111 protein-coding genes, 1 tRNA gene and 2 pseudogenes (2 of these 114 only partly in view) are annotated in these 115,343 nt (G+C 40.4%); 75 read left to right on the top strand and 39 right to left on the bottom strand.

Translation table 11 applies throughout. From position 1 onward, the window contains the following. Window positions 1-121, top strand: the 3' portion of a protein-coding gene (locus BUE31_RS14715; protein WP_073404569.1) for a VF530 family protein. Its footprint begins 98 nt before the window's first position; 121 of the gene's 219 nt are visible here — the last part of the coding sequence; its start codon lies off the left edge, out of view; its stop codon occupies window positions 119-121. A gap of 362 nt (window positions 122-483) precedes the next feature. Here the strand turns inward: BUE31_RS14715 and BUE31_RS14710 are convergent, their stop codons facing one another. The 4 genes from BUE31_RS14710 to gltB all read right to left on the bottom strand — a co-directional run bounded on the left by BUE31_RS14710 (window position 484) and on the right by gltB (window position 8,899). Next, complete coding sequence (locus BUE31_RS14710) at window positions 484-1,794, bottom strand: DEAD/DEAH box helicase (protein WP_073404568.1); 1,311 nt, start codon at window positions 1,792-1,794, stop codon at window positions 484-486. Between the two features lie 90 nt (window positions 1,795-1,884). After that, entirely contained in the window at window positions 1,885-2,694 is an 810-nt protein-coding gene (locus BUE31_RS14705) for a tRNA pseudouridine synthase A (protein WP_073404567.1), read from the bottom strand. A gap of 206 nt (window positions 2,695-2,900) precedes the next feature. Beyond that, entirely contained in the window at window positions 2,901-4,379 is a 1,479-nt protein-coding gene (locus BUE31_RS14700) for a glutamate synthase subunit beta (RefSeq protein ID WP_073404566.1), read from the bottom strand. Then, window positions 4,379-8,899 (bottom strand): glutamate synthase large subunit, encoded by a 4,521-nt coding sequence (gene gltB, locus BUE31_RS14695; RefSeq protein ID WP_073404565.1) that lies wholly within the window; start codon window positions 8,897-8,899, stop codon window positions 4,379-4,381. The genes BUE31_RS14700 and gltB overlap by 1 nt, the downstream gene beginning before the upstream one ends. 497 nt (window positions 8,900-9,396) lie before the next feature. Here gltB and BUE31_RS14690 point away from each other — a divergent pair, with 497 nt between their 5' ends. Then, the gene (locus tag BUE31_RS14690) at window positions 9,397-9,750 is read left to right on the top strand and encodes a nuclear transport factor 2 family protein (protein ID WP_073404564.1); all 354 of its coding nucleotides are present in this window, start codon (window positions 9,397-9,399) and stop codon (window positions 9,748-9,750) included. Between the two features lie 267 nt (window positions 9,751-10,017). Here the strand turns inward: BUE31_RS14690 and BUE31_RS14685 are convergent, their stop codons facing one another. Continuing rightward, window positions 10,018-11,079 (bottom strand): SDR family oxidoreductase, encoded by a 1,062-nt coding sequence (locus BUE31_RS14685; protein WP_073404958.1) that lies wholly within the window; start codon window positions 11,077-11,079, stop codon window positions 10,018-10,020. Window positions 11,080-11,166: 87 nt separating this feature from the next. Here BUE31_RS14685 and BUE31_RS14680 point away from each other — a divergent pair, with 87 nt between their 5' ends. Beyond that, on the top strand, window positions 11,167-12,021 hold the full coding sequence (locus tag BUE31_RS14680) for an AraC family transcriptional regulator (protein ID WP_073404563.1): 855 nt from the start codon (window positions 11,167-11,169) through the stop codon (window positions 12,019-12,021). Window positions 12,022-12,240: 219 nt separating this feature from the next. On the opposite strand, the gene BUE31_RS14675 is transcribed toward BUE31_RS14680, so the two are convergent. Next, window positions 12,241-12,600 (bottom strand): cupredoxin domain-containing protein, encoded by a 360-nt coding sequence (locus BUE31_RS14675; RefSeq protein ID WP_073404562.1) that lies wholly within the window; start codon window positions 12,598-12,600, stop codon window positions 12,241-12,243. 215 nt (window positions 12,601-12,815) lie between these two features. Between BUE31_RS14675 and BUE31_RS14670 the strand changes: the two genes are divergently transcribed. Beyond that, window positions 12,816-13,115, top strand: a complete 300-nt coding sequence (locus BUE31_RS14670; protein WP_073404561.1) for a DUF3892 domain-containing protein — start codon at window positions 12,816-12,818, stop codon at window positions 13,113-13,115. Window position 13,116: 1 nt separating this feature from the next. Here the strand turns inward: BUE31_RS14670 and BUE31_RS14665 are convergent, their stop codons facing one another. Continuing rightward, complete coding sequence (locus BUE31_RS14665) at window positions 13,117-13,590, bottom strand: CYTH domain-containing protein (RefSeq protein WP_073404560.1); 474 nt, start codon at window positions 13,588-13,590, stop codon at window positions 13,117-13,119. Between the two features lie 220 nt (window positions 13,591-13,810). Between BUE31_RS14665 and BUE31_RS14660 the strand changes: the two genes are divergently transcribed. Further along, window positions 13,811-14,215 carry a DUF1761 domain-containing protein gene (locus BUE31_RS14660; protein WP_073404559.1) on the top strand — a complete coding sequence of 135 codons (405 nt, stop codon included), beginning with the start codon at window positions 13,811-13,813 and terminating at the stop codon, window positions 14,213-14,215. A 268-nt stretch (window positions 14,216-14,483) separates the two neighbouring features. Then, window positions 14,484-16,160 (top strand): DUF6600 domain-containing protein, encoded by a 1,677-nt coding sequence (locus BUE31_RS14655; RefSeq protein WP_073404558.1) that lies wholly within the window; start codon window positions 14,484-14,486, stop codon window positions 16,158-16,160. 72 nt (window positions 16,161-16,232) lie between these two features. Here the strand turns inward: BUE31_RS14655 and BUE31_RS14650 are convergent, their stop codons facing one another. Continuing rightward, on the bottom strand, window positions 16,233-16,667 hold the full coding sequence (locus BUE31_RS14650; protein ID WP_073404557.1) for a DUF6526 family protein: 435 nt from the start codon (window positions 16,665-16,667) through the stop codon (window positions 16,233-16,235). Between the two features lie 133 nt (window positions 16,668-16,800). On the opposite strand from BUE31_RS14650, the gene BUE31_RS14645 reads away from it, so the two are divergent. Further along, window positions 16,801-17,664 carry an aldo/keto reductase gene (locus BUE31_RS14645; protein WP_073404556.1) on the top strand — a complete coding sequence of 288 codons (864 nt, stop codon included), beginning with the start codon at window positions 16,801-16,803 and terminating at the stop codon, window positions 17,662-17,664. Window positions 17,665-17,770: 106 nt separating this feature from the next. On the opposite strand, the gene BUE31_RS14640 is transcribed toward BUE31_RS14645, so the two are convergent. Then, window positions 17,771-18,064, bottom strand: coding sequence for a YciI family protein (locus tag BUE31_RS14640; RefSeq protein WP_073404555.1), 294 nt, complete (start codon window positions 18,062-18,064; stop codon window positions 17,771-17,773). 144 nt (window positions 18,065-18,208) lie between these two features. Here BUE31_RS14640 and BUE31_RS14635 point away from each other — a divergent pair, with 144 nt between their 5' ends. Both BUE31_RS14635 and BUE31_RS14630 read left to right on the top strand, forming a co-directional pair. Then, window positions 18,209-19,387, top strand: coding sequence for a galactokinase (locus BUE31_RS14635; RefSeq protein ID WP_073404554.1), 1,179 nt, complete (start codon window positions 18,209-18,211; stop codon window positions 19,385-19,387). 202 nt (window positions 19,388-19,589) lie between these two features. Next, window positions 19,590-20,120 carry an RNA methyltransferase gene (locus tag BUE31_RS14630; RefSeq protein ID WP_073404957.1) on the top strand — a complete coding sequence of 177 codons (531 nt, stop codon included), beginning with the start codon at window positions 19,590-19,592 and terminating at the stop codon, window positions 20,118-20,120. 107 nt (window positions 20,121-20,227) lie between these two features. Here BUE31_RS14630 and lpdA read toward each other — a convergent pair whose 3' ends face one another. Further along, window positions 20,228-21,616 (bottom strand): dihydrolipoyl dehydrogenase, encoded by a 1,389-nt coding sequence (gene lpdA / locus BUE31_RS14625; protein WP_073404553.1) that lies wholly within the window; start codon window positions 21,614-21,616, stop codon window positions 20,228-20,230. A 458-nt stretch (window positions 21,617-22,074) separates the two neighbouring features. Here lpdA and BUE31_RS14620 point away from each other — a divergent pair, with 458 nt between their 5' ends. The 5 genes from BUE31_RS14620 to BUE31_RS14595 all read left to right on the top strand — a co-directional run bounded on the left by BUE31_RS14620 (window position 22,075) and on the right by BUE31_RS14595 (window position 32,300). Continuing rightward, window positions 22,075-25,422 carry a TonB-dependent receptor gene (locus BUE31_RS14620; RefSeq protein WP_073404552.1) on the top strand — a complete coding sequence of 1,116 codons (3,348 nt, stop codon included), beginning with the start codon at window positions 22,075-22,077 and terminating at the stop codon, window positions 25,420-25,422. A gap of 544 nt (window positions 25,423-25,966) precedes the next feature. After that, window positions 25,967-26,557, top strand: coding sequence for an RNA polymerase sigma-70 factor (locus BUE31_RS14615; protein ID WP_083619948.1), 591 nt, complete (start codon window positions 25,967-25,969; stop codon window positions 26,555-26,557). A 97-nt stretch (window positions 26,558-26,654) separates the two neighbouring features. Beyond that, window positions 26,655-27,863 (top strand): FecR family protein, encoded by a 1,209-nt coding sequence (locus BUE31_RS14610; RefSeq protein WP_073404551.1) that lies wholly within the window; start codon window positions 26,655-26,657, stop codon window positions 27,861-27,863. A gap of 147 nt (window positions 27,864-28,010) precedes the next feature. Further along, window positions 28,011-31,073, top strand: coding sequence for a TonB-dependent receptor domain-containing protein (locus BUE31_RS14600; RefSeq protein ID WP_083619945.1), 3,063 nt, complete (start codon window positions 28,011-28,013; stop codon window positions 31,071-31,073). Between the two features lie 21 nt (window positions 31,074-31,094). Beyond that, window positions 31,095-32,300 carry a hypothetical protein gene (locus BUE31_RS14595; protein ID WP_073404550.1) on the top strand — a complete coding sequence of 402 codons (1,206 nt, stop codon included), beginning with the start codon at window positions 31,095-31,097 and terminating at the stop codon, window positions 32,298-32,300. 72 nt (window positions 32,301-32,372) lie between these two features. Here the strand turns inward: BUE31_RS14595 and BUE31_RS14590 are convergent, their stop codons facing one another. Continuing rightward, window positions 32,373-33,554 (bottom strand): AIR synthase related protein, encoded by a 1,182-nt coding sequence (locus BUE31_RS14590; RefSeq protein WP_083619942.1) that lies wholly within the window; start codon window positions 33,552-33,554, stop codon window positions 32,373-32,375. A gap of 294 nt (window positions 33,555-33,848) precedes the next feature. Here BUE31_RS14590 and BUE31_RS14585 point away from each other — a divergent pair, with 294 nt between their 5' ends. After that, window positions 33,849-34,052, top strand: coding sequence for a hypothetical protein (locus BUE31_RS14585; RefSeq protein WP_073404548.1), 204 nt, complete (start codon window positions 33,849-33,851; stop codon window positions 34,050-34,052). A gap of 66 nt (window positions 34,053-34,118) precedes the next feature. Continuing rightward, on the top strand, window positions 34,119-35,516 hold the full coding sequence (locus BUE31_RS14580; protein WP_073404547.1) for a chloride channel protein: 1,398 nt from the start codon (window positions 34,119-34,121) through the stop codon (window positions 35,514-35,516). A 68-nt stretch (window positions 35,517-35,584) separates the two neighbouring features. Here the strand turns inward: BUE31_RS14580 and BUE31_RS14575 are convergent, their stop codons facing one another. Beyond that, the gene (locus tag BUE31_RS14575) at window positions 35,585-37,759 is read right to left on the bottom strand and encodes a glutamine synthetase III family protein (protein ID WP_073404546.1); all 2,175 of its coding nucleotides are present in this window, start codon (window positions 37,757-37,759) and stop codon (window positions 35,585-35,587) included. Between the two features lie 546 nt (window positions 37,760-38,305). Here BUE31_RS14575 and BUE31_RS14570 point away from each other — a divergent pair. The 3 genes from BUE31_RS14570 (at window position 38,306) to BUE31_RS14555 (ending at window position 42,063) form a co-directional block, all read left to right on the top strand. Continuing rightward, entirely contained in the window at window positions 38,306-39,925 is a 1,620-nt protein-coding gene (locus BUE31_RS14570) for an ammonium transporter (protein WP_073404545.1), read from the top strand. Between the two features lie 215 nt (window positions 39,926-40,140). Next, a complete protein-coding gene (locus BUE31_RS14565; protein ID WP_073404544.1) occupies window positions 40,141-41,196 on the top strand; it encodes a porin in 1,056 nt (351 codons plus the stop codon). A 276-nt stretch (window positions 41,197-41,472) separates the two neighbouring features. Further along, window positions 41,473-42,063, top strand: coding sequence for a DUF4468 domain-containing protein (locus tag BUE31_RS14555; protein WP_073404542.1), 591 nt, complete (start codon window positions 41,473-41,475; stop codon window positions 42,061-42,063). A 132-nt stretch (window positions 42,064-42,195) separates the two neighbouring features. On the opposite strand, the gene BUE31_RS14550 is transcribed toward BUE31_RS14555, so the two are convergent. Both BUE31_RS14550 and BUE31_RS14545 read right to left on the bottom strand, forming a co-directional pair. After that, complete coding sequence (locus BUE31_RS14550) at window positions 42,196-43,503, bottom strand: ammonium transporter (protein ID WP_073404954.1); 1,308 nt, start codon at window positions 43,501-43,503, stop codon at window positions 42,196-42,198. A 160-nt stretch (window positions 43,504-43,663) separates the two neighbouring features. Then, the gene (locus BUE31_RS14545; RefSeq protein ID WP_073404541.1) at window positions 43,664-44,029 is read right to left on the bottom strand and encodes a hypothetical protein; all 366 of its coding nucleotides are present in this window, start codon (window positions 44,027-44,029) and stop codon (window positions 43,664-43,666) included. 753 nt (window positions 44,030-44,782) lie between these two features. Between BUE31_RS14545 and BUE31_RS14540 the strand changes: the two genes are divergently transcribed. The 8 genes from BUE31_RS14540 (at window position 44,783) to BUE31_RS14505 (ending at window position 52,387) form a co-directional block, all read left to right on the top strand. Continuing rightward, a complete protein-coding gene (locus BUE31_RS14540) occupies window positions 44,783-45,607 on the top strand; it encodes an energy transducer TonB (protein WP_073404540.1) in 825 nt (274 codons plus the stop codon). Window positions 45,608-45,679: 72 nt separating this feature from the next. Beyond that, window positions 45,680-46,501: an energy transducer TonB gene (locus BUE31_RS14535; RefSeq protein ID WP_073404539.1), complete on the top strand. Its 822-nt coding sequence runs from the start codon at window positions 45,680-45,682 to the stop codon at window positions 46,499-46,501. Window positions 46,502-46,665: 164 nt separating this feature from the next. After that, window positions 46,666-46,860 carry a hypothetical protein gene (locus tag BUE31_RS14530; RefSeq protein WP_073404538.1) on the top strand — a complete coding sequence of 65 codons (195 nt, stop codon included), beginning with the start codon at window positions 46,666-46,668 and terminating at the stop codon, window positions 46,858-46,860. A 149-nt stretch (window positions 46,861-47,009) separates the two neighbouring features. After that, a complete protein-coding gene (locus tag BUE31_RS14525; protein WP_083619939.1) occupies window positions 47,010-48,119 on the top strand; it encodes a TlpA family protein disulfide reductase in 1,110 nt (369 codons plus the stop codon). Between the two features lie 299 nt (window positions 48,120-48,418). Further along, entirely contained in the window at window positions 48,419-50,641 is a 2,223-nt protein-coding gene (gene purL, locus BUE31_RS14520; protein ID WP_083619936.1) for a phosphoribosylformylglycinamidine synthase subunit PurL, read from the top strand. 128 nt (window positions 50,642-50,769) lie between these two features. After that, window positions 50,770-51,159: an SMU1112c/YaeR family gloxylase I-like metalloprotein gene (locus BUE31_RS14515; RefSeq protein WP_073404535.1), complete on the top strand. Its 390-nt coding sequence runs from the start codon at window positions 50,770-50,772 to the stop codon at window positions 51,157-51,159. A 3-nt stretch (window positions 51,160-51,162) separates the two neighbouring features. Beyond that, entirely contained in the window at window positions 51,163-51,876 is a 714-nt protein-coding gene (locus tag BUE31_RS14510) for a tRNA1(Val) (adenine(37)-N6)-methyltransferase (RefSeq protein WP_073404534.1), read from the top strand. A 16-nt stretch (window positions 51,877-51,892) separates the two neighbouring features. Further along, window positions 51,893-52,387 carry a metallophosphoesterase family protein gene (locus tag BUE31_RS14505; protein ID WP_073404533.1) on the top strand — a complete coding sequence of 165 codons (495 nt, stop codon included), beginning with the start codon at window positions 51,893-51,895 and terminating at the stop codon, window positions 52,385-52,387. Between the two features lie 63 nt (window positions 52,388-52,450). Here BUE31_RS14505 and rnhA read toward each other — a convergent pair whose 3' ends face one another. Beyond that, on the bottom strand, window positions 52,451-52,921 hold the full coding sequence (gene rnhA / locus BUE31_RS14500; RefSeq protein ID WP_073404532.1) for a ribonuclease HI: 471 nt from the start codon (window positions 52,919-52,921) through the stop codon (window positions 52,451-52,453). A 128-nt stretch (window positions 52,922-53,049) separates the two neighbouring features. Then, window positions 53,050-55,143 (bottom strand): heavy metal translocating P-type ATPase, encoded by a 2,094-nt coding sequence (locus tag BUE31_RS14495; protein WP_073404531.1) that lies wholly within the window; start codon window positions 55,141-55,143, stop codon window positions 53,050-53,052. A gap of 261 nt (window positions 55,144-55,404) precedes the next feature. Between BUE31_RS14495 and BUE31_RS14490 the strand changes: the two genes are divergently transcribed. Together BUE31_RS14490 and BUE31_RS14485 are read left to right on the top strand one after the other, a co-directional pair. Further along, window positions 55,405-55,478 (top strand) — tRNA-His (locus BUE31_RS14490). Window positions 55,479-55,651: 173 nt separating this feature from the next. After that, window positions 55,652-56,923, top strand: a complete 1,272-nt coding sequence (locus BUE31_RS14485) for a phage integrase SAM-like domain-containing protein (RefSeq protein ID WP_234997831.1) — start codon at window positions 55,652-55,654, stop codon at window positions 56,921-56,923. Window positions 56,924-56,999: 76 nt separating this feature from the next. Here the strand turns inward: BUE31_RS14485 and BUE31_RS14480 are convergent, their stop codons facing one another. The 5 genes from BUE31_RS14480 to BUE31_RS31455 form a co-directional block, all read right to left on the bottom strand. Continuing rightward, window positions 57,000-57,623 carry a response regulator transcription factor gene (locus tag BUE31_RS14480; RefSeq protein ID WP_073404529.1) on the bottom strand — a complete coding sequence of 208 codons (624 nt, stop codon included), beginning with the start codon at window positions 57,621-57,623 and terminating at the stop codon, window positions 57,000-57,002. Beyond that, window positions 57,616-58,407, bottom strand: a complete 792-nt coding sequence (locus tag BUE31_RS14475) for a sensor histidine kinase (RefSeq protein ID WP_073404528.1) — start codon at window positions 58,405-58,407, stop codon at window positions 57,616-57,618. The genes BUE31_RS14480 and BUE31_RS14475 overlap by 8 nt, the downstream gene beginning before the upstream one ends. Then, the gene (locus BUE31_RS14470; RefSeq protein ID WP_073404527.1) at window positions 58,386-59,030 is read right to left on the bottom strand and encodes a hypothetical protein; all 645 of its coding nucleotides are present in this window, start codon (window positions 59,028-59,030) and stop codon (window positions 58,386-58,388) included. Before BUE31_RS14470 ends, BUE31_RS14475 begins: the two co-directional genes overlap by 22 nt. A 50-nt stretch (window positions 59,031-59,080) precedes the next feature. Continuing rightward, window positions 59,081-59,560 carry a hypothetical protein gene (locus tag BUE31_RS14465; protein WP_073404526.1) on the bottom strand — a complete coding sequence of 160 codons (480 nt, stop codon included), beginning with the start codon at window positions 59,558-59,560 and terminating at the stop codon, window positions 59,081-59,083. 83 nt (window positions 59,561-59,643) lie between these two features. Then, entirely contained in the window at window positions 59,644-59,964 is a 321-nt protein-coding gene (locus BUE31_RS31455; protein ID WP_073404525.1) for a hypothetical protein, read from the bottom strand. Between the two features lie 7 nt (window positions 59,965-59,971). Between BUE31_RS31455 and BUE31_RS14455 the strand changes: the two genes are divergently transcribed. Further along, entirely contained in the window at window positions 59,972-60,481 is a 510-nt protein-coding gene (locus tag BUE31_RS14455) for a hypothetical protein (RefSeq protein ID WP_073404524.1), read from the top strand. A gap of 24 nt (window positions 60,482-60,505) precedes the next feature. Continuing rightward, window positions 60,506-61,894, top strand: coding sequence for a hypothetical protein (locus BUE31_RS14450; RefSeq protein WP_073404523.1), 1,389 nt, complete (start codon window positions 60,506-60,508; stop codon window positions 61,892-61,894). Between the two features lie 448 nt (window positions 61,895-62,342). Here BUE31_RS14450 and BUE31_RS14445 read toward each other — a convergent pair whose 3' ends face one another. From BUE31_RS14445 to BUE31_RS14430, 4 genes are all read right to left on the bottom strand, one after another. Next, window positions 62,343-62,915, bottom strand: a complete 573-nt coding sequence (locus BUE31_RS14445; protein WP_073404522.1) for a YceI family protein — start codon at window positions 62,913-62,915, stop codon at window positions 62,343-62,345. Window positions 62,916-62,975: 60 nt separating this feature from the next. After that, window positions 62,976-63,383, bottom strand: a complete 408-nt coding sequence (locus BUE31_RS14440; RefSeq protein WP_073404521.1) for a nuclear transport factor 2 family protein — start codon at window positions 63,381-63,383, stop codon at window positions 62,976-62,978. 321 nt (window positions 63,384-63,704) lie between these two features. Continuing rightward, window positions 63,705-64,127: a cupin domain-containing protein gene (locus tag BUE31_RS14435; RefSeq protein WP_083619927.1), complete on the bottom strand. Its 423-nt coding sequence runs from the start codon at window positions 64,125-64,127 to the stop codon at window positions 63,705-63,707. 119 nt (window positions 64,128-64,246) lie between these two features. Continuing rightward, window positions 64,247-65,734: a MocR-like pyridoxine biosynthesis transcription factor PdxR gene (locus BUE31_RS14430; RefSeq protein ID WP_159440688.1), complete on the bottom strand. Its 1,488-nt coding sequence runs from the start codon at window positions 65,732-65,734 to the stop codon at window positions 64,247-64,249. Window positions 65,735-66,187: 453 nt separating this feature from the next. Here BUE31_RS14430 and BUE31_RS31450 point away from each other — a divergent pair. Beyond that, window positions 66,188-66,663: pseudogene (locus BUE31_RS31450) on the top strand (acyl-ACP desaturase). Between the two features lie 131 nt (window positions 66,664-66,794). Here BUE31_RS31450 and hmpA read toward each other — a convergent pair. From hmpA to BUE31_RS14405, 3 genes are all read right to left on the bottom strand, one after another. Then, entirely contained in the window at window positions 66,795-68,003 is a 1,209-nt protein-coding gene (gene hmpA / locus BUE31_RS14415) for an NO-inducible flavohemoprotein (protein WP_073404519.1), read from the bottom strand. Window positions 68,004-68,065: 62 nt separating this feature from the next. Beyond that, the gene (locus BUE31_RS14410) at window positions 68,066-68,497 is read right to left on the bottom strand and encodes an RrF2 family transcriptional regulator (RefSeq protein ID WP_073404518.1); all 432 of its coding nucleotides are present in this window, start codon (window positions 68,495-68,497) and stop codon (window positions 68,066-68,068) included. A gap of 139 nt (window positions 68,498-68,636) precedes the next feature. Further along, complete coding sequence (locus tag BUE31_RS14405) at window positions 68,637-70,055, bottom strand: aminotransferase-like domain-containing protein (protein WP_234997828.1); 1,419 nt, start codon at window positions 70,053-70,055, stop codon at window positions 68,637-68,639. A gap of 126 nt (window positions 70,056-70,181) precedes the next feature. Between BUE31_RS14405 and BUE31_RS14400 the strand changes: the two genes are divergently transcribed. From BUE31_RS14400 to BUE31_RS14390, 3 genes are read left to right on the top strand one after another with little or no spacing between them, the layout of a single operon-like run. Further along, entirely contained in the window at window positions 70,182-70,817 is a 636-nt protein-coding gene (locus tag BUE31_RS14400) for an FMN-dependent NADH-azoreductase (RefSeq protein WP_073404516.1), read from the top strand. Then, window positions 70,814-71,272, top strand: a complete 459-nt coding sequence (locus tag BUE31_RS14395) for a GNAT family N-acetyltransferase (protein ID WP_073404515.1) — start codon at window positions 70,814-70,816, stop codon at window positions 71,270-71,272. Before BUE31_RS14400 ends, BUE31_RS14395 begins: the two co-directional genes overlap by 4 nt. Window positions 71,273-71,289: 17 nt before the next feature. After that, window positions 71,290-71,742, top strand: a complete 453-nt coding sequence (locus BUE31_RS14390; protein WP_073404514.1) for a carboxymuconolactone decarboxylase family protein — start codon at window positions 71,290-71,292, stop codon at window positions 71,740-71,742. Between the two features lie 214 nt (window positions 71,743-71,956). On the opposite strand, the gene BUE31_RS14385 is transcribed toward BUE31_RS14390, so the two are convergent. Next, window positions 71,957-72,847 (bottom strand): AraC family transcriptional regulator, encoded by an 891-nt coding sequence (locus tag BUE31_RS14385; protein WP_073404513.1) that lies wholly within the window; start codon window positions 72,845-72,847, stop codon window positions 71,957-71,959. Between the two features lie 500 nt (window positions 72,848-73,347). Between BUE31_RS14385 and BUE31_RS14380 the strand changes: the two are divergent. The 8 genes and pseudogenes from BUE31_RS14380 to BUE31_RS14345 form a co-directional block, all read left to right on the top strand. Next, window positions 73,348-73,695 (top strand): annotated as a pseudogene (locus BUE31_RS14380) (threonine dehydratase); the annotation flags it as partial. 202 nt (window positions 73,696-73,897) lie between these two features. Beyond that, entirely contained in the window at window positions 73,898-75,064 is a 1,167-nt protein-coding gene (locus BUE31_RS14375; protein ID WP_073404512.1) for an alpha-hydroxy acid oxidase, read from the top strand. Between the two features lie 8 nt (window positions 75,065-75,072). Then, on the top strand, window positions 75,073-76,263 hold the full coding sequence (locus BUE31_RS14370; protein WP_073404511.1) for a 1-deoxy-D-xylulose-5-phosphate reductoisomerase: 1,191 nt from the start codon (window positions 75,073-75,075) through the stop codon (window positions 76,261-76,263). A gap of 5 nt (window positions 76,264-76,268) precedes the next feature. Then, window positions 76,269-76,949, top strand: coding sequence for a FadR/GntR family transcriptional regulator (locus BUE31_RS14365; protein WP_073404510.1), 681 nt, complete (start codon window positions 76,269-76,271; stop codon window positions 76,947-76,949). Window positions 76,950-77,100: 151 nt separating this feature from the next. Then, entirely contained in the window at window positions 77,101-77,712 is a 612-nt protein-coding gene (locus BUE31_RS14360; RefSeq protein ID WP_073404509.1) for a TetR/AcrR family transcriptional regulator, read from the top strand. 256 nt (window positions 77,713-77,968) lie between these two features. Further along, window positions 77,969-78,616 (top strand): FMN-dependent NADH-azoreductase, encoded by a 648-nt coding sequence (locus BUE31_RS14355; RefSeq protein WP_073404508.1) that lies wholly within the window; start codon window positions 77,969-77,971, stop codon window positions 78,614-78,616. Between the two features lie 185 nt (window positions 78,617-78,801). Next, window positions 78,802-79,551, top strand: coding sequence for an SDR family oxidoreductase (locus BUE31_RS14350; RefSeq protein ID WP_073404507.1), 750 nt, complete (start codon window positions 78,802-78,804; stop codon window positions 79,549-79,551). A gap of 178 nt (window positions 79,552-79,729) precedes the next feature. After that, window positions 79,730-80,347: a sterol desaturase family protein gene (locus BUE31_RS14345; RefSeq protein WP_073404506.1), complete on the top strand. Its 618-nt coding sequence runs from the start codon at window positions 79,730-79,732 to the stop codon at window positions 80,345-80,347. A gap of 253 nt (window positions 80,348-80,600) precedes the next feature. Here the strand turns inward: BUE31_RS14345 and BUE31_RS31445 are convergent, their stop codons facing one another. Further along, window positions 80,601-80,753, bottom strand: a complete 153-nt coding sequence (locus tag BUE31_RS31445) for a helix-turn-helix domain-containing protein (protein WP_234997826.1) — start codon at window positions 80,751-80,753, stop codon at window positions 80,601-80,603. After that, the gene (locus BUE31_RS31440) at window positions 80,750-81,067 is read right to left on the bottom strand and encodes a hypothetical protein (RefSeq protein ID WP_234997825.1); all 318 of its coding nucleotides are present in this window, start codon (window positions 81,065-81,067) and stop codon (window positions 80,750-80,752) included. The genes BUE31_RS31445 and BUE31_RS31440 overlap by 4 nt, the downstream gene beginning before the upstream one ends. Window positions 81,068-81,380: 313 nt before the next feature. Here BUE31_RS31440 and BUE31_RS14335 point away from each other — a divergent pair, with 313 nt between their 5' ends. The 12 genes from BUE31_RS14335 to BUE31_RS14285 all read left to right on the top strand — a co-directional run bounded on the left by BUE31_RS14335 (window position 81,381) and on the right by BUE31_RS14285 (window position 87,858). Continuing rightward, window positions 81,381-81,779 (top strand): single-stranded DNA-binding protein, encoded by a 399-nt coding sequence (locus BUE31_RS14335; RefSeq protein ID WP_073404505.1) that lies wholly within the window; start codon window positions 81,381-81,383, stop codon window positions 81,777-81,779. A 77-nt stretch (window positions 81,780-81,856) separates the two neighbouring features. Next, window positions 81,857-82,222 (top strand): hypothetical protein, encoded by a 366-nt coding sequence (locus BUE31_RS14330; protein WP_073404504.1) that lies wholly within the window; start codon window positions 81,857-81,859, stop codon window positions 82,220-82,222. Window positions 82,223-82,226: 4 nt separating this feature from the next. Further along, window positions 82,227-82,472 (top strand): hypothetical protein, encoded by a 246-nt coding sequence (locus BUE31_RS14325; RefSeq protein WP_073404503.1) that lies wholly within the window; start codon window positions 82,227-82,229, stop codon window positions 82,470-82,472. Next, a complete protein-coding gene (locus BUE31_RS14320; protein ID WP_073404502.1) occupies window positions 82,453-83,076 on the top strand; it encodes a PRTRC system protein E in 624 nt (207 codons plus the stop codon). The genes BUE31_RS14325 and BUE31_RS14320 overlap by 20 nt, the downstream gene beginning before the upstream one ends. Before the next feature lie 17 nt (window positions 83,077-83,093). Continuing rightward, a complete protein-coding gene (locus BUE31_RS14315) occupies window positions 83,094-83,309 on the top strand; it encodes a PRTRC system protein C (RefSeq protein WP_073404501.1) in 216 nt (71 codons plus the stop codon). A gap of 2 nt (window positions 83,310-83,311) precedes the next feature. Next, window positions 83,312-83,485: a hypothetical protein gene (locus BUE31_RS31060; RefSeq protein ID WP_159440685.1), complete on the top strand. Its 174-nt coding sequence runs from the start codon at window positions 83,312-83,314 to the stop codon at window positions 83,483-83,485. 113 nt (window positions 83,486-83,598) lie between these two features. Next, window positions 83,599-84,459 (top strand): hypothetical protein, encoded by an 861-nt coding sequence (locus BUE31_RS14310; RefSeq protein WP_143167132.1) that lies wholly within the window; start codon window positions 83,599-83,601, stop codon window positions 84,457-84,459. Between the two features lie 12 nt (window positions 84,460-84,471). After that, entirely contained in the window at window positions 84,472-85,221 is a 750-nt protein-coding gene (locus BUE31_RS14305) for a hypothetical protein (protein ID WP_073404499.1), read from the top strand. Continuing rightward, entirely contained in the window at window positions 85,218-86,039 is an 822-nt protein-coding gene (locus BUE31_RS14300) for a PRTRC system ThiF family protein (RefSeq protein ID WP_143167130.1), read from the top strand. Before BUE31_RS14305 ends, BUE31_RS14300 begins: the two co-directional genes overlap by 4 nt. Before the next feature lie 9 nt (window positions 86,040-86,048). Beyond that, on the top strand, window positions 86,049-86,231 hold the full coding sequence (locus tag BUE31_RS14295) for a hypothetical protein (protein WP_073404498.1): 183 nt from the start codon (window positions 86,049-86,051) through the stop codon (window positions 86,229-86,231). A 10-nt stretch (window positions 86,232-86,241) separates the two neighbouring features. Continuing rightward, window positions 86,242-87,378 (top strand): hypothetical protein, encoded by a 1,137-nt coding sequence (locus BUE31_RS14290; protein WP_073404497.1) that lies wholly within the window; start codon window positions 86,242-86,244, stop codon window positions 87,376-87,378. Window positions 87,379-87,405: 27 nt separating this feature from the next. Next, window positions 87,406-87,858 carry a macro domain-containing protein gene (locus tag BUE31_RS14285; RefSeq protein WP_073404496.1) on the top strand — a complete coding sequence of 151 codons (453 nt, stop codon included), beginning with the start codon at window positions 87,406-87,408 and terminating at the stop codon, window positions 87,856-87,858. Window positions 87,859-88,076: 218 nt separating this feature from the next. Here the strand turns inward: BUE31_RS14285 and BUE31_RS14280 are convergent, their stop codons facing one another. Together BUE31_RS14280 and BUE31_RS14275 are read right to left on the bottom strand one after the other, a co-directional pair. Further along, a complete protein-coding gene (locus tag BUE31_RS14280; RefSeq protein ID WP_073404495.1) occupies window positions 88,077-89,411 on the bottom strand; it encodes an HNH endonuclease in 1,335 nt (444 codons plus the stop codon). A 161-nt stretch (window positions 89,412-89,572) separates the two neighbouring features. Next, window positions 89,573-90,535 carry a hypothetical protein gene (locus tag BUE31_RS14275; RefSeq protein WP_073404494.1) on the bottom strand — a complete coding sequence of 321 codons (963 nt, stop codon included), beginning with the start codon at window positions 90,533-90,535 and terminating at the stop codon, window positions 89,573-89,575. Window positions 90,536-90,692: 157 nt separating this feature from the next. Here BUE31_RS14275 and BUE31_RS14270 point away from each other — a divergent pair, with 157 nt between their 5' ends. Beyond that, on the top strand, window positions 90,693-91,739 hold the full coding sequence (locus BUE31_RS14270) for a hypothetical protein (RefSeq protein WP_073404493.1): 1,047 nt from the start codon (window positions 90,693-90,695) through the stop codon (window positions 91,737-91,739). On the opposite strand, the gene BUE31_RS14265 is transcribed toward BUE31_RS14270, so the two are convergent. Next, a complete protein-coding gene (locus BUE31_RS14265; protein WP_073404492.1) occupies window positions 91,718-92,809 on the bottom strand; it encodes a GNAT family N-acetyltransferase in 1,092 nt (363 codons plus the stop codon). The two genes, BUE31_RS14270 and BUE31_RS14265, sit on opposite strands and share 22 nt — an antisense overlap. A 111-nt stretch (window positions 92,810-92,920) precedes the next feature. On the opposite strand from BUE31_RS14265, the gene BUE31_RS14260 reads away from it, so the two are divergent. After that, window positions 92,921-96,739 (top strand): nSTAND3 domain-containing NTPase, encoded by a 3,819-nt coding sequence (locus BUE31_RS14260; RefSeq protein ID WP_073404491.1) that lies wholly within the window; start codon window positions 92,921-92,923, stop codon window positions 96,737-96,739. Window positions 96,740-96,768: 29 nt separating this feature from the next. Here the strand turns inward: BUE31_RS14260 and BUE31_RS14255 are convergent, their stop codons facing one another. Beyond that, window positions 96,769-97,047, bottom strand: coding sequence for a helix-turn-helix domain-containing protein (locus BUE31_RS14255; protein ID WP_073404490.1), 279 nt, complete (start codon window positions 97,045-97,047; stop codon window positions 96,769-96,771). Window positions 97,048-97,425: 378 nt separating this feature from the next. Between BUE31_RS14255 and BUE31_RS14250 the strand changes: the two genes are divergently transcribed. The 4 genes from BUE31_RS14250 (at window position 97,426) to BUE31_RS14235 (ending at window position 103,599) form a co-directional block, all read left to right on the top strand. Further along, window positions 97,426-97,704 carry a hypothetical protein gene (locus BUE31_RS14250; protein WP_073404489.1) on the top strand — a complete coding sequence of 93 codons (279 nt, stop codon included), beginning with the start codon at window positions 97,426-97,428 and terminating at the stop codon, window positions 97,702-97,704. 142 nt (window positions 97,705-97,846) lie between these two features. Then, window positions 97,847-99,142 (top strand): redoxin family protein, encoded by a 1,296-nt coding sequence (locus tag BUE31_RS14245; RefSeq protein ID WP_083619912.1) that lies wholly within the window; start codon window positions 97,847-97,849, stop codon window positions 99,140-99,142. 12 nt (window positions 99,143-99,154) lie between these two features. Next, window positions 99,155-102,223: a SusC/RagA family TonB-linked outer membrane protein gene (locus tag BUE31_RS14240; protein ID WP_083619909.1), complete on the top strand. Its 3,069-nt coding sequence runs from the start codon at window positions 99,155-99,157 to the stop codon at window positions 102,221-102,223. A 5-nt stretch (window positions 102,224-102,228) separates the two neighbouring features. Further along, a complete protein-coding gene (locus tag BUE31_RS14235) occupies window positions 102,229-103,599 on the top strand; it encodes a RagB/SusD family nutrient uptake outer membrane protein (protein WP_073404486.1) in 1,371 nt (456 codons plus the stop codon). 51 nt (window positions 103,600-103,650) lie between these two features. On the opposite strand, the gene BUE31_RS14230 is transcribed toward BUE31_RS14235, so the two are convergent. The 3 genes from BUE31_RS14230 to BUE31_RS14220 form a co-directional block, all read right to left on the bottom strand. Then, complete coding sequence (locus tag BUE31_RS14230; protein WP_073404485.1) at window positions 103,651-103,971, bottom strand: hypothetical protein; 321 nt, start codon at window positions 103,969-103,971, stop codon at window positions 103,651-103,653. A 133-nt stretch (window positions 103,972-104,104) separates the two neighbouring features. Next, on the bottom strand, window positions 104,105-104,533 hold the full coding sequence (locus BUE31_RS14225) for a MauE/DoxX family redox-associated membrane protein (protein ID WP_073404484.1): 429 nt from the start codon (window positions 104,531-104,533) through the stop codon (window positions 104,105-104,107). 135 nt (window positions 104,534-104,668) lie between these two features. Next, window positions 104,669-105,235, bottom strand: a complete 567-nt coding sequence (locus BUE31_RS14220; RefSeq protein ID WP_073404483.1) for a Crp/Fnr family transcriptional regulator — start codon at window positions 105,233-105,235, stop codon at window positions 104,669-104,671. Window positions 105,236-105,429: 194 nt separating this feature from the next. Here BUE31_RS14220 and BUE31_RS14215 point away from each other — a divergent pair, with 194 nt between their 5' ends. Further along, window positions 105,430-106,695: an aminotransferase class I/II-fold pyridoxal phosphate-dependent enzyme gene (locus BUE31_RS14215; RefSeq protein ID WP_073404482.1), complete on the top strand. Its 1,266-nt coding sequence runs from the start codon at window positions 105,430-105,432 to the stop codon at window positions 106,693-106,695. Between the two features lie 75 nt (window positions 106,696-106,770). Further along, entirely contained in the window at window positions 106,771-107,949 is a 1,179-nt protein-coding gene (locus tag BUE31_RS14210) for a hypothetical protein (RefSeq protein ID WP_073404481.1), read from the top strand. Here the strand turns inward: BUE31_RS14210 and BUE31_RS14205 are convergent. After that, the gene (locus tag BUE31_RS14205; protein ID WP_143167129.1) at window positions 107,946-108,287 is read right to left on the bottom strand and encodes a hypothetical protein; all 342 of its coding nucleotides are present in this window, start codon (window positions 108,285-108,287) and stop codon (window positions 107,946-107,948) included. The two genes, BUE31_RS14210 and BUE31_RS14205, sit on opposite strands and share 4 nt — an antisense overlap. A gap of 197 nt (window positions 108,288-108,484) precedes the next feature. Between BUE31_RS14205 and BUE31_RS14200 the strand changes: the two genes are divergently transcribed. The 12 genes from BUE31_RS14200 to BUE31_RS14145 form a co-directional block, all read left to right on the top strand. After that, a complete protein-coding gene (locus tag BUE31_RS14200) occupies window positions 108,485-108,769 on the top strand; it encodes a hypothetical protein (RefSeq protein WP_073404479.1) in 285 nt (94 codons plus the stop codon). Between the two features lie 198 nt (window positions 108,770-108,967). Continuing rightward, window positions 108,968-109,237 (top strand): hypothetical protein, encoded by a 270-nt coding sequence (locus tag BUE31_RS14195; protein ID WP_073404478.1) that lies wholly within the window; start codon window positions 108,968-108,970, stop codon window positions 109,235-109,237. 41 nt (window positions 109,238-109,278) lie between these two features. Continuing rightward, window positions 109,279-110,217: a hypothetical protein gene (locus tag BUE31_RS14190; protein ID WP_073404477.1), complete on the top strand. Its 939-nt coding sequence runs from the start codon at window positions 109,279-109,281 to the stop codon at window positions 110,215-110,217. 135 nt (window positions 110,218-110,352) lie between these two features. Next, window positions 110,353-110,751: a plasmid mobilization protein gene (locus BUE31_RS14185; protein WP_073404950.1), complete on the top strand. Its 399-nt coding sequence runs from the start codon at window positions 110,353-110,355 to the stop codon at window positions 110,749-110,751. A gap of 304 nt (window positions 110,752-111,055) precedes the next feature. Further along, complete coding sequence (locus tag BUE31_RS14180) at window positions 111,056-112,006, top strand: relaxase/mobilization nuclease domain-containing protein (protein WP_073404476.1); 951 nt, start codon at window positions 111,056-111,058, stop codon at window positions 112,004-112,006. Between the two features lie 11 nt (window positions 112,007-112,017). After that, a complete protein-coding gene (locus BUE31_RS14175; RefSeq protein ID WP_073404475.1) occupies window positions 112,018-112,659 on the top strand; it encodes a ParA family protein in 642 nt (213 codons plus the stop codon). Further along, the gene (locus BUE31_RS14170; RefSeq protein WP_159440684.1) at window positions 112,643-112,957 is read left to right on the top strand and encodes a hypothetical protein; all 315 of its coding nucleotides are present in this window, start codon (window positions 112,643-112,645) and stop codon (window positions 112,955-112,957) included. The genes BUE31_RS14175 and BUE31_RS14170 overlap by 17 nt, the downstream gene beginning before the upstream one ends. After that, complete coding sequence (locus BUE31_RS14165) at window positions 112,954-113,235, top strand: hypothetical protein (protein WP_073404473.1); 282 nt, start codon at window positions 112,954-112,956, stop codon at window positions 113,233-113,235. Before BUE31_RS14170 ends, BUE31_RS14165 begins: the two co-directional genes overlap by 4 nt. Continuing rightward, a complete protein-coding gene (locus tag BUE31_RS14160) occupies window positions 113,232-113,525 on the top strand; it encodes a DUF4134 family protein (RefSeq protein ID WP_073404472.1) in 294 nt (97 codons plus the stop codon). The genes BUE31_RS14165 and BUE31_RS14160 overlap by 4 nt, the downstream gene beginning before the upstream one ends. Before the next feature lie 148 nt (window positions 113,526-113,673). Next, on the top strand, window positions 113,674-113,979 hold the full coding sequence (locus BUE31_RS14155; protein ID WP_073404471.1) for a DUF4134 domain-containing protein: 306 nt from the start codon (window positions 113,674-113,676) through the stop codon (window positions 113,977-113,979). Continuing rightward, on the top strand, window positions 113,979-114,266 hold the full coding sequence (locus tag BUE31_RS14150; RefSeq protein WP_073404470.1) for a plasmid transfer protein: 288 nt from the start codon (window positions 113,979-113,981) through the stop codon (window positions 114,264-114,266). The genes BUE31_RS14155 and BUE31_RS14150 overlap by 1 nt, the downstream gene beginning before the upstream one ends. Continuing rightward, window positions 114,244-115,343 carry the beginning of a TraG family conjugative transposon ATPase gene (locus BUE31_RS14145; protein ID WP_073404469.1) on the top strand. The gene runs 1,315 nt beyond the window's last position, so only the first 1,100 of its 2,415 coding nucleotides appear in the window; the start codon lies at window positions 114,244-114,246; its stop codon lies off the right edge, out of view. The genes BUE31_RS14150 and BUE31_RS14145 overlap by 23 nt, the downstream gene beginning before the upstream one ends.

The following is a 115,343-nucleotide window of genomic DNA, read 5'->3' as shown; positions in this document are numbered from 1 at the left end:
GATCCGCATCAATTGCTTTTTAGATAACCCAAGTATAAAATCAAGCTTAACTTTTTTGCGCAAAACTCCCTGGGCGCGTACAAAAGTGGAGGATCTGTATTTGAATAGCCCGGTTGAGTAAGAAGAGATACAAGAAATCAAGATTCAAGAGCCAAGAAAGGCATAGCTTCGTGCCTCAATGACAATGATTCAAATCCTTCGCCTTTATCCTTTCAGCTTTAACCCCTTCCTTAGCGCCCTTGTTGGTGTTGTCACCAACAAGCTGGATGAAGCTTTTGCATTTGAGAATCAGCCTCATGCTAAATACACCATATTCAATACCATAGGCCCTGCATTTTGTTGGTGTTGACAACACCAACAAAGGCGTGAAGAAGAGATACAAGAAATCAAGATTCAAGAACCAAGAAAGGCGTAGCTTCGTGCCTCAAAGACAATGATTCAAAGCCTTTCGCCTTTACCCTTTCAGCTTTTACCTCTCTTTTCTTATCCGTGCTTTTTCTTCATATTCATTTTTGCCTTAACGCCCGAGCTGTAGTTATAGGTTTTTGAATTCTCGGGTTTCTTTTGATGGAAGGCTTCACCGGCAACGGGAGTAGCTGTTTTATTTTTTACAGGTTTCTTTTCTTCAACTTCTGTTTGTTTCTTGTCCTGCTCAATAACCAGGTCTTCAGGCAGTTCACCAACAGGTATTTTTTGGCCTATGGCTTGTTCTATCCTTCGTACAGTTGTAAGTTCTAAATCTGTAGTGAAAGTTATGGACAGCGTTTCATCTTCACTTTCGGGTGAATTATTGAGAACTCTTTTTATAAAAATCTCTTTTTCTTCCGGCAGCTCAAAGTGGATGAGGAAAGGGATGCCTTGCAGGTTAAGGGACTCGTTATCTTCATTGCAAATGATCAATACCCTTGTGTTGGCAGATGTTTTAAAATCTTTTATTTCCTTAAACCCATTTAATTCAACCGACCATGAATTTAATACGGCAATGGAGTTATTTTGCCGGTTTTGAAGTGTTTTATAGATCTTTTCGGCTGTATGACGGGTGTTTACAAACACAACTGTTTTGGTAAATAGCTCGCTATCCTGCATAAATAAATTAAGCAGGTTTAGTTTTGTAATAAAATTAGGTACGTGATATAACAGCTGCGGATGCGTTTCCAGTACGCTCTCAGCAATCTCCTCAATCTCAACCGTAGTTGCCGATTGCATAAAAGGGGCGATCATTTTGTTCAGCCTGTCATGGATCACTTCTGTAAATACCAGGTGCTGGCATTTGGTAATGCTGTTGGCCAGTTCAGCAACAGGTAATTGTAAGCCTTGTTTAACAATCAGATCTGCGTCATCAACAATTAAAAGCTCAATCTTATTAAGGTTAAGGCCAAGCTTTAAATAAATAGCACGTGCCCTGTCAGGCGTAGCAACTACTATATCTGCGCCATCGGCAAGGGCATTCATTTGGGTTTCAGTGCCGATTGCCGCATAAAGGCCAACAATTGAGATTTGTTTGTTTCTACCAAAATGTTCCAGCCCGCTTATAACTGCCAATACATCTTCCTTAGCTGGCACCAGGATCAACACCAACGGCACACCTTCTGCATTATATTTTATCCGGTTTAAAACAGCCAGGATATAAGTGGTAGTTTTACCGCAACCTTCGGGGCCTGAAACAATAACATCCTGGCCTCCATAAATGCGGGCTAATGTTTTTTGCTGCACCTCTTTAGGGCTGATATAACCTGCTTCGGTTATTGTTCTTACTAATTGTTTATTAAGCTTTAATTTTTCTGACCACGCCATCCTGTAATGTTAAAATCCCGAAGGAGTGCAAAATTACCCTTTTTATAGCTAATTTTCAGCTATTTAATATAATGAGATAATTTGACAGCATTAAACAGCCTGCCAACCGGCATCAACACCGCTTTGAAGCGTGGCAGTGAACGTTGTCGCAGGCAGAAGATTAAGGTAGGGATAAGTAACTTTCGAAAGGTATAATCCCTGTGGATAAGCCGGGATAATGATCTTTGGCGTTTCTTTATTTATCAGGTAATGTTCAAACTCATCAACGCTCATCCGCCCTTCGCCAATATCCAATAGCCGGCCAATTATTATCCTTACCATTTTGCTCAAAAAACGATTGGCCGAGATCTGAAACCTGATTTTATCGCCGTTGCTATTGGCAAACAAACCTGCCGATGAAACTTTGCAGATGGTATGGTCATTCCTGTCGGGCGTTTTGCAGAAGCCCCGGTAATCATCATATAGGGGGAGGAGGGCAACGGCAGCCTTCATTTTATTCAGATCAAGTTTGGGGTCCAAATAAAGTGAACTGAAGCCGTTTAAGAAAGGGTCTTTATAAGTATGGATAAAATAATCATAGCTTCTTTGAACAGCATCAAATCGTGCATGACAAAGGCCCTGCATCGGGATAATGTCAAAAACGGCAATATCATCCGGCAAGATCTTGTTAATGCGGAAAAAGAATTCATCATCCAGATCCCGCTCAATATCAGCATGAAAAAAGAACTGGCTGGCATGCACCTGTGCATCTGTACGCCCGCATCCATTAATATTTATTACTGTTTTTAATAATTTGCCAAGCGCGGTTTCCAATACTTCCTGTACATTCAGCACCCCCGGATGTTTTTGCCAACCGCTGTAATTAGTGCCATGATAGGCTATGTGGAAGAAGTAGCGCAAGCGTATTAATTAAGTGTTTTTTATAAAGCTTGAAAGATACGGACAGATTTACGAAGTTTTAGAAACTTCGTAAATCTTCGACATCTCAACAAAAAAACCGAATAGCTTTCACTATCCGGTTCACATTATATTGTTGATTGATTCTCTTAAGTCCGAAAGTCGGGAAAGTCAGTAAAGACCGAAAGAAAGAAAACCTAATCTCTAACTCAAAAAACCTGCTCAAACTGATTCACCGCATCTTTACTTTCCAGTATAGAGTGCCCCATTAAAAACTCGTCAACCCTGCGTGCGGCTTCGCGGCCTTCAGAGATCGCCCAAACTACAAGCGACTGGCCCCTGCGCATATCACCGGCTGCAAATACCTTGCTAACATTGGTGCGATAGGCGGCTTCTGTTGCTTTTACGTTTTTACGTTGATCAAGCTCAATACCCAGGCTTTCTATCATTCCGTCATATTGCGGGTTTAAAAAGCCCATAGCCAGGAATACCCGCTGACAAGGGATCTCGCGTTCAGAGCCTTCTTTAATAGTTTTTGTAACAGGGCGCCCCATCACATCATTTTCCCATGATACGTCAATAACCTTTAGCGCTCTTAAATTGCCTTCAGCATCGCCTAAAAATTCTATTGTTTCAATGCCCCAATGCCTGTCTGCGCCTTCTTCATGGCTGCTGGTGGTTTTAAGCAGCATAGGGTAGGTTGGCCATGGCATGTGTGGTGTACGTTGCTCCGGTGGTTGCATCATTACCTCAAATTGCCTGATAGAGCTTGCACCCTGGCGGTTTGAAGTACCCACACAGTCAGATCCGGTATCACCGCCGCCAATTACAATTACATCTTTACCGGTGGCTAAAATCTCATCAGCATTAACATCAATATTGCTAACACGTTTATTTTGCTGCTTTAAAAAGTCCATTGCAAAATAGACCCCTTTTAATTCCCTGCCGGGGATATTAAGGTTTCGCGGAATAGTTGATCCGCCTGCAATAATAACGGCATCATTGCTGCGCACAACTTCATCTGCCGAAATATCCTTACCTACTTCGGTATTGTATTTAAACTCAACACCATCTTTCTCCATAACCTCGATCCGGCGGTCAACTACCCATTTTTCCAATTTGAAATCAGGGATGCCGTAGCGCAATAAGCCTCCTGCACGGTCATCACGTTCATAAACGGTTACCGCGTGGCCTGCTTTAACTAACTGGGCTGCTGCTGCCAGGCCTGCCGGGCCTGATCCTACTACCGCTATGCTTTTACCTGTTTTTACAAGTGGTGCAGTTGGCTGTACTAAATTTTTTGAATAAGCTATTTCAATAATATGCTTTTCAATTTCCTCAATGGCAACTGCCGGTTTATTGATCCCCAGCACACAGGCCGACTCACAGGGAGCCGGGCAGATCCTGCCGGTAAACTCCGGGAAGTTATTGGTTGATGAAAGTATGTTATAAGCTTCCTCCCAATTTTTACGATACACTGCATCGTTAAATTCTGGAATGATGTTGCCCAGCGGGCAACCCGAATGACAAAACGGAATCCCGCAATTCATGCAGCGGGCCGATTGCTGGTTAAGCTTCTCGTCAGAATATGAGTGTACAAACTCGTTATAGTTTTTAACGCGCTCTGCAACCGGTGTTTTTGAAGGAAGCTCTCTGTTAAACTCCTGAAATCCTGTTGGTTTTCCCATTAGCTGATAGTTTGATATTGTAATTTCTCTAATACTTTTTTATACTCTTTTGGATATACTTTAACAAACTGGGTTGATGCTTTGTCCCAGTTTTTAAGTAATGTTTGCGCAACCTTGCTGCCCGTTAAATTAACGTGCTTGTGCAGTAACGTGGTTATCTGTTGTTCATCCTGTATGGATAAAGGGTCAAGATCAACCATTTCGGTATTGCAGTTTTCGGCGAATGTATTGTTCGGATTATAGATCCAGGCAATCCCGCCGCTCATACCTGCGGCAAAGTTTCTGCCTGTTTCGCCTAATATTAATGCAAGGCCACCTGTCATGTATTCGCAACCATGGTCGCCAATACCTTCAACAACAGTTGTAGCTCCTGAATTACGTACCGCAAAGCGCTCTCCTGCCATACCACGGATAAATACCTCGCCCGATGTTGCACCATATAGCGCCACGTTGCCAATAATGATATTATCCTCTGGTGTAAATGTTGCTTTTTCTGACGGATAGATAGCAAGCTGCGCACCTGATAAACCTTTACCAACGTAATCGTTAGCTTCGCCTTCCAGTTCGAATGAAATTCCTTTGGTAGCAAAAGCACCAAAGCTTTGGCCGGCTGATCCTTTAAATTTATAGTTGATGGTATTATCCGGTAAGCCGGCTGAACCGTAGATCTTCGAAATCTCATTCGACAACAGCGTCCCGATAGTACGGTCAACGTTTCTTACATCAAATGATGCAAATACTGGTGTTTTATCCTCCAAAGCAGGTTTCGCGGCTTCTAATAATTGCCAGTCGAGTATAGCGTCCATGCCATGATCCTGTTTTTCGCTATTGTACAGGGTAACATCCTTTGGATTATTTACCGGGTGCAAAATACCTGATAGATCGATCTTTTGCGCTTTCCAGTTTTGAAGTCCATCTTTTACTTTCAGAAACTGAACGCGGCCAACCATTTCATTAATGGTACGGAAACCAAGCTCGGCCATTATTTCGCGCAGCTCCTCAGCCATAAAGCGGAACAGGTTAACCACATGCTCAGGCTTGCCCGAGAATAGTTTTCTTAATTCCGGATCCTGAGTGGCAACGCCAACGGGGCAGGTGTTTAAATGGCACTTGCGCATCATTATACAGCCGCCTGCAACTAAGGCTGCGGTAGCCACACCCCATTCTTCGGCGCCCATTAAACAGGCTATAGCCAAATCGCGACCGGTTTTTAACTGGCCGTCTGTTTGCAGCACAACACGGCTGCGCAGTTTATTGCGTACCAGTGTTTGGTGTGCTTCGGTCAAGCCAAGCTCCCATGGCAGGCCTGCATGTTTTACAGAACTGATAGGAGAGGCCCCTGTGCCACCATCATAGCCTGCAATTAAAATAACATCGGCATGTGCCTTGGCAACGCCTGCTGCTATAGTACCTACGCCTGCTTTTGATACCAGCTTTACGTTGATCCGTGCGGTACGGTTAGCATTTTTAAGGTCGAAGATCAGCTGGGCCAAATCTTCAATTGAATAAATATCATGGTGCGGTGGAGGCGATATTAAACCAACCCCCGGAGTTGAGTGACGGGTTTTTGCAATCCAGTCATCAACTTTATGACCGGGCAGTTGTCCGCCTTCACCCGGTTTTGCACCTTGTGCCATTTTTATCTGCAGTTCATCGGCATTGGTCAAATAGTTTGAGGTAACCCCAAAACGTGCCGATGCCACTTGCTTGATAGCCGAGCGCATTGAATCGCCGTTAGGCATCAATTCATATCTTAGTTCATCTTCGCCGCCTTCACCGGTGTTGCTTTTGCCGCCAATGCGGTTCATAGCAATAGCCATTGTGCTGTGAGCTTCGTGCGAGATTGAGCCGAATGACATGGCGCCTGTTGCAAAGCGTTTCATGATGTTTTCTGCAGGTTCAACCTCATCAATACTTATAGCTTCGCGGTGATGGGCAAAGTCAAGCAAACCACGGATGGTAAAATGCTTTTCGCTTTGCTCGTTTATTTCTTTAGCATAGTTTTTATAAACATCGTAGCTGTTACTGCGGGTAGCGTGCTGTAACAAGTGAACTGTTGTAGGGTTAAACAAATGTTGTTCGCCACGACGTTTCCATTGGTAAATACCGCCTTCAGGCAATAAGTGCGTACCTGTTTTAGATCCGCCAAAACCTATTTTATGTTTGCAAAGCGACTCACGGGCAATTTCATCAAGGCCTAAACCGCCAATGCGGGTTACCGCGCCGGTAAAGTATTTATTAACAACAGTTTGGTTGATGCCCAGGATCTCAAATACCTGCGAACCGTGATATGACTGTAAAGTTGAGATTCCCATTTTTGAGAAGATCTTCAACAAGCCGTCATTAACCGATTTTACATAGTTTTTATGTAATGTTTTTAAATCAAGGCTGGTTTCTAAACTGCCATTGTTTTTTAAAGTTTCAATGGTTGATAAAGCCAGGTATGGATTGATGGCTGTGGCACCAAATGCAAGTAAACAAGCAAAATGGTGTACTTCCCAGGTATCGCCGGTTTCAACCACCAAACCTACGGCGCCACGGCGGCCGCTCCTGATCAAATGATGGTGTACCGCTGATACCGCCAGTAATGATGGAATAGGAGCATGCTCCGAATCAATAGCACGGTCAGATAAGATCAATACTTCAAAACCGTCATCCACAGAATCCTCTGCATAACGGCAAAGCCTTGCTATCCCTTTTTCCAGCGAACCCGGCATGCCATCGGCATTATAATAGGTTTGCAGGGTTTTGGCATGGAACATGCCTGTATCAATACTTCTTAATTTTTCGAGCTGATGATTTTTAAGGATAGGATGCTGCAATACCACGCAATGGCAATGCATTTTATCCTCATCCAATAAATTACCGTTGTTACCTATAAAGGTAGCCAAACTCATTACCAAACGCTCGCGGATCGGGTCGATAGGCGGGTTGGTAACCTGGGCAAAAAATTGTTTAAAATAGCTTGATAAGTGCTGTGGCTTATCAGATAAGATAGCCAGTGGCACATCAGTACCCATTGATCCGATAGGCTCTTTACCATCCAGGGCCATTGGCTTTATAATGGTATCAATATCCTCGCGGCTATAACCGAATACCTGCTGGTAACGGAAAACAGAATCTTCCGACAAGCTGGCAAATGCCAAACGCGGCTCGGCAAGCTCACCCAAACGGATCTTATAATTTTCAAGCCAGCGACCATAAGGCTGACGGGAAGCAATTTGGTGTTTTATTTCATCGTCAGTAATTATCAGGCCCTGCTCGGTATCAATCAATAACATTTTACCAGGCTGTAAACGGCCTTTGCGAACAACCAAGCTTTCGTCAAGGTTTAATACGCCGGCTTCCGAAGCGGCAATAACGCGGCCATCCTTAGTTACCACAAAACGCAATGGGCGCAGGCCATTCCTGTCAAGCAAGGCACCTACCAGTTTACCGTCGGTAAATGTAATGGCGGCAGGGCCGTCCCATGGCTCAGTTAAAGTGGCATGGAACTCATAGAATGCTTTTTTAACCGGGTCCATTTGCTCGTTGCCATCCCATGCTTCAGGGATCAGCATCATCATTACATGCGGCAATGAACGGCCGGTATGCTGCAGGATCTCGATTATGTTATCCAAACAGGCCGAGTCTGATTGATTGTTATCAATTACTGGCAGCAGCATCTCCATCTCTTCATTGGTGAAGTAGGAAGATGCATATGATTTTAAACCCGAATAAAACCAGTTTAAGTTACCCGTAAGGGTGTTGATCTCGCCATTATGGGCAATCAGTCTGAAAGGCTGAGCCAGTTTCCATGATGGAAAAGTATTGGTTGAGAAACGCGAATGGATCATGGCAAAGCCCGATGCTATCCGCGGATCGGCAAGATCGGTAAAGTATTTGCGCAGCTGATAGGTAGTTAACTGGCCCTTGTAAATTATTGTTTTACAGGATAGCGAGGTAAAGTAAAAATGCTCAGTAGCGGCAGGGATAGTTTCAGTAACCGTTTTATTAATATAACGCCTTAGTATATAAAGCTTACGCTCAAAATCATCAACATTAGTTATGTTGTGCGGGCGTTGGATAAAGAGCTGTTCCACGTTAGGCTCAGCCTTACGGGCAGTTTCGCCAATAACCGATGAATTAGTTGTTATTTTACGATACCCTAAGGTATGCAGGCCCAACTTTTCAATTGCATTGTCAATTATTGTTTTACATCCCTTTTTTAAGGATGATTCCTTAGGGAAGAAAATCATTCCAACTCCATATTCGCCCGGTTCAGGTAAACTGATCTCCAGGTCGGAGCATTCTTCCATAAAAAATTCGTGGGGTAGTTGTATCAGTATTCCAGCGCCGTCGCCCGATTCCGGGTCGCAGCCGCATGCGCCTCTATGCTCCATGTTTTCGAGCATGGTTAGGGCATCATCAATTATCTGGTAACTTTTATGACCATTAATGTTAGTAATAAATCCGGTACCGCACGAGTCGTGTTCAAATTCTGGCCGGTAAAGGCCCTGGTGGCTTTCAGCTTGATCCATTGTAAAGAATAATGTTTATAAATGGTGCAACTACGAAGTTACTGAATGTGAGTTTAAATTGAAAATATCTTAAAATTTTTGTATTTTTCTAAATAACATTGTATTTATAAAGCTTTAAATTGATGATTTGATAAAAAATACACTAGAATATTATTATTATAAAAATTGAAAGGTGATAATTTGCCGCTTATTGCAAAATAAACCTCTACTAAATCTATCTGTTAATAAGCCATCATGGTTTATTAAAAACGAATTGTGCGTAATAAATTGTTTTTGGAGGAATAATTTTTAGTTTTAAAAGCATTGTGGCAAACAAATAAAATGGATGAAATTTTTATAGAAACTCCCCGCCTTATTTTGCGACAATGGAAGAAAATCTGCTAACCTTGTTTTATTATATCATTTCTATATCATTCTTTGCGTTTAAAGGACTGATGTTGTAAACATTTGCATAGTTATTACCGTTGATTAGTATCACGACATAAACTTTCAAAAGAATGAACACGATACCAGAAATTGCCGGTCGCTTAGCTTCATTATGTAATGAGCGCAAATTTGTTGAAGCTTATACCGAGTTATATGCTGATAATGCAGTAAGCATTGACCCCAATTATAAAAATGAGCCTTTTACCGGCCTTCATAAACTGATTGAGCGCGAAAAACAATTTCTTGCCAATGTAGAGATCCATGATATCAAAGTGGCTGATGCAATTTTTGCCGGGAGCTACTTCAGTGTAATTCTTTCCATGCATTTTACAGTTAAGGGGCATGAAAGTAAAATGCTCGAAGAGCTTTGCGTTTACAAAGTTGAAAATGGGAAGATTGTGAGCCAGCAGTTTTTTATGGGTTGATTAATTGAAAAGCATCCAACTTAATTTAACGCGAGTTCGACATAAGCACCGAACACCTCACCCCAAACCCTTCTCCAACCGCGTTAAGGCGAAGCGAAAATTTGTGTATCCACACCGGAAAAGCGTTCCATTTTTCACAACGGAACGGGTGGAACGCAGTGAAACATGCTGATTATCAAATATTTAGATATTTATCAAGAATTAAATAGATGTAAGTAGTTTATAATCAGACTGTTTCACTAATGTTTATACCGAACTCACGTTAATTTAAGGTATCACCTTACGATCGCGTAGATCATCAAAAATATCATAGAACATTTTTTCAGTGTCTACAAACTCGTGAAAACCGAAGCGACGGGCCTTTGAGCCATCTGCAATCATGTCATAATCCCAGGCAAAAACAAAATCGCCAAAGATCCATGATGAAACTTCCTGGTAAGTATGCGGGGCCAGGTGATGTTTTTCTACCATTTCGTTCCATAGCTTTTCTTTGTCGGCCATAATTACGTTTAATAACATGGGCAGCGGAGGTGCAATTTCCATTTCAAAATAACGGGCAAACTTTGGCCACATATCGTTCCATCTAAATAAGTCGCCATTATTAATATTAAAAGCCTGGTTAGCACAATTAGGGTTTGTTGCGGCCCATACAGTTGCCTTTGCCAGCAAATCAGCATCTGTCATTTCAAGTAGTTTATCATAAGCGCCTGGTTTGCCCGGGAAACGTAACGGGATCCCAAGCTCTTTTGACATGGAAGCATAAACAGCAATTACCATTGCCAAATTCATCGGGTTCCCTAATCCAAAGCCACCTACAACAGACGGCCTTATGGCAGACCATGACCAGCTTTTATTTTGCTGGCACTGCTCTAAAAACTTTTGCTGGTCCACATTAAACTCCGGCGGCATATGCTCGCCATCGGTTTCGCGCGCCGGGGTCTTAAATGGCCCTAAATGTGCGCCGTAAACTTTGTAGCCTTGCATCAAGCTTATATGCTGTAGTTTATCAGCAACTTTCTCTATTGCATTTACTGCGTTTACCAGCATGCTTACATTTGGTTCAACCAGTTCGGCCCATGTAGGTTTGTCCTGGTAAGCGGTGTAAAATAAATGGGTTACCCGGCTTAAACCACTTAGTTTTTGGTAAGTGTCTTTAGGATCTAAAAGATCTACTGCAATATGCCTGACCTTATCTGTTGAGACCCCGCCACGTCTTGAAAGCCCGATAATTTCCCAATCATCCTGTGTCGAAAGGTGCTTTATTAAATTAAGCCCTATTACACCTTGTGAGCCTGCTATAAGCGCTACCTTTTTTTTATTTTGTTTCATTGTGCTCTTATTTATTAGCAACAAAGTTATGGCCATCTTAAAAGGTGTAGTTGTACATTTGTAGTATTAAATTGTACTTTTGGGTAAATGAAGAAGTATATTCAACATGATTTTTTGAAGATAGCCCATCTTACAGCGACTGAATGGCAGCACCCGCTGCATGGCCACAATCATTTTGAAATTGTGTTTATCCATAAAGGAAAAGGGAGTCATTGTTTATCAGGCGTGCATTATCCGTATAAAGAAAATAGTTTATTCCTGCTTTCGCCTGCTGATATTCATCGTTTTATTATTGAAGAAGAAACAGCGTTTACGTTCCTGAAATTCACGAATGTTTATTTAAAAAATATTGAAAATATACAAGTTCAGAGCAACTGGAATAAAGATGTTGATGAATTATTGGTGTTTGCCGGCCGGCAGGAATCATTCGCTCCAAAAACGGGGGCAATAGCTCATAAAATAGCGCAATTGATTGACCTGATACTTTGCGAATGGCAAGAGACCCTGGATGAAAATAACGAAGTAATGTATTTGCTGATCAAATCGCTGCTGCTGATCATGAAAAGAAATGTTAGCTGCGTGCCGGTTAAAACAACCCAAAAGTTCTTGTCCAAAATAACCGCACTTGTTAACTATATACATGAGCATATATACGAGGCCAACCTGGTACAGGTAAACAACCTGGCGAACCAATTTGGTTATTCAAAACATTACCTCGGGCAGTATTTTAAAGAGCAAATGGGCGTTACGCTTATTGATTATATTAATAATTATAAGCTCCATTTAATTATTAACAGGTTAAAATTTAGCTCTTTCTCTATCAAAGAGATCAGCAATGAACTGGGTTTTAATGACCTTAGCCATTTTAATAAATTCTTCAGGAAGAATAAAGGAGTTAACCCGACTGATTTCCGGAAACAAATTCAACAATCTACAGCTTAGCAACATCAATACTAAATGCCTTTTTGAATGCAGTTTTTCCATTTTACCCCAAAGTTCAGCACTTTCAGCTCATTTATTTTAGCAAACCGGAAAATCAGCTTTCATTTGGATTTAAGGGGTAATTTAATGCAGAAGGTAAAGCAATAGAATAAAAAAGGGACGCTGTAGCTTTGCTGCAACGTCCCTCATTATTATCTCAATTAAACAAAAATACGCTAATTAGTTAGTTACAACCACGGTTGCCGTTTTCATCATTGAATGTATAAGGCAATGATAGGTATAGGTACCTGCCGTATTAAATGTAAAATTGAACGTTTTACCGGTTGTAAGGCTACCACTATCAAATGCATTTGCAAGGTCGGTTGCTGTATGGGGTGCGGTATCCATGTTTGTCCATGTTATAGAATTGCCAACCTTAATGTTTACGGTTGCCGGTACAAATGCAAAATTTTGTATAGCCACTGTAGCAGCAGGGGTTGAGGGAGTAGGGTTTACCTTTGCTTTGTTTGACGAGCAACTGTAAATTAATGATAAACCGGCTAAAACTATCAGCGATAAATAGACGAAATTCCTTTTCATAAAATAAATATTTAATTAAATGTTGTTTTACAGTATCACGGATGCAGGGTAGAAAAGGTTGCCTTCGGGGATAATTTATTTCAATGAAATTAAAATTGGTGCTTTCGGATATGCACAATACGTAGTTTTACGCATTAAAACAGGTGAAAATACTGAATACCTGTTTGGTCCTTTGATTTAATTTTACGGCACCTAATTAACTAAACGTTACTAAAATGGCCGTAAGAATAATTTGTATTAAAAAAGACGAGGAAAGCAACGAAAACCCTTATTTAGCAATTGATTATTTTGAATGGGTTAACGAGCGGATAAATGTAAACGGTATAACCGAACGAACGCTGATCCATGACTGGATAAAAGACGGTAATGGTGAAGCTTATATAAAGGATGCTAAGGGAAACAAAACCTACCTTATACCCGCAATTTGCCCGAAGGGAAATAAATATGTTAAAACTGTTGTTGATGAAACCGTAACAGATAAACTTTTATTACTGCCGGAATGTGAAGAAAAATAAGCTACATATCCCAATTTTTATAAGGATTTTTGGAAAGGTTTGAGTTATAGTATTTTGCATCATGGCTTACTTCTGAAGTTATCCAATCGGGGAGATCAAATGTTTCATTTTCTTGCTGCAATTCTATTTCTGCAATTAAAAGTCCTGAATTGTCACCCAAAAAATCATCTACTTCCCATAATTTATTGCCGAAATAAAGGCGATATCTTATTTTTTCAATTTCCGAAACAGCAAAACCGTTCAGCAGTTCGGTACCGTCAGCTACAGGTATTTCATATTCAAATTCTTTGCGCGAGATTCCTGCTGTAGCGCCTTTTATAGTAATAAACGCCTGTTTATCCGTAACCCTGACCCTTATTGTGCGCTTATCTTCATTTAATAAATACCCCTGCCTGTAGTAGGTGCCTGCAGGCTTTACCGCTTGTTGCCATTTTCCAGTGTCAACCAAAAACTTCCGCTCTATTTCAACTCCCATTTGTTTTTATTTTAGAGTCAGGAAGCAAGAATCAAGAGTTAAGAAGATTAGCGGGAAAAGACCTGGTTATTATTTGCAATGCTTTATCCTGATCCTTGTCTCTTGATTCCTGAATCTTCCTCACTATAAAAGTAACAAACAATTTAAGTATGCCTCTTATAAATTTTGACTCTGGCATAATATATTATTATATTTATTAAAACTTAAATTATTTAGTACGATGGATATTTCACACATTAACTGGCTTGCTATTATAGTAGCGGGCTTGTCTGCATTTATGGTAGGTGGGATCTGGTATTCAAAACCTTTATTTGGAAATGCCTGGATGACAGACAGCAACCTGACTATTGAACAGGTGCAAACGGGTAACAAAGGTAAAATATTTGGCTTTACCGCTGTTTTTTCACTTGTAATGGCCGCAAACCTGGGCATGTTCCTGGCCGATGCAAAAACCGACCTGGCATGGGGTACTACAGCAGGCTTTTTAGCCGGGATCTGGACTTTCAGCGCTATTGCTATTCATAGCTTATTTGAACTGAAATCCTGGCGGCATATATTTATTAACGGCGGCTACAGCCTGGTATCACTTACCTTAATGGGGGCAATTATTGGTGTGTGGAGGTGATGGTTAGGTTGTATGAGTTGATTAAGTTGGTATAGCGGTTAATATTAAGCGTATTAATTAGTTTGGTTTTGAAAAAATCACTTTCGGACTTTACTGACTTTCCGACTTTCAGTCTGAATAAAAAACTCAATCCAACTTAATCAACCTAATCTAACTCAATCAACTTATAATATGAATAATAATTATTAGCTACCATTAAACTTAATAATTTTGTGCCTGTCATATGTATATAGAAATTATTATATACATATTTTAAACAGTCCTTGTCATGAAAAAGATATTTTATATACTTCCGGTAGCAGCAATTTTAGGTTCCTGTTCACCAATGATATACACAAGTAATCCGCAGCCTGTTTACCAGGATCAAACACAATATGCGCAGCAACCGGTAACCAACCAGGTGTTTTATGACGAGCTTAGCCCATATGGACAATGGATAGATTACCCTGATTATGGATATGTGTGGCAGCCAAATGTTGATGCCAATTTTAGGCCCTATGATACCGATGGCAGTTGGGTTTACAGTGATGAAGGATGGACCTGGGTATCAACTTACAGTTGGGGATGGGCGCCATTTCATTATGGCAGGTGGTTTTACGATGGCGGTTACGGATGGATGTGGATGCCTGGCAACGACTGGGCGCCTGCGTGGGTAACCTGGGGCCAGAGCGGGGATTATTACGGATGGGCGCCACTACCTCCCAATGTTGGCTATAATAGCGGGTACAGGCCCAGGAACGAAGACTGGAATTATGTACCGGCCCGCCACATTAATCAAACAAACGTTAACTACTATGTAGTAAGGAATAACGTAACTGTTATTAACAACACAACTATTATTAATAATGTAAACATCAATAATAATAACAATAGTAATGGCGGCAACGGCCACCGCGGATTTACCTATAACCGTGGCCCAAGAGTTAATGATGTTGAAACCAGGACCAACACCAGGATCCAGCCTGTTAGGATTGGAATAAGCACAAAGCCGGGGCAAACATTATCAAATAATCAGCTTACTGTTTACAGGCCGGTTATAACTCAAACTCCAACAGGCCAGGGTGGAAGAAGGCCAATACCTCAAAACGTTGTAAATTTTGGACAAGGGAATCACAGAAATCCTGATCAACAAAATTCAAGGCCGGGTAATGGACAAGGCAATAACCAAAATCCTAACCCTCAACAGGGGAATCAAAACTCAAGGCCGGGTGTCGGACTAGGCAATAACCAAAATCCTAACCCACAACAGGGGCAATACAATCCAAGACCAGGTAATGGGCAAGGCAATACCCCAAATCCGCAGCAAGGGAATCAAAACCCAAGGCCGGGCGTCGGACAGGGTAATAATCAAAATCCTAATCCACAACAGGGACAATATAATCCAAGACCGGGTAATGGACAAGGCAATAACCAAAATCCCAACCCGCAACAGGGACAATACAATCCAAGACCGGGTAATGGACAAGGCAATAACCAAAATCCCAATCCGCAACAAGGGCAATACAATCCAAGACCGGGTAATGGGCAGGGAAATACTCCAAACCCAAATCCACAACAAGGTCAATACAATCCAAGACCGAATAATGGGCAGGTAAATCCAAATCCACAACCGGTACAACAAGCCCCAAGGCCTAATGTTGGGCAGGTAAATCCAAATCCACAACCGGTACAACAAGCCCCAAGGCCTAATGTTGGGCAGGTAAATCCCAATCCACAACCGGTACAACAAGCCCCAAGGCCTAATGTTGGGCAGGTAAATCCCAATCCACAACCGGTACAACAAGCCCCAAGGCCTAACAACGGACAGGTAAACCCAAATCCGCAACAAGGTCAGCAAAATCACAGACCAGTTGTACAGCCCGTGATCCAGCCAAAACCAAAACCGGCTGAGGTTAAGCCGGTGCCTGTAAAACAAGAAGAGCATCGGCCCCCGGTACAACAATAGTGGTCAATAAACGAAAAAGGCGCCCTTAAATTGGACGCCTTTTTCGTTTACTTAGTTTTCTGCTTTTGCCAATCACATCCTGTGGTTATCTGCTCTCCATTTTTTAATTTCTTGTTTTATTTCCGCAGGCGAAAGGTTTTCTTTAGCAGCCCTGTCGGCAAGTACAATAAACTCATCATCGGGTGCAAAGCGCAGCGCAATAACCTGGCTCATAGTAACCCTGGTATCCAAAGGTTTGTGCGTTAGTATAAAATGTCTTAAGTTTTCTTCGGCACGAATAGCCCTGTCTTGTGCCCGTAGCGGAAACTGGCGCAAATAATAGGCGCTAAAATCGGCACATATAAATAAAAGGGCTATTAATACCGGGTTTAAAACATCGTAATGGGCAGACCATTGTAAGTATAAACTAACCAGGGAGGTGATGGTGCCAATAAGTAAAAAAGCCCATAGCATAAAGTGATAACCTTTTACGTGCCGGGCATGGTGCGCATTATTTTGTTGTAGCATGAATGGTTTATTTTTTTAGCCAAGGTAATACTATTTGATTTATTGAAGATGCTTAAAAATGACTTTTTAGTGTTGAGCATAAGAACAATTAACGTGAACTTGCGTTAATATTTTTCATCAACTGCAATCAGATATGAACAACTCATCAATTACATCCGAAAAAACTTTGACGATAGGTGGCGAATTAACCGTAAACAGAATGGGGTATGGCGCTATGCGGATTACCGGCAAGGGAATATGGGGGCCACCAAAAGACGAAGATGAAGCCATAAGAGTTTTGCAGCGGGCTGTAGAGCTTGGTGTGAATTTTATTGATACTGCTGATAGCTATGGCCCGCACGTATCAGAAGAGTTAATTGCTAAAGCGCTTTATCCTTATCCTGCCGACCTTGTGATAGGCACCAAAGGCGGGTTACTGCGCACTGGTCCTGACGTATGGCCTATAAATGCAAAGCCTGATCATTTGAAGAAAGCACTTGAAGGTAGTCTCAAGCGCTTAAAGCTTGAACAGATAGCTCTTTACCAGCTTCATAGGATAGACCCGATCGTTCCGGCTGAACAAAGCTTTGAGTTTTTGCAACAGGCACAGGAAGAAGGGTTTATCAAACACATAGGTTTATCAGAAGTTGATGTGGATGTTATTAAAAAGGCGCAGGAATATTTTGAAGTTGTGTCTGTACAAAATATGTACAGCGTTGATAACCGTAAATGGGAGCATGTGCTGCAATATTGCAAGGCACATCAAATTGCCTTTATTCCATGGTTCCCGCTCAATGCCGGCAACGTAGCAAGCCAGGATAAACTAAAACAGATAGCCGATAAACATAATGCCACAGTTCACCAGGTAGCTTTAAGCTGGTTGCTTAACCATTCGGATAATATTTTGCTTATTCCCGGAACATCAAGCGTTAAACACTTGGAAGAGAATGTAAATGCAGTTTCACTTGAGCTTGATGAGGATGATATCCAGGAGCTGAATAGCATCAACCCTCAATAAAATATTTGTAATTCTTCAAACTTACGAAGTTTTAAAACGGCGAAGCCCTCAACGAGGCCTTTAAAATAAAATACAACCGAGTTAAACTTCGTAAGTTTTCTCAGGTTTAACCCACATTCGCAACCCTAAACGGTTTCACATCAACCGATTCCCAAATTCCCTGGGTAATATAGGGTTCGCTTTGTTTCCATGCTTCTAATCCCTCTTCGGTTTCAAATTGCAGTATCATAACCGAACCAATCATTTTTCCTTCATCATTTAATATAGCGCCGCCTAAAACATAATTGCCTGTTTTTCTCAGTTCGACGGCTGCATCCAGGTGGTGGGGACGCACGCTCATGCGGCGTGGTAAAGCTTCAGGATCGGTAAAGTCGTAAGCTGTAACAATATATTGGTTCATATGTATGGTGTTTAGTTAAGCAAATTAAGTTTAAAGTGCCTAATTAAAAGAATTTTAGGTAACAATAGTAAAATAAAAAAGAATAATAACTGTTAATATTACATTTTTTGCATATTTGCTCTTTCAACCAATTAGAAATCCTAAATGAAGCACTTTCTTACACAGGAATTTAATAAAGTATATAACAAAGAAGCCGAAAATGTTTACTTTTCTCCGGGACGCGTAAACCTGATAGGCGAACATATTGATTATAATGGCGGATTGGTAATGCCATGCGCTATAACTTTTGGAACCTATTTGCTTGTTTCGCCAAATAATGATGGCGTATTCAGGTTCAGAAGCCTGAACTTTGATCATAAACTGGACATACCTGTGCAAAATAATTACAGTAAAACAGGTGAGTACTGGTTTAATTACCCGCTTGGCGTTATTGAGTATTTTTTAAAAGACGGGCACCCGGTTTTGGGTTTGGATATGCTTTTTTATGGCGATATCCCAATCAGCTCAGGCTTGTCATCATCTGCCTCCATCGAGGTGGTTACCGCCTTTGCATTAAATAGCCTGATGAACAGCGGCTATTCAAAGCTCGACCTGGTGAAACTATCCCAATCTGTTGAAAATAATTTTATTGGGGTAAATTGTGGTATAATGGATCAGTTTGCAGTAGCATTCGGCGAAAACAACAAAGCCCTTATGCTAAATTGCGATACGCTGGATTACCAGGCTGTTGATAGTAATTTAGGTGAATACATTTTGGCTATTATAAATACCAATAAACCCCGTAAACTGGCCGAATCAAAATATAATGAGCGGGTGCAGGAATGCCAGGCTGCATTAACTGCACTGCAACAGGAGCTGGATATTAATAATTTGTGTGATATTGATACAGATACCTTTAACAAACACAGTAACTTAATTACGGATAAAGTAATATACAAACGGGCCAAACACGTAATTGAAGAGAATGACAGGGTTAAGCTTGCCGCTGTTGCCCTAAGTCAAAACAATCTTGACGAATTTGGCAGTTTAATGTATGCCTCTCACAATTCATTGCGCGACCTGTATGAGGTTAGCGGTAAAGAGCTGGACGCTGTTGCAGAATATTGTAAAACCGATGCTAACGTGGCAGGCGCCCGAATGACAGGCGCCGGTTTCGGTGGTTGTGCAATAGCCCTGGTTAAAGAAAGCGCTTTTGATAGCTTTAGCCAAAAAGTTATTGCTTATTACACTGATAAAATTGGATATGCCCCATCGGTATACAGTTCGCTTATTGGCAATGGAGTGGGGGAGCTGGTAGCTGAAGGCAAAAAGACCAAAGCCTAAAGCTGGGAAAAAGAATTATAAGTGCATTAATAGCTTTCGGCTTTTTGCTTTAAGCTTTTTGCTAAAATAAAGAAAGCAAAAAGACCAAAGCCTAAAGCCTTGTTAATGTATTCCCCAACAAAGTTGAATGTTTAAGATCCGATCTTGTTAGTAATAATTACTTTTGCTTTCGGCCTTTGGCTTTCCGCTTTTGGCTTATAACATGAAGAAACTAAAACTTGATGAACTAAATCGTGCTTCTGTAGCTGAATTTAAGGCTATGGAGAAGTTTCCGGTTGCTGTGGTGTTGGATAATGTGCGGAGCATGCACAATATTGGTTCCATTTTTCGTACTGCTGATGGATTTGCGGTTGAGCAGATCTGCCTTTGCGGTATAACCGCCTGTCCGCCCCATCGCGAAATAGAGAAAACGGCATTGGGTGCTACGCAATCAATTAACTGGAAGTATTTTGAAACCCCTTTACAGGCGATAGAACAATTACGTAAAGAGGGTTATGCTATTGTAGCTATTGAACAGGCTCAAAACAGCACCATGCTGAATGAGTTTTTACCAGCCGAAGGTGTAAAATATGCCCTGATTTTTGGGAACGAGGTAAATGGCGTAAGCGAGGAGGCAATGGCAAATATTGATGCCTGTATCGAGATCCCGCAATTTGGAACAAAACACTCCTTTAATATTGTAGTATCTGCAGGAATTATTTTGTGGGACTTTTTTTCAAAGATGGTTGATTAGTTCATAGATCATAGTTCATTGTCGGAGAAGGCAAATAGAAAATGGTCCATAATTCATAGCGAAAATAAATTCGGGCTATGAACTATGAACCATCAACTATGAACTTTCTACAAATGTATCACCTCGCCATAAGCATCAGCCGCGGCTTCCATAATAGCCTCGCTCATAGTTGGGTGCGGATGTACTGATTTTATGATCTCGTGGCCGGTAGCTTCCAGCTTACGTGCGGTTACTACCTCAGCAAGCATTTCGGTAACATTGTGGCCTATCATGTGAGCTCCTAAAAACTCACCATATTTGGCATCAAATATCAATTTTACGAAGCCATCTTTTGCACCGGCCGCACTTGCCTTACCTGATGCTGAGAATGGAAATTTACCAACTTTTATCTCGTAACCTGCAGCTTTTGCAGCCTTTTCAGTATAGCCAACAGATGCAACTTCAGGTGAGCAATAAGTACAGCCCGGGATATTGTTATAATCAAGCGGGTGCGGGCTTTGCCCGGCTATCTTCTCAACGCAAATAATACCTTCTGCCGATGCAACGTGGGCAAGGGCCTGGCCTTTAACAATATCGCCTATGGCATAAACACCTTCAACGTTGGTTTTATAAAAATCGTCAACAACAACCTTACCACGGTCGGTTTGTACGCCGTTTTCTTCAAGGCCTAAACCTTCAAGGTTGGTAGAGATCCCAACCGCCGATAGCACAATTTCTGCTTCAAGGGTTTCAACGCCGGTTGCAGTTTTAACCTGCACCTTACAAATATCACCGCTGCTATCAACAGATTCAACGTTTGAGCTGGTCATGATATTGATGCCCTGTTTTTTAAGGATGCGCGATAGCTGTTTTGAAACTTCTTCGTCCTCAAGGGGAACTATATTGTCTAAAAATTCAACTACCGTAACTTTAGTGCCAATAGCATTGTATACATAAGCAAATTCAATCCCTATAGCTCCTGAACCAACCACTATCATTGATTCGGGTTTTTTAGGCAACACCATTGCCTGGCGGTAACCAATTACTTTGTTACCATCCTGCTTAAGGTTAGGAAGCTCTCGCGAGCGGCCGCCTGTTGCTAAAATTATATGTTTTGCGGTTATGTCCTGTGTTTCGCCGCTGGCATTAGTTACCGTAACGGTACCTTTGCTTTTTAGCTTGCCGGTACCCATAACTACATCTATCTTATTTTTACGCATTAAAAACTGAACGCCTTTGCTCATACCGTCGGCAACGCCGCGGCTTCTTTTTATCATGGCTTCAAAATCAATTTCACTGCTGCCAACTTTTATACCATATTCTGCCGCGTGGTTAATGTATTCAAATACCTCGGCGCTTTTTATCAGCGCTTTTGTTGGGATACAACCCCAATTTAAACAAACGCCGCCAAGCGACTCTTTTTCAACTATTGCAGTTTTTAACCCCAACTGTGAAGCACGGATAGCAGCTACATAACCACCCGGACCAGAACCTATAACAATTAAATCGTAGTTCATATTTTGACTGTAATGTTTTTAAAAAATGATCTTTTGTATTTTACCTGTTTTGAGAATAGAAATAATTAAGCTTTGCTTTTTAACGGAAACAAATGTTTTATGTTCAGTTTGTCGGCTTGTGCTGCTTGCCATTGCTATAAATTCGACGCCAAAGCTAACTAAAAGGTAGCGAATGATAAAATTATAGGCCAAGCTAATTGTTAATGGTAAATCATAATATCCGTCAAATATTATGAATAATATCTATAAAGACTATAGCTTAACTAAGTATTAAAATATGTTCAAAAAATGCATATTTTACGTAATACCCTGTGTTTTACTTTCATTTTAATGTAAATAATTCATTATTGTTGAAAAATATATAATAAATATTAACATTAACTTAATATTAGCGGTATTCCCTTGTCCTATCTTTGCATCCAATTAATTAATTAGGTGTCAAATAAAAACAAGATTGTATGAGGAAGTTTTTACTTTTTATTTTACTTACCGGGATTGCATTTTTTATCAGTAAAGATGTATCAGCCCAGGGTGTAACCACCGCCAGTGTTAACGGTATCGTTACCGATAACAAAGGCCCTATACCCGGTGCAACCGTTTCAATTACACACATACCAACAGGTACAGTGTATTCAACAGTTACACGTACTGATGGCCGTTTCAACTTACCCAACTTAAGAGTAGGTGGTCCGTACACTTTTAAAGTAACCTTTATTGGTTATAAAGACAATGTCCAGGAAAATATCACGCTTTCGATCGGTCAGGATCAAAGGCTTGATACCAAACTGGTTGATAACACTACTGCGCTTGGCGAGGTAGTTATCAGGGGCTCGCAAGGTAAAGTGTTCAACTCCTCGCGTACCGGTGCCCGCGAAACGGTAAATCGCCAGCAAATCGAGGCACTGCCAACCATTAACCGCTCATTGAGCGATTTTACCAAATTAACGCCATCAGCAAACAGTAATACAATTGGTGGAAATAGCTTTGGCGGCAGGAGCAACTTGTTTAATAACATCACAGTTGACGGTGCATTGTTTAATAATTCGTTTGGTTTAACCGGTGCATTGGGTGGTCAAACTAACTCACAGCCAATTTCACTGGATGCTATTGACCAGATCCAGGTTGATATTGCACCTTTTGATGTTAGGCAGGGTAACTTTACCGGCGCTGGTGTTAATACTGTAGTAAAATCGGGTACCAATCAAATTAAAGGTACCGTATATGATTATATCAGAAGCGTAGGCCTTACCGGTTATAGCGCTGGCCCTACTAATGTTGTAAAAACACCATTTACCTATCATCAGGATGGGATAAGCATTGGCGGACCAATTATTAAAAATAAATTATTCTTCTTCTTATCAGGTGAGCAGGAACGAATCAGCAACCCATCTTCCAGCTTTACTGCTGCAGCGGCACCCGGCCAGGGTGGAAGCGGAAGTGTGTCACAAGCTGATGCTCAAACACTTAATGCTATTGCAGCAAAATTAAAGGGTTATGGATATGACCCGGGTGCATACCAGGGATATAATTATAACACCCATAGTGATAAGATCACAGTTAAAATTGACTGGAATATTGACAAGAATAATACCTTAAGTGCTAAATATTTCTATTTAAAATCTTACAGGGATAGCCCACCAAGTAACTCAAACTCAGGTCCGTCAAACTATGGTAACAGGTCTGCAAGTACAACTACCCTGCCATTTTATGGAGCAGGCTACCGTATTAATAATAACTTTAACATAGGTATTGTTGAGTTGGATAGCCGTATCAGCAGCAAAGTGTCAAACAGGCTTACTGCAGGTTATTCTGCCCTGCGTGATTACCGTGCATTCCTGGGCAGTACGGCATTGCCGTTTGTTGATATTGGTAATGGTAGCACCGATGCAAATGGAGTTGTAACAAAAGCCAGCGCTAACTTAACCTCATTCGGTTCAGAGATTTTTACAGCGGGTAATCTTTTATCAACAAACATTGCACAGTTTTCTGATGACGTAACCATATATGCCGGCAAACATGAAATAACTATAGGTACCACCGATCAGATCCAGAGTTATACTAATGGTTTTGCTCCTAACTACAATGGGATCTACGTGTTTAATTCAGCATCAGACTTTTTGAACGATTTACCTGCAAATCAATACGCAACCCGTAACTCAGCTTTGCCTGACGGATCTTTCCCATATGCAAAAATAAAAGCAGGTATTTACAGTGCCTATGTACAGGATAAATACCACATAACCGATAACTTTAGGGTAACTTATGGTTTAAGAGCTGATTATGATGTATTCCCTACTAAGCTAGCGCAAAACCCGAACGTTGAAAGTATTACTTTTCAGCAGGGCATTCATGTAGATCCATCTGTATTGCCTAAAAACAGGATCCAGCTATCGCCACGTGCTGGTTTTAACTGGGATGTTAATGGTGATGGAACTACACAAGTTCGTGGCGGATCGGGATTATTTGCAGGTTCAGTTCCATTTGTTTGGATCTCAAACCAGGCATCAAATAACGGCGTATTGTTTGGTTCATATACTATCACTAAGGGAAATGTAAATAATACCGCAGCTCAAAATGCGCAGTTGATCTTTAACCCTAATCCTAACGCTAACCGCCCTGCACCGGGAGCTGCTGCAGCTAATACTTCATATGAGCTTGATGTTGCGGATCCTAAGCTTAAATATCCTAAAATATGGAGAACTAACCTTGCGGTTGACCAGCGTTTACCTGGTGGTGTTATAGCAACTCTTGAAGGTGCTTATACTAAAGATATCAATGCTATATATCATGAAAATCTTGTAATTTCTGATGGTTTTGCAACCTTGCCAGGCAATGAAGGGCAAATTCAATATACAAAGAGTAATACAACACCTGCAAGCGGTACAGTAAGTGCTACAAACCCTGTAATCACATCGTTGTATTACATGACTAATACCAGCAAAGGTTATTCATATTTTGTTACCGCTCAATTGCAAAAAAGTTTTACAAATGGTTTGTATGCTAACATAGCCTACACACACAGCGGATCAAAAGATGTTAATGATGGTGGCTCAACAGCCAGCACCATCTGGAGCTCACGCCCAACTCCGGGTAACTCTAACGGTGATTATCTGTCAAACAGCTCATATGTACAACCTAACCGTGTAATTGCTTCGTTTGCATACAAAAAAGCATATTGGACAAATACTGCAAGTACAGTAGGTTTAATATTTGAAGCTGCTAACAATGGTGCAATATCATACATAACAACAGCTAATGCCGGTAATGACCTGAATCATGATGGTTCTACCACCAATGACCTTATGTATATTCCACGTTTTCAGAATGATATTGAGCTAGTGCCTGATTTTAATGGTGATACCCGTACTCCTGCGCAAATATGGAATCAGTTAAATAATTTCATTAACCAGGATCAATACCTGAGCACGCACAGAGGTAAATTTGCTCAGCGTAACGGTGTAATATTGCCTTACTTTAAAAGACTTGACCTGCATTTTGCACAAGACTTTTTTATTCAAACAGGAAAAGTTAAAAACACGCTTGAGTTTACTGCAGATATAATGAACTTCGGTAACTTATTGAACCACAACTGGGGATTGTACCAGGATTCATTTAACGGAGCGTTCAGTGGAAGTACTGCAGTCCTTAAATACCAGGGTATTGACCAGAACACTGGTCATGCAACGTACTCATTCCCTTATCTTGATAAAAATAACCTGATCCCTGTAACTAAATCATTTATAAATGATATTAGCCAGGTTTCACGTTACCAGGTTCAGATTGGTATAAGGTACATATTCAACTAATATTCATTAAAATGCTTATGAAGAGGCCCCGCAATTTGCTGGGCCTCTTTTTTTTGCTCAATTTTTAGCATTTTATAACGTAATCATGACTAAGAAATATGTTTATCATATAGATTAATAAGTTATGGTGATAAAATTTTATAATCAGTATAAATTCCTTGTAATTGCTGAAAACTATAATTATTATTGGTACTAACTTAACCGACTATGTGGCAAAGCACATTTTTGTGCTAAATAAAGATGTCGGTTAAACAGATTTATTTCTAAAGCAATAGATAGAGTGTCTGTTTTTAATTTTTCAATTCTATCATTAACCTTGCTTTTTGGCTAATTATGTTTACCGATAGTATCCTTTAAAGAGTTGATTAACTATGGATATTGCTTTCTTAAACATGCGAATGTCTTTGTTACAATATACTACCATTTGTTAATATGTAATTAACCTGAGTGCAATATTTAAGGTTCAATTTTGGGCCGGATTTATGAATATATGCTTCTAAGTTCATAAGGCGAGATCCATTACCGCTATTTATATCACAATATAATGAGCATTATAAAAGAGATATTTACTCCATTTAATAATTTAGTCGAATTGCCGGATAAGGTTGATCTGGATTCTCTTTTTAAAGAATTTTATGACCGCCTGGTATATTTTTCGGTTCAGTTTGTTAAGGATAAAGATCAGGCGCAGGATCTTGTTCAGGATTCGTTTATAAAGTATTGGAATCAGCGTGAAATGGTAACGCCAAATAAAATCGCTATCAAAAATTTCCTGTACAGTACCGTTCGCAACGCCAGCCTTAATGTCATCCGGCATGAGAAAGTCAAAGAAGGCTATGTACAGCAACAGGGCGGCGCTGAGCCTGAAGAACCGCCGGTAATTGATGCTATTATTGCCGCAGAGGTAATCTCCAAAATTCATGCAGCTGTTCAATCATTACCTGAAAGCCATCGCCAGATCTCTGTTATGGGATATTTTGATGGTAAAAAGAATAATGAAATTGCTGATGAATTAAATATGTCTGTCAATACTGTAAAAAAACAAAAACAAAAAGCCCTGCAGTTACTAAGGATGAAGCTTGAACCTGAAATGTTTGTATTGTTTTTTATACTGCTGGTGGATGTTTTTAGTTAAGCGATAGTTTTTGCCGCGCATTACTAAATTCAAAAAAAAGTTTCATTTACTTTATCCTGTTTGAATTGTCAGGTGTCTTAATACCCGAAAAGACATTATGAATAATTACCAACCTTATTTTGATCTTGCGGAGCTAATCGCAAAATATTTGCGGGATGAGCTTACCCTGCCTGAACAAAAGGAATTGGAGCAGTGGCTGAAAGCAAGCGTTCACAACCGGGAATTATTCAGAAAATTAACTGACGAAACGCTTATTAACCAGCAGCTGGAAGTGTTTTCGGCGGTAGAACAGGATAAAGCCTGGGAAAAGATAGCAGGAGCTACCGGTTTTAAAAAAACAACAATTACCCCATTTAAATTAAAGCAATTATTCCCTTACGCAGCGGCTGTAGTTCTACTATTAACAGTTGGAATAGGCCTAAATAGGTATATTTTAAAAAAAACGACTAATAAACCGCTGGCACTGCATAAACCGGATATTTTACCCGGGAGTAATAAGGCTGTTTTGACCTTAGCCAATGGCTCAAAAATAATTTTAAATGATGCAGGAAATGGGAAAATTGCCAGGCAGCAAAATATTGTGATTAACAAGGCCCAAACCGGCGAGTTGATTTATAATGTTGACGGTTCCTTTAAAACTGCGCGGCAGCCAAAGGTTGCTGATATTATTGCTATGAACACCCTTACTACGCCACGTGGAGGGCAGTATGAGGTTGTTTTGCCTGATGGTACCAAAGTATGGTTAAACGCGGCTTCGTCTTTACGATATCCAGCGTCATTTTCGGGTAATGAAAGACGGGTTGAATTAACGGGCGAAGCTTATTTTGAAGTTGCTAAAAATGCAGCTCAGCCATTTTTTGTAAAAACCACCAATCAAACTGTTGAGGTATTAGGGACTCACTTTAACATTAATTGTTACAGCGATGAAATCTCTACAAAAACCACGCTTCTGGAAGGCAGCATTAATGTTACCAATACTTCTGGTATGCCTTTAGTTAAACTTAAACCCGGGCAACAGGCAATCGGTACAATAAAAGGGATGAAAGTAAATACAGATGCTGATGTTGAAGAAGCAATGGCTTGGAAAAACGGAAAGTTTATGTTCAAAAACACAGATCTTCCAACAATTATGCGCCTTTTATCACGCTGGTATGATGTGGACGTAGAATACCAGGGTACAATTGCCGAAAAGCATTACATGGGACGAATTTCACGAAATGTGCCTGTATCACAGGTGTTTGAAATATTAAAAACAAGCGGCGTTAACTTTACAATCATCGGGAGGAAGATTATAGTAAAACCATAAAAAAAGGAAATAAGGGTATCCGGCAAGGCTGGTTATCTTAAGGCCAAAAAAGACCGAAAGTGTATCGAGCACTTCCGGCCAAATAATCGGGCTAATCATAAAACTATATCGACAATACACTTTTACTAAAAGAACCCAACCAAAAATATGGATTTTTCTACAAAATTTCCGCCACAAGATGAGAGCCGGCGGATAAATAAAATCAATGCGGCATTAAATGCCTTTTACAAAATAGATCCGGCTACCAAAAGGAAATTTATTATGCGGATAAAATTAATTACGATCATACTATTTGCAGCATGCCTTCATATTAGTGCAGCTAGTTTTAGCCAAAATGTTACTATTTCTGAAAGAAATGCTAACCTGGAAACAGTTTTGAATAAAATTGAGCAACAAAGCGGTTTTGACGTTTTCATGCAAACAGAACTTCTTGCAAGAAGCAACAAGGTTACTATAGATGTTAAAAATATAACCCTGGAAAAGGCGCTTGAAAAAGTTTTTAAAGGGCAGCCATTAACATATGCAATAGTTGGCCATACCATTGTATTAAAGGAAAAAGGGGCTTTAAAAGGCTCATCTGAAAAAAATGCCGGTTTAGTGATTAACGCAGACCATGTGGTTAAAGGTAAATTGCTGGATGCACAAACAAAAGAGCCACTTATTGGAGCTACTGTAACTGTGAAGGATGTGAAACGTGCAACACTTGCAGCGCTTGACGGAACATTTAAAATAAACGTTCCTGAAGGAAGCACTACGCTGGTATTTACATACATTGGTTATATAACCAAAGAGCTAACTATTACCGGTGCCGATCTTGGCACTATTACAATGGATCCGGTTTCAGCTTCTGTAAAAGAAGTTACCGTTACCGCTAACCCATCTTTAGCAATTGACCGACACACGCCCATAGCCGCTTCTTCGGTAGGTAAAGTTTACATTGAAGAAAAAGGCGCCGGGGCCGAATTTCCAGAGCTTTTAAAAGCTGCCCCGGGTGTTATGACATCAAAAGGTGGCGGTGGTTATGGCGACTCGAGGGTGAATATTCGCGGTTTTAGCAGTAACAACGTTGCGCTTTTAATAAACGGCATCCCTGTTAACGATGTGGAAGCGGGCAAAATTTTCTGGAACGATTGGGCCGGACTTGCAGATGTTACTACATCAATGCAGGTGCAACGCGGCTTAGGCGCCTCAAAAGTAGCGGTTCCTTCATTAGGTGGTACAATAAATATCACTACCAAAAGTACCGAACTGCAGGAAGGCGGAACAATATCCCAATCGATAGGTACATATAATACCTATAAAACGGTAGTGTCCTACTCAACCGGGTTAACTGATAAAGGATGGGCAACTTCGTTTTTGTTATCAAGAAGCAAAGGAGACGGTTATGCTCCAGGTTTATATTATACGGGTTATAGCTATTTCGGCAATATCTCGAAAGTATTAAGCCCGACACAAACCTTGTCGTTTAATTTTATGGGTGCTACCCAAAACCACGGTCAGCGTTATACTTTTAATACTATTAATACGTACAGGACAAGTCCGCTGGGCATCAGGTATAACTCCGATTATGGTTACTTGAACGGTCAGCTCTTAAGCGCAGAGCAGAACTATTACAACAAGCCTTTAGCTTCATTGAACCACAGCTGGAAGATTGATGAAACCTCATCACTGGCAACTGTAGTTTACGGTTCATGGGGTACAGGTGCTGCCCGTTACCTTGCTGGTAGTAATGTTACTTTAACTCCTGGCAATGGTGCAACCAATGTGCCAAGAACAGGTGACATATATTCACCTATTGACTTTAATGCCATTGTAAAACAAAACGTGGCCAACGCCGATGGTTCTTCAAGCAGGTATTTCCAGAATACAGTGAACAATCACCAACAATACGGTATCCTGAGTACTTACAAAAAGAAATTAGGTGATATTGACCTTTTAGCCGGTATTGATGGAAGATATTACCAGGGCGAGCATTTTTACCAAATGAATGATTTGCTGGGAGGATCGTATATAGCCGACATCAGGAGCACTCCAACCGCTAGTATTACAAGTCCTTCAGGTAATATAAACGATCCTAACGCGCATATTGGTGTTGGTGATAAATTTAATAACGACTACAAATACGAAGTAGCCTCGGAAGGCGCCTATGTGCAGGCTGAATACAATAAAAATGACCTTTCGGCATTTGTTACTGTTGCCGCAAACAATACCAGCAACAGGAGGATAGATTATTTTAACTACGTTACCGGCAGCCCTGATGCTACCAGTAAATGGGTTAACTTTTTAGGTTACCAGGCAAAAGGCGGTGCTAACTACAATATTGATGCCCATAACAACATATTTGCCAATATCGGTTATATCCAAAGAGCACCGCTCGTAGCAAACATATTCCTCAACAAGAAAAACGATCTTAACCCGGATGCAAAACCCGAAAAACTAATGAGCTACGAATTAGGCTACGGTTTTGTAAGCTCAATGTTTAGCGCTAACGTTAACGTATATAGGTCAACTTATAAAGACAGGGCAAAAACAAGCGTTTTGACCGATCAAACTGATAACTCACTTTACACGGTTAATATTTCGGGGATTAACGAAGTTCACCAGGGTGTTGAAGTTGACGCAAAGTTCCGTCCAATTAACGCTGTTACCTTAAGTGGTAGCTTATCTATTGGCGATTTTCATTACACCAGCAACACCGGCCCGACACAAGTAACCAGCGACCAGGGAAAAACATTAAACCAGGACGCCTTATTGCTTAAAGGCTTAAAAGTAGGTGAATTTGGTACTTCAAATACCAGTGCACAAACAACAGCCGCCTTGGGGCTTGATGTACAGGTGTTTCCAAAAGTTAAAGTTGGAGCAAATTATAATTATTATGGTCGTTACTATGCGTCTTTCGATCCGTCAAAACTTACTACTACACAGCAGCAACAAAAGGATGGGTCTATTTTGCCCTTCACAAATTACCAGCTTCCAAACTTCTCAACCCTGGACCTGAACGTTGTTTACCGCTTCAAATTTGCCGGTCTTGATGCTTCATTTATAGCAAACGTTTACAACGTGTTAAACACAGCTTATGTTGCTGATGCTTTTGAAACTGCTATCCCGGGAAGCCCTGCTGCTTATAGCTTTCCAACCCGTATAAGCAACATGGGGGTTTGGTATGGCTCTCCAAGAACATACATGACAACTTTAAAAATCAACTTTTAATCATCTTTCAAAAAAGATATTATGAAAAAAATATTATTCAATTTACTGGCACTTGCAGCCATTGCTACGGTAATAAGCTCCTGTAAGCCAATGGATAAAACCTATAAAGCACTTGATGGATTGCCAGGTACTGCTAAAACACTTACCTATACCATACAGGCTGCTGATTATACAAATACTAATGTTTATCCATCAACTTCTGCAGTTTATAAGGCAAAAGGCTTTACATCAGTAGCAGATGCAAATGCAAATGTTCCGGCTTTGCTTAACTTTAAGTTTTTTGATTATCCGGATGGCTCAAACGCCAATATTACTTTTATGCCACTAACAAGTTCAATTGTACAGCCCGATAGTGTTTTTAAGGATGTATCATACACGCTTACCTACAATGATTATTTGTTATTGCCTGGTAATAAATATGCTGATTTTAGCATAGCACAGGTATTAAGCTGGCTGCCTTATAAGTACACTACTCCGGCAGCTAACCAACTGGCAGTATTGTCGTGGACTTTTTATCCTACTATTAACACAACACCAGCTGTTTACCCTGGTATTTTTGTGTCTACAACTGCGGGCGTAACTACTGCCACGGGCTCATTTTTATATCTGAACGGAGCGTGGGTGCAAGCTTATCAAATTACACCTGCTCAATATGCAACAGTGGGGCGCGGGCAGTATAACCAGTTTACCGCAGCTGATGATGCTTCGTTGTTATCCTATTTAAATAACCTGCTAAAAACCGATCCGTATGTTGCGGGTAATGCAAAAGTCGGCAGCGTTCAATATGTAAGCTTTAACTACTATAGCAGCACCAAAGTAACATCGCAAAGGGTTATACAATTAACTTTTGACGGTACTAATTGGGCGCGTACTCCTGCCGTAAATACCTTAACTTTTGTTAAAAGCAAAGGCACATGGATTCCCGATCCAACAGTTTACTATACCGCCAAAGCCAGTGATTATGCACTTATAGGTGCATCAACTTTGGGTACTGCTAACGGCCGTTCAAATTATGCACAATATGGCGACTTTAACATAGTTCAAGGCAGTTCGTATTTCTGGACCGAAGCAGATATTGAAAGCGCTTTAGTGTTAATGTTAAAAACGGATTTCCCAAATGCTACCGTTGGGATCCCATATAAAATTACGTACTTGATTTATACAGGTGCAACAACAAGTACCGCACTTACATTTAAATATGACGGTACTAATTGGACGAAACAATAATAAAACAACCTAGACCAATAAAAAGACCCGGTCAAATCGATCGGGTCTTTATTATTTATATTTTTTTTAAGATCAGTTGTATACAAACTCCCCGAACTCTGAGCGGATAGTTACCTGCTTTTTATCCGCAGCTTCAACACAGCCGATGATCTGTGCCTCAACCCCAAAACTTTGGGAGATCTTTATCAGCTCATCAGCAATCTCTGCGGGAACATAAAGCTCCATGCGGTGCCCCATGTTAAATACTTTATACATTTCCTGCCAGCTGGTTTTTGATTCCTGCTGGATCAGGTTAAACAATGGCGGAACAGGGAACAGGTTATCTTTTATAATATGCAGGTTATCAATAAAGTGCAGCACCTTTGTTTGTGCGCCGCCGCTGCAATGAACCATGCCGTGTATGCTATTGCGATAGCCATCCAGTATTTTTTTAATGATAGGGGCGTAGGTGCGCGTTGCTGATAGTACCAGCTTGCCGGCTGTAACGCTTTGCCCGTTACCTGTATCAATAAGGTCGGTTAAGTTTTTGCTACCCGAAAAGATCAGCTCGTAGGGGATAGCTGCGTCATAGCTTTCAGGGTATTTATCGGCAATTGTTTTATTGAAAACGTCATGCCGGGCTGATGTTAAGCCGTTTGAGCCCATCCCGCCGTTGTATTCTTTTTCGTATGATGCCTGTCCGGATGATGCTAATCCAACAATCACATCACCGGGTTGGATGCGATGGTTTGAAATTACATCAGCCTGTTTCATGCGGCAGGTAACAGTCGAATCAACTATAATGGTGCGTACAAGGTCGCCAACATCAGCAGTTTCGCCGCCTGTGGAGTAAATGCCTATGCCGGCTTCTCTCAGTTCGGCAAGGATCTCTTCAGTTCCGTTTATTATAGCTGCAATAACCTCGCCAGAGATCAAATTTTTATTCCGGCCGATTGTTGATGATAAAAGAATATTATCAGTAGCGCCTACACAAAGCAGGTCGTCAAGATTCATAATAATAGCATCCTGGGCTATTCCGCGCCAAACAGATATATCACCGGTCTCTTTCCAGTAAGTATAGGCCAATGACGATTTTGTGCCTGCCCCGTCGGCATGCATTATATTGCAGTAAAGTGGATCGTTGGTTAAAATATCGGGCACTATTTTGCAAAATGCCTTTGGAAAAATCCCTTTATCAATATTTTTTATGGCATTATGTACATCATCCTTAGAGGCCGACACTCCTCTTTGATCATACCTTTGCGAAGAATTCATGGGGCAAATATAATTATTGTTCATGGATCATAGTTCATGGATCATAGTTTTAAGAGGGAAATCTCTTTTTGAAAGCCTTGCATCCCTGAAATAAGGCAAAATAAAAATTGATTTACATTGCAGGATAGTTAAAAACAAGCATCCAGTGGATGTCACTGCTCAAACTTCGTTTTATTAGGTAGTATTTCATTAGCAACTTGCTATGTTTGTAATGTGTTACTAGCCAATCGGCGAAGCAAGCTTTAATGATAATCCATATATGCAATCAGGAGTGGGTAACTAAAACCATAAGTTATGTTAAAACGAATTGAAACGGAGGCTGAATATGACGATGCATTAAAACGTGTATATGAGTTAATGCAAACCAATATTAAAAAGGATTCTGCAAATTCGGATGAACTTGAAGTTTTAAGTCTGCTGGTTGAGAAATTTGAAGAAGCACATTACCCTGTTATCTATTCCCATACAAGTTCTACGAATAACAGCGAATTTAAATAGTTCAATTCATGAAATTTGAAATAATTCATGAAAATTTGTGTTTACTAATAACATCCTCACCGCTTAATGAAAATAATATCCTGGTTCCGCCTTCAGCTAAAACGATCATTTGACAGAATTCGCAACGAAAACTTAAAAAAGAATGCCCTGCAGGCTATCCCTTTCTGGATAGCTTCAATAATTACGGGCCTGGCGGCGGTATTATATACCAAGCTTTTTGTAGCCGCCGAAGATGTTACCATGTTTATTTTCAACCATCATGCCTGGTTGCTTTTTATTGTATCGCCTGCATGTTTTGTATTGGCATGGTGGCTGGTGCAACGCTTTTCGCCTTATGCACGCGGCAGCGGCATCCCGCAGGTTATGGCAGCCATCCAGATCTCATCGCCCAAAACAACCGGGATAATTGATAAGCTTTTAGGATTCCGGATAATAGTGGTAAAGGTAATATCAAGCCTGATTATGGCAGTTGGCGGTGGTGCTATTGGCAGGGAAGGGCCTACTATCCAAATAGCAACCTCCATATATAAAATTGTGTACCAGGTATTGCCAAAGTGGTGGCCAAAAATTGCAAAGAAAAACATGATGGTTACCGGTGCGGCTGCAGGTTTGGCCGCTGCGTTCAACACCCCGCTTGGCGGGATTGTATTTGCCATTGAAGAGCTAACCAAAACGCATTTCAGCTACTATAAAACGGCTATTTTTTCATCAGTTATTATTGCGGGCTTGTCGGCACAGGCACTTTTGGGGCCATATTTGTATTTGGGGTACCCTAAGGTTGATAATCTATCGGGGTATATATTTTTAGGTGTGGCCCTGGTTGCTGTTATTTCGGGCTTGTGCGGTAGCGCTATGTCAAAACTGGTGCTATTTATATTTGCTTTTAAGGCCAGATTTAAATTTGGCTGGCACCATGTTGCATACATAATAGTATGCGCGCTTATTTTAGTATCGTTGGCGTTTTTTGTTGATAAGGGGGCTTTAGGATCAGGAAAGGACCTTATGCAAAAAACCTTGTTCACGCCGGATAAATATGTTGCATGGTATACACCTTTATTAAGGATAGGCGGCACATTGGTTTCATTTACCACAGGTGCGGCCGGTGGAATCTTTGCACCTGCCCTTGGCGCCGGTGCCAGCGTAGGCTCATTAATAGCAAGCTGGTTTAAAGTAGCCGACAATAATGCCAACATGCTTATTTTAGCCGGGATGGTTGGCTTTTTAACCGGCGTTACCCGCTCGCCGTTTACATCGGTGATATTGGTGCTTGAAATGACAGACCGTCATAATGTTATCTTTCATCTAATATTAGCCGGTATGATAGCCAGCCTGGTATCTATCTTGATAGATAAGCACTCGCTTTATGATCACTTGAAGGTTCAATATATAAAAGAATTAAGTAACACGAATGTCACGAATTTAGGCGAATTGCACGAATCTAATAAAGAAGAGACACGAATTTAATAAAGGCGAATTGTTTCGATTTCACAAATCTAATTCGTGAAATTCGAAACAATTCGTGCAATTAGTGTCTATTTTATAAATAACAATTCTCTAAACTTTGGCAGCGGCCATAAAGAGTCATCAACCAACTGCTCCAGCTTATCAACATGATAGCGGATTGGCTGGAAGAACGGTTTTACTTTTTCATCATACTCAATGGCCTTATCGCGGATATCTTCAATAGTATTGGCTTTTTTACGTGCATTAACCATCTCTTCAATATTTGATTTAATAGAATTAACGTGCTCAGCTATTTTTGTGATGATATCTAGCTGTGCCTTATAAGTTTCTTTATCCAGGCCTATATCCTTTAATCCCCTCACATTTTCAACCAGTTTGCTTTGATAAGCCAAGGCCGAAGGTATAATAACATTAATGCCAAGCTCACCTATAACGCGGGCTTCTATTTGTAGTTTTTTATAAAAGCTATCCAGTAAAATTTCATGGCGGGCATGTACTTCCCGTTTAGTAAATACGCCGGAATCAGTAAACAGGAAATCTGTTTTATCAGATAACAAGGCATCAAGCGCTTTTGGGGTGGTTTTTATATTAGGTAATCCTCTTTCTGCTGCCTCTATTTCCCATTGCTCGCTATAGCCATTGCCTTCAAAACGAATGTTCTTTGATTCTTTAATATATTTTTTAATAACAATCAGCAAGGCTACATCTTTCTTCTCGCCTTTTTTTATAAGCTTATCAACGTCATATTTGAATTTTTTAAGCTGATCGGCAACAATAAGATTTAAAACTGTCATCGGGCTTGCTGAATTTGCCGATGAGCCAACAGCACGCAATTCAAATTTATTGCCGGTGAAAGCAAATGGCGAAGTGCGGTTACGATCTGTATTATCTTTTAAGATCTGCGGGATCTTTGGAATACCCTGCCATAATAAGGCATCTTCTTTTATTTTTTTGCTGATCCTTGATGTCTCAATCTCATCAAGCACGTCGCTTAGCTGGCTGCCTAAAAATATGGAGATAATGGCAGGAGGCGCCTCGTTTGCACCCAACCGGTGATCGTTGTTTACAGAAGCTATTGATGCTCTTAATAAGTCGGCATGCTCATAAACCGCCCTGATGGTGTTTACAAAAAATGTAAGGAACATCAGGTTGTTTTTTGGTGTTTTACCGGGCGATAATAAATTTTTACCTGTATTGGTTATCATCGACCAATTATTATGCTTACCTGAGCCATTGATGCCGGCGTAAGGTTTTTCATGAAGCAATACCTTAAAATTGTGCCGTTTTGCAACCCTGTCCATCAGGTCCATCAATAACTGGTTATGATCAATAGCCAGGTTTATTTCTTCATATATAGGTGCGCATTCAAATTGCGAAGGAGCAACCTCGTTATGCCGGGTTTTTAACGGGATGCCTAATAATAAGGCTTCAGTTTCCATATCCTGCATAAAAGCATAAACCCGTTCGGGGATAGATCCGAAATAATGATCTTCCAGTTGCTGGTTTTTTGCAGACATATGGCCAAATAAGGTACGACCGGTTAAATACAGATCGGGCCTTGCATTAAATAATGCAATATCAACCAAAAAATACTCTTGCTCAATGCCTAATGATGCATTAACTTTTTCAATGCTTTTATCAAAATAGTGGCATACATCAACAGCCGCCTTGTCTAAAACATTCAACGCTTTTAATAATGGTACTTTATAATCAAGCGCTTCACCTGTATATGAAACAAAAACGGTAGGGATACATAAAGTGCGCGCCATAATAAAGGCCGGGGATGATGGATCCCAGGCTGTATAGCCGCGGGCTTCAAAAGTATTCCGGATGCCGCCGCTTGGAAAGCTGGAAGCATCAGGCTCCTGTTGTGCCAGTGCATCGCCCGAAAATCTTTCTATAGCGCCACCGTCGCCGGTAGGTTCAAAAAATGCATCGTGTTTTTCGGCGGTTGAGCCGGTAAGCGGTTGAAACCAGTGTGTATAATGTGTGGCTCCTTTGCCCATTGCCCATGATTTCATGGCAGAGGCAACCTGCTCGGCCATGTCCCGCGGAATTGGTTCGCCTTTATCAATAGAATTAATGATCCCCTGGTAAGCCTCGGACGAAAGATATTCCTTCATTTTCTTTTTATCGAAAACATTTGCCCCGAAAAAATCGGAAATTTTTTGAGAAGGGAATTTTACCTCGGGGATTCCCCTGGTGAGCACTGCCTGCAAAGCTTGAAAACGAATATTACTCATGAAACTAGATTTTAAATAAAGGTTTAGTTCAAAATTAAAATTATACTTTATTATATGTTATGCTTTTTTGAAAAATATCAAAAGAAGTGTTATTTTTTTTAAAATGCAGTAAAATTTTGGTTTTTAGGAGTGTTTGTACGGTATTTTCAACAAAAAAACCAGGCTTTAAGGTGGATTTGACGGGTTTTTGATGGAAAATTAATAAATAATAGATTGTAATTGACTTGTTTTATAAAATTTGAATGATTTATGATTGATAATTTAATGTTTTATGTTTTTGTTGTTAAATGTTTAAAAATAGCATGTTTTTTTAGGCTAAATTTATAATTTTAATAAAAATGATGATTTTAATGTTAAATTATTGTTCAAAAATTTGTTTTTGTTAAAATTCATCCATAATTTCATAGAAATATTTATAAAAACGATACAATTATTAAATATTTGATAAAAAAGTATTCGAATTGTGTCCATTTTAATGAGTATTTCAAGTTTTTGCAAATTCACCTAAATAATAAATCAATCAAACTAAATTAAACTAATCAAACAATGAAAGTAAAATCGACAAAAGAGGGCTTGCTTAGTTCAGTCCGACAACTGACACGAGAAAAATGGCAACTTGGAGCAACCATTTTTGCGGGAAAAATGATAGGCTTAGGGCTTATTGTAATGGCTATGATGATTCTGCCAGGGATTTTTGGTACAAAGGCACACGCTGCTGCCGAAGTGTACACTGCACATGAAACATCATTAATAAACACGGTTAATACAGTATGGACGTTGGTTGCTGCCTTTTTAGTATTTGGTATGCAGGCTGGTTTCGTAATGCTTGAAGCTGGTTTTGCCCGTAAAAGAGAAACGGTTAACGTTTTAATGGAGTGTATTTTTGATACCTGCCTTTGTGGTATTTTATTTTATGCAATTGGTTACGCATTTATGTTTGGTCACGGTAACGGATTTATCGGCTGGGGCGGATTAGGTTCTGATGGAAAAACCATCACTAACTGGTTCTTCCTTCAAAATACCCCGTTAACTTATGAAACAACAGGTATCCCGGTTTTAGCGCATTGGGTTTTCCAGTATGCATTTGCTGATACTTGTTCTACAATAGTTTCGGGCGCTATGATAGGCCGTACCAGTTTCCGCGGAGATATTCTTTACAGTATTGGTATTACAGGGTTTATCTATCCAATAATCGGTCACTGGGCCTGGGGTCCGGATGGTTGGTTGGCTACAATGGGGGCTACGGGAGGTTTCTTCCCTACCTTAGGCCAGGGCTTCCGCGATTTTGCAGGTTCAACAGTTGTACACACCATTGGTGGTATGGCATCATTGGCCGGTGCAATAGTATTAGGCCCGCGTTTGGGAAGAATATTTGCCCGCGATAATAAAGAAAAAGGCGGATTGCCTCCAGGTCACAACTTATTGGTTGCCGCAGTAGGTGGTTTTATATTATGGTTTGGCTGGTATGGCTTTAACCCGGGCAGTACACTTTCGGCTATGGATGGCCAGGGTATTGGCCGTGTTGCTGCAAATACTACGCTGGCGGCTTGCGCTGCTGGGTTTACAGCAATGCTTGCTGCATTATGGTGGGGCCCAACTAAAGGGAAATTTGATTTAGCTTTTACCATTAATGGTTGTCTTGCCGGTTTGGTAGCTATTACTTGCCCTTGTTACTGGGTAAGCCCTCTTGGTGCAATAATGTTAGGTGGTGTCGCAGGCTTTATTGTGTTTGCTGGCGTTTATATCTTCGAGTGGTTCCGTATTGACGATCCGGTTGGTGCAGTTTCTGTACACGGTTTAGCCGGGATCTGGGGTACGCTTTCATTAGGCTTGTTTGCAAGCGGCCAATTTGGAGCAACAGGCCCTACAGGAGCTGATAATTCTGCACCGGTAACTGGTTTGTTTTACGGTGGTGGTGTGCGTGTACTTGCTGCCCAGGCTATAGGAACATTTTCTATTGCAATTGCAGTTTTTGCAGTGACTTTTATAATGATGTTTATAATAAATAAATTGCCAAATCCGTGGAGGTTACGTGTTGAAGAACATGGCGAAGCCGGTGTTGGCGGCCTTGATGTATTCGATCATGGAATTGAAGTATATCCTCCGCAGGAAGAGGATATCAGCTTAAGCGGCTTGTTTGAAACAGGTGCCAAAGTTACCGCTTAATCTTTTTTAATATATACCCTTATGTGGCTGGTTAATTAAATCTGCAATTACCATCCTCATAACAACCAGCCGCATAAGGGTTCTTTATAAATAATACTATTTTACTTAATGTAGTGCTGAATTAAAATTTAAAATAGTTCGGATAGAGATATCTATGCTTTAACAAATTCAAATCAATCAATCAAACCAATTCAACAATTTCAATGACTCTTATCATGAAAAAAAAACTTTTACTCTTTTCTTTACTTGCTGCTTCCTTTTTAACTTTTAAAGCCCAGGCGGCTACCACTATGCCGGCCGATACCGGTAAAGCTGCAGCACCGGTTCCTGATCCGCCTTTGGTGTTTTCAGGCTCAGTTGATACTTATTTTAAGTATGATTTTTCAAAGCACGCCAACATCCCGACAAGTTTTGCAAATGAAAACAATTCTGTATCAGTAGGCATGATTGATCTGGCGCTTAAGAAAAAGGTAGGCAAAGCATCATTTGTAGGTGAAATGTCTTTTGGTCCCCGTAACGACCAGTCTATCCCTACAGCAGGCTATCATATCCAGAATTTATATGTATCATATGATGTTACCGATAAATTTAACCTAACAGCAGGTTATATGGCAACATTTGTTGGTTATGAAGTGATTTCGCCTGCCGGTAACTTTAACTACTCTACTTCTTATTTATTTACCAATGGCCCTTTCCAGAATGCAGGCTTTAAAGCCACTTACGCTTTCAGTGATAAAGTAAGCTTAATGGCAGGGATCTTTAATAATAAATGGAACTACTATTCATCATTAAACTCAACCAATACTGCAAGCGGTGATGTATCAACATTTGGAGCGCAGCTAACAATTACTCCTGTAAAAGGATGGACCTCTTACCTAAACCTGGTAACCGGTTCATACTCAGGAACTGAATTTGACCTTACAACTGCCTATCAAATTTCTGGCGCGTTCAAACTGGGTCTTAATGCTGCAACCTTTTCAGCACCAAATAATGGTGGCGGTTTTGAAGGCGTAGCTTTATACCCGCAGTTAGCTGTTTCGCCAATAGTAACTTTTGGTTTAAGGGGTGAGTACTTTAAAGTGAAAGATAATGGCGGTAATGTAAAAGGCATCACTGTTACATCAAACATAAAAGCTGGTCCGTTAACTATCATTCCTGAGGTTAGGTTTGATACTAAGAGCGATGCTTTTGGTGCTGTGTTTACTGATAGTAATGGCGCTATTACCAACCATGCTTCACAATTTGTGCTGGCTGCTGTTTATGCATTTTAATTAGTTGGGATAGGTTGCAGAGGTTGTAAGGGCTGTAAATGTTGAAGCCCTTAACAGCTTTTATAAACTTTAACATAATCACAATTCTTTTATAAAGGTTGTAAATGTTGTAGTAGATTGTAAGTGTTGTAATTATGCAATGTTTACAGACCACAACAGTTACAACCTTTTTTAATTTTATGCCTGCAGTTGCAAAATACCAGGAAGACCTCATTTTTTACAACTTTACAACAATTATAACCTTTACAACAACTACAACCTTTATATATTTATACCATGAAAAAAATGATAGCTGTATTGGCGTTTGTTTTGTTTGCCGGGGCGGCATTTGCACAAAAGGATTCGCTGGCGTTTGATGAAAATAACAAATATATTTATTACCAGGTTGTTTCGAAGCCGGATCTGCCTGCTGATACCCTGTTTAGCCGGGCGCTTTACTTTTTTAAAACCGCCTATCCGCAATCAGCTCTTAAACTTGCTGTAGCTGATAAGGAAAAAGGTACGCTTTCAGGCTCTGGAAATTTCCTGGTTTCAAAAAAAACGCTTTTAACCTCGCATGAGGACGGTTCAGTAACTTATTCAATAAGAGTTGATGTTAAGGATGGAAAATACAGGTACTGGCTGTCAGATTTTGTATTTAATCCTTACCAGCGTAATAGGTATAATTCTTACGAGTCTATACCAGGTATTTATATCCCGCTTGAAAAACCAGAAGGAAAAATAGAAAAGAAAGACCTTGCGGCGTACCTTGATGGCATACTTTCAAGCAGTCGTAAAATTGGTGAAATGCTTAAACATTACATGCTTAAAACATCATCGCTAAAAAAAGTAACTCCTGTTAAAAAGATTTCGACTAAAGATTGGTAGGTGAGAAGAGGTTAAAGCTGAAAGGCGAAAGGTTTTAAGAAATTTAATGTCTAACAAAAAGCTACACAATTAAAGTGTAGCTTTTTGAATTTTTATAATAGTTAAATTGTTTGCTTTGAATGGATGAGGACCTTATAATTCTTCGTCATGTTGGGTTAGGTCAAGTCCAATAAGCTCTTCTTCTGGCGATACACGAAGTTTGCTTATCATGTCTGTTATTTTTAGTAATAACAATGAACCAAAGAATGCGAATGCTGATACCCCTACAAGTGCTATAAGGTGAACATAGAACAAATGTGTTTGCCCGTAATATAAGCCATTGCCGGTTGTATTGCCTGCGTTTACATTAACATGGGCAAAAATGCCGGTCATAAGCATCCCAACCATGCCGCCTACGCCATGGCAGGGGAATACGTCGAGCGTATCGTCAATACTGGTTGATGACCTCCAGATAACTACCAGGTTACTTACAACGGCTGCAACAATGCCCACAATTAATGAGTGGGGGATGGTTACAAAACCGGCTGCCGGAGTAATAGCCACCAAGCCAACTACAGCGCCAATACAGGCACCCATAACAGATGGTTTTTTACCGCGAAGCATATCAAAAAAGATCCATGATATTGCCGCCGCTGCTGATGCAGTTGTAGTCGTACCCAGCGCTGTTGCTGCCAGTGCGTTTGATCCTAATGCCGAACCTGCATTAAAGCCAAACCAGCCAAACCAAAGCAGACCTGTACCTAATAACACATAACTGATGCGGGCCGGAGAATGTGCTTTTTGGTTGCGTTGTTTAAGGTATAACGCTGATGCAAGCGCAGCCCAGCCGGCCGACATGTGTACAACAGTACCGCCTGCAAAATCAAGTACGCCAAGCTTAAACAAAAAACCGTCAGGGTGCCAGGTAGAGTGGGCCAGCGGTGCATATATAACTATCATAAACAGGCATAGGAATATAATGTATGAATTAAAGCGGATACGCTCGGCAAATGCACCGGTGATGAGTGCCGGGGTTATTACTGCAAATTTTAACTGGAACATAGCAAAAAGCACCAATGGGATAGTGGGAGCAAGTTTCCAGGTAGCATTACCCAGCATGCCCTTCATCATAAAAAATGTTTTAGGGTCGCCAATAAGGCCGCCAATATCATCGCCAAAGGCAAGGCTGAAGCCAAATATTACCCATATAATGGTAATAACACCCATACAAACAAAGCTTTGCATCATGGTTGATAAAACGTTCTTTTTACTTACCATGCCGCCGTAAAAAAATGCAAGGCCGGGTGTCATGATCAATACAAGCGCGGTACTAACCAGTAGCCAGGCGGTATCGCCAGAATTGATCTGGCTATCTTTTACTGTTACTGTTTCAACAGAGGGGAAAACGAGGGCAAGTATAACTACAATTATAAGTACGCCAAAGGGTATGAATTTTTTCATGTTTAAGTTTTTGGGAAAAGGGATAAAGGAAAATAAAGGATAAATTAATACTACCTGGGGCTCAATCAAAACCCCGGGCAGTATTAAAACTAAATTAAAAACAATAATTCCGTTGTGTAATCAGCACAACGGGTGGATGTTTTTTATTCACCTTTTAATCCTACCAAAAAGCATGAAATGGAAAGAGGATGAGTTTGCGGAATCGTGAGAGCTCGCTGTTGCCCCGTCCGCAAATAAAATTAAGATACCTTACGGTTATGTTGTAAGTATTAGGGCTATTGTAAATAAACTGCGCATAATGTACAGTGCGCGCCTGCTGTACATTTGAAAACTGAACAGGGATACTATTGATTATAAACTCGTAATTGAAAGGGCTGCGCGGGAATTTATTTAAAGATTCTTTTAAAAAAGATACTTTTTGGGATTTATCCTGGTAATTATTACGCAAAAGATCATTAGCAGATGCAGAATATCCGCTAAATATTAAGAAAAAGAAGGCGATTATTTTAAAAAGCCTGATTTGCATATCATAAAAGTAAATAAATTCTAAATAAAATGCATGATAAATGTAATTTTTTTAATTTTTTGAAGGAAATTATATAATTATTGAAAGTTAAGATGGTTTATTTAATCAGAATATTACACTGATAGTTATTTTATGAGCGGTTTTGGCTAATTATAAGATGATTAACATAAGATGGCATAAAAAACCAGGAAACCATGACTTTTATAAGGTGAGTTCGGCATAAGCAAACGACTGCCCTCACCCTAAACCCTTCTCCAACCACGTTGAGACGAAGCACAAGTTTGCGTATCCACGCCGGCAAAGCGTTCCCCTTTTGCACATGGAACACCCGGAACGCCGTGAAACACGCTCATTATCAGTTATTTTCATTTTTATCAAAATGCAAGTAGCTGATAATAAAGCACTATACAACCAACCTTTATGTCGAACGTTTAAATTAACGTGATCGAAGTTACACGAGCATCATTTAAAGAGCTCCTTTTGAAAAGATAACAATAGACTTATTTGTAAGCAAAATAGAGCATAGCTGATTTTGTGGCGGAATAGGCAGAATCGCAACAAAATTGTAATTGGTTGATGGATAATGTAAAATACACATTGTTGCATTTTGTTGCTATTTTGATAATGAACTATATTATTAGTTATTAAAATACACATTGTTGCATTTGTTTATTGAAATAATGCTAAAAGTTACAATGTTGCAATACCATATATTGCTATAACGTTATAATATAAAATTTAATTTCAATCACTATGCTTATCTCAAAATTTGATTTGTACAAGACCGAGTGGCTCGACCTTGTATTCGACGACCGTAACAAAGAGTATGGCGCTTACAATTTAAGGCAGCATTATGCCGGTAATATGGTACGGGCAATGGGAATTGCCTTTTTTAGTATCGCTGTGCTTTGCGGAGTGAGTATAATTTTAAGTACCACTCCTGATCGGGTTAAAGTAATTCATGTAGTAAATGATCCATATATTCTGCCTCCGCCAGTTAAGGAAATTAAAGAAATTAAACCCCCTGTATCACCAAAACATGTAAAAGCTGAAACCTTACCTCCGGTTACTGCAACTACCAAATTTGTAGAGATGGTGGTTAAGCCAGACCCTCAGGCCGTTACCCCGCCAAAAAATGTTGAACTTACAGGTGCTATCGGGACAGAAACAACAAAAGGGCCTGTTACCGGTAGTAATACTCCTCCTGTTGAAACGCCTGCGGGAACCGGAACACCGGGACCAGATGAAAGCGTACATCTTGTATCGGGCCTTGATGTAATGCCGATGCCTGTTGGAGGTGATGCTGCCTGGGCCAAATTTTTGAATAAAAATTTAAGATTCCCTGCCTCTGCGCAAGAAGAAGGAATAAGCGGTAAAGTTTTTCTGAGTTTTATTATTGAAAAAGATGGTCATTTATCAAACATAACTGTTGACAGAGGAGCCGGTCATGGATTTGATGAAGAAGCCCTGCGTGTATTAAAACTCGCTAAAGCCTGGAAACCAGGGATGCAAAATGGCCAGCCTGTGCGTGTAAAATATTCTATCCCGATTAATTTTCAATTAAGCAATAATGACTGAGGTAATCAGGTGAAAATATTACCTGAAAACTTTAATAGTTAAGATTTATAAACGAAATTTAATTTCAATCCTATGCTTACCTCAAAATTTAATTTGTACAAGACCGAGTGGCTCGACCTTGTATTCGACGACCGTAACAAAGAATATGGCGCTTACCATTTAAGGCAAACTTATGCCACTACCATGGTAAAGGCAATGGGTATTACCTTTTTTAGTATTGCTGTGCTTTGTGGAGCCAGTATAATACTAAGTTCGGAGAAGCCATCGTATCATATAACAGAGGTGGATAATCACCCCCTGGTTTTGCCAGCGATAATCCAAAAAATAAAAGAAATTAAACCGCCAGAAGCACCCAAACACGTAAAAGCCGATCCGGTAAAACCTATAACTACTATTAAAGACATTCCTCCGATTGCGGTTATTGATAGCAAGGCTGAAAAACCGGTTATAAATGATCAGATTAACGGTGCAGTTGGGCCAACCACTTTAAAGGGTGAGGGTAGTATAATTGTTGACATTCCGGTTGATAAACCTGCCGGCAGTGGAGACGGAACTCCTGTAGCAGATAATAAAGTTTATTCACCCACAGGCATTGATCTTATGCCGGAGCCTGTTGGAGGTGCAAGCGCCTGGGCTAAATTTTTAAGTAAAAACTTAAGGTTTCCTATCCCTGCACAAGAGGAAGAGATAAGCGGTAAAGTCTTACTAAGCTTTATTATTGAAAAGGATGGCCATTTATCAAATATAACAGTTGACAAAGGAGCAGGCCACGGTTTTGATGAAGAGGCCCTGCGTGTATTAAAACTTGCCAAAGCCTGGAAACCGGGGATGCAAAACGGACAGCCAGTACGTGTTAAATATTCGATCCCGATTAATTTTCAGGTAACAGAGTAAAGGGTAAATTTTTTGAGTCACCTGGGAGAGACATGGGACTATATTAATGGAGTCTCAGTCCTATGTTTATTTATTGTAGAAAAGCTCATTTAGTTTATATTGAGTGAATTGAATAAATTCCAGTATATTTAAAGGCATAATCCTAATCCTAAAATTAAAAACAAATGAAAAAGCTAAAACTAAAAACGCTGGAAAGCGGTGCTGAAAAAATGCTTACCAGAGCAGAAATGAAAAAGGTTACAGGTGGTACTGCTGTTGAATCGGATGGTTGTCATTATGGTAAATGTGGTTCATATTCTTGTTATACTGTTTCAGGAAGTGGAAAGTATTATAGCTGTGATGACTGCTGTATTGCTTAAAAAAGCGTTCACATCAATTCATGTTAACAGGTTGGCTGCATAAGCTGACCTGTTAAATTTATTTCTAAATTTATACTGTATATGGCTAATTATTTAACATTCTGTAGTGTGTAATGTATTGATGATAATTAGTTAAAATTAAGATACTAATGACAAGATGTTATGTTTTATCCCCACCTAAGCATAAATATATTATCGTATTAATCTTTATTATGTCTGTCACCATAACCTGGGGGCAAACCAGGTTAAATTCTCCAAGGCTGATATCTGGTGAAATTATTGGAAAACCGATTATAACTGATACTATTTATTTTGTGGCAAAGGGAATTAATGATAAATATTTTCAAAAGGTCGAAGCATTCTCAACATTGACGGAAAATAAATATACAATAGCTAATAATATTTCATACCCTCAAATGTATAGCATCCTTTTTTCGAGTGATAAAAATAAGAGGCCATGGAGAAATGGAGACTATTTTATAGACGCTTCAACTACCACAATCAAAACTGATTATCTATCAGAAGAGTGTACTGAAGTAAATGGCATTACTGCAAATGAATACCAAAGTAAATTTATCCCTTTTATGACCAGGGGTATGATTTATGACTGTAAATCAGATTATTTAACTATGTTGTTTTATAGCAACAACAGGAGGGCAGACACTTTGCTTTTGAACTACATTGTTCAAAACCCAAACTCTTACGTGGCGTTATGGAAATTAATTGAGCGGTTTAGTTTTCAGGGGGAGACGGCAATACGGCAACAAGCTTTAGCGCGTTTTTCAAATAAGGTAAAAAGCGAAAAATTATGGAGGATTTTAAATCAGGATTTTAAGAACACGAAAATTAAAGAAAACGAGAGGTTCCCAAATATAAATTTAAAAGATTATAGCCTAAAACCCACAAAACTTGTATTCCCAAAAACAAAATATACTTTGATTGATTATTGGTTTGCCAGGTGTCGTCCATGTTTGGACACCATACCTGAATTAAAAAAATTATATGCCGATTATAAGACTAAAGGATTTGAGATTGTTAGTATTTCTGTTGATGAAACCATAAATGTTCCGATTTGGCAAAAAAGGGTGAAAGAACATGGGTTGGTTTGGACTCAATACCTGGAGGAAAATAATTTTCGGAACAATGAATTAGGAATAAAGGTATTCCCTACCTTTATTTTATTAGATAGAAAAGGTACAGTTATATGGAAGGATTTTGATTTGCACGATCTGGACACATTTCTTAAAGAACATATATAAAACGCAAGATAACCAAAGACTTGTTGGGTTGACAGGCATGATATATCGATTATTTTTCAGCTATCTGAATAGCGAGGCAAGAAAGGTAAAAGGTTCCTTTCGCCTTTAAAATGGTAATAATTGCCGGTAATGTGCTTAACCTTTCGCCTTTAACCTTTCAGCTTTCACCTTTTTTTTAACCTTTCGCCTTTTATCTTTCGTTATCCTGTTTTTTCAGACCTTTTGCCTTTCGCCTTTTACCTTTTCCTTTCGGCTTTTTTTCTTAATTTTGTGCTTCCTTTCAAAAAAACGATATTACATTGGAGCACCAGGAATTAACCACCGTTGAAACCGCCAAAGATTTAGGCTTACTACCCGAAGAATTTGAACGTATAAAAGAAATATTAGGGCGCGTGCCCAATTTTACCGAGCTGTCTATATTCTCGGTAATGTGGAGCGAGCATTGCTCCTACAAAAACTCAATCACCTGGCTAAAAACTTTACCAAAGGATGGTCCGCGGATGCTGGCCAAGGCAGGTGAAGAAAACGCAGGTTTGGTTGATCTTGGCGGCGGCGTTGGCTGTGCCTTTAAAATAGAATCACATAACCACCCGTCGGCGCTTGAACCCTACCAGGGGGCTGCCACAGGAGTAGGTGGCATCAATCGTGATATATTTACAATGGGAGCAAGGCCAATTGCACAATTAAACTCCCTGCGTTTTGGCGATTTGAGCCTTGACCGTACCAAATGGCTTATTAAAGGTGTTGTTAAAGGCATCAGCCACTACGGTAACGCTTTTGGCATTCCAACTGTTGGCGGTGAGTTGTTTTTCGACGAATGCTATAATGTTAACCCGTTGGTTAATGCTTTCTCGGCAGGAATAGTAAGAGAAGGCGATACCGTATCGGCAACATCATATGGCGTTGGCAACCCGGTTTATATAGTAGGCTCTGCAACCGGTAAAGACGGCATTCACGGAGCAGCTTTCGCATCAAAAGATATTACTGAAGATTCTGTTAACGATCTTCCGGCCGTTCAGGTTGGCGATCCTTTCCAGGAAAAACTATTGCTTGAGGCCACACTTGAAGTTATTAAAACCGGCGCTGTTGTAGGTATGCAGGATATGGGTGCGGCAGGGATCATCTGCTCAAACTCAGAAATGTCTGCCAAGGGCGAACATGGTATGGTTATCTATTTGGATAAAGTGCCAATGCGCCAGGAGCATATGAAACCTTATGAGATCTTGCTTTCCGAATCACAGGAGCGTATGTTGATTGTGGTTCATAAAGGCCGTGAAAAAGAGGTTGAGGCTGTATTTGATAAATGGGATCTGAATTGCGCCATTATTGGTGAAGTAACAGATACCAAACGCCTTGTATATTATATGAATGGCGAAATGGTTGCCGATGTACCTGCCGACGACCTTGTGTTAGGCGGAGGCGCCCCGGTTTATGAACGCGAATACCGCGAGCCGGCTTACTTTGCTGAAAACCAAAAATTTAAAATTGAAGATGTTGAAGAACCTGCAGACCTTATTGCGGTTGCTGAGCATTTGATAGGTCACCCCAATATTGCTTCAAAAAGATGGGTGACTGACCAGTACGATTCAATGATCGGCACTTCAACCATGACAACTAACCGCCCATGCGATGCTGCGGTGGTTGCTGTTAAAGATACTGACAAAGCAATTGTTATTACGGTTGACTGCCAATCCCGCTATGTGTATGCCGATCCGCAAAAAGGTACCGCTATTGCAGTTGCCGAAGCGGCCCGTAATATAACCTGCGCCGGTGGCGAACCCGTTGCCATAACCAATTGCCTTAACTTTGGTAACCCATACAAACCTGAAGTTTACTGGCAGTTTGTTGGAGCCATTAAAGGAATGGGCGAAGCCTGCCGCAAATTTGAAACCCCTGTTACCGGTGGTAACGTAAGCTTTTATAACCAATCAACAGATGATGGGCCGGTATTTCCAACACCTACAATAGGGATGCTTGGCGTAATGGATGACCTGACTAACCTGATGACATCAGACTTTAAACAACCGGGTGATCTAGTTTATCTGGTAGGGGAATCTGTTAATGATATTGCATCGTCACAATACCTGGCATCATACCACAAAATACTGAAAGCACCTGCTCCATATTTTGATTTGGATAAAGAATACGCCATGCACCAGGTTATAAAACAGCTGATCCAGCATAAAGTTATCCAATCGGCTCATGACGTGGCTGATGGCGGCTTATATATTACGCTTATTGAATCGGCCATGCCAAATGGCTTAGGTTTTGAGATTGAAACAGATAGTGATATTCGTAAAGACGCTTTCCTTTTTGGAGAGGCGCAGGGCAGGGTAGTGGTAAGTATTGCACCAAACGACCAGGAGCGCTTCATCGAGCTGATGTCAACCAGTGAAGTTGATTTTAGCCTGCTTGGTACAGTTACTAATGGCACTTTAAATGTTGACGAGGAATTGTTTGGCCATATCACAGATATAAAAATGGTTTATAACAATGTACTGCATGAAATTTTAGGGGCGTAAGAGGAGTCTAAAGTCTTTAGTCGAAAGTCTGGAGTCAAAAAAACAAAAATGGAATTTCGTAGAGACGCGATGCTTCGCGTCTCCCGCTGATAGGTTTGTAATGTGTTATATTAAATATTAGGCGCAGCATGCTTAAGCTAAACCGGGTACACCATATCGCTATTATCTGTTCAGATTATGAAAGATCTAAACATTTTTATAGTGTTGTACTTGGTTTAAAAATAGTTCGCGAAGTTTATCGCGAAGAAAGACAATCATACAAGCTTGATCTGGAAGTGGGAAACCTATACCAGGTCGAGCTTTTTTCATTTCCAGATCCACCTGCAAGGCCATCCCGGCCAGAGGCTGTGGGTTTGCGTCATTTAGCATTTGAGGTGGATGACATTGAAGAGGCAATAGCTCGTATTAAAAGCTTTGATATTATTATTGAACCAATAAGGATAGATGAGTTTACAGGCAAACGCTTTACCTTTTTTGCTGATCCGGATGGGTTGCCTGTTGAGCTTTACGAGAAATAAGCAATGAGCGGCATTTTTCAATTTAAACAATTCAGTGTTGACCAATCGGGTTGCGCCATGAAGATCAATACCGATGGCGTGTTGCTTGGGGCAATTGCTGCAGAAGATAATCCCGGAAGGATATTGGATGTTGGCACTGGTACCGGTGTTATTGCCTTAATGCTTGCGCAAAGATTTGTCAATGCAGAAATTGATGCTGTTGAAATTGATATATCAGCAGCCGAAACCGCTGCAAAAAATTTTAAGAGTTCCGCTTTTAGCGAACGACTACATATCTTCCCCAATGGCATTGAGACTTTTTTTGACGAGCACCCTGATTATAAATATGACCTCATCATATCCAATCCGCCGTTTTATATAAATTCGCTTGAATCGCCAAAGGCAAAAAAAACGCTGGCAAAACATACGGATGCGGATTTTTTTGAAGGGTTAATAAAAAATATAGCGGAGCATTTGTCGCTCAAAGGCTTATGTTGGCTGATCCTGCCTGTTCAAACTGCAACACTGATTAAGGATTTGGCGATGCAAAATGACCTGTATCCACAAAAAACAATTGTTATCCGCTCATTTGAAAATTCAGAACCGCATCGCGCAATTGTATGTTTTGGATTCAAAGACGTTTTGCCGCAAACAGCTAACTTTACCATTTATGAAGCAGAGGGCATTTATTCTGATGAGTATAAAACTTTATTACAACCGTATTTCTTGAACTTTTAATTTTTTTGATTAATAAATGACTAAAATAGGCCTCATTTCCGACACTCACAGCTACCTCGACGATGCAGTTTTTAAACACTTTGAAAACTGTGACGAGATCTGGCATGCCGGAGATTTTGGCAATATTGAAGTAGCGGATCAGCTTGCCGCTTTTAAACCATTCAAGGGCGTTTACGGCAATATTGATGGCGCTGATATACGGATAACCTATCCCGAAAACCTAAGATTTAAATGCGAAAACGTAGATGTTTGGATAACACATATTGGGGGCTACCCGGATAGATACAGCGCTCAGGTAAAGCCTGAAATTTATACCAATCCGCCGCAACTATTTATCTGCGGTCATTCGCACATTTTAAAAGTTATTTACGATAAAAAGATCAGCTGCCTGCACCTAAATCCCGGCGCCGCAGGTAAACAAGGCTGGCAAAAGGTCCGTACATTAATGAGGTTTTCAATTAACGAGGATAAGATCCAGGACCTGCAGATCATTGAATTGGTAGGGAAGTAGTGTTTGTACCCAATAACTTTTTAATCGGTGAAATCAAACCAAAATCGGTGAAATCAAAAAAAATCACAACAAACTAGCCTTCGCATTTTCCATTTCAAAAACAGAATCAACCAGCAGATTTTTCTGTTTTCCTGCTGCCACAGCCAAAACATCGCAACGCTCATTTTCAGGATGACCGTTATGCCCGCGTACCCATACGAATTTTATTTTATGCAGCTTGCTTACATCAAGATAGCGCAGCCAAAGGTCTTTATTCTTTTTACCGGCAAAGCCTTTTAACAGCCAGCCATTTACCCACTTTTTTTCGATGGAGTCAATCACATATTTGGAGTCGGAGAAGATGGTAACATCCTGGTTAGGGGTTTTTAAAGCTTCGAGGCCTTTAATAACAGCCATCAGCTCCATGCGGTTATTGGTGGTTTTTCGGAAACCTTCGGAAAGTTCCTTATAATGTTTGCCCGAACGCAAAATTACCCCATAACCACCAGGTCCCGGGTTTCCGCTTGATGCTCCGTCTGTAAATATTTCGATCATTTGTTAGTTCATGGTTCATAGTTGAAGGTTCATAGCCAAAATAGCCATTAACAGCAACTAATCATTACGCCAAAAATAGAAAATAAATCAGGTCGGTCCATGAACTTTTGGCAATGAACTATGAACCATTAGCTATCAACTTTTTTCCTCTTCAGCCTCAATGAATTCCCAATAACCACCACATCACTGAAAGCCATAGTGAATGCGCCAAGCATCGGGTTTAGGAAACCTAATGCAGCAACAGGGATGGCAATAATGTTATAGGCAAATGCCCAGAAAAGATTTTGTTTTATAGTAAGCAACGTGTGCTTGCTGATCTGCAGGAATTTAACAACTGAATGCAGGTCGGTATTCAACAATATAACCCGGGCGGATTGGATGGCTACTTGGCTGGCATCGTTCATAGATACCCCTACATCAGCCTTGGTTAGGGCGGGGGCATCATTAATGCCGTCGCCTATCATAACGGTTTTGCCCTTTTGTTTGTAAATGTCAATAACAGTCAGCTTTTCTTCCGGAAGCTTTTCTGAATGCACATCGTCAATACCTATCAGTTTTGCGACTTTCAAACACCGGTTATTTTTATCACCACTTAACAATACCGGGATGATGTTCATTTTTTTTAGCTGTGCGATAAGCATTGCCGCGTCAGGTTTAATTTCATCATCAATTGCTATTTGAGCAAGCAGCTTTTGATTTTTGTAGAGCGAAATATTAAAACCACTTTCATCAGCAGCTTTGCCTGAGCCCAGGAAGTAATGATTGCCTTCCACATCCTCGGCCCGCATGCCCAACCCTTTTTCTTCCTTCGCAGCTTTTAATATGACTTTGACTTGCGGTAAAGTTTTTAGCTCATTCACTAACGATTTTGCGATAGGATGGCTTGACCGTTCTTCAATAGCCATAATGACGCCCCTTATCTGCTCTACACTTGCATCGCCTTCCGCTTTTATTTCATTTATGCGGAACTTACCGGTGGTTAATGTCCCGGTTTTATCAAATACAACATATTTGGTATGGGCAACGGCCTCAATAGTATCGCCACCCTTTATCAGGATGCCGTTTTTTGCAGCACGACCCAGCCCCACCATAACGGCGGTAGGCGTAGCCAGTCCCATTGCGCAGGGGCACGAGATCACCAAAACAGCAATAGCATGCATTAGGGCAGCTTGAATGCTGGTATGCCCGGCAAAATAAGTAAGCACAAAGGTTATAACGGAAATTAAAATAACAGCCGGAACAAATATGGAAGCTACTTTATCACCCAATTTTTGCACTGGCGGTTTGGCTGCCTGAGCTTTTTTCATCAGCTCGATGATCTGGGCCAACACTGTGTTTGAGCCAACCTTGGTAGCCAGCATGGTTATATTGCCGTGCTGTATAATGGTGCCGCCAATAACGGTAGCATATTTTTCTTTTTCAACCGGCAGGCTCTCGCCTGTAAGCATAGCTTCATCAACAGAGGCACTGCCTGAAAGTACTTCGCCATCAACAGGGATCTTATCACCCTGGTTCACTATCAGCGTATCACCCGGGCGAACATCTTTTGCGCTGATAATTTCTACTTCGCCGTTTATAACCCGGTTTGCGTTTACCTGCTGAATTTTTATAAGATCTTTTACTGCTGATGTTGTTTGGGTAACCGATCGTTTTTCAAACACATTACCCAGCAATACCAATGTAATAATGGTAGCGCAGGTTTCGTAAAACTGGTACTGTTCGCCCATGTTTTGAAGGGTCCCCACCAAACTGTAAATGAAAGCAGCGGTTGATCCCACAAATATCAGCACATCCATATTGGGCACGCCGCCTCTGATGGAGTTAATGGCGCTTTTGCCAAAATGCAGGCATCCCACCAAAAAAACAGGCAGGCAGAGTAATAATTGCACTATTGGGTTATGCAAAAAGTGCCAGGGCAAAACCATATGCAGCAGCAGGGGAGCTGTAAGTATGGCACAGAAGATGAATTTATTCTCCACCTTTTCATAAAAAGGGGTGATCTGTGTTGCAGGATCATCCACCACTTTAAAACCCAGGCCTTCAATATCTTTGATAATGCCGGGAAGGCTTGTAGTGTCGTTATTGGAAAACTTTACCTCTTCGCTGGCAAAATCAACAAGGATGTTGCTTAATCCCTTTTTCTCCAAAAGCTTATGGATGGACAAGGCGCAATTGTTACAATGCATCCCGGTTACATTAAGTTCAATCAATTGTTCTGCCATAATACAAAGCTACCCTTGTTTGCAGCTATTTGGGTAAACTGATTGTAATATTAGTTTTTAAAGGCTGTGAAAGGTTATGGAGAGGTTGTAAGCGTTCTAGTGTTGTAAGTATTGGAAAATCAATGCTTTTTAGATCCTTTTAGACTACTGCAACAACTACAACCTTTACAACTTACTGCAACAACTACAACCTTTACAACTTAAAACAAAAAAGACTTTGCAAATTAGCTTAAGATTCCTATTTTTGCACTCTCCAAAACGGTAGATGTAGCTCAGTTGGTTAGAGCATCGGTTTGTGGTACCGAGGGTCGTGGGTTCGAGCCCCATCATTTACCCCCTTTATAAAAGTCCTTTTACACCTGTAAAAGGGCTTTTTTTATGCCCTCAGGGCAGATTTTCGATAAAAATGAAATTCGTCAGTTGAAAGCTGATGCGTTGTGTTAAACTCGAAAAACTGCCCAACTTGACGAAAATGTTTTACAAATGTTTTACAATGGAATTCGTCAGTATGGCTACAATCAAGGAAGTGGTTCTCAAACACCACAAAAAGGAGGACGGTACTTATAATATTAAGTACAGGTTGACTCACAATCGTAAAATAACTTACATTAACACGAATTATTTTGCAGGGGAAAAGCAACTTAAAAAAGACTTTACTGTAAAAGACAAGTTTTTGCTTTCTGCAATTTCTACAGAAATCGCGAAATATCGGATGAGGTTGCTGGAGCTGGATAGCTTGCTAGTCCATTTGGAAGTAAAAGAATTGGCAAACCGGCTTACACAAACCGAAGAAAATTTTGTAATTGATATTATAGCCTTTGGGAGGCAATATGTAAACGAGCTGTTAGAACAAGGAAGGAAAGGAACTGCCCATCCGATATTAACAGTTATCAATAGCCTGTGTGATTATTTCGGAAGTCAAAAGGTAGAGATTGATAGAATCAATTCATTGATGTTGCCCGGCTATGAAAAGTACTTGCGGAAAGAAAGAAAGTTCAAACGTAAAAATCAGTTTGGAAATGATGTAGAATATGTCAGCAAAGGACTTTCGGACTCAGGACTTCATAATCACATGCGTGACCTGAGAACGCTTTTTAATGCAGCAAGGAATAGATTTAACGACGAAGACAGAGGATTGATTAGGATTAAGCATTATCCCTTTAAAAGACATAAAATTATAGATGCTCCGATGACAGCAAAAAGGGCATTAAGTATTAAACAAATTATTTTAATACGGGAATTCAAATGTACTCCAGGTTCGCGCGAGGAATTAGCAAAGGAAACCTTTCTCCTGTCATTTTACATGTGCGGTATGAACGCTAAGGATATTTATGACCTTTCCCAAGCCTCAATTGTGAAAAACCGGGTTAATTATAATAGATCAAAAACTAGGAAACGAAGAAAGGATAGTGCTTTTATAAGTATAAATCTTATCCCGGAAGCGTCTCCGCTATTGTTCAAATATATCAACCGACTCCGGGAAAGATATGCCGAATCAAGTAATTTTAATAAAGCACTGAATAAAGGGTTGAAGGAAATCGGTGAGGCCACAGGTATAACCTCATTGACTATGTATTGTGCCCGTCATTCGTTTGGTAGCATAGCCCGCAATGAATGTCGGTTTTCGAAGGATGATGTAGGCTTCGCATTAAATCACATTGATCAAAACACAAGAACGACAGATATATATATTAAACCTGATTGGCGTATAATTGATGATGTCCAGTTTAAGGTTGTGTCCTTGTTAACTAAAAAAAGCAAGAATAAACAAGCTGGTTAAACATTTCCCTGATACTGCATTAAATGGTCTACTACTTCTAAACGGGTTAATCACCATCAGATTTGCATAAATCTTATCAAATTTGTGAAAGCAAATTATTATTGATCGCGAATGTTGCCAGCTGGCTGATGCTGTTTATACCAATCTTCCTGAAGATATTTTTGCGGTGAGTCTTCACCGTATGCTCTGATATAAATAGCTGTCCAGCTATATCGGCGCTTGTCTTTCCGTTGATGATCAAGCGGATAATCTCCAATTCCCTTTCACTCAGATTGAACATGGGATATTTGTCTTTTTCGGCGAAGTCCTTGATGGTATCAAAATAAGATCTGCCCGAAGTAACCCTTTCGATTGCATCGATCAGGTCCTGACTGCCCCGGCTTTTCAGGAGACAGCCATCTGCTCCGGCGTTGATCAATTGGTCAACATAAGTCTTTTCCGGAAACATAGTTAAAATTATTACTTTGGTGGCCGGGAAATGTTTTTTAATCCATTCTGTACACTGTATGCCATTCATTTTAGGCATGTTTATATCCAATATCACCACATCTGACCTTCTGACTGAGATTAAATCAACGAGTTCCTGGCCATTGCCGGCCGTTCCGATGATCTGCCAATTAGGCTGTGCCCGTAATATCTCTTTCAATCCGTCCACGACGATAGCGTGGTCATCGGCAATATATATCGATAGTTTATCCATGGTTTGTGATTTCTATAATACAGGTAGTTCCGTTAGGAGAAGAATCTAAGGTTAACTTGCCACCGACCTGCCCGGTCCTGGTCTGTATATTTTGGAGGCCCATTCCTCTTTTTACGGTCTCCAGGTCGAAGCCTTGCCCGTTATCCTCATAAATAAGTGTTATATCCTCATCTATTTGGGTGAGTTCGATCCGTGCAAGTGTGGCGGCACTATGTTTTAATGTATTGGTCAGCAGTTCCTGAATGATGCGATATAGGTGTAGGGAACACGTTTCCGGGACAGGCCTCTGAATATCGACAACCGGCGTAATCGTTAATTTGCCGGAAGCGGTGATCGCTTCACTTAGATGTTCAACAGCCACTTTTAACCCGAAGCCAGCTAGTGTGCGAAGGTCAAGCTCATGAGAAAGTTTACGCACTTCTTCTCCAAGCGTGATAGAAACCTCATTGATCTTGCGGTTAAGACGGTCAATATCTTCTTGCTTGTCCTTATTCAGTGAAAGGTCACTATAGATCTTTAGAGTGGCTAATAAGCCGCCGATGTTATCATGCAATTCAGCGGCAATGCGTTTGCGTTCCTGCTCCTGTCCTTCGATTACAAGATACGCGGATTGCAGTTCCTGTTTTTGAACTAGTTTTTCGATTTCCCGAAATTCTTCGGCTTTTCGGGCCAGTTTACGCTGAAAGGCCAATGCAAAACCGATGATGGCCATCATCATCAGGGTAAGCACCGCCGTCCCGATGATCAAATAACTTCCTTGTGTTAATCCAACCTCGCCCGCCATAATCCGTAAGTGATCAATATATTTTTAAAGATATTCGATATGCACATGAATATCCAGGCATTGTGAAAAAAACCTTCTGCCTTGCCCGAAAGTATTTCCGTTCCAAGAAGATAGGTAAATAGGGAGCCTGCGGCATAGATGAGCCATCCTGCATTGATAATAAAATCCGGTCTTTGCTCCAAAGGAGAACGGTCATTTTCATTGTTATACAAACGAAACAAATAAGTAATACCCATGATCATAATAAACCCCATATTAAGCGCCCAGGCATACGAATTGAAATCTAATAAATGTTTAAGGCGGGTCAAACAATAAACATTCGATGCGAGCAAAAGCAATGCTCCCCATACGTAAACTCTTTTAAAAATTAATCGACTGTAAAAACAATAGACGATTATAATTTCATTTATGCCTATAAAATGATAAAGCAGCATGTTATTGTGGCCCATTTTAGCGGTAATTACTGAGGCTAACTTTAATATCGCGGACGTTACTAAAAATACCCCCAGAATTCTATAATGTTCTTTCTTCCTTGTGAAGATCAGCCATGCAGTCATTGGCACCGTTTCAGACAGGTCTGAAGTTTCGGAAACAATAAAAGTAATGGTTGTGAATAAATCCATCACTAAATGTAACCATAGTAGACAGATAACTCACAACCCTATCCGGAAAATTATTTAAGATAAAATCCTGTCTTGCATTCGTTTGGACAAGGCATGCCGTCGCTCAAAACCAACATGGGATCTATCGCATCATGTATGGTAGGAACATCTTGTCCGTTGGCTAAAACAGGTATGATAAGAACGTCTGCTAAAAGTCTCGTATCATCTGGTGGCGGCAGAGATGGCCTAACACACATAGCTTCATAGATCCTTACGCCAGTAATCTGGTCTGCCGCAGCCAGGCCAGTATTATAAGCGTCAATTTTGTCCATAAATGTTTTGAAGCAATTTAAGCCAAACAACTGCCCGTATATTAGTTTCGGGTCAGTACGTGAATAGCCGGTAACATTAAAGTAGTCGTCCAAACGCTGCTTTGCGTCTGGTTGACTAAAAAATGTACCGATGTCGGCCATATCAGTTGTAGCCAGGGTGCAGATATCATTCTTTGTCGTAAAGTTTGCTCTCTTCAGTGTAATAGTTTTCTTTTTCATTGTCTTGTTTTTTATTTGGTTTCCTCAAATATCAGGTGATTAATTGGTGCTTTCTATACCCTTCAGGTGGTATTAGCTTTATTTTAAGAGGTATTCCAAATACCGCTTTCCGAAGTAGTGTATACCCCTTGTTTGGTATTGAATACTTCTTCGCCTACCCTCAACTTTGATAAAAAAATTGAAATCATGATAGCAGACATTTCCAAATTAGTTTCGTTGATCCTGGGGATCAGCATTGCAGGCGACCGATTGGTTACGCTCGTTAAAACCATTTTTCCAAACCTGGCCGCGCCTCCCGCCACTGCCGGGAACCCTCCGGCTGATACGGCGACGCCAATCTTCAAAAAAGTGTTGCTTATGGTTATCGCCTTTTTATGTTGCTGGCTAACGGCATATTTAGTCATAAGTAATATGGATAAAAGCACGGTTGATGCACTCCACCTTGCTAAGTATCCTGAATGGTTGATCGGTTTGCTCGCCAGTGGCGGTTCCGCATTCTGGACGAACGTGTTGGGTTACCTAAGTGGGCTGAAGGACTTAAGCGCTCAAAAAGCTTTCCAGGCAAAATTTCTTAACGACGCTCAAAAAGCGCTACCTCTTGGTGTAGATAAAATAAAAACTGACACCATACATAAAGCCTCTGTCCCGATGAAATCCGTTCGTTTTACGGCAGCCTTTACTGAAGCACCTGGAACTTTATCCGTCACCATTACTAACGGTCCCCAAATCAACTTTAATGCAGACGGCTATCAGGACGTAGACCTTCCTGTTGGAAAAGTTGATTTTACCGTATCCGGTGCAGCGTCGCCAGGGCCAGAGGGCGGCGCAACCTTAACGATCGATGGGGTCAGGAATAGCAATTCACCTTTGAAGTATGGCCCGGGTATCATTAATGTCGATAACCAAACCATGTCAGTTTAACCACGCACTTAACCTTGTACTCCGATGAAACAAAAAATTAATCTCCTTATTTGTTGCTTCCTGTTAATCTCAGGTATAGCATCTGCCCAAACTGTTGCCGGAACTACCCAGGCAGCAGAAAGCGATGCCAATAAGACCAAAACCGGCGCCACTGAAGACGTACTTGCCAATTATTTTCAGCTCGCCGCGAAGAGCATTACCAGCACAAATAGCGGTGTGCAGGTCAAGCTCAATTGGTTCGCACTAAATATGCAATCTGACAGATATGCAAGTAAGAACTACCTGAATTCTACCTGGCAGCGAAAAGGTGAATTTGTGGGGTTTGGTGGTGTTAACTCCTGGCAGGGTGGCTTTAATTACAATGTGCTAAACCGCCGTGATACGACTTTAGCTAATTATTCTGAAGCCTATGTCGCCTACCAGCCGGAAGAAGGTAAAATCACCCAGGCGGCGATCCACAAATTTGAGTCGGCAATAAATGTTGGCCTAGCAGAAAGCTTAACCAAACTTGCAAGTGACTTATTCCAAGCCGGGCAACCTGTTACTGACCTGAAAGATAAAATTAATACGGCTAAACCAGGATTATTGCAAGGTTTGCCATCTGATGGTGGATATGTCAGTGACATACAGAAAGCACTCAATGATGCGATCAATGCACATGGCGCAAACGGCCCTAACCTGCCAGCTGCTGTTACGGATGCGATAGCTTATGATGTACCTTTTCTTACCGAGGAAGCGCTTTCTACGCTTATAAATTTCCACGGGAGTTCACAGCCTGGGAATCGTCCTTTTACCAGTTTTATCACGGATCAGCAAGTAACAGACTTGAATAAATTCCTGGACGACGGCGTTAAAAACAACAAGGTACTTCATAATGCACTTGGCGCAAATACCCTTGCGGACGTTCATCAGGCTATCGAAAAGAAATATCGCTTACTTATCCAAAAAGTTTCTCGGAGGCCATTGCTGACCTTTGGCTATTTATATACCGGAGGCACCGGCAAAGTACTCGATAGCCATACCGGCGGACTTACCTACATCCAGAGTTTTGGCGGTACCGACATTCAAAAAATCGGGCAATTGAAAGCATCCCTAACAGATACTTTAACCAGTAGCGATCCTAAGGGTGTAGTACGTAATCTTGATAGAAATATCATCGCCTTTCAGGCTGGTTACAACCAAGTGCTGGTATACGCCAGCAAAATGTCACTGGCGGAATTGAATATTGCTTTGGAAGAAGACAGAGCTACTTCCGGGTATATAGCCAATGCCGATAAAAGTAAGTTTTATTTTGATGCTTACTTCCGGGTCCGGTTACCTCAGACACCATGGGTTAAATTAAATTTAAAATACGACCCTAAGAAGAATAACCTGTTAGGGCTTTTAGATTTTACCTATAATCTCGATAAGTAAGTAGATAATATGAAAAGGAGGCGCTTGAAGCGGTTACCCTTAGCGGTAAAATGGATGAAGGTTTCCATCCTGGACAGGAAATAATTTTGGTAGATAGAAAAACCAGAAGATATTGCCCTCAGTTTATTGAACGCGTCGTGGAGGTTGGAGATGGAAATTGTGTGCTTGACCTTTATTATTGGTAAAATCGAAATACAAAAGAAAACGGGCCCCAGCCCGTTTTCTTTTGTATAAACACTTAATCCTTTAATGATCATGGTAATCCGCAAGCCATATCATGGTAAAAAGTAACCTGTAATGAACATGGAGCCCATGATTATTTAGATTGGTCATTATTCAAATCGCTCGGATCAGGTCGTTCTATGGAATAACATAGCCGGAGAAGTGTTGAAGTATATATCCATTAATGATAATGATCTGTTAAAAAGAAGAGATTAAGTATTTGGTACTAATCAGCCTTCGTGAATTCACCGGAGGCTTTAAAGGTAACTTCATCACTGAGTACCGCGGACGGATACCCGCTCGCGAAGGCAAAATATGACCGCTTGATGACTCCTGTAGCAATGAATCCCGAGGTGGTCTTTTTATTTTTGGGATTAACCACGGTGCCACGGTAAACCAGGTCGAACACGACAGGCTTAACAACACCGTGCAGCGCCATATTTCCGGTTACCTGATAGTGGTTTTTACTGGTTGATTTTATCCCGGTGCTGGTGAAAACGACTGCGGGGTACTTTTCGGCCTCAAAAAAATGTTCTGACTTCAGGTCTTTATCGCGGTAATCGTTATTCGTATTAACTGAGTTGGTATAAGCGTTAAAATCAAATTTCGCATCACTGAAATCCGGTTTCGTAGCTGTAATTGTTGCGTCGAATTCGGTAAATGAACCGTCAACATCGGATATGGTAAGGTGGGTGATGGTAAAAGTGATGTGGGAATGCAATTTGTCAGCCTTCCAGGTCTGGGAAAAAGCGGCGGTTTGAATGATAATTGCTGCCGCGAGCATCAGTATTTTTTTCATTATGTAAGAGTTTTGTTGATTTAATATTTGTTGATCTGTGTTTGATTATACCGGCATTTATTAACCATTAGCCGGTGGTTGTACGGTATGGGCATGACGGGCGACCATCCACCACTTGCCTTCGATATTCATCCATACATCGGTATAACGGCGGTGCCAGGTTTTACCTGCATCCGGGGAGGTGCCTTTAGGTACAACCGTTTCGTTACCCATCACAATAACGGTATTTCCATGTACCCGAACCACTTCGATATTCCGGACGAAAGAGGAATACGTTACGATACCTTTCCGGATACGTTCTCCGCCATCTACCTGGTTAAATTGATTGTTAATGATAAAATCGTCCGGCCAGAAACTATTGATAGCAGCCGTATCACCTTTGAAGTTTGCCTCCGCCTGTGCCTGATCAAGCTTCCTTACTTGAGCTTCGATCGCTTTTTTTTCCTTAACACTCTGTGCGAATGTCATACTTGTTGAACTTAATAGTGCCATGACTATGATTTTTTTTAAGTGTTTCATGATTTGTTACTTTTCTTAATTAATCATTCGTTTTATAATTTATGGGACGAATGCTAACCCAGTTAGTCCTTTAACTTGTATCTAATGAGATGAATTAGTAAATGATTTCATCGTAATCATCCAATTCTCCGGCGGCCATAGCCATATAAATGATCACTGCCACGCAAGAAAAGGATATTGATTTTGTAATGATAAAAATGGTCGCATACATGGGTTCCTGTTTTAATGATAAATACCTAATGCTCGTTTTACCGGATTTCGCACTAGCAATTATTTTTTTTCCGGTACGATGATTGGTTTATTTTTATCCCCGACAAAAAACGCGAGTAGTTTTGCAGGTTTATCTTTGCTAATGTTCCTTGTTCCAGAGTGGAGACCATTTGGTTCCTCAAAGAAGGCGTCACCTGTTTTATAATGATAAACTTTACCTTCAAAGGTGGATTCTATTTTACCCTCCAGAACATAGCCGAACGTTGGAATTGGGTGCCTGTGCGCTGAGGATGTTTCACCAGGGGAATAAGTAATGATGGCCATTGTTACTTCCTGTTCTTTGATACCCGACAACTGGATAAGTTGTTTCAAAATGACCTGCGGTGGTATCTTCACCGGAGAGGCTTCGGCAGAAACCTGTGCCTTTACGCTCGTCGTAAGGAGGGCGCAAAGAGCAAAAAGAGAAATTGATAGCTTTTTCATATGATAGTTTGTTGCTGACAATGCGTTAATCACATTTGCTGGTACAAAACTATATCAGTAAAGGTCCCTTATTGGGGACCAGAAATAACTATCAGATGGGGCCAGTAAGTTTATTAGATTTAGATGACTAAACGGGAGAGGATTTCAACAGCTCTTTCTATTTCATCCTCGGTTAACGAGGCAAACCCAAATCGGAGTCCGTTATGGTTTGGATCACCTTCATTGACATGGATACTACTGATAAAATATAGCCCGGAGGCCGCGGCTTTTTTGATAAGCTGCTCGACATTATTCTGCGCATTGAATTTTACCCAGACCGCCAGGCCGCCATAAGGCTGCCTGAAACTTATTTTATCACCCAGTTTTTCCTGTAGAAGTTGGCAAATATAGGCGCAACGGTGCGCGTATATTTTGTTGGTTTTCTTGATGTGCCTGCTGAGGTCGCCGCTATTGATCATATCCGCGATGGTTTGTTCCATAAACGTATCGCCGCGGAGATCGATCATCATCCGCAGGTTAATCGCTTTCCGGATAATTGCAGGTGCACCAACCATATAGCCTATGCGAAAAGAAGGGGCCAGCTGCTTGGTAAAGGAGCCGATGTAAAGAATTTTTCCTCCGTGGTCAGAACTTGCTAACGGGAGTATAGGGCTGTTTTTAAAATGGAAGTCATAATCATAGTCATCCTCGATCACCCAGAATTGATAAGTCCTGATCAGCTGCAATAATTTGAGCCTGCGTGACGCACTCATGGTCACAGTGGTCGGATGGTGGTGATGGGGAACAATATACAACAACTTGATATCTCCGCTCATAAGCTTTATTTCCAGGTAATCCATATCCATACCTTCCTCGTCGATAGGTATGTTTACAAGGTTCGCGCCTGCGTTTTTAAGCACTTTATCAGCAAATGAATAATTGGGGTAGCTAACCGCTACCTTATCCCCCGGAGCGAGCAGTAAGCAGGCAGCAATATAAATGGCCATCTGTGCGCCTCGTGTAATGACCACTTCATTTTCTGAAATATTGATTCCACGCGTTTCATTCAGGAAATTGGAGGTGGCCTGTTTGAGCGCCTGGATTCCCCCGTCATCCCTCAGGGTCATTTGCCGTTTCAGGTTTTTTTTGTTGAATTGTTTCCGGTACTGTTTCAACAGTTCGTTATAGGGTAAATGATTAATATCAGGATAGCCATCATTGACAACGATATCCGAACTTTTCAATTTACTTTCGTCCAGGTCAAAATATGCCTTAGGGGGCTTCATTCTTCCCGGCTCCTGAATGTCCGGTGCAGTAAAGTTATTTTTAGGCTGAAAGGACCGTGGTTTGATCACCGGTAGTTCAGGTATGATCCTGTACCCTTTTTGCGGCAAGGTCTCGATCCAGTCCTGTGCAATAAGTTCCTCATAAGCGCGGGTCACAGTTTTACGGTTGACCAGAAGCATTGTTGCCATATGTCGCGTACCCGGCAAAATTCCACCAGGGAGTATCTTGCCTTCCTGGATCAGGGCTATTAGTTTATTGGCCAGTTGCTGGTATGCAGGAACCCTGCTCTTTTTATCTATCACCAGCAACGTCTGGAATGGAATCATTACGTTTTTTTTCATTACTGGCATAGTTATTTTAGTAAACTGGTCCTGTAAATAACAAAAATACAGGAATAATTCTGAGCCAGTTTAATTATTTATCAAAAAAAAATAGAACCGCAATTCGGTATTCCTATCGTTCTAAGAAATTGCAATCGCTCGCGCATAGTGTGCTTTTAAGAAGTAACAATAAAGACAGGTAGATTTTTTATGGAGGATGGGAGAACTTTGTAAACTTGTACGATCTGTCCTGACTTTAGATTACTCGGCTCTCGTAGACTTTAACCGAGTTTATTCAATTTCTAAGTTAAAAGGGAAAATACACTTATAGAAGAAGCAGAATTGCATGGATTGACTGACAATGTTTTTATTATATACAATTTGGTCGTCTATTTACTGGTATTAGCAATGGATTTGCTGTAAAATGCAATGAAGTTGCTCTTCAGTTGGGCTGGTCAAAAGTGACCAATCATCTTGAAAATACACATAGATTTATTGACCAAGAGAACAGCCACAATAACTAAGCAACATAGAGATAACGTTTTATCAAAAAATTGCGAAACCATCGCGACTGACGAAAACTGTCACGCAAAAGCATATGAATTTTTTATGGACAAAATTATCGAAGTAGATCCGAACGAAGCATTAATTGCATTTGCCGATATGATGATAAAGAAAATTGTCATGCCTGCTCATTAATTACGCGGCTTCGTACAGCCACAGGGATTGGCGTTTACACATTTTTCAGATGTTGCCCAACGTTTGAACGTATACACGAGCAATGATTATATTGATTTACTTAATTTCTTTTAAAATCATGGCAGATAACTGCACTTCGTGGATTGAACGATGCGGGTGAAATCGCAAGGGATGATCTGATGGGTTTACCGCAACGGTTTAAACGTGTAAAAGAACACAGAAAAATCACATACAAAGTTTTTAAACTTTAATGGATTCATTAGCAGATTATATACCAGTCTGACACTGCTAAAATTGGCGGGAGGTTCAAAGTTATCTATTAATTATTCAGCCTACAACCTGGGCCTGCTTAAGGCAAGCTTAGGTTGCAGGCTGAATAAGGCTAATTAAGTTGCAGATTTAAAGGCCCAAATTCTTCATAGTATATCTGTTCCTTAGGTACCCCTCTTTTCACAAGGTCTTGATAATGCATAGTAATAAATGGAGCGGGTCCACATATGTAAAAGTCAGCGTCATGATGATCTTTTAGAGAACCTATACGTTCAAGATCCACCCAGCCTTTATAGATGCCTTCTTGTATTCCGTTTTCAATTTCATTATAAAAATAATGGCTGTCTAAAAGCGTATGCGTTTTTTCGTAAGCTTTTAACTGTTCCCTGAATGCATGAACATTTGCATCCCTGCAACCGTGAATCCAGGTTTTTCGTACCTTGCTTCCGGAAGAAATAAGACTTTCCAGCATGCTCATCAATGGTGTCTGGCCTACGCCACCTGAAATAAATACGATGTTTCTTTCTGTTGTATCATTTAAGATGAAATTGCCGGAAGGTGCTGAAAGTTCAATTTTATCGCCTTCATTAATGTGGTCATGAAGTCTATTACTGATCATGCCATCAGCGTGTGCGGGATTACCTGCTTCCCGTTTTACAGAAATCCGGTAATATTTGCCGTTCGGTGAATTGGATATGCTATACTGACGTGGTTGTAAAAGATTGAGTTCTGGCAGGAATAATCTAACACTTAGGTATTGTCCTGGTTTAAAATCTGGTATGTCAACACCATCCTCCGGATAAAAATAGAAGGAGGTTATTTCTGTGGATTCCTTTACTTTTCTATTCACAATAAAGGACTTCCAGCCATTCCAGCCATTGGCCTCAATTTGTTTTTTATATAAGATTTGCTCATGACCAGACATTAACGCAGCCAACTGTCCATAGGCGGCTGCCCATGCATCTAAAATTTCTTCGCTGGCAGCATCACCTAATACTTCGCCGATAGATGCCAAAAGATTTTCCCCAACAATCGCATATTGATTTGGCTGTATATTCAAACTAACATGTTTATTCCCGATGCCGTTTATCACCGGCATTAACACCTCTGGGTTTTCAATATGTTCAGCATAGGCAAGAACTGCCATGGCAAGGGCTGTCTGCTGCCTTCCATTTTGTTGATTTCCCATGTTAAATACATTCTTTAGCTCAGGATGTCCATTCAGCAAACGATTATAAAAATGTTTGGTAAGTAATACCCCATTCTCTCTTAATACGGGTACGGTGGCCTTAATAACGGCCTTCTGTTCAGTAGTAATCATAGTCAGAAATTTATGTATAAAATATATTAATAGCTTTTTATCTTTTATTTTTATAATTTTTTTTATCTTCTTAATAACGTCGTATTTAAATCTTCATTAAACTCGGCTATGGTTGTGTTTTGTAAAAGCGCATGTATGTCACTTCTGATATCTTTAAAACGATTATGCAATGGGCATGGCTGTTCTTCCGAGCAAAATGGTAATCCCATCGCGCAACCTGTATAGATACTGCTACCATCTATAGCTTCTACAATAACCGCTAATGGTAGTTTAAGATTATCATCATCGACATAGAACCCACCAGTCGGTCCTTTCGCCGATTTGATAATATTTTTCCTGCTCAGATCCTGAAGAATTCTGGCAAGAAAGGGTTCAGGCGAACCGATTCCCTCTGCGATTTCCTTAACACCAGCTCTCCTTCCCCGCTCTGTTTTGTGAGCGATAAAAAAAACAGCTCTCATAGCGTATTCACATGTTTTTGAAAATATTCCCATAGTGGCAGGACAAAAGTATTAATGTTTCTCAAATAAAATACTTTTTTATCTTTTATTTTTTTTAGATCGATTTCTGAAAATACAATTGTGTTTTTATGCTGTCATGCTTGTTAGGTAAGAATACCTATCCTTTATCCTGTTATTTTAAATTGTATAATGCTTGCACAAATGCTTTCATTTCCTTCTCATTCATGGAGGCGAAACCTATTCTCAGCGAATTGCCGGCGGTATCTCCGACCGCGTACCTGCTACCATCATTCATATAAATGCCCTGTTTGGCAAGTTGGCTTGAAAGTTCGACCAGGGAATACTTTCGATTAAAAGAAGTCCAAATGGCCATCCCGCCGTGTGGCTTGGTAAATGTTACCATATCATTGAGCTGATTAGACATCTCTTCACAAAAAAGGTCTCGCCTGCTTTTATATAATTTGACCGATCTTGCGATATGTCTTTGCATTTCCCCTGTATTGTATAAATGTGCCAGAGCTTCTTCCATTAATACATCGCCCCTTATTTCCATCATCATTTTAAACTGAGCCGTCTGCCAGATAAAAGATTTATTGGCAACAATAAACCCCATCTTGATCGAAGGCGCTAATGTTTTTGTGATAGATCCGATATAGATAACATAGCCTTTATGATCGGCACTGGCCAGTGGTAAGATTGGACAGTTGTCGTAATGAAAGTCATAGTCATAATCGTCTTCAATTACAGGCAGGCGATATTTTTGAATGATCTGCAATAGTTTCATGCGTCGCTCTGCACTTAACGTAACCGTTGTCGGATGGTGGTGATGGGGTATGATGTAGAGCAGGTGAGGCTTTTTTTCTTTACAGATTTTTTCGATCTCATCTACGTCCATACCATTTTCATCCACTTTTACCTTAATAAGAACGGCTCCCGCACGTGTAAAAACTTCATTCGCAAGAAAATAATTCGAGTCACCGACAATCACTAAACTACCTGGTTTAATAATCATTCTCGCTGCGAGATAGATGGCGATTTGTGCTCCCCTAGTAACCAAAATATTTTCCTTACTTGCGATCATACCGCGAGTTTGGGACATAAAAGAAGCTAATTCAATTCTTAGGTATTCAGAACCCGTGGTTGTGCCTCTTAATAACAATCCATCAAGATACTTTTTGCTAAATAATGACTTGTATTTGCTTAGTAAAAGGGATAAAGGGGCAATTCTCGAATCAGGATAGCCGTCATTAATGACTATTTCATAAAATTTTTCTTCAGAAGGAGGATTAGCTGTTGTTAATTTCAAAAAATAATCAGGTTGTGATTCTTCCATTTGAACGACGCTGATCTCATCGCTGAATGATTTGGGTTTGATCAATGGAAGTTGAGAGGATATAAAAATACCTTTTCTTGGTACTACAGCAATCCAATCCTGAATCCTTAATTCTTCATAGGCCGCTACAACGGTTGTTCGGTTGAGGTGCATTAGTTGAGCAAACGCTCTGCTAGCAGGGAGACTGTGGCCTGGTTGAAGGTTTCCTTCTACTATCAACCGGATCAAGCCATTTGCTACCTGTTGATAAACGGGCATGGTGGAGGTCCTGTCTATTACTATCAATGACTGAAAAGGAAGTGTCTGGACTGGCATGATTCGTAAGTCTGGATGAGAATGGCAATCCAGACACGGCGTAATTTTACAAAAAAAATCATAGAATGTATGAAAGTATTGCATATCGATAGCAGTGTCCGCCAAGATCGGTCTGTCTCCAAAGAACTGTCAGCATTGTTTATAGAAGAGCTTAAAGGAGTCAATGAACGGGCGGAGATAGATTACCTGGACTTGGCTGAACATACGCCTGAGCACCCATCAGCTTTATTTATCAAAGGAAATTATACGATAGAAAGCGAACGCACACCTGAAATGGTTGCCGAGCTAGTGGAGTCGGAAAAGTTGGTGGACCGGATGCTGGCAGCGGATGCTATTGTAATCGGAATGCCCATGTATAATTTTTCAGTGCCGTCAATTTTCAAGGCCTTTATTGATAATATCGTTCGCATCAATCGAACTTTCAAAATGGTTGGCAATAGCGTCGAAGGCTTATTGACTAATAAAAAGGTAGTTGTCATCAATACACGGGGCGTTGACTTTAACAACGATAATATGGACCATATGGATCAGCTTAGACCTTATCTAAAGGCAATATTTGGATTCATAGGGATAACCGATCTCACCTTTATAAATGTATCGCCGGTTCAATTTTCAGAAGCTGAGACCCGCGAAAAGGCAATCAGCAAAGCGAAGGAAGAGATTCGGCATATTGCGACAAATTTTATTCCTAACCTGGCCAGATGAACAAGCAGATAAAAATGGCGACGACAGCCGCGGATATAATTTGCTGTTCTAAAGCATTGCTGGAGTTTCGTCCGATGTTAAAAGAGGAAGAACTGGTTGAACAAAGCCTAAGAATGATGGAAGATGGTTTCAGACTAATTTACATCTCCGATGAAAGTAAAAAGCAGGCATCAGCAATTTTAGGATTTCGGATTTATGAAATGTACAGGACCGGCAGAATGATTTACATCGATGACCTTTTTACTTTAGCCGAGTACCGTGGTAAAGGGTTAGCCGGCACTCTCCTGGATCATGTACATTTCCTTGCAGCAAAGGAAGGAATAAAATCTGTTCATCTTGATAGCGGATACCCGCTTCACCCCGCACACAGGCTATATTTAAATAAGGGATATGTACTTCCCTGCCATCACTTTGCCAAATCAATTGAACCAGAACAAAATAATCTTAATAAATAATTATAAATAACAAACAAATGGAAAATAGAATTAATGTTTTCGCAAAAGGCATGAACACCCTCAAACCACTTTTTGATGTCCGAGCCAACTTTAAAAACTCATCAATTGGTGAAGAAATAATGGAACTGGTGGATATCAGGGTTTCACAAATAAACAAGTGTGCCTACTGCCTGGATATGCACTGGAAGGAAGCCCGCGCCCACGGACAGACAGAACAGCGCCTTTACGGATTGAGCGCTTGGGAGGAATCTCCGTACTATACCGACAGAGAAAGGGCAGCATTAAAATGGGCGGAAGCTGTCACCGGTGCAAAGGTTCCTGATAACGTTTATACAGAAGTAATCCAACATTTCTCGGATGAAGAAATGATAGATCTTACCCATGTGGTAACCCTAATTAATACATGGAACCGCATCAATCTTTCTTTTCCATCATTGGTTGGAAGCTATGAAGTTGGAATGTTCGGGTGATTTACTATTACCTCGGGTAATTGATTAATTCAATTTTAATAGCAGGACGGGTACTAACCTGGCCTGCTATTACATATTTGGAAAACTCATATCATAAATATTCAAATATGTCAATCATACTCATTTCAAGAGTTACAGGTTACGTAAAGCATCGGAGGCTATAAATTTATTCAGTTTGGGTCAAGTCATACTTCAAGACGCTGACTCAAATTATTTAAGGTTTAGACCAAACTTTCTGAGGATGTAATTGGGCGAATTCTTTCCTGAATTGCTTCGCAGTTTTATTGAATGTATTTTTGAAGCTTTTGTTCAAATGGCTTTCATCCGTAAAGTTAAGCTCACCCGCAATTTCTGAGATGGTAAGATCGCTGTATTTCAGTCGGGTCAATATAATTTCCATTTTATATTTTGTGATGTATTCTTTGATGGTACTTCCTGATTGTTGCCTGAAATATCTGCTTAGATGCCCCTCGGACATTCCAAAATGCGCTGCGATGTTTTCAACCTTTATCGCCTCCCTGTCATAGATATTATGCTGAATATAAGCTGTTATAGAATGGGTCTTGTTTTTGGCATCAGAATAGGTTGAATAATCATATAATGTCTGCTGTATATTCCTTGCAATAAGGTTAAGTAGTAAAAAGATGATATTTTGCGTTATGGCTTTACTAAATGGCATCTCATTCTTTTGTTCAATAATTAACTGATGAATCAGTGAATTAAATACAATTTGATCGATCTCTCTGATAATCTTACCGTTTACACCATGAAGGTTATGAAAAATATATTCTAATCTTTTAAAAGATTCGCTTAGGTCAGAAGTATCATCCAGGTCCCTGGTATCTTTCGAAAAAAGGCTTTTAGTAAAGTCGATCATGCAAAACTTTGGAACTGGGTCTGCTATAAAACTATGTTGATCGCCGGGAACGAGCAAAAATACATCTCCTGACGAAAATTGGAAGCTATTATTATTTATAGTGTGTATGCCATTACCCTCCAGAACATAGGCAAGCTGGAAGTAATGATGTGAGTGCAGTGCACCTGCAACTTTGTCAACGTCCATAATTGTTACTTCAACACTTTTATAAAGCTGCTTGGTCCTCATACACTAAAGGTACTCAAAAATGTTTGTTTTTTACCTGTTTTAAACTCTCTATACCCTGCTTATTTGCATTCATGAATTACTTATGCAATGAAACTTAGTAAAGAGCAAAAATAACCATGGTTCAAATAAAGAATGCCGGTAGGTTACCACTCCAAAGAGTTCACAAATACTCCTCACCACGGCGATTATGGCACTGGACAAATACCTTCGTTATAAGCGGTTTATTATTAACTGTCCTCGTTAATTCAACTATAACAGAAAATTCTGCAATAGCTTCCTTATTGGCTGAAAGCATTCAGAAATCCGACGCAGTTATATCTGATCAGTCTGTAAAATCTGCAGCTCAGGCTATGGTTGACAGCTTTTGGTTCTTACTCGTTTACTTTGGTTAACCGTTGACCGCCTTATTACTTTTTCGGTTATTGCTGGAATTATTTCAGATTACCGACCAAAAAATTAATTGTTCGAATAAGAACAGCATATTTTAATTTTCATGCAATAAAAAAGTCCTATGTATAATCAGCGGGGGCAATAACGACATCGCACGTATGCAGGAAATCAAAGAAAAATGGCTGCCTTACGAAGGCTTAAAGCACTATTTCATCGTACGATTCCCCCAGAGCCCAGGTTCACTTAAACTTTTTGTAAATAATGTTTTAGGTCCCCAAGATGATATCACCCGTTTTGAGTTTTTTTAAAGAACCGAAAAAGAACAGAGGCTTGCTTTGATTGGAATCGAGCAATCTCAACTGGATGATTATGCGATTTTACTTAAGCGATTTAAACAACAGAACTTTAATTTTATAGAGCTCAATAAAGAGCAGACTTTATTTGAGTATTTAGTTTGAAGTTTATCACCCATTCAATATTTTTTTATTTGTCCCTTTTAAAGCAAATTAGAGCACAGTCTCTGTAACAGATTTTTCTTCCCATACTGTTACTTTTTAGAAATTTACCGAGAAAAGCAGCCTTTTTACCTGTTTGCAATTTCCGCTTGTCTGTAGCTTTGTTGGTTTAGCCAACATTCATACATCCGTTAATTTCAAGTTGATGAAATCTGCTCATTTAAATTATAACCCATTATTCCCCTCGGTTGGGGACCTTAAGAAAAGGGCAAAGAAGCGCATACCGAAATTTGCATTTGACTATTTGGAAGGTGGTTGCAATGATGAAATAAATCTTGGAAAAAACGAGAAAGACTTTCATCAAATCACCTTAATGCCGCAATATTTAAAAAAATACATTGGTGTTGACACCAGTATAAAATTATTCGACCATGTTTATGATGCTCCATTCGGGGTATCGCCAATCGGCCTTCAGGGTCTTATGTGGCCTAATGCCCCTGAAATTCTTGCTAAGGCCGCAGTTGCCCACAATATTCCTTTTATATTAAGCACTGTATCAACAAGCAGTATAGAACATATTGCTGACGTAACTGATGGCCGTTTTTGGTTTCAGTTGTACCATCCGGCCAAATCAGCCATGTGTGATGATATTCTGGATCGCCTTGAGGCCGTAAATTGTCCCGTATTAGTAGTGCTTGTCGATGTCCCGTCTTTCGGGTTTCGATACAGGGAAATAAAAGTGGGCCTTTCAATGCCTCCTAAAATGAACATTAACAATATATTTCAGGCTGCCCTACGACCTGGTTGGTCCTTTGAAACCTTACGAAATGGTATTCCGGAATTTGCAACCCTTAAGAAATATATGGACAAAAAATTAGATATGAGCCAATTGGGGCAATTTATGAATAATTCATTTGATAAACGGGTGGATGCAGATCGGATTGCGGCAATACGGGATAGATGGAAGGGTAAACTTGTCCTAAAAGGAATAGTAAGTAGCCATGATATCGAAAAAGCCATAGCCCTGGGTGCGGATGGCGTCATAGTTTCAAATCATGGTGGCAGGCAAATTGATGCTTGTGAATCTTCTATCAGGTCATTGATTAATCTTTCAGAAAATTACAGCGAAAAAATGACCATGATGCTTGACGGCGGAATAAGATCCGGTCCAGATGTTGCAAGAGCATTGGCCTGCGGCGCTAAATTTACTTTCATGGGCAGACCATTTATGTATGGAGTGTCGGCACTTGGTAAAAGCGGTGGAATCCATACCATCAGCATGTTCAAAGCTCAATTTAAGCAGGCTATGGAACAATTATGTTGCGCAACTCCGAACGAACTACCAGGTACGCTCATCTCCACCAAAAGCTAACATTAAGTATGAAAAAGAAAAGTATTGCTATTCTCGGGTCTACAGGAAGTGTCGGTACACAGGCGCTGGAGGTGATCAGTGCCCGGCCAAACTATTACAATGTCATTGCATTGACTGCTGAAAACAATGCGGAGCTACTTATAGAACAGGCCATAAAATTCCATCCCAAGACAGTTGTAATTGGGAATGAATCATTATTCCGACAAGTAAATGAAGCTTTACGACCCTATTCGGTTCTGGTACTCTGCGGAAGTGATGCACTTTGCGAAATTGTACAAATGCCTGAAATCGATTTGGTCCTTGCCGCTGTTATGGGATTCGCAGGCCTTAAACCTGTTGTCATGGCCATAAGGGCGGGTAAGAATATCGCAATTGCTAATAAAGAACCGTTGGTCGTTGCAGGTGAACTGATCATGGAGGAAGTGAATAAACATAAGGTCAGTATCCTGCCCGTGGATTCTGAACACTCAGCAATCTTTCAGTGTCTCGCGGGTGAGCATTATCGGGATATTGAAAAAATATATATCACTGCATCAGGTGGCCCTTTCTTCGGATGGGACAGTGCATCATTGGAACATATTTCTCCCGCTCACGCATTGAAACACCCAAACTGGTCAATGGGTAATAAGATTACGATCGATTCTGCTTCACTTATGAACAAGGGCTTAGAAGCCATTGAGGCGAAATGGTTATTTAACCTGGAACCTAAGCAGATAGATGTGATCGTTCATCCTCAATCTATTGTCCATTCCCTTGTGCAATTTACCGATGGTTCCATCAAAGCTCAACTCGGATTGCCTGATATGAAACTTCCGATTCACTACGCGTTTCATTATCCCGAACGCCAGTCTACCGGGTTTAAAAGATTTTCTTTTTTGGATTACCCGGAATTAAATTTTCACAAACCAGATATGTCGGTTTTTAAAAACCTGTCACTAGCCTATGATGCTTTAAATTTAGGAGGAATAATGCCCTGCGTTTTGAATGCTGCTAATGAGGTCGCCGTCGCGGCATTCTTGAGTGAAATGATTGGCTTCCTGGAGATGAGTGATGTCATCGGCGAAGTGATGGCCATTGCAAGCCAAATTAAAAAACCTTCCCTTGATGACTTTTTTGAAATTGACAAATTAAGCCGGGAGCTTGCTCATTCCTTTATAGCTAATAGAGTGAAACATGCAGGGTATTACCATACATTTTAAGTTTTATGACCAATATCATTAAAAGGAAAAATCTTTCCGAACTGGTTGCAGACCAATTATTAGATGGAATTACCTCTGGCCATTATAAATCCGCGCAAAAACTGCCTGTTGAAAAAGATTTAATGAAAATATTTGGAGTGGGAAGGTCTACGATACGCGAGGCCATAAAGTCTTTGGCCAACTCACGTTATGTAAATGTCTTTCAGGGAAGAGGCACTTTTGTTGCCACAGAACAGCAGCAGGAAAATTTTTTAATGGCAGCGATTCTGGGTGCGGACACGTCAAGCGTGCAGGAAATTATGTCATTGCTGGAAACTAAGATCATTCAGAATGCAACACTTGAAACATCCCGAATTGATTTGAGTAGCCTGAAAAAGCTACTTGAAAATTGTGCGGAGGCAGTTAGTGAGGTGAACTTAAAAGCGCTGGTCATTGGACATTTTGATTTTTATCAGGCTTTAGGTAAAATCGGTCCAAACAGAGTTCTCATTGAACTTTACAATTTATTTGTCAACAAAATTAAGAATGACATATACTTATCTGAGCAAGTGCTGGATTCATTTCAGCTTTTACCCGATGTATACAGCGGAATAATTAATAGCCTGATCAATCGAAACCGGACATTAACAGTGGATTTTCACTGCAAGGTTGCCAGCATTTTTTATGATTCGGCGCTTTGGAGTTAACCATTGCAGATATCCGCATTATTTTGTTAGATATCAAATAATGCATAAGCCGCAACTTTTTTGATCTGAAGAGTAGATCCCCCTTTGAGATCAAATATGCTTGAATACCTTCAGAAGATTTATACAACCTATTCGTAAACACCTTACCACTATGAAAGATAAAGAACAAACAAAGCGAAAATTAATTGATGCTGTTGGCATCATTATAAAGACAAAAGGTTTTTCAGGGGTGCGCATCAGTAAGGTAGCCAGGCAGGCCGGAGTTGACCGGAAGTTAGTTTACCGCTACTTTGGAAACCTGGATAACCTCACCGAAACCTATGTTACTGAGAATGATTTCTGGATGCTGTTTGCAGACAAGTTAAAAACAGTATCTAAAGAATTAGACCCCTCAAACAGCAAACTATTTATTTCCGATACTTTGCAAATGCTGTTCAAGTTTTTTTTAAAGGAACAGGAAATGCAAAACCTGATATTAATAGAGCTCGCCGGCTCATATCCTATTATGCGGAGTATTCACAATGTTCGGGAAAATATTGGTCACGAAATCCTGGAACGTACGGATGATCACTTCAAAAATTCAGATATAAATTTTAGGGCAGTGGCCGCTTTGCTTGTGGGAGGTATATATTATATCATTTTGCACACAAGGAAAAATGGCTACCACTTTGCCGATCTTGATCTAAAATCAGAGGAAGGAACGCAGGCTATTATTGAAACTGTGGCTAAAATCGTGGATTGGGCCTATGGAGCGGCTTTATAATTTTTATTGATCAGGGCAAGCCCTTCGGGCCGGGCTTTTCACTATATCTTTTATCAAAAGGATGACGTTTCAATCCCTCTTGCAGAATAATCAGTTTGATGTGACCATTAGCTACCTACTCCTAATCAGGCTGAGGATCTTTTATCAATTGAAATCATTGATTGGAATGCATGTGTCTGGACTGCCAAGATTCGAAAAGATGGATGGTTAAGGCAATCCAGGCAAGGCGTAATTTTACAAAAAAACAAAGTCTAAGATGAAAGTATTACATATTGACAGCAGTGTTCGTGGCGATAGGTCTGTTTCCAAAGAATTGTCAGCGCATTTTATTGATGAATTAAAGAAAGCTGATGCAGATACTGAGGTTGATTACCTGGACCTGGCGGAAAATATTCCCGCGCATCCGACAGCCTTATTAATAAGGGCAAATTATACACCTGCAGCGGAGCGGACTTTGGAAATGGTCGCGGAGCTTCAGGAATCGGAGCAGCTTGTTGACAGAATGCATGCAGCGGATACCATTGTAATAGGTATGCCGATGTATAACTTTTCAGTGCCGTCTATTTTCAAGGCGTTTATAGATAACATCGTTCGCATTGACCGCACGTTTAAAATGGTCGGTCACAGCATTGAGGGGCTGCTGGTTGACAAGAAAGTATTCGTCATCAATACCCGCGGTGTTGACTTCAACAATGATAATATGGAACACATGGATCAGCTGAGGCCGTATTTGAAAGCCATATTCGCTTTTATGGGCCTCACTGACGTGACTTTTATCAATGTATCTCCTGTCCAGTTTTCAGATGCTGAGGCCCGTGAAAACGCTATCAACAAAGGTAAGGAGGAAATTGTACGCACGGTAAATGGTCTAACATCTATAGCTTTATATAATGATCAGGGTTAAATCAGCAAAAACGAGATTGGACATTCAATATTGCTCAAGGGCATTGTTGACATTCCGCCCGATGTTGCAACTGGATAGGCTCCAATGCCTGGTTATTGATGGAGCATTGACCGACTTTTAAATAAAGCCATTTCAAAAACTTTCAAATAAATACTTGAACGAATTAACATTTAAATAACCAACATATGAAAATCGTAATCATCGGCGGTACCGGACTTATCGGTACAAAAGTAGCAGGCCACCTACGCGAACTCGGACATTCAGTACTCGCTTCTTCACCCTCAACCGGGGTGAATTCGGTCACAGGTGAAGGACTTAAAGAAGCACTCAAAGGCACGGATGTCGTTATCGATCTTTCCAACTCCCCCTCATTTGAGGATGGAGCGGTATTGGAATTCTTTGAAAAATCCGGACGTAATTTAATGGCAGCAGAATTGGAAGCTGGCGTTAAACATCATTTGGCCCTGTCAATCGTTGGCGTTGACCGTATGCAGGATGTGGGTTACATGCGTGCAAAAAAGGTACAAGAAGATCTGATCAGGAATTCAGGTATACCGTTTACAATCATCCGTAGTACCCAATTCATTGAATTTATACCAGCGCTTGCTGGTGCTTCGACCCAGGGTAATGAAATTCATGGCTCACACGTCCAATTTCAGCCAATTGCTGCTGAAGACGTAGCCGCATTGGTTACCCAATTCGCTTTAGCAGCCGCTGAAAACTTAACCCCGGAGATTGCCGGTCCTGATCGCCGTGCACTAAGCGACTTTTTTGTAGAATTTGTTCAGGCAATAGATCCTGCAAAGAAGGTTGTGCCTAACCAACGAGATGAGTACTTCGGTGGCAAGGTACCACATGACGGTTTGGTGCCGCAAGGCGAAGCCACATTAGGCAAAACTGATCTTGCAAAATGGTTATCACACGAGAGTAAATAACCGGCTTAATTTATTAATCAGCAGGTTAAAGTGTGACTGCGGACTATAGATAAATTTGATTGCAAATGGAGGATACACACAAAGTACCCTCCATTTGCAATTGATTACACTGCATTAACGGTCTGAAAATACAGCAATATTTTACTTCATTACTATAGATCAATTCGAACCTAAGGCAATGAACGCAAATCAACGTAAAAAATACATTTCTAATTCGCAGGAATCTGTACGCATGTTTAAAAGTGACTTTTTTGAGGCGCTATCAAAAGTACATTACACAGTCCCAATCATTATTTTCATGCCGGTGATAGTGTATATGATCATCCAGGGCATTCAGCAAGGGCTCTGTACTTGGCAGTACCCGGTGACAATTATATCAGGACTGATTGTTTGGACGATCGTTGAATATGTGTTGCACCGTTATATTTTTCACTACCAGTTTCCGGGAAAGATAGGTGCCCGACTTCACTTTGTTATTCATGGCGTTCATCATGACTACCCTTGCGACCGTAGGCGGCTGGTTATGCCTCCATCTTTAAGCATTCCTCTGGCTTTAATGTTTTTTTTCCTATTTAGGAATTTACTGCCTGCTAAATACCTCGATATTATCTTTGCCAAATTTTTGACAGGCTACTTGATCTATGATATCGGGCACTATGCCATGCACCACCTTAATTTTAAAAGTGGCCTGTTTAAGAAGATCAAGCAGCACCATATGCTGCATCATTACCAAAATCCAAATAGGGGTTACGGTGTCAGTTCACCACTTTGGGATAAGATCCTGCAATCAGATTAGCCGGAACGAAGTTTAGATGACTGATTTTTTTTACGCTATAATATTTTTTCCATGGACTTAATTTTACAATTGATTATCAGAACTATACAATTAGGCTGCATTTGGTTCGTCATGGGTGCCGAATTGAGAGATTCATTCAAGGCTACAAATCATCAGTGTAAAATATCTCGGTTTAACGGACCTCTATAGCGATCTTTCCTTTGCTGATGCTATAATATGATCTTCTTTATTCGCTTGGAATGAAGACCATCGCTCAATTAAGGCTCCGAAACATAATAGGAGTTTTGCCTGTCTTTTGCTTAAAAAGCTTGTTAAAATATTGAGGGTATTCAAATTCCAGTTCATAAGCTATTTCGTTGATGGGTTTATCTGTTCCGATCAGCAGGTGTTTGGCTTCCTCGATCAAATAAAAATGAATATGGTCCTGCGTGTTTTTCCGGTTTCCTTTTTCAGCAAGTCGCTGAGATAACCGGGAGATAAAAACACCTGTTCTGCCAGATCTTTGACGGTCGGCAGCCGTTTTTCAGCTCCTCCCTGGAAATAAGTGCTCAGTATCTTTTCTATCTGCACAACTACAGAATTGTTTGTGTTCTTGCGGGTGATGAATTGACGGCTATAAAAACGAGTGCAATAATTGAGTAACACTTCAATTTGCGAGACGATAATGTTTTGGCTATGGTCGTCGATATTTTCTTTTAATTCAGCCTCTATCTTAGACACACATTCCTGGAGAATATGATTTTCTTTAGGATAGGTTGGAGTAATGATTAATATTTTTTAGTCGAAACGGGTAAAAAGCGCAGCTAAGGTTTTGCCGTATTCAAATGTTGGAGTACGCCAAAAGACTACGGCATAATGGCTTTGCTCGTACCTCACCAATCCACCCTTCGGGACTTATTCCGTTTCCTTTTGGCTATGAGCCGGCTCTTCCTATGGCTTTCTTTTTTCCCTTTTTCTTTTAAAAAATAATCAAGAAAAGCAAAGCGAGATAAGGAAAGCAAAACAGATTTATTCATTTAAAAAACAAAAATTTATGTTATTCACAGGAAGAATTACCGCAAACGCCGATGTAAGAACCATTAAAGGCGACAAACAAGTAACCAATTTTACCGTAGCACTGAACCAACGCTACAAAACCAAAGCAGGTGAAAAAAAAGAAAAGACCGCCTACGTTAACTGCTCATATTGGGTAAATCCCGGCTTGGCGGTTTACCTCACCAAAGGCGCAATTGTTGAAATTTCAGGCTGGGTAGAAGCCCAGACTTGGGAAAACCGTGAGGGTAAAGTACAAGCCGACCTTGTTTGCTCTGTTGATACCGTCAAATTGTTTGGCTCTACCGCTGTAAAACCAAACGATAACCCGAAAGATAAAAAGGCTGATAAGAATGCTGTTGCAGCGAGTGGCGGTGATGATGATGATTTGCCATTCTAAAATACCTTACAGCACCCTTTTTCAGGGTGTTGTTTAAACCATTTGTAAACATTCAAGAAACATAAATACTGCACATCATGGAAAATGATTTTGATGCCAAAGACCTGATAGAAACATGGGAAGCCATCGGCTTAGATAACCCTTGGATTGCCGAAGCGAATGACCCACCATTTAGCAAATATATGCTGATTAGAGTGGCAACACTTGCAGAACTGGAATACATTTTTGAACAGGGCAACTGGTGCCTCGGGCAGGGTTATTATTTCAAAAACCTATGCTTTATCAATCAGATTAGTGGTGGTGACGAGTGGCTGACCATCAAGGATGATTACGCTTTTGAAAGCATCACATTCAATAGGATAATTAAGCAGGGCGAATTTGTACCCTATATCCAAAGCCTATTAAATGCCACCAAAGAGCAGTGTATCAATTTAGAATATTAAGCACATGAGCCATTTAGCCAATAAAACAGAACGAAAAGCCATCAAGGTAATTGCCAACGCTCTTCGCTTTTTTAAGGACACCAACCTGTTGTTTGTCAGTGCGGAGGATGCTTTTGCAATTAGACACGCCGAAATTATGCTTCGGGCTGTCATCGAAAGCAACGGGTATAAAGACTATTACCAAAAAGGAAAAGGAACAAAAATTTTAAAAGACAAGAAACCGAAATACCATGCAAACGAACTTTTTTGAACATATCAGCGCACTTGAATTTCAGGGCGCATTAAACCTCAATTTCATAAAAAATGCCGAGGGATTATTAACCGTATCCGTTTTCCTGCCAAACGCTACGGCAGATACCGCAGGGAATGTCATTCCCCCGATGATATTAAAAGGCAATGCTACAGAATTGGGCGAGGGCTTTTTTGGGGCGATAGCTGCTCCTGTAAAGCAAACCGCAAGCCTTTTTGCCAATATGGATGCTTATCAGCAAAGCCTGAAAAAGGCTGCTGAAAATTCAAAAGCGGAATTGGACAAAAAGAACAAAGGAAACAAGGGTAAAGCCAACACCACACCAAAACCCGATACGGATGATGATGACGATGATAACGAGGAAACCGAAAACCTTTTCTCTATACAGGAAAATGAGCAAAAGGTACTGGCTGAAAAGAAAAAACGCTATGAAACAGTATTGGAGCAGGTAGCAGAATTGAGTAAAGTATTTAAGTATGATGAAGCTATAAGCCTGCTGCAAACTTGTGGCGATTACCTTGAAAAGGCGGGTGAAATCAATGAAAAGGGTGTAGAGTTACAAAAGCGTAAAGCCAAGTACGAAGAATTTTTAAAGGACTTATAATCTATCAGCATACCAACATGGAAATCACAACAATCAGCAGGGTGTTCCTGCATAAACAGAACGGTCAGGAAGTGCGATTGGCCGACCCCGGTGTTCAACTCACAAAAGAAGATGTTCGGAATTTTTACGCCAGTATCTACCCGATACTGACCACAGCCAAAATACGTGGCCCCGAATTTAAAGACGACGAAATGCAGTTTCATTTTGAAACCACAATGGGAACAAAAGGCTAATCATGAAAAATAAAGTAATCACCAAAGTAAAAGTTGATAAGGATAGTGACCTATGGAGAATATATGCACAGTTCGGCAATTACGCAGAAAAACTAAACCGTCTGCCCGATGCGGGAGAAATACAGCGCAACCCTTTAAGAAGCGCTCCCCCCGCTATGGTGGTAATGGTTTTCTGAACCATACTTTCAAACCCTTTTGGTTATTTGACGGCAATACAGAAAGAGCGGAAACGGAATATTTCCGCTCTTTAGAAAATATCTGTAAATACTATGACCTGCAAATACCCGATGTGATTGGGGTATCATTCCCGCAAAATATCTATCAGTCGTGGTCTATCACGAATGAGCGGGTAAAGGCCATTAATAAAAAACTGGATTGTATTATCCTGAAAGACGATAGCCATGAGGCGGTTTTAGCCACCATCAGCCAGTTCGATACGGGCAGAATGATGTATTACATACCTGTAAAACCCTTATGGAAATGGCTTTCGGATGCCCAACAGCAACCTGTTGCCGAAGTAGTAACCGCCATTTTTGCTTACCTGTATCAGGTGGTACAAATACCGCTGTATTCAGATTACGAAACCTTTTTAGCAGACCAATACCGCTATGTGGAAGATATGATAAATGAGGAAATGTGTGAGGATGATGCAGAGGAAACGGCATATAAGGAGGAACAACTGGACGAACTGTCAACGCTCCAAAATTCAGGTATCAAGTTAGGCAGGTTAATGGCCGAAAAGGTAAGGCTTGAAAATATAGAAGATATAGTATTGAGTTATGCCAATGCCGAAGTAAGGGATAACGATCTGGCGATATTGGCCATTGAGTTTGTGCAATTGTATAAAGCTTATCCGAACCGTAATATGTTCGATGCGATACGCCCTGACCTGTATTATCCCGAAGTTAATGAGCGGATTAGAGCCGATGAATATATCAGCTTTTATTGGAGTGGCAATGATTCTGTGATTGAAACGGTCATGTCCATGATTGATTGCACCTTTCAGGAAATGGGGATTACAGATGAACCGATTGATGTAGTGCTATTCGATAATTCCGAAACAGCCAAACAGGAAAGCTTCGGATTTGAGAGCCTTTTTTTTCCGCTCTTGGACAGGCTCTGCACTTTTTTAAACCATTACGACCACTAATTTAAAATGACTATGACAAACATAAGCGAACAATTTAACAACCAGTTTGCGCCGGTAAAAGCACTATTAATATATCAAAATCAAGCGACCCAAAAAGATAACTACGGTTACGAAACCGATAATAACGAGGTTTATGTAGAAAGCTACGACATTGGCAAACGGGGTCAGCCAATAAACGCTCACCCATTGAGCATTGCAGAAATGGTGACTTTAAACAAGTTGTTTCAAGCTACCGAGGAACTGAAAACCAATTACCTTAAACCAAAGGGTTTATTACCTGCCAATGTGTTATATCTTGATGCACAGGCAGAGGGCTATGTGGTTTGGTATACTCCACCTATGGAAGCGGAATTGTTTTTTGTGCCTGACTTGCAGATACCGACAGGCAAAGCGCATATCCCTGCAATGGTTTGGAAAGCCAGTAAAAACAGCCTGAATGTGTACGCCCTTAAAGGCAAATCAAAACCGAATGCCAACACGCCACTTTACCATGCGCCATACTTCAATATCTATGAAAGCGGTAACGTGTGCATGGGAACGGTTCAAATAGCCATCGACCGTTTTACCCGCTTGGAGGATTTTATCAGCAAATGGGAAACTTACTTTTTTAACAGCTATTTCAGCCACACCATTGGCAGCCATGCAGGTGCAAAAATCGATTTGGTTTCCTTATGGCAGGAACAGCTTGCCACAGGAAAATCGTTCTCATCTGAAATGCTCAATAAACACCATAATCTGCCTTTAAAAAACCTTATCAAATGAAAAAGAAAGCCATAAATACAGCCCCGCTAACAGCCGTACACATTGTCCATAAAGAATTGTTGCAACCCTCTAACCCGATTAATATTAACCTTATTGGCGCAGGTGGTACTGGCAGCCAAATGTTGACCGCTCTTGCAAGAATGAGCCAGGCATTGAACGGCCTAAACCACCCCGGTTTTGTGGTGACCTTATTTGATGATGATAGGGTACAGTCCCCGAACTTGGCGAGGCAGCTATTTACTTCCGCAGAACTTGGCCAGTACAAATCTGTCGCATTGATTAACCGCATTAACCGATTTTTCGGTTTTAATTGGAAAGCGGAAACCGAAAAGTATGATAAACACTATTGCTCTATTGCACAGGGCATGGCACCAATTACGATTTCCTGCGTGGACACGGTTAAAGCCCGTTTCGAGATTGCAGAAATACTAAACCTCTACAAGAAAAATTCTGCAAGTCACCGTGACAAACCGCTTTATTGGATGGACTTTGGCAATAGCAAAGAAACGGGACAAGTAGTATTATCTACTGTCGGGGATATTAAGCAGCCGACCTCGAAACTGTTTGCCCCGCAAGCCAACCTGCCTTATATAACGGAAGAATACAAAGACCTGCTGATACAATCTGAATTGGGTGACAACACGCCAAGCTGTTCCCTTGCGGAAGCACTGGCCAAACAGGATTTATTTATCAATTCGACCTTAGTGGATTTTGGCGCATCCCTGATTTGGCAAATGTTCCGTGAAGGCATTTTGTTCCACAAAGGCTTATTCCTTAACCTGAAAGAGTACAGAACCCAACCACTTAAAGTAGCCTAAAAGCAACCTATGAAAATTAAAGACAAAGACGGCAAAATTATTATGGTCGAAAATCTGCAACTGGCATTAATGCAGGCTGATGATTACCGCCACTACCGACACACTGATCCCGGATTTTCTGCTTTTGATGATAAGCAGCAAGCCTATTGGGAAGATATATATCAAAAATTACTGGCATTGCAGCAGCATTAAAACCAACGCTATGGTAAAGATTAAAGAGGGTTATGTAATGAACGCAAGGGAGAAAGCAGAGTTTGAGCGGGTCGATGCTTTGCCCCGCAAAAAGGAAGGTACTGTAGCCTATTATTTCAAAGCGCAAACGAAGTACCCGCCCCGAATATATTTGTTCATGCACGGAGAAATTTGGTGCGACCGCAACCGCAGACCGATGGGCTTGCATCACGCTTTTCCATTTCTTAAACGCCCTATGAACAGGGAGGAAATTGAATACCACCATTTTGATATTCGCCTGTGCTATCACCAGTACGAGGATTGGGGTAAGTTGATTTATGCCGAGGAACAAGAAGCCGAACGTCTTGATTTGGAAAATCCCGGTACAGGTTCGGCATTTTTAGCGCAATTAAAGGAATTTCAATATAAATACCCGCTTGTGCAGACCCTCAGCCCAGTTCGAAAATTGGCAGCAGAAGAAACGCCCGATGAGCAATCGGAATTGGTGCGCAGCTTAATCGAAAACGGGCATCATTATTCGGTTTCTGAAATCGGCAAGATGCTTGACGAGGAACAAAACGGGCTTAAAAGATTGCCAGTACTTATTTTATTAAGGGAACTTTACCGCAGCCTCGCCACGGATGAACCCAAGCCCCTGCAAATTACGCCCGAAGAAGTAGAGCATAAGGCTTTGGTATCAGCTAACCGCACCCGCAGAAATTTGGTTAGGCGGGTTTATAAGCAAAATCAATTATTCGCTTTGCAGGAAATACAACTTAAATATCCCGGTTATACCGAAGAAATGCTGCAAGCGGATTTAAAAAGCAAGCGAAAAAAGGAACGTTCTATAAAGCATAAACCTGTTTTGGATTACAGGCGCAGTCAGTTGGGTAAGCTGGCAAAACGCTTGCGGGAGGATAATTTGAATGAAGTAGAATATCAAAAGACCTGTTGCCAGATTGTTATTCTGCAAAATGCCCACGACCTGCGTTTACCCATCCCAAAGCCGGTTACCTATGCCAAGCAAACCGAAGTGTATTCCTTTAATTGGAAAACCCGTGAAACCGTGATTAAATCTTTTGTGCAGCAAGCCAATTCCACAGGCATGAACCATGAGCAACTGGCCAAAATTCATGAGCAAATGACAGGCTCCAATTATAGCTTTTAATTATATTCACAACCAAAATCATTACCGATGATCACTTATCACAAAGGAGATTTATTAAAAGATGATGCCGACTGTTTGGTAAATACCGTAAATACGGTCGGGATCATGGGTAAGGGCATCGCCCTTGCTTTTAAAAATGCGTTCCCGCATAATTACTTAGCCTATCGAAAAGCGTTTGCTGCCAAACAACTGGCCATTGGAAGGTTACTGGTTATCAATGATGTTAACTTGATATTAGGGCAAAAGACAATCATTAATTTTCCGACAAAGACCCATTGGAGATTACCATCCGAATACAGTTATATAGTTCAGGGGCTAAATGCCCTTAAATATTTCCTTTCCGAAAACGATGTTCGCTCGGTAGCTATGCCCGCACCTGGCTGTGGTAATGGCGGGTTGGATTGGGAGAAGGTTAAGCCACTCCTTGAGGGTAAATTAGCTGACCTGCCCCTTGATATTAGGGTCTACGAGCCATTATAAACTACTATCTCCGCTATTTGAAAAGGCGGCCGCGCCGGGCCGCCACTTTCTCATTTCAATCGAAACAGGCGGCCCGGCCTAAAGCGGTTGCTTGACTTTCACCGGAAACCAACCCGCTATCACCCATTGCTTTCCCGTAAAATACAAGCGGATTGATTAAGCTATTATGTACATTTTAACCTCAGTTGCCAATTACCTGGTAGTTTACTTAATCGAAATTATGCTTGATCTTTACCGTCAGATTCTTCTTTTACCCGCTGTTTGAATGACAAGTTAACCTTATGTTCAGAAGGAGTATTATCGGAGGGATTTTGAAACCTCCAACCTTTTACTACGCTAAAATGCTTAAAGTAGTTCCAAAATCGACTGTAATCTTCTGAAAGAGTAAAATCCAATTCATCCTGTTCAGCAAAAGGAATGATAAATACGAATGTAAACATGGTTTGATGAAACTCAGCTACAATATAAGGCAGGTTAGCGTTATCATCTTTTCGATGATAATATAATATTCTTGGCTGCTTACTGAAAAATGTAAGATTCTGTAAAATTGCAATTTTAGGCAATGATGTTGCAGTAAATTCCCGGTTGATCCATTGAATGGTTTTGTCCAGCCCTTTCAGCTCGGAATGATCCATTATACTTAGCACGTATTTAACCAGCGTTCTGTAAAGGTCCTGCCATACTAATTCGCCTTTATAAGTACCAGCGAATTTTCCATCAAAAAACTCTTCTTCCTGATCAGATGAGCTTTCTGCATTTTGTTCTACTTGATTGAGTTCCTCTTCAATAAGTCTTTCCCGTTTTGAGGGATTGGAATATTCAAGGTCGAACCCGTCTCCCCTTAACTTTGGAACCCCTCTTTTCCCGGTTAGCCCAAATACTGTAATAAAGGGTTTTAGGAACGTAATCAAATTCTTTTCAATACCCGTATCAGACCCAAATTCTGCGTTACATGTATCACATTCTTCATTCAAGATCAATGTTTTATTCCCTAAAGCTTCCGCGATGGCGTGCGCAACATTTTTAAAGGAAACATCTGGCATAGATCGTTTGCAAAAACGGCAAATCCGCTTACTTTTATCCGGTTCACCGATCCTTTGATTAAAATGCGTAGCCTTGCCTTTTGCCTGGTAACGCTGTAAGAGGTTACCAAGACTCTGCTCGTGCTGCTCTTTAACAACTTCCAATGATTGCCCATCCCGTAAAGCTAATAGCTTTAATGAATACTCTTTACTCAGTTCTTCAGTAAGATCGCTGGTTCTGCAAAAGGCAAAATATTCCCCCTCCGCTAATTGTTGAAAATAGCCACGGAGCTGCATGATCTTAATATTGATCGAACTGTATTTAACTATCAGGGCATCAATTTTATCTCTAAGTTCCTGCGTATTTGAATGCCAAGTTTTAATCAATACCGAGGGTAGACCGTCCTTATCGGAAACGCTCTCACTCATAATTATACTTAATTCATATAGGAAAGAAATAGTCGATTCCGTTTCGGGATTACCGAATTGCAGGTCTTTGGAACAGCTTAAAGCTAAAAAAGATAGACGCATGTAAATAAGGTTTGTTAGGCTGTAAATATACGTTTTTGCATCTCTGGTTAGCAAGTATACTTGTCTGGTCAACCAACTTTAATGACTTAAAACACATGCAATTTGTCCCTAATAAGTCTTGGGAATGAGTGATTATTTATTGATCTAATTAAATCAACAACTTACCAATCACTGGCCAGTGCATAAATGTTGATTTCCTGGTTATCATGGACCGTCAGCAGGTCAGCACGATTTTGATCGAGAGAGCCTTCAATAATTAGTTGCCCGTTGTTTAGTGAGAGGTCCTCAATAATTTGATATCCGTAACGATTGAAATTATATCCATATAAGCCGTCCTTACTGATTGGGTAACTCGGAAACCGCTTTTTAGGATCATTGAAATCGGGTTGAAAGACACGGACCAACATTTTTTCTGCATCGAGGGATATTTCTTTTTTTGATGGCAAAGAGGGGCCTGATTCAAAGAGGCTTTCAGGCTCAAATATTTTGATGGATTGTGCATCCCCTACCTGGAAAAGTAGAAGGGCCAATTCATGAGTAGGTAGTGATTGTGCCAAAGGCTTTACTATGCTCAAAATCTTTTGTAAAGTTTTATGGCCGTCCAGGCGGTTCCAAATAGGTTGATCTGTTGCTTTGCCAACGTAATGAACATAATAGCTTACAAATGCGCGTGTGTTACCTTTGACCTCCGCATCTATATTGTCATGAAGATATTCATATATAAACCGTTCCGGTGTAAGCCAATACATAAATTCCTCATTTTCATAGAACTTAAATGCGTCTACATGGTAAGCGGGTAAAGATTCCGTAGCTTTTTCAGCATCATGCCAGCCTATTTCAAGGCGAAGCTCGGCCTCAGGATTTCTTATGAATATGTGTTGTTGGAGTGGTAAACGACAATGTAAGATTTCTTCAGTTCCTTGTTGATGAATGTCGAAGGTAAGCATTGCCTCACCTGGTTGAACCCGCTCAAATGTTAGAACCGGACGTTGAACGATCATATACAGCATACTTTCTTTGAGCCAATGCTGAACGGCTTCTTCCGTACGAATGTGGGTAAAATCATAGTTACTTACCGGTGGATAAGCAAGTTGTAGCTTAACGGAAAGTCCGGTATGATCCATTTGAATTATGTTTGTCTTTTAAGTATTTCATGTATTTTTTATTCAGTCAGCTTCACGCCATTTAATTTTGAATTGCATTAAAAAATAATGCAGAGTAAATTACGTATTTTCGATTTATTGGTCATAAAACGACCTAAAATAAAAGAGATAATAACATATGGCAGAGAAAGTAATTATACGGTCAGCAACAATAGACTTACATGGAGACTTCACTACGGTCGAAATGTTAAAGGATTACGCAAATGCCGTAAACGGTCCGCTCAAAATGAGGTATTTAGCAAATCATCGGCGCGACATTCCACCTATGGGCTATTTCGATGATGCCGAATTAAAAGATGCTGGTGGTGTCCAGCATGTTTGGGTGTTGCCTGTGGAATATGCTGAAAGGGGAACAGTAGAATGGGACGAAACTTTGGTGATAGCAGGACAGACCACCGCTATTCCTTTAATGAGTCGAAATTCCGAAAAACCTGGAGATCAAATCACAATTTCTGTTGACAAGAATAATTTTCAAAATATCAATGACCTGAAAACCACAGGAGGGCAAATTCATAGAGCATTTGAGGGAAAGGTTGCACTAGAATTGGATATGCGCAAGGAATTATATCCAGATCCGCGCATAGTAATCACGCTAGCGCCATATGCAATGGTTTTATATCCATTGGTGAAACCCTTCCTGACAAAAATGGGAGAAAAAATAGCAGAGGATATTGCTGATGATCTTTATAAGAATCTAAAATTGGGAGTTAAAAAGCTTCTCGGTAGTTTGTCATCATCTGTGCTGTCAACTCGTGAAAAGATGGTACCTGCCAACAAGAGGTTGCTCACTATATTTGAAATACCTTGGGATCCATATATTGAATTACATATTCGCTCTGATGACCCAACCAAAGTTGAAAAGGGCCTGCAGCCGCCCAAATTAGCTTTGGTCCACGAAAAGATCATGGATTTGCAACGTTATATTGATATCGCAGAGATTTATTTCGTGCTTAATACGAAGAATAAATGGGAATTTTCTTATTTGCTTACTCCAGACGGAAAAGTTGTCGGAACTAAGGCCGCATTTAAAAAACGAGACAAACTGGTTACAAGAATAAACCTCAGTCCAACCAAGGCATTCAGCATCGGAGCCTCTGGTGTAGTATATGAACGAAGACGTTTGCCTTCTGCAAACGACGAGAATCAGGCAGGAAGTGAAAGGTAATTGTTTAACCTACAGTGTTTGAAACGGAAAAAATCTCTCCAGTTAAAAATGAAAAATGGTTTATCAGTTAACCATTCCTCTGCTTTTTTCCAGGCATCTTCTTCTCTTTTGAATTTTTCTATCGTATATAATTTTTTTTCTGCATCACTTGCTTCATTTTGCAGCAAGTGACCATACTCATGCGCTATTGACCAAATTATGGTCAGGGGTTCTGGACGCTTTTTTAAACTTATTATTATCTTTTTCTCGAACCAATCGTTGATATGGTGACATCCTTGATATTCTTCTTTCATATCAATCGAAGCTCCCCCAGCATATATTACTTTGAATAGTTGCATTACTAATTCCCTATGAGGGGTAATTTCGGGTATTGCGGTCACCATCTGTCGCCAATGATTAAATAATTTTTTCTCCTCTGTAGAATTTAATGCTTTCAGTTCATTTCGCATATCATCAGCAGATGATGGAGTCCATTTTACGGCAAGGCGAAAAAGATCGTGTCCGTAATGATCTTTTGCTGAAATAACTGGTTCCGGGAATAAACCTGCGATAAGTTTTGCAGAAGCCTCATTGTCCTCACGAACTTCAAAATATATTTCTTTCAAGTTCACCGATGCAGCGTAATCGTGAACTTTAAGTAATGCTGCCCGGCCAATTCCCTTGCGTCTGAAATTCGGATGAATCGCTATCTCTGCTGTATACGGTGATTTAATAGTTTCCAGCCATTCTCTTAAATTGACCTCATCATCACTCTCGATTAGAAGTTCATCAGAATCCTCCTCACCCTGTAGTTTTTCCTTTTTTAGAAGCGATTTAAAAATGGCGTGACTTTTCTTTAAAGATAAGAAACCGGCAAGTTTGCCATCTGGCAGGAATATTCCCCAATATTGCATATATGAAGTCCGCTCGTTGAGGCCCCGGAATTTATATCGAATTGTTTGTTCATCATAGTTTAGCTCTTCAAAATATTCCTTAATGGACGGATCAGCAATCATCTCTATAAATGAATCTTCATCGGTGTCTTTAAGGAGCCTGAATTCAATGCTCGGTACTTGTTCTGGATTAGCCATGCTATTTCAAATATCGCAATTTGACGGGGATAAAAATGCCTTTCTTTTACTTTGGGGTGGGTATTGAAGGGGACTGCCTATTTGTTAACTTTGAAAATTCTAACCTGAATTATGTTAACCATTGAACTTATCGAATCCAAACTTAAGATCATGAATCCGGATGCTTTTCACCGGCTATGCGATCATTACCTGTTTTTTGAAGGTGAAGATGAGTTTGATAGCATAGTACCGGTAGGCCAGGTTGAGGGTAAACAAAAAGCAAGGAAAGGCACACCTGATACACGAATCAGGCGTTCTGACGGATCGTATATTTTCATTCAATATACCACGCAGGAGAACTATCAAAAAAGCGATGCACTTCTAAAAAAATTGGAGGAAGACCTGATTTATTGTTTTGATGCACGAAAAACCAAAGTCGGACTAACCCACCTGGGTTTGGTAATCCTTTGCTTTAACAGTAATATTGGAAATGCCGAAGAGCAGAAACTCATAAACATCGCCTGGGCCAAAGGGAAAAGACTTCAATTGATCAACCTGTCAACGCTGGCACATAAGATTGTAAAAGATTATCCTTTTTTAGCTAAAGAATACCTGGGGATCGAAATCGATACTTATCAATTGCTGCCGGTCAAGAAGTTTATAGAGGAATATGAAAAAGGCGGAATTGCTACGCCCTTGTCCAATCCTTTTCTCTACCGGGAGAATGAGTTGAAGGCAATCGAAAACTCCGTAGAATCAAATATGATCACCATAGTTTCCGGTAAAGCGGGCGTCGGCAAAACAAAACTGGTAGTCGAAAATTTGCGGGCATTTACCAAAAAACACCGAAACTACCAAGCCTATTGCATCCGCAATAAGGATCAGCCATTGCTGTCTGATCTGCGAAGACAGTTATCGGCAAAAAATAAGAAATATCTCATCTTTATCGATGATGCCAATAAAAGCATTGCGCAATTAAGGGACGTATTGACCTTTTATCAGGAGAACCAAACGGAATTTAAGCTGATCCTTACTGTACGAGACTATGTGCTGAAGGATATCGAGCCGTTTTTGCAAGGATACCAGAATAACACTATTAGTATTAAAGTATTTGATAGTCAGCAGATCAAGGAAATAGTAAAGACAAAGCCCTTTTCAATTCGCCATCCCTTGTTTTTGGAACGCATCCGGGAAGTTGCACGCGGAAATCCACGGCTGGCCATAATGACCGCTATTGCCGCTAAAGACCGGACACTGGACGAGCTTAATAATGTTGCCGAAATCTATAAATTATATTTTGAACGGATCAGCGGTGACAACCCCATATTAGCTTATCCTGAATATTTACGGGTATTGGGTGTGCTGGCCTTCTTCCGCACAATTGACCGGGAAGATAACCGCGTAATGGAAAATATTTTACCGGCTTTTGGCTTGAATGAGAATGATTTTTGGACAAAGTTATACGAATTAGAAAGGCACGAAATTGTAGATGTGTTTACTGACCGCTCCTCAGCGCGTTTTTCTGATCAGATATTGGAAGGGTATTTATTCTTCCGTGTATTTTTCATAGACAAACTGCTTGATTATGGTATAATTTTAGAAAGGTTTTTTCCGGATTATTCCGGCCGAGTTAAATACACAGCAATTGACGCTAACAATACATTCGGGTTCGAAGATTTTGGAAATTTGATCAAGCCTTTCATTTTTCAAAAATTACAACAAATTTTAGAGAATCGCCAGGATGCAGCGCCTTTTCTATCTATTTTTTGGTATTACCTGCAAGATGAAACTTTGCTATATATTAAACAACAAATCGATGGCCTTCCTGAGATCGAGCCATTGGTGTTGGAGGATCGTATTGCGACAGCAAGGTTTAACGAGAAGACCTTTGGCTTTGCCGGTGATACCATGCTGGATAAGGATGCCAAAGATGATTTACTTGAACTGACGACTCCATTCTTGCACCATTTGACGGATGATTTTGATCTTGCAACAGGGCTGATGTTCGGGCTGATCGAAAAGAAACCACTGCTTGCTGAGCGGGTAGTTCGTGAGATCAAAAGTTATTTTAATTTTTCGGTAAAGGATGGTATTTACCATTACTATCGGGAAGAGCGATTTGCACATTTACTGATAGAAAAAAGCACTGAGGACAAACCGGTGTTCACCTACCTATTTTTAAAATTAGTACCACATTTCCTGAAGACGCGTTTTGATACCACCTATTCGGAAGGCAGAAATATTAACATCAGCTACATTGAACCCAACGCTTCATCCAAGTTTTTAGAAATACGGGCTTTGTTCTGGAAACGGTTTAACGAAGTTTACGATAGCTATCCATCACTATCACTTTTTAGCTTTAAAGCGGTACTTGATACCTTCGGCCCGGATTTTCAAAAGGAAGTTCGTACATCAGATTGGGCTTTTATTGAAGCTGTTTTTGACCAACATTTTGACTATGATAAATTCCAGGATGTATATGCGATTAACGAATTCGTGAGCCGCGGGGCGAGGATGGGCCTGGATAAAAAGTTGTATTCTGAAACGCAAAAAAAAGCACAAACACCGGATTATAAACGATTTCTTGCGCTGGATTACAACCAGCTGCGTAATAGGGAACGGTTTTCACGCGATGGGCAGGATTATAATGATTGGCACAAATGGTTTGCCGAAGAAAAGAAAAAGGAAATCCTTAAAACTTTTAATCATCGGGATATCGATGGATATAAACAAACCTTTGCGTTCATCAACCATTGCACCGAGTTACAGTTATGGGAGTTCTATACCGTCAACAATGGCGCACAAATACTGTTCAATGCAGCTTTAGAAAAAGGCGTTGACCCGTTGGAGCTTGTCACTTATCTAATTCACTTAACCCAGTTCAATCGTTTTTTTAGCTTTGAGCGTCTATTCAATTTTATGCGGGATCTTGCACCTGGTTTAATTTTGGAACTTGGCAAAGTTTTAAACGATGAAGATTACCCGAATAAACCTTATGTGTTGTTGGCATACTTCAATACGCTGGGGGATAACTATATCAATAAAGCCTGTACTGCGGATTACCTGGAATTGTTGGCAAAGGTATCCGGCCGGTTCTACCTTTATTTCGGTAATGTGACCAGTTACCTCAGAATAGATCCTTTGTTTTTAATTAAGGCTTTAAGAGTTTTGTTGGCAAATTCAGCAGCTGGCATCAGTGACTTTATCTTGCACGAGGAGTTTTTAGAACGACACGTAAATGATATCCGTAACACAGGTCTGTTGGAGCAGGTTTACCTGGCTATGATTGCCAAAGAGGATCATTACGACCATGACGGCAGCGAATTGATGGTAGTGTTGAAGCGCCGACCCTCTTTTTACCTGAAGTTTCTTGAACAACTGGCCAGCGAACGTTCTATTGATCGTAGTGGCGAACAAAAGATTGCGAAGGTCTGGGATTTGGAAAACGCTTTTCCAATTGTAGAAAAAGCGGTCAATTATTTGGCAACACATCAACGTTACCATTACCATGCCGAAGAACTCTTATCTGACTTATTAGAAAATACCATTAAAGCGGAGGGTTTTCGCGAGAATCGATTGTTATTTTTAAAGGCTTATATCCAGCAGAATGCAGGAAATATGAAACGGATGAAAGCCATTTTTAAAGCAGTTGGCACCAAGGTACAGGAACATTTTGCGGAGTTACTGGAGATATTTCTGAAAGAGAACAAACGCTTTGATCATTTCGAGAAGATTCGCTGGGATGAGCGTGGTGTAAGGGTAATTAGCGGTGACGCCATATCGGCAGAAATAGATGAAAGGGCTTGGCAACGTGTAAAAGCAGTGTTGGAAAAGCTTCAGCCTGGTGCTGACTACCTGGAACACCGGGTATTTGTAGGAAAGCAGATTGCCTACTGCCAGCGGAGTGCTATACGTGAACGAAAACACAATTTTCTGCGCGATGATTATTAACATCAAACTATTAAAGGAGATATAAAGGTTTACTTTCCTTTTCTTTCTTTTCTAGTAGGTGGATATTTAGTGAGTTTAAAATCGAAATCTAAAAGATCTTTGGGTTGAACTCCTAAAGCGTTTGCAATAGCTTCTATTGTTGAAACTGCAAAATTGTGTTGGCCTTTTAATATCCTCCAAACTTGTTTTAGTGAAAAACCTGTCCTGTCTGCGATATCTTCCTGAACAATACCCTTTTGTAAACGAATATCTTCAATTCTTTTAGTTATCTGATCAATGAATTGCTGATTCCGGTATTGTAATCCCATGTATCTGTAAAGCAACCACCAATTAATGTTTTTTATTACGTCACACTTGCCGTAATTAATTGATTTGTTTATATTTGATAATTGAAATAAAAGCTAAATAAAACCATAAGTGTTTAATCACTTATGTTATTTTTGCGAATCTTCACAAAAAAATTGAAGCATTCGCTTTGAGTCTTGCTCACGGAAATTGACACTTTCAAATAGAGCGCCGGATGAGAAGCTGGAATGCCCATGCTACAGGTATGGGCTCCCTTCTTGTTTGTGCTCTTGGGCGTGTCAACCCTCCGTGAACAATAAGTTGGGAACCATGCCTGTAGTATTTTTACAGAAATCAATCTCTCTTGCAGACTCCTGATAATGAATTCATAATCATTAAACATGGACGCGAAAAATGCACTTCCTGAAATGCCTGAATTTAGTTCCCTAACTGAAATTATGGAGCGGTTTAACACCGTTCCTTATGATCAGTTCCAGAAAGAATTAAATGATTGGTTTAAAAGGAACCTGGCTAAAGCCCAGAATGCAAAAGGACTGCAGAATCTTGAACCTTCCGGCATCGGAAACCTCCCAGCTTTAGTATCTGAAATTTACCATCGCGCTGAATTACTCACCGCATTGTCAGAAGCTAAAATCACAACTGGGAATGAAAACAAGTAAGTACATCGTATGGCAACTGGTCATTTGCCCTCCTGAATGACCTAATGATAATGGCAACCCAGTCAGTTAATAGTTAAACACGGGTTGCCATTATCGATCCTCTTTTCATTCATATTTCCAAAAAATTCTTAACTGATTCTTCATGAAAAAAATAACGATTTTAATCGTAATGGCTGTGCTATGCGTTTTTTTTTACGCTCAAGCACAATCTATACCTATTAGGAAACCGCTCAAAGTCGGTGACACTATCCCCGATGTAGTTCTTGATAAGGTCTTGAACTTTAAAACTAAATCCATCCGTCTTTCAAATTTTAAGGACAAGCTTGTCCTTATTGATTTATGGGCCACCTGGTGTGCTCCCTGTATAAGGCACATGCCTATTAATTATGCCATTCAACAAAAGCATCCTGATAACTTGTTTTTTCTGCTTTTGAATATTAAAAACTCACGGGATAAGGAGGAGGATGTCCAGAAATTTCTTGACAAAAGAAAGCCTGTGTTTAAGTTACCATCTGTCGTTCTTGATACTGTACTTACCAATTTATTTCAGGCTCATACAATGGGTACATATTACTGGATCAAAAACGGTGTTCTTGTCGCTGTAACCGGTGAGGAAGAAATCACCGATGAAAAGGTAGTTAAAATGCTGGCAAACGATAATGTAGTACATCAAAAACCTACCTATTCTTTTGATAATCAAAAACCAATATTTTTTGAGAATAATGGAGGGCCGCAACAACAACCTTATGTTTTTAGATCAATTTTGTTTCCCTGGTCCGAAGATTATCATGGATTGGGCTATATAAGCGACGATGCTGCTAAAGTCAATCGTATTTATGCCTTCAATGTATCTGCACTACAACTGATCATTTTTTCTAATCCAGACTTAGCTAAGTTTGCTACTACGCACCTGAAAATTAAAGTAAAAGATGCTGAAAAACTTGTAGGAAACAATAAATCAAAAGCCTTTGAGGCCAAAACCCTCTATTGCTACGAAGCCATATTTCCACCTGTTTCAAAAATCCGCGCCTGGGCATATTATAGAGAAGACATCAGGAAATTTTTCCCTTATAAATTAGACACGGTTAAGCTTAATGATTCATGCTGGGTTCTAAAATTACGTTCTGGCTCAAAATTGAAAAAGGGTTCAGGTAAAAGCGAAACAAACCTGGATGAACAGTTAGGAAACCCTGTTTTTTATAATAACCTTCCTTTGATAGGGTTAGTGTCTACCATGGAAGATGTATTCAAAATTCCCGTCATCGATGAAACCGGTTATTCCGGAAAAGTTACGCTCGATTTGCCCCCTTATTTAAAAGATACAGATGCTTTGGCCCAATCACTTTATAAACAGGGATTGGTTTTAACCAAAGAGTCAAGAGAATCTGAATATCTCGTAATCACTGACCGCGAAGAAAACCTTGTAAAACAACATTAACCCTTTCATTACATGAAATACTTATACATTTTTTTACTGGCAATGATCCCAATCTCCGGATTTTGCCAAATGGTTACCGGGACGGTAACGGATATACATAATCAGCCGATAGAAGCAGTAACGGTAACGATAAAAGGGACGTCACTGGCGACTGTAACTAACGACAAAGGGTACTTTAAAATAAATACAAATGTTAATAACACTGTTTTAGTTTTTACTGCAACAAATACAGAAACTTTGCAAATTCCCTTAAAGGGTCAAAGTAATCTTAAGATAATTTTAAATCCCAAAGTTAATTCTTTAGATGAAGTACACGTTATTGCCTACGGTACGAATACCCAAAGAAACACCGTCGGTTCGATTTCTAAATTGTCAGCAGCCGATATTGAACAGCAACCAGTTACCAATCCGCTTGCAGCCTTGGAAGGCCGAGTTCCTGGTTTGGTTGTTACGGCCACCAGTGGTATGCCAGGCGCAAGTTTTAACATTCAGATTCGTGGGCAAAATACGCTTGATGCTGCCCGTAATGGTTCGCCGGCGAAGGATCAACCGTTGTTTATTGTTGATGGTGTGCCATTTGCTCCGCAAAATACCAATACTAATCAGTTCCATTCGGTACTTTCCCCTGGAAACGGAGGAGTTTACGGTAACGCTTATGGCGGGGTTAGTCCATTTAATAGTTTAAACCCCGCTGATATTGAAAGTATAGAAGTTTTAAAAGATGCTGATGCGACTGCCATTTACGGTTCACGGGGAGGTAATGGTGTAATCTTAATAACGACTAAAAAGGGAAAAACAGGTAAAACAAGTTTAGATCTTGGTTTAGACAATGGTATTAGCGTCATCGGACATACTATGCCAATGATGAATACGCAACAGTATTTGCAAATGCGCCGCGAAGCTTTCGCAAACGATAGGCTTACACCAAATAATATCCTTTATGATCCGGCTTATGCACCAGACTTAACCGTATTTGATCAATCAAGAAATACAGACTGGAAAAACTATTTCTTAGGAAATACGGCCCATCATTTAAATGCAAATGCGGCAATATCCAGTGGTAATGCCAATACACAATTCCGAATTGCCAGTGGGTTCAACCGGGACACCTATATATTTCCCGGAAATTATGGTGATAACAGGATTAGTTTATCTTCTAACATACACCAGGTATCCACAGATAAAAAATTCTTGTTAGATTTTACCACTTCCTATTCCTATGATAAAAACAGTTCTTCAGCCAGTCAGAACCTTTTAACTGCCTACTCACTAGAGCCTAATTATCCTAATCCCGTAGATGCAAATGGTAATTTATTATGGAATTACAATGGCGTTCCGCTTGATGGTTCGTATGCATCTTCCAATCCCTACAGCTCTTTTAAACAGGAGTATACCGTTAGTAATACATCGTTGAACAGTAACCTTTTACTTTCCTACGAACTCATTAGGGGATTGACCATAAGAACAAGTTTAGGGTATGGTACCTATCAGAATAAGGAATACTCTGCTACACCGTTTGCGAGTCAAAATCCTGCTTACAATCCACAAGCTACAGCGAATTTTGGCACCAATGAGTTTACAACATGGATAATCGAACCGCAATTGGAGTATAAAAACACCTTTAAAAAGGCGCTCTATTCATTTTTGGCAGGGAGTACCTTTCAGAAAAATTCTAATAATACTACCCAGGTAGAGGGACTTGGATATATCAATGATGATCTAATCCATTCAATTTCCGGCGCACCCACCCAAACCGCATCAGATGGATCGTTTGAATATAAATACACGGCGCTTTTCGCAAGGTTTAATTTTAGATGGGATAGCAAGTATATCATCGATATTAACGGAAGACGAGACGGTTCCAGCAGGTTTGGGCCTGGCAAGCAGTTTGGTAATTTCGGTTCGGTAGGTGCCGGATGGTTATTTAGTGAAGAAGGACTTTTTAAAGAGCATCTACCAACTATCAGCTATGGTAAGCTACGCGCAAGTTATGGGATAACCGGTAGTGATGCGATTGGTGATTATAATTTTATTTCCAGATGGGCTCCAACTACTTATGGATATAATAATGTATTGGGCTATCTACCACAAAATCTCGCAAATGACCAGTTTAGCTGGGCTACCACGAAAAAATTAGAATTGGGGTTAGAGCTGGGATTTCTTCAGGACAGGATTCTGTTAACATCAGCATGGTTCATGAACAGGACAGGTAATCAATTGATACAATATCAGCTACCAACCCAAACCGGGTTTAATACCGTTGTAGAAAACTCACCTGCGCTAGTTCAAAACACAGGATGGGAATTTTCACTACAGGGTAAGATAATTCAATCAAAATCATTTACCTGGAATGCAGCATTTAATGCCACCGTACCTAAAAACAAACTACTATCCTTTCCAGGACTATCAACTTCGAGTTATGCAACTACCTATATTGTTGGACAGTCAATTTCTGTGCTTAATAAATTTAAGTCTGCAGGTGTAAATCAACAAACCGGATTATTCCAGTTTTATGATGCCACAGGAATAATAACGGATACCCCTCAGTTACCAGCTAGCGGTAGTTTTAATGATTATTATAATGTCGGCAATCTCGATCCTAAGTTTTATGGAGGACTTCAAAATTTCTTCACTTACAAAAATTTGCAACTTACGGTTTTCCTGGAATTTAAAAAACAGTTTGGTATCAATTACTTAGGGCAGCTTAATGGTGTACCCGGCTGGGAGTTTAATCAACCAGCAGCGCTATTATCTGCAAGATGGACAAAAGAAGGTGATAACGCGACCTTTCAAAAGTTTGCGTCGCAGTACAACGATGCGGCTACAGCGTACAACAATTTTACACAATCGGATGGAATTTACAGCGATGCATCTTATCTCAGGGTAAAAACCGTGTCATTGTCTTATTTATTACCGGCAGGAGTATTGAAAAAACTTTCAGTTAAATCCATCCGCATTTATGCTAATGCGCAAAACCTATTTACCATCACTAGCTACAAAGGAAATGATCCGGAAACCCAAAATTTCTATGGGATTCCTACACTTAAAACTATAACCGGTGGCCTTCAACTTAACCTCTAAACATCATGAAAAATAATAATAAATTCTTGTGGTTGACAATGATCTTTTCGGTTCTTACTATGCAAGCCTGCAAGAAGTACCTGGAAATTCAGCCGCCAAAAAACCAATTAACAACTGATAAAATATTTGCAGACAGTGCAAGCGCCAATAGTGCCATTGCTGGAATTTATGTAAATATGTATCAAAGTTTATCCTTAAATCTTGCGTCAGGTGGATTAACACTTTATCCTGGATTATCTGGGGACGAAATGGCTCAATCGGCGACAGATGTAAACATCAGCCAGCTTTTTAACAACCAAATCAATCCTAATAATACCATTAACGCTTCACTTTGGACGAGTGCTTACAAGTTTGTTTACGATGTGAATGCCTGTATTGAGGGAATTAATGCAAGTCCTAATTTGCCGGTTTCGGTAAAAACAAATCTTCTTGCTGAGGCGAAACAGATAAGAGCCTTTCTATACTTTAATCTTGTTAATTTATATGGCCCTGTTCCTTTGCAACGTTCGACTGATTACCATGTCAATCAAAGTATGGCAAGATTCCCGGTAGACAGCATTTATTCTCAAATCATAACCGATGTAACATTTGCACAGGCAAATTTGCTTAAAAACAATATGGCGGAGCGTGCAAACTTTTATTCGGCAACTGCTCTATTAGCTAAAGTCCAATTATACCGCAAAAATTATGTAGCGGCGGAATCAGAATCCTCAAAGATCATTGGTTCAGGTATTTATTCCTTAGAACCGAATTTAAACAATGTTTTTTTAAATAGTAGTAATGAAACTATATGGAAAATTATTCCTGTATTCCCAGGGTTTGCCACATTGGAAGGATATTTCTTTGTGCCGTCAAGTACAACAGTCGCTCCGAAATACCCCATCACGGGTCAGTTAAATAATTCCTTTGAAACCGGCGATCAGCGAAAAGTTAAATGGACGAATTACAGAATTATAAAAGGCGTCTCTTACCCATATCCGTACAAGTATAAAGTTGGTAGAACGACGGCTACCATTACCGAAAATTACTCCATATTCAGATTAGCAGAACAATACCTTATACGTGCTGAAGCTCGTACAAACCAAAATAACATTCTCGGAGCGGTAGCAGATTTAAATGTAATTAGAACTCGTGCCGGTTTACCCAATACGCTAGCCAGTGATAAGGCATCGCTTTTATTAGCGATAGAAAAAGAAAGACAGTCAGAACTATTTTGTGAATGGGGAAATCGGTGGTTTGATTTACAAAGAACTAACCGGGCCGATGTTGTCCTGCCCGCTGTAAAACCTAATTGGAATCATAATTCAATTTTATATCCGATTCCGATAAATGAGATTTCCAGAAACCCAAACTTAGTTCAGAACCCTGGATATTAAAAGAAAGAGCCACGAATAGTGGCTCTTTCTCTTTGTTCAGGTTTATTATAATCAATCCTTTGTCTGATCGATAACCTGGGCCATTTGGCTGTTATTGATTAGTTGGTTGCTGGTATTAACCTGGTTCGCGTTAAACCCGGAAACGCATTGATGGCTGTTTGAATTACTGCAATCTTCCTCTGGAGCTGTTGTACCTTCACCAAGGTAAGTTGCGCTAGCTTGCGGAACCGCTGAACTAAGCCCCACACTTCCTGAAATTTCAAACCATTTATAGCTTGTTAATTTGGTTGTTGCTTTGGAAGTAGGAACAGTAAATGCACTTGCAGCGATAGCGACAGCAATGGCTGCGAAACCTAAAATTTTTCTTTTCATAATGATGTCTGTTTTTATAAATCAAAAAGCAGTAAAAACTTTAATGATAAATTATTGATTTAGGATTTATCGGAATCTTCGCCGTGTTCAATACAAATTTCCCAACTGCATCAAACGATTTAAATATTAAAATCTACTTGCCAATGAACCTCCTTTCTCTTAGGTCAATAAAAATTCCATATATACTGATTGCAAGGAATATCAGGTTAAAAGCAAAATGGCCGGGCCAGCGTAAATGGCGGATAATTCCCCCACAGGAACATGGTATATCCCCATAGATTCCGGTCATAGCAAGCCCTACATATACTGAAAACGCTGCCATTAATATGGAGGATAGGTAGAAGCCGACAGCCATGGATTTTTTGAATAGTAAAACGGCAACAGTTATGATCTCGGATATCGGTACTGCATATATCAAAAAATCGACTGACCATCTTGGAACAGGTTGAACCAACATTTGAGTTCTGAAAGTGGCAAATGTTATTAGCTTACTTGCAGTGGCGTAACTAAACATTAGAATTAATAGGAAGGAAATGAGGTCAGGTAAATCCGAGCGTTTCATCGTTGGTAAATTGTACGATAAAGCTCGGTACTCCTAAAAGTTTTGACGATGACAAGGATTACAATTTATCGTCGCTATTGATACAATCTTTTCGAGTATTTAGATTTTTTTTAGTAACAACCATCACACTTATGGTTATTGTTTACCCATCAATCGCGCCAGGGTTTCCCTTGACATATTCAGGTACGATGCGATAAATTTCGCAGGGCTCCTTTTGAAAATAGTATGATTGTGCTCAAGCAGGCGCTCGTACCGCTCATTTGCAGGAAGCGTTAAAATGTTTTGGCGTTCATATTCTTCTTTATGGTTTTTTAGCAGCATATGCTTGGTTAAAACTGACATCTCAGGGAATTTTTTTTGCAAGTCGATCAAATCGGCATAACTAAACGCGATGGCATGGGAAATGTCCATAAATTCGGTATAGTAAAACGATGGTACTTTATAATAGCCCTCATAAGAAAATATCAGGTCTCCCGATGTCCAGAATCTGACAGTATGCTCGGTTCCCTTTCGGTCATAATAATAACTTCTGGCAAATCCACTTTCGATCAAATACAGGTTCGTTTCCACCTGGCCTGCCGCGTGTATGATCTGTTTATTTTTATAAATTTCTACATGCAATTGGGGCTCCAAGGCCGATTTAAAATCATTAGAAAACTGGCCTGCCTTATCGAGAACCTGAGTTACGGTGTCATTTAACATGGTTTTTCCTTATTAATACTTATCAGAAAAACTTTCTGAAAGCCTCTCGATAGCCAAAATTAAAGTCCAAAATTTTTAAAGTTGGGACATCCGGTAGAAATATCGATTAAATGCTAACTAATTGTCAATTAATTAACTCCATGTCCCATTTTTTGAAAAAATGCTGACCTACATTTATCGCTAAACCCATAACTATGAAAATAAATTTCCATAATGCGAGCTTCAAAGATTTTGAAAATGTTCAAGGGCAAAGCCTTTACACTACAGTTAACGAATTTCATGAATACCTTGATTTCCTGCGAAACAACGGTCATTTAAACTATCGGATTGAATCCCTTTCGCCGGTTGGCCCGGAAATGGATTTGCTGCTTCCGGGAGATAGGGAAGCAACCCGCTCTGTTTGCCTCGTATCCAATGATTACCTTGGTTTTAGCCAGCACCCCAAAATAAAAGCAGCGGTGATTGATGGTATCAGCAGGTATGGTACCGGCTCAGGAGCGTCGCCAGCTATCGGAGGCCATTTTATTTATCATAAAATGCTCGAAGAAAAGATTGCGAAATTTTATCGAAAAAAAGAGGCCATCTTATATACGACTGGTTATACTGCAAATAGTGCAACTCTCCAATGTCTTTTACATAAAGAGGATCTTATCATCTTAGATATGGCTGTACATGCCAGCGTTCACGAAGGCGCACTAAATACCAATGTCAAGACCTTTCTACACAATAATCTCGAAATGTTAGAGCGGGTATTAAAAAATGCGCAGGACAAGTACCGGACACGGATGGTGGTTATTGATGGCGTATACAGCCAGGACGGCGATCTTGCCCCAATTGAAGCTATTGCTGATATAACCCATAAGTATGGTGGCTATCTTGTTGTTGATGATGCCCATGGAATTGGTGTGATTGGTAAAACAGGACGAGGTGTGATCGAATTAGATAACGTATTTGATAAAGTTGATATCATCACCGGAACATTCAGCAAGGCATTAGGTAATATTGGTGGCTATGTACTTGGTGATCCCAACCTGATCGAATATTTAAAATATCAATCCAAACAGCATTTGTTTTCGACAACCGCAACTCCAGCCATTTTTGGAATTTTGAAAGCCATTGAATTGGTTGATGAGGAACCAGAGTGGCGTTCAAAATTGTGGGCAAATATTAATTTTTTAAAAAATGGGTTGATCTCTGCAGGTTTTGATGTAGGCACTTCGGCATCAGCGGTAATTCCGGTTAAAATCGGAGATATCCCAAAAACGCTTGAAGCCGGACGATTGCTACTAAAATCGGGGGTCTATACAAATCCGATTATGTATCCCGCAGTTTCAAAGAAAGATGCCCGGATCAGAATGAATGTTATGGCCACGCATACTTTTGAGCAGCTAGGTAGAGTGCTGGAAGCCTTTAACCAAATAGATGAAAAATTATACATATCAAAAAAATACAACTCGTGATCTTCAATACCAATCAATATTGCCTAATCATAATCGATCTTTTTAAATACCACATGGAACAACGATACCTTTTATATGAAAAACATCTCAGTTCAACTTCAACAATTTGTAAAAGAATCGCTGCATCCGAACACTATCGCCAGGCAGCCTATGACCACTGGCGAGTTCGAAAAATGGAATGATTTTATTAATGCAGCTATTGCAGAACTATCCAGAAATGCCTTTAAATCGGCTATAGTTACTCATGAGCGAGGGATAAATATTTCTGAGCTGATCAATCTGCTTACTGATCTGAGCAATACGATTAATGAATACCTGACAAAATATACTAAGGTTTGGCAAAAACATTCGATGGCGGCCCGCATCCGGCAAAGCTATTTGTCGAGCTGCGGATCGCTTGAAGATATTTTGGAAGTACTGGCTAAACGGTTCCCAAAAATTGCTGCCCAAACGGCGTATAGTCACTATGCAATTTACCAGGTAAAACAGGAGTTGAGATTGTTAGCAATAGCCGCAAAGCAACATTTGCAGGGCCAGTCTATTGCTTTGAATATTACCAGTATATTCTCCGATGGCCTTAACTTCCTTATTAATCAAAGATATTTAAAGAGAGGAGACAATCACTATATCCGAAAACTTATTGAGGCTATAGTGAAAAAACAATTTACTGATCCTGCTCAGGTAATTGATTTCCTGATCGCCAATGATTTTAACCTCCCTGATTTTTTTCTTTTTTGCCTGGAACAATGGAATGCAATTCTTACTGAACAGGATGGCTTGATAGAACAAAAACAAAAATTGCTGGATTTAAAAGGCCACTTATATGATTTGTCCATTTCTTTTGGTCTAAAAAGTCCCTGGGATAAACATTGCCTTCATAATGAACTCAATAAGTTTCTTTCAGAAAAATATAGCTTGGTGAAAGAAAGACTAAAAATTAGTCGCCATTTATTGGAAGGTGAAGGCTACCGGCCTAACTCGAAACGAATGTTAATCAATCTTTCCGTTGCGCAATTAGGATTGTTTTTACGCATGCAGGTAGAAAAAGGAGTTTTGGCAAAGGAACATATTGGTGAACTTTTTGCTTTTTACGCGAGGCATTATTACACGCCTAATACGGACTTTATTTCCCCAGAAAGTCTTCAGAAAAAATCGAGTGTCGTTGAACATGCAACAGCCCGAAAATTAAAGGCTTTATTGATCAGTATGCTCAATTGGTTAAACACCAATTATAACCTTTCAAATTATAACTAAGCCTCTAGCGTACGCTTTTGAAATTCATGTAAAAGCCCCTGACTTTTCAACATCCTCAACATTTCTGCATACCATATATAATTAAAGTCCCTGTGAGCTTTTAGCTTGGCCAGATTCACAGACATCAGGTCGCCAAGATTAAGCAAACCTAGTTTTTCGGCACGCTCAGTAAACTCACCTGCCATACCAAGTTTGAGGAATGAAAATTTAAGCTTTGCGTTTTCCAACATACTTAAAATGCTTGCTTTTAATTGAGTATACCAAATTTGCAGCTTTTGCAGCATAATTGAAAACGAATGTTTAACAGAATTTGGAATATAACATGCTGCCTCTCTCATTTTTCTGGAAATTTTTCCTGACTGTCTATTTTTTATAACAGATAGCTAATGCGTGTTTATAAACCGTATTGTATTGAAATTCAATCATGTATAAACTAGTTTATTGCCAGTAAACAACCGCTTTTGAAAGGGGGTGAAAGGATTCTTTCACCCCCTTTCACTGTTTTTGCGTGCGCCTAAAACCGTGCTTTGACCTCATGGAAATCGAGGATTTATCGCTGTTAATGCTTAATGCAGTTAATTCGGGAGTGGCCAAAGCTGTTGCTGAAAGTGGGGTAATTACCCCCTTTATCAGCAAGGCCGATGCCTACCGCATTTACGGCCGAAGCAATGTTGACCGCTGGTTGACAGAACACCTGATAGCTCCATTATCCGCGCCTGGAAAAGGTTCCAAAAGATTTCTTGACAGAATTAAGCTGGATTGCGTTGCCGCTGCCAGCAACAGGCATACTTATCTGCCAGTGGCAGATAGAAAGCTATAAGCGCTTGGCTTATAACGGTCTTTGACGTATTGGGACAAAGCATTATCCGGCAAAGAAAGTCGGAAATTTTGCGAAGGTGAATTAAGTAACCGAAAACGCATTGGCAGGCGAGAGCCCGGCGAGTAGATCCGACGTGAGTAGTCCCGAATTATATACCGGTAGAAATGAATTAACGGGTTCGTTATCCGCTGCCGGTACATGGAAATCAATCCTTTTCAACTTAAACTTATTGCGGAGGCCGCAGCTGAGCTCGGCGCACTATCCGCATTGATCAAAACAGGAAAAGTGAAACCCTACCTCAATAAAAGTGAAGCTTTCAAAGCGTTTGGACGCACTACAGTGGAAAATTGGGTCAGAGAAGGTTTGATCGCCGTCAGAAAAGATGGTGATTATTCTGCAGCCTGGCGAATAGATCGATTTGAAATTGAGCTGCTTGCAAAGTCTATTATCATTTCAAAGCTAACCTGAATCCGGGCCTTTCCCAGAATTAACCATTTAAATTTTAAAAAATGTCAGTATTACTTACAGCAAAAGAGCTGAAAGATCAGGCATCTCTTGTCGATTTTTTGGCGCGCCTTGGTCACCAGCCTATTAAAAAATATGGCAGAGAAAAATTGTACATCAGTATTCTGCGTGAAAATGACACTAAACCTTCGTTCAGCGTTAATGATGAATTGGGAGTCTGGTTTGATCATGGTACACGCAAAGGGGGGAACATTGTTGACCTCGGCCTGGCTTTATGGGGCCATTTATCTTTTGGCGAGGTTATTCAAAAGATCCAGGATGTTTGCAACATATCCTTAATGGAGAAGAAGGCAATACGGCCCCGCATATCTGTAAAGATTCCAAATTACATTGTAATCGAAACAAAGGAAATTGGGACGCATCCGGCCATTACTGAATATCTTAAAGGCCGTCAAATTTTTGACCAGGCGAAAGAAACACTCCATGAAATCTACTACTTTGTGCAGGATGAAAAGGGTGAACGGAAACACTTTTATGCTGCAGGCTGGAAAAACGAAAAAAACGCATGGGAGGTTCGGAACAAATATTTCAAGGGCTGCCTTGGAAATAAAGCGATAAGCTTTATACAAGGACATTCAAAAAAAGCGGTAGTGTTTGAGGGGTTTATAAACTATCTCAGCTGGAAAGCGGAGAATACTACATCGGACCATAGTGTTATCGTTTTGAATACTATTGCTCTATTAGCTGAGGGAATTGAAAAGGCAAAGGCGTTTTCATTTTTGGATATCTATTTTGACCGTGATCAATCAGGTTTAGCAGCATCTAAAGAGTTTATCTCAGTGCTGCCTTATGCAAGTGATAGGTCTGGCGCCTTTGACGGATTTAACGACTATAATGATAAACTGGTTGCCGCCGCTAAATTATCTGAATTGAAAATTGGCGAAGACATAGTTCCTAAATCGGGGATTAGCAATAGCCGTTAGGCCGATAATTACAAATCAGATATCCCAAAAATACTTTGATTTTCCGAGGGCAAGATGTCTTTTTGTCCGACAAAAAGAATCTTGCCCTCCGGGAGAATGGAAAACATCGCAACTCGTTTTTTATGGAGGAATAGTATGGCAAAAGGCAGACCCCAATTGGAAAGTGGGAAACGAACAAAGAAAATCGATGTGAGATTTACGGAGGATGAATACAGTCTTATCAGTTCCCTGGAAAAAACCTTGGGTATCAGCAAAACAGAATTATTGAGAAAAAGAGTTCTGAATAATGCGGGAGCCACCGTAATTAACGCAAAAGACTTGATTATAAGCCTTGATAACATATTTTCGGAGATGGGACGGGTTGGAAATAATATCAACCAGTTAGCCAAACACGCAAATACATTAAGGTTACAAGGCGCTTTATCGCCGTTAATAGCTGAACAATTTGATACCCATTTCCAAAAGTACCTGCAATTACAACAGCAACTCGAAATCAGCCTACGGAAAGTGATCAGGCTCGTCGGAAAATCATAAGCTTTAGTTATACAGACCTACAGGTATATAGTTTTATAGCTATTGAGCTATTTGGATGCCCTGTTATATTGATGTATTGCTATTGCGTTACTTGGTTACTAAGTTATAAAGATCCGCAGATAGTCAGGTATAAGGCTCCATCGATATGCTGGTATATCGTTAGAAAGTTCATTTGCTATAAAGTTATTAGGTAATAAGGTTATATCGATCCATAGCTACTTAGAAACGTTGATACAACGTTATTCTGCCACCTGGTTATAGAGAAATACAGCGACTCCGCTACACAGATCTTCAGTTATATTTTATGATCGTTAAAATTCTTTCCTCATCGGCTAAGTTCAGCGGTGTAGTTTATAACACGAGTAAAATTGACCGTAACAAGGGCGAATTGATGCGGGTAGCCAACTTTGGTTCACTTGAAGGCCTTAGCAGGCTAAGACCGCAGGACTATATTAACTACTTCCAAATGATTGCTTCACAAAACACGCGCATTAAAAAGCCACAGTTTCACGCCGTGCTTTCCGCCAAAGGAAGAAATTATTCAAGTAAAGAACTCACTGAAATTGCAGTTTCCTGGCTTGATAAAATGGGATACGGAAAGCAGCCTTATTTGATTGTTTACCATAAGGATACCGATAATAATCACGTTCATGTCGTTTCAGTAAGGGTTGACAAGCAAGGCAAAAAAATAAACAGTGCATATGAAAAGCTTCGCGCCATAGGCAATCTTAAAGAGGTGCTCGGTATTGACAAAGCTTTAGGCTACCGTTTTAGTACCCGTGCCCAGTTTTTTATGGTTATGGAAAGTCTCGCCTTGCCGGGTAAGGAAGTTGATGAAAAAACAATTCATGAAAGGATCAATAATTATGAGCGGCCGGCACAACGTATTGCTGAACTACGTGAACTTTTCAGGCAATTAAAACATCGGCCTGATTTCAAGGATTTTTTGTCAAATACTTATCAGGTTGAAGTCCTATTTCATTCGGCTGAAGGAAAGCAACCTTATGGTTATTCCATAATTGACCACAGCCAGAAAATGGTTTTTAAGGGTAGTGAAGTATTACCCTTAAAAGAATTATTAGGTGAAAATATGCAGTCGTTGCTGGCTACTCCCATGAAAGCTGAATTAGAAGAAAGCGATAATGCGATTGCATCAACGATCCGTCCGGTATGGATAGCAGATGATGTGGACGACCAGCAGATACATGGTATGCGTCGCAGGCGACAAAAAAAAGCAAGAACCAACACCCGTTAAATTATAAAATCATGACCATAATTATTGGAAACCAAAAAGGAGGCGCAGGTAAAAGCACCATGACCCTCGTGCTTGCCAACTACCTCACATCGGCAAAAAAATGCCCGGTAACCGTTATTGATATGGATTATCAGCAATCCATTTCCCAGAAATATGAGAAAGCGAAAATACTGGAGAACAAGGAGCCTTATGAAGTGCTTTCAGCTACTCTGGAAACTTTTCCCGTACTGAAAGAGGTACTCATGAAAAACAGCAAGGATGTTGTACTGATCGATCTTCCGGGCAAACTTGATGATGATGGTCTGCTTGCTGTTTTTAATGCAGCTGACCTATTTATCTGTCCGTTCGCTTATGATGAGTTCACATTTGAATCCACCATGCTGTTTACGGTAGTACTGCGAAAAGTAAATCCAAAGATAAAAATGGTATTCATTCCCAACAGGATAAAAGCGAATGCTAAATTCGAGATCATGCAGGAAGTTAATATACAGCTTTCCAAGTTCGGTGTGATCACTGATGTATTGCCTGACCGGATCGATTTTCAGCGCACGAACACCTTCCAAACCCCAATTTCTTTGTACCCGGTAATTATCCCCGTTTTTGAAAAAATTTATGCTGATCATTTATATGGAAAACATGAAATCGCTGGCTGACCAGCTGAGGCAGGAACTTACCAAGCCCACAGATAAGCAAGTCAAAAAGCAACGCAAAGCAGAAAAAAAGTTTGAAGCTGCCATACTTGATGCCATTCTCGCATTTGATACAAGCCCTAATAAAAGCATGGTGCATGTTCGGTTTGATGAAAAAACCGTGCGGACGATGAATCAATTTAAAATGGCTACCAGTGTGGATGTCTCCAAATTGGTAGCGTTCGCAGTAAAACATTTGCTTGAAACCCAGCCCGAATTAAAAACAATTATTAAACACTTTATTCAAAACAATGATTTATGAACTGGTTTAAATTTATCCTATGGCTTGGCGGTTTATACACCGCCTATTATTTAATCCTTATTGCGTGGGATCAGCTGCGTAATAGACGGGTTAATGATGACAATGATACGAATGAATTGTCCTTTAGCGAACGGATCAACGCTGTGGCGCTTACACCTGAATTAACAAGCGCCGACATCGCTTCTCCCATATACGCAAGTGGCGGCGTATCCCTTAAAAACATGTTTAATCTTTGCCGTGATGAAGCGGTGGAGTATATTAAACAAGTGAGTTATTGAGGAAGACCCTTCTAATTCTGGCTTGTTGTATCGCCGCCTGTTCAGTTTCCGCCCAGCCGGGAATTGCAGAAATGCAACAGGCACAACAGGATTTAAAATCAACGTTTTTTTCAGCTTTTGATTTATCGCTGATTGTTGCCGGACTTTTTGGCATCATCGGAGGATTGCGTATTTACAAAAATGCGCAGATGGGCAAGGATAGATTCACAGCGGATGTCGCCGCCTGGTTTTTTGCAGCCCTTTTTATGACGCTTGCGGGTGTATTTCTCCGTGCCATCTTTGGCATTTAGCCGCAATCGTTTACCTGTTTTTCATCCATTGCTCCGTTGGGTGTATCGCTTAGGGCGTATATCGTGATCTGAACGCCTGTTACCATAACCAGCCATTTTCTCCAATTGGCTTTAAAAGATCTCCGCTTCGATTTTTTTCTCCTTTTTAATGTTCAACAAAACAAAAAAACTGTGGGCATCAGCCGTGCTGCTTGCTCTGTCTGTGCCTGTATTCGCACAAAGTGGTGTAAATGGTTTAAACACCGCCACCTCAACACTCAAGACCTATGTTGCACCGGTAACAAACATTACCCTGGTAATCGGGGGTATCGTCGGCATCGTTGGCGCTATCCGCGTCTATTCAAAATGGAATAGTGGTGATCAGGACATCAACAAAGAGTTGATGGGTTGGGGTGGTTCATGTGTCTTTTTGGTGGTTTCCGCATTGGTCATCAAAGCTTTCTTCGGATTGTAATGGCCAGGAAATTTGCTGTTTATAAGGGGCTGCAGAAGCCCCTTATTTTCAAAGGCTTCAAAGGTAAATTCATCTATTGGGGTCTTGCCTCATTACTTACCGGGCTTGTTGCAGGCGCGCTGGTCATGTCATTGATCAATATGTGGCTGGGGGCTTTTGTCCTTGTCGGCTGCATTACCGGCGGTCTATTCTACACAGCCTCTCGGCAAAAAGGCGGTCTTCACGCCAAAAGCCGAAACACCAACATTTTAATCCTTAATCATTATGTCCGCAAAAAGCTTGTTTAACATCCCGTACGCCGGAATTAATAAGGAAGGCGATTATAATCTGCTCATTGGTTTAACGGGTGAATATTCGATAGTTATCGAGATTAATAATCCGGTTACCCGTTATTCAGCCGATCCTTCAGGTTATGAAGAATACCACCATCTCCTGATCAATATCGTCAAAATCCTGGGCGAAGGTCATTTGCTGCAAAAACATGACATCATCAGCAGGTATGCTTTTCGTGCCAAAGATGCTGAAGAATATTTGCAGCGTCATTACAATGCGCATTTTGAAAACCGGGAATGCCTTCGCGTTTCTACTTACCTGACCATTACAAAGCAGGTTAAAAAAGGTACTTTTTATACTTACGATGCTAAAGGCCTTCGGGACTTTATGCAATCTATAGGAAAAGTGCTCGACGTTTTACCGTCCGGCAGGGCATTGGACGAGGTTGCCATTAACCAGCTTGTCCTGCAAATGCTCAGCATGGATTTCAAAAGCGGACCTATCAGTCTTAATAATCTGTCACCTACGGAAACGGAAGTTAACCTTGGAGAACGCGCGGTTCGCTCTATCAGCCTGGTCAACATTGATAGTATCGATCTACCGCAGGAAGTTTCAACACATATAGAACTCAATGATAAGGAAAGCACCCGTGGATTTCCTATCGATTTTTTGTCTTTCCTTTTCAAGGTTCCAGGTTGCGACGCCGTGGTTTACAACCAGGTAGTTGAGATTCCAAATCAGGTAATGACCCTTCGGAAACTGGAACAAAAAAAGAAGCGCCATGCCGGTATCCCTGACCCAGCTAATCAGCTTTGCGTTGAGGATATCGATCTGTTGCTGACTGATGTAGCCAGGGAAAACCAGTTACTGGTAAATGCACATTTCAATATTCTCATTTGTGCATCCAAAGGAACCTTACCAAAGGCTGCCAATTTCGTTGAAAGTTCGCTATTTCAGTTAGGGATCATTCCAAGTAAAAATGCCTACAACCAACTGGAGCTTTTTCGCACGGCATTGCCGGGCAATGCCGGTGAACTGAAAGTTTATGACTGGTTCCTGACTACCTGTGATGCAGCCATGTGCTTCTTTTT

The organism is Mucilaginibacter sp. OK098 (assembly GCF_900142915.1).
GTDB lineage: Bacteria > Bacteroidota > Bacteroidia > Sphingobacteriales > Sphingobacteriaceae > Mucilaginibacter.
This window is presented reverse-complemented; position numbering and strand designations above follow the sequence as displayed.

What these genes read in the sequence shown, in the direction of transcription:
- BUE31_RS14710 (WP_073404568.1), bottom strand. Translation starts at nt 1,794, where the DNA reads ATGGCGTGGTCAGAAAAATTAAAGCTTAATAAACAATTAGTAAGAACA.
- BUE31_RS14700 (WP_073404566.1), bottom strand. Translation starts at nt 4,379, where the DNA reads ATGGGAAAACCAACAGGATTTCAGGAGTTTAACAGAGAGCTTCCTTCA.
- gltB (WP_073404565.1), bottom strand. Translation starts at nt 8,899, where the DNA reads ATGGATCAAGCTGAAAGCCACCAGGGCCTTTACCGGCCAGAATTTGAA.
- BUE31_RS14690 (WP_073404564.1), top strand. Translation starts at nt 9,397, where the DNA reads ATGAACACGATACCAGAAATTGCCGGTCGCTTAGCTTCATTATGTAAT.
- BUE31_RS14685 (WP_073404958.1), bottom strand. Translation starts at nt 11,079, where the DNA reads ATGAAACAAAATAAAAAAAAGGTAGCGCTTATAGCAGGCTCACAAGGT.
- BUE31_RS14680 (WP_073404563.1), top strand. Translation starts at nt 11,167, where the DNA reads ATGAAGAAGTATATTCAACATGATTTTTTGAAGATAGCCCATCTTACA.
- BUE31_RS14675 (WP_073404562.1), bottom strand. Translation starts at nt 12,600, where the DNA reads ATGAAAAGGAATTTCGTCTATTTATCGCTGATAGTTTTAGCCGGTTTA.
- BUE31_RS14670 (WP_073404561.1), top strand. Translation starts at nt 12,816, where the DNA reads ATGGCCGTAAGAATAATTTGTATTAAAAAAGACGAGGAAAGCAACGAA.
- BUE31_RS14665 (WP_073404560.1), bottom strand. Translation starts at nt 13,590, where the DNA reads ATGGGAGTTGAAATAGAGCGGAAGTTTTTGGTTGACACTGGAAAATGG.
- BUE31_RS14660 (WP_073404559.1), top strand. Translation starts at nt 13,811, where the DNA reads ATGGATATTTCACACATTAACTGGCTTGCTATTATAGTAGCGGGCTTG.
- BUE31_RS14655 (WP_073404558.1), top strand. Translation starts at nt 14,484, where the DNA reads ATGAAAAAGATATTTTATATACTTCCGGTAGCAGCAATTTTAGGTTCC.
- BUE31_RS14650 (WP_073404557.1), bottom strand. Translation starts at nt 16,667, where the DNA reads ATGCTACAACAAAATAATGCGCACCATGCCCGGCACGTAAAAGGTTAT.
- BUE31_RS14645 (WP_073404556.1), top strand. Translation starts at nt 16,801, where the DNA reads ATGAACAACTCATCAATTACATCCGAAAAAACTTTGACGATAGGTGGC.
- BUE31_RS14640 (WP_073404555.1), bottom strand. Translation starts at nt 18,064, where the DNA reads ATGAACCAATATATTGTTACAGCTTACGACTTTACCGATCCTGAAGCT.
- BUE31_RS14635 (WP_073404554.1), top strand. Translation starts at nt 18,209, where the DNA reads ATGAAGCACTTTCTTACACAGGAATTTAATAAAGTATATAACAAAGAA.
- BUE31_RS14630 (WP_073404957.1), top strand. Translation starts at nt 19,590, where the DNA reads ATGAAGAAACTAAAACTTGATGAACTAAATCGTGCTTCTGTAGCTGAA.
- lpdA (WP_073404553.1), bottom strand. Translation starts at nt 21,616, where the DNA reads ATGAACTACGATTTAATTGTTATAGGTTCTGGTCCGGGTGGTTATGTA.
- BUE31_RS14620 (WP_073404552.1), top strand. Translation starts at nt 22,075, where the DNA reads ATGAGGAAGTTTTTACTTTTTATTTTACTTACCGGGATTGCATTTTTT.
- BUE31_RS14615 (WP_083619948.1), top strand. Translation starts at nt 25,967, where the DNA reads ATGAGCATTATAAAAGAGATATTTACTCCATTTAATAATTTAGTCGAA.
- BUE31_RS14610 (WP_073404551.1), top strand. Translation starts at nt 26,655, where the DNA reads ATGAATAATTACCAACCTTATTTTGATCTTGCGGAGCTAATCGCAAAA.
- BUE31_RS14600 (WP_083619945.1), top strand. Translation starts at nt 28,011, where the DNA reads ATGGATTTTTCTACAAAATTTCCGCCACAAGATGAGAGCCGGCGGATA.
- BUE31_RS14595 (WP_073404550.1), top strand. Translation starts at nt 31,095, where the DNA reads ATGAAAAAAATATTATTCAATTTACTGGCACTTGCAGCCATTGCTACG.
- BUE31_RS14590 (WP_083619942.1), bottom strand. Translation starts at nt 33,554, where the DNA reads ATGAATTCTTCGCAAAGGTATGATCAAAGAGGAGTGTCGGCCTCTAAG.
- BUE31_RS14585 (WP_073404548.1), top strand. Translation starts at nt 33,849, where the DNA reads ATGTTAAAACGAATTGAAACGGAGGCTGAATATGACGATGCATTAAAA.
- BUE31_RS14580 (WP_073404547.1), top strand. Translation starts at nt 34,119, where the DNA reads ATGAAAATAATATCCTGGTTCCGCCTTCAGCTAAAACGATCATTTGAC.
- BUE31_RS14575 (WP_073404546.1), bottom strand. Translation starts at nt 37,759, where the DNA reads ATGAGTAATATTCGTTTTCAAGCTTTGCAGGCAGTGCTCACCAGGGGA.
- BUE31_RS14570 (WP_073404545.1), top strand. Translation starts at nt 38,306, where the DNA reads ATGAAAGTAAAATCGACAAAAGAGGGCTTGCTTAGTTCAGTCCGACAA.
- BUE31_RS14565 (WP_073404544.1), top strand. Translation starts at nt 40,141, where the DNA reads ATGAAAAAAAAACTTTTACTCTTTTCTTTACTTGCTGCTTCCTTTTTA.
- BUE31_RS14555 (WP_073404542.1), top strand. Translation starts at nt 41,473, where the DNA reads ATGAAAAAAATGATAGCTGTATTGGCGTTTGTTTTGTTTGCCGGGGCG.
- BUE31_RS14550 (WP_073404954.1), bottom strand. Translation starts at nt 43,503, where the DNA reads ATGAAAAAATTCATACCCTTTGGCGTACTTATAATTGTAGTTATACTT.
- BUE31_RS14545 (WP_073404541.1), bottom strand. Translation starts at nt 44,029, where the DNA reads ATGCAAATCAGGCTTTTTAAAATAATCGCCTTCTTTTTCTTAATATTT.
- BUE31_RS14540 (WP_073404540.1), top strand. Translation starts at nt 44,783, where the DNA reads ATGCTTATCTCAAAATTTGATTTGTACAAGACCGAGTGGCTCGACCTT.
- BUE31_RS14535 (WP_073404539.1), top strand. Translation starts at nt 45,680, where the DNA reads ATGCTTACCTCAAAATTTAATTTGTACAAGACCGAGTGGCTCGACCTT.
- BUE31_RS14530 (WP_073404538.1), top strand. Translation starts at nt 46,666, where the DNA reads ATGAAAAAGCTAAAACTAAAAACGCTGGAAAGCGGTGCTGAAAAAATG.
- BUE31_RS14525 (WP_083619939.1), top strand. Translation starts at nt 47,010, where the DNA reads ATGACAAGATGTTATGTTTTATCCCCACCTAAGCATAAATATATTATC.
- BUE31_RS14515 (WP_073404535.1), top strand. Translation starts at nt 50,770, where the DNA reads ATGCTTAAGCTAAACCGGGTACACCATATCGCTATTATCTGTTCAGAT.
- BUE31_RS14510 (WP_073404534.1), top strand. Translation starts at nt 51,163, where the DNA reads ATGAGCGGCATTTTTCAATTTAAACAATTCAGTGTTGACCAATCGGGT.
- BUE31_RS14505 (WP_073404533.1), top strand. Translation starts at nt 51,893, where the DNA reads ATGACTAAAATAGGCCTCATTTCCGACACTCACAGCTACCTCGACGAT.
- rnhA (WP_073404532.1), bottom strand. Translation starts at nt 52,921, where the DNA reads ATGATCGAAATATTTACAGACGGAGCATCAAGCGGAAACCCGGGACCT.
- BUE31_RS14495 (WP_073404531.1), bottom strand. Translation starts at nt 55,143, where the DNA reads ATGGCAGAACAATTGATTGAACTTAATGTAACCGGGATGCATTGTAAC.
- BUE31_RS14485 (WP_234997831.1), top strand. Translation starts at nt 55,652, where the DNA reads ATGGCTACAATCAAGGAAGTGGTTCTCAAACACCACAAAAAGGAGGAC.
- BUE31_RS14480 (WP_073404529.1), bottom strand. Translation starts at nt 57,623, where the DNA reads ATGGATAAACTATCGATATATATTGCCGATGACCACGCTATCGTCGTG.
- BUE31_RS14475 (WP_073404528.1), bottom strand. Translation starts at nt 58,407, where the DNA reads ATGGCGGGCGAGGTTGGATTAACACAAGGAAGTTATTTGATCATCGGG.
- BUE31_RS14470 (WP_073404527.1), bottom strand. Translation starts at nt 59,030, where the DNA reads ATGGATTTATTCACAACCATTACTTTTATTGTTTCCGAAACTTCAGAC.
- BUE31_RS14465 (WP_073404526.1), bottom strand. Translation starts at nt 59,560, where the DNA reads ATGAAAAAGAAAACTATTACACTGAAGAGAGCAAACTTTACGACAAAG.
- BUE31_RS31455 (WP_073404525.1), bottom strand. Translation starts at nt 59,964, where the DNA reads ATGACTAAATATGCCGTTAGCCAGCAACATAAAAAGGCGATAACCATA.
- BUE31_RS14455 (WP_073404524.1), top strand. Translation starts at nt 59,972, where the DNA reads ATGGATAAAAGCACGGTTGATGCACTCCACCTTGCTAAGTATCCTGAA.
- BUE31_RS14450 (WP_073404523.1), top strand. Translation starts at nt 60,506, where the DNA reads ATGAAACAAAAAATTAATCTCCTTATTTGTTGCTTCCTGTTAATCTCA.
- BUE31_RS14445 (WP_073404522.1), bottom strand. Translation starts at nt 62,915, where the DNA reads ATGAAAAAAATACTGATGCTCGCGGCAGCAATTATCATTCAAACCGCC.
- BUE31_RS14440 (WP_073404521.1), bottom strand. Translation starts at nt 63,383, where the DNA reads ATGACATTCGCACAGAGTGTTAAGGAAAAAAAAGCGATCGAAGCTCAA.
- BUE31_RS14435 (WP_083619927.1), bottom strand. Translation starts at nt 64,127, where the DNA reads ATGAAAAAGCTATCAATTTCTCTTTTTGCTCTTTGCGCCCTCCTTACG.
- BUE31_RS14430 (WP_159440688.1), bottom strand. Translation starts at nt 65,734, where the DNA reads ATGAAAAAAAACGTAATGATTCCATTCCAGACGTTGCTGGTGATAGAT.
- hmpA (WP_073404519.1), bottom strand. Translation starts at nt 68,003, where the DNA reads ATGATTACTACTGAACAGAAGGCCGTTATTAAGGCCACCGTACCCGTA.
- BUE31_RS14410 (WP_073404518.1), bottom strand. Translation starts at nt 68,497, where the DNA reads ATGGGAATATTTTCAAAAACATGTGAATACGCTATGAGAGCTGTTTTT.
- BUE31_RS14405 (WP_234997828.1), bottom strand. Translation starts at nt 70,055, where the DNA reads ATGCCCGTTTATCAACAGGTAGCAAATGGCTTGATCCGGTTGATAGTA.
- BUE31_RS14400 (WP_073404516.1), top strand. Translation starts at nt 70,182, where the DNA reads ATGAAAGTATTGCATATCGATAGCAGTGTCCGCCAAGATCGGTCTGTC.
- BUE31_RS14395 (WP_073404515.1), top strand. Translation starts at nt 70,814, where the DNA reads ATGAACAAGCAGATAAAAATGGCGACGACAGCCGCGGATATAATTTGC.
- BUE31_RS14390 (WP_073404514.1), top strand. Translation starts at nt 71,290, where the DNA reads ATGGAAAATAGAATTAATGTTTTCGCAAAAGGCATGAACACCCTCAAA.
- BUE31_RS14385 (WP_073404513.1), bottom strand. Translation starts at nt 72,847, where the DNA reads ATGAGGACCAAGCAGCTTTATAAAAGTGTTGAAGTAACAATTATGGAC.
- BUE31_RS14375 (WP_073404512.1), top strand. Translation starts at nt 73,898, where the DNA reads ATGAAATCTGCTCATTTAAATTATAACCCATTATTCCCCTCGGTTGGG.
- BUE31_RS14370 (WP_073404511.1), top strand. Translation starts at nt 75,073, where the DNA reads ATGAAAAAGAAAAGTATTGCTATTCTCGGGTCTACAGGAAGTGTCGGT.
- BUE31_RS14365 (WP_073404510.1), top strand. Translation starts at nt 76,269, where the DNA reads ATGACCAATATCATTAAAAGGAAAAATCTTTCCGAACTGGTTGCAGAC.
- BUE31_RS14360 (WP_073404509.1), top strand. Translation starts at nt 77,101, where the DNA reads ATGAAAGATAAAGAACAAACAAAGCGAAAATTAATTGATGCTGTTGGC.
- BUE31_RS14355 (WP_073404508.1), top strand. Translation starts at nt 77,969, where the DNA reads ATGAAAGTATTACATATTGACAGCAGTGTTCGTGGCGATAGGTCTGTT.
- BUE31_RS14350 (WP_073404507.1), top strand. Translation starts at nt 78,802, where the DNA reads ATGAAAATCGTAATCATCGGCGGTACCGGACTTATCGGTACAAAAGTA.
- BUE31_RS14345 (WP_073404506.1), top strand. Translation starts at nt 79,730, where the DNA reads ATGAACGCAAATCAACGTAAAAAATACATTTCTAATTCGCAGGAATCT.
- BUE31_RS14335 (WP_073404505.1), top strand. Translation starts at nt 81,381, where the DNA reads ATGTTATTCACAGGAAGAATTACCGCAAACGCCGATGTAAGAACCATT.
- BUE31_RS14330 (WP_073404504.1), top strand. Translation starts at nt 81,857, where the DNA reads ATGGAAAATGATTTTGATGCCAAAGACCTGATAGAAACATGGGAAGCC.
- BUE31_RS14325 (WP_073404503.1), top strand. Translation starts at nt 82,227, where the DNA reads ATGAGCCATTTAGCCAATAAAACAGAACGAAAAGCCATCAAGGTAATT.
- BUE31_RS14320 (WP_073404502.1), top strand. Translation starts at nt 82,453, where the DNA reads ATGCAAACGAACTTTTTTGAACATATCAGCGCACTTGAATTTCAGGGC.
- BUE31_RS14315 (WP_073404501.1), top strand. Translation starts at nt 83,094, where the DNA reads ATGGAAATCACAACAATCAGCAGGGTGTTCCTGCATAAACAGAACGGT.
- BUE31_RS31060 (WP_159440685.1), top strand. Translation starts at nt 83,312, where the DNA reads ATGAAAAATAAAGTAATCACCAAAGTAAAAGTTGATAAGGATAGTGAC.
- BUE31_RS14305 (WP_073404499.1), top strand. Translation starts at nt 84,472, where the DNA reads ATGACAAACATAAGCGAACAATTTAACAACCAGTTTGCGCCGGTAAAA.
- BUE31_RS14300 (WP_143167130.1), top strand. Translation starts at nt 85,218, where the DNA reads ATGAAAAAGAAAGCCATAAATACAGCCCCGCTAACAGCCGTACACATT.
- BUE31_RS14295 (WP_073404498.1), top strand. Translation starts at nt 86,049, where the DNA reads ATGAAAATTAAAGACAAAGACGGCAAAATTATTATGGTCGAAAATCTG.
- BUE31_RS14290 (WP_073404497.1), top strand. Translation starts at nt 86,242, where the DNA reads ATGGTAAAGATTAAAGAGGGTTATGTAATGAACGCAAGGGAGAAAGCA.
- BUE31_RS14285 (WP_073404496.1), top strand. Translation starts at nt 87,406, where the DNA reads ATGATCACTTATCACAAAGGAGATTTATTAAAAGATGATGCCGACTGT.
- BUE31_RS14280 (WP_073404495.1), bottom strand. Translation starts at nt 89,411, where the DNA reads ATGCGTCTATCTTTTTTAGCTTTAAGCTGTTCCAAAGACCTGCAATTC.
- BUE31_RS14275 (WP_073404494.1), bottom strand. Translation starts at nt 90,535, where the DNA reads ATGGATCATACCGGACTTTCCGTTAAGCTACAACTTGCTTATCCACCG.
- BUE31_RS14270 (WP_073404493.1), top strand. Translation starts at nt 90,693, where the DNA reads ATGGCAGAGAAAGTAATTATACGGTCAGCAACAATAGACTTACATGGA.
- BUE31_RS14265 (WP_073404492.1), bottom strand. Translation starts at nt 92,809, where the DNA reads ATGGCTAATCCAGAACAAGTACCGAGCATTGAATTCAGGCTCCTTAAA.
- BUE31_RS14260 (WP_073404491.1), top strand. Translation starts at nt 92,921, where the DNA reads ATGTTAACCATTGAACTTATCGAATCCAAACTTAAGATCATGAATCCG.
- BUE31_RS14255 (WP_073404490.1), bottom strand. Translation starts at nt 97,047, where the DNA reads ATGGGATTACAATACCGGAATCAGCAATTCATTGATCAGATAACTAAA.
- BUE31_RS14250 (WP_073404489.1), top strand. Translation starts at nt 97,426, where the DNA reads ATGGACGCGAAAAATGCACTTCCTGAAATGCCTGAATTTAGTTCCCTA.
- BUE31_RS14245 (WP_083619912.1), top strand. Translation starts at nt 97,847, where the DNA reads ATGAAAAAAATAACGATTTTAATCGTAATGGCTGTGCTATGCGTTTTT.
- BUE31_RS14240 (WP_083619909.1), top strand. Translation starts at nt 99,155, where the DNA reads ATGAAATACTTATACATTTTTTTACTGGCAATGATCCCAATCTCCGGA.
- BUE31_RS14235 (WP_073404486.1), top strand. Translation starts at nt 102,229, where the DNA reads ATGAAAAATAATAATAAATTCTTGTGGTTGACAATGATCTTTTCGGTT.
- BUE31_RS14230 (WP_073404485.1), bottom strand. Translation starts at nt 103,971, where the DNA reads ATGAAAAGAAAAATTTTAGGTTTCGCAGCCATTGCTGTCGCTATCGCT.
- BUE31_RS14225 (WP_073404484.1), bottom strand. Translation starts at nt 104,533, where the DNA reads ATGAAACGCTCGGATTTACCTGACCTCATTTCCTTCCTATTAATTCTA.
- BUE31_RS14220 (WP_073404483.1), bottom strand. Translation starts at nt 105,235, where the DNA reads ATGTTAAATGACACCGTAACTCAGGTTCTCGATAAGGCAGGCCAGTTT.
- BUE31_RS14215 (WP_073404482.1), top strand. Translation starts at nt 105,430, where the DNA reads ATGAAAATAAATTTCCATAATGCGAGCTTCAAAGATTTTGAAAATGTT.
- BUE31_RS14210 (WP_073404481.1), top strand. Translation starts at nt 106,771, where the DNA reads ATGAAAAACATCTCAGTTCAACTTCAACAATTTGTAAAAGAATCGCTG.
- BUE31_RS14205 (WP_143167129.1), bottom strand. Translation starts at nt 108,287, where the DNA reads ATGAGAGAGGCAGCATGTTATATTCCAAATTCTGTTAAACATTCGTTT.
- BUE31_RS14200 (WP_073404479.1), top strand. Translation starts at nt 108,485, where the DNA reads ATGGAAATCGAGGATTTATCGCTGTTAATGCTTAATGCAGTTAATTCG.
- BUE31_RS14195 (WP_073404478.1), top strand. Translation starts at nt 108,968, where the DNA reads ATGGAAATCAATCCTTTTCAACTTAAACTTATTGCGGAGGCCGCAGCT.
- BUE31_RS14190 (WP_073404477.1), top strand. Translation starts at nt 109,279, where the DNA reads ATGTCAGTATTACTTACAGCAAAAGAGCTGAAAGATCAGGCATCTCTT.
- BUE31_RS14185 (WP_073404950.1), top strand. Translation starts at nt 110,353, where the DNA reads ATGGCAAAAGGCAGACCCCAATTGGAAAGTGGGAAACGAACAAAGAAA.
- BUE31_RS14180 (WP_073404476.1), top strand. Translation starts at nt 111,056, where the DNA reads ATGATCGTTAAAATTCTTTCCTCATCGGCTAAGTTCAGCGGTGTAGTT.
- BUE31_RS14175 (WP_073404475.1), top strand. Translation starts at nt 112,018, where the DNA reads ATGACCATAATTATTGGAAACCAAAAAGGAGGCGCAGGTAAAAGCACC.
- BUE31_RS14170 (WP_159440684.1), top strand. Translation starts at nt 112,643, where the DNA reads ATGAAATCGCTGGCTGACCAGCTGAGGCAGGAACTTACCAAGCCCACA.
- BUE31_RS14165 (WP_073404473.1), top strand. Translation starts at nt 112,954, where the DNA reads ATGAACTGGTTTAAATTTATCCTATGGCTTGGCGGTTTATACACCGCC.
- BUE31_RS14155 (WP_073404471.1), top strand. Translation starts at nt 113,674, where the DNA reads ATGTTCAACAAAACAAAAAAACTGTGGGCATCAGCCGTGCTGCTTGCT.
- BUE31_RS14150 (WP_073404470.1), top strand. Translation starts at nt 113,979, where the DNA reads ATGGCCAGGAAATTTGCTGTTTATAAGGGGCTGCAGAAGCCCCTTATT.